Origin of the sequence: Paenibacillus sp. NAIST15-1, from assembly GCF_001894745.1 — a bacterium.
GTDB classification, from domain to species: domain Bacteria; phylum Bacillota; class Bacilli; order Paenibacillales; family Paenibacillaceae; genus Paenibacillus_B; species Paenibacillus_B suaedae.
On the sequence record NZ_BBYF01000001.1, the window covers coordinates 230,687 to 346,029 of the forward strand.

Here is a 115,343-nt window from a genome sequence, read left to right on the forward strand (position 1 = left end):
GTTGTTATCTAAATCCATTGCTATTCCAACTCTTCGAACACCATATACTGAGTTAGGTGCAATCATAGTTTTCTCACCAATTCTCTCTGCTCCGTAAACGTATAGATCCTTGCCATAAAAATTAAATAGTATATTATTTATTCCCGTTGCAACATAATTTTCAGCATGTTTAGCAACTAATCCAACATTGAAATCATAATCTCCATCTTTGATGAACTCCATGTATAACTTTCCACCATAATAATCATCACCAAATAAGATAGCCCCTCCATTTCGTAAATAAAGATGGAAGATCCCATATATAGATAACGAACCACGACTACTAGGTACAAGCTTGAATCGATTTCGTTTCTCATTAATATCGTCGAAACTGAAACCCACGAATGGAGTTTTAATTCGTTTTGTAATACCTACATGCTTACCATCGACTTTCCGCTTAATTAGACTCCGTTCATTTTCTATGTATTCATAGCACTGAAATTCTGCAATTGAATATTCTGATTTGCCATTCCAGTCGCCCTGCTTTTCATACATATAAAAGATGAGAGCTTTAAACTTTTTGTCATTTTTAAAAGTCCACTCTTTTCTTTCTTGTTCTCTCCATGTTTCATTTTTTACATCTAGCAATAAAGTACAACCAATCCACGATGGCTCTTCATCCACTTGTTTCAAGCCAAACGTATTCATGAGATTCAGTGTATCGTCAGGAACCCCATAGAGCCTAAAGCTCTTGGGAGACTTTGACGCATCAGAAGAGGAGGTCATTGATATCTTTCGGGGGATATATTCTTCTGGAAATTGGAATTTAGCATGTACTTTTTTAAAAGTGCTATTTGCCCATGCGGTATGCATGTCTCCATCACACATGTTATATTCGCTGTATTCATATTTTGGAGTATAAAAATAGTCACTAGTAGCAATTTGAAAACCTAATTTAGAATAATATTTTTCATTAAATAACGGCAGTATTGGTACAAACATATTCACACCTCATCAAAAAGAGCATCACAATCAAATTGTGATGCTCTTTATTTCTTTATTTTTATTGTCAAACAAGTTGGAAAATATATTTCCACTACCATATCTCGTTTTATCTTTTTGAACAACCTTCTTAAGCACATTACTTGTGCAATAGTATTCAGCACTTTTCATTCCGTATCTTTTATAATCTTCTGGCGCAGAAATAGATACCTCCTTAAGAAACGACTGATATTCAATCAGTTTAATATCGTTTATCAGTACATATTCGCTATATAGATCTACAAATGTGATCCTATATGAGAAATAAAATTCGGAATTATCAAATTCCAATCGAATTTTGCTGAAATTACATAAAAGTTCTGCTTTGTATTCAGCTAGTTGGTTCCATTCTTTATAAATCTCGTCATATCCTTCAATTCTGATATGTGCATTTTTCTTTACCCCTGATGACTGTATTTCAACAGCGTTAATTAATCTAGGTTCTTTAAAGTCAACCTTAATGCTTGGGTGTGCAAACAGCGTATGGCTCCTATCAGCTGATTGATAAGCACAGGCAAAGTCGTCTATTTTATTGTTTTTAAAAACATGTTCTATTGGGTATTCTGCTGAATACTCTTTATATGCATCAATACTGTTAATTTCTTCATCAAATTCTTTATCAAAGAATAATGGAATTGCACTAATTTCCTTCTTTTCTATAGTAAAACTTTTTGCCACTCCATTCGCTTTTTTTTCGCTTAAAATGAAATACCTTTGTTCGACCGCCAATTCTGGTGTTGGAATGGTAGTCAATCGAAGAGACCCTTTGTTGCTAAATTCATAGTCACTCAGATTTATAATGTAAGTTTTCACCAGTTCATTCTTTATATTGTAAAATTCAGCTTTAATATTGGTATGAATAAGCCATAACGAGGCTGTATCCAATTCAAATTTACTTATAGCTTGAGGTTCTTTAAACAGGATTTGAAAGTTGCTTCTAGTGTCATGTTTCGCTACATCCATTCGAAAATACCCATCATGTAATGCGTCATAAATTGACCCATCATAGCGTCCCATTGAATCTAAATATGCAAATTCAGTCTCAAACCTTGTATGACTACTATTTGTAATGACTTTTCCAAAATTAATTTTTACTCCTTCTTTATTGTAGAACTTTATTCTTTGCAAGCTTACTACACTTGAACTTTTAGTTGATAAATTACTGAACTTAACTCTTTTTATAAGCACTATCAGACACCTACCTTATTGCAAATTCAATTTATACATTCTCTGTAATCTAGAGAAGTCTAATTCCAACTTATATATACTTCCAGAACCAAGATTATTGCTGAACGTTGCGTCCATTTTATTAATCTTGTTTTTTCTATCTAATATCGACATATCAGATATGCCCTCACTTTTAATAATCTTTTGTGAAGGCATTGTTGTAGATAACGATTTCCAAAATGGGTTTACTTTTTTATATTTTGTCGGATGAAGATTGAGGTATTGTATAGCAATATTTTTAATATCACTATTATTTGAGATGAATACAAATTTGAACAATCTGTACTTAACATCTTTCCCTAACGTAAATGTCTTTTCTTCGTTTTGTTTCCAATAAACTCCGCGCCGCTTTTCGATTAAAGTCCAATCATCACCTTTCAAAGAACCGTAAACATCCCAATCTCTTGGAGACGAATATATGTCTTGTTTAACAGTTGCATTGGCTGCTGGAAGTGTGTTTTCACCAAAATTGTATTTCATCACATATCCACCAATAGACTTTTCAGTCCCTTCTCCAAAATCAATTGTAATTTCTACTCCTGTCTCACCATCAGATGACACCCAAGAATCAGAAGTGCTATTAAATAGTTTCCAGACATTTGTTCCATTGCTGGCAGTGACCTTTATTTGGTGCTGTGTACTTGCCATCGTAGAACCATCATCTATGAATTCATCAATTAGTCCCGTAGGCTCAAGAACTTGTTCACTTCCTAAATCGTATGTTTTATATTGCCCATTCACATTGAAGAAATAACGTTTTTCGCCTCTTTTACTCTTTGCCTTAAGAATTAGCTTAGGTCTAAATCCTGCACCAGTTGCTACATCATTCTCATATCTTTTTTTAGCGTCAACCACTCCGAATACGCTTGCATCTCCGTTACCTCCACCTCTTATAACCACACCTACTGATGCTCCATGTGCAGGTGTGTTAGTGAAGGATGGGTACTTCAAATTCCAAACTGAATTGTCTCCTATCTTGTCCATTACGCCATTCAAATCTGAATTGATATACTTATCCCACTCATTGTATTCTATAAATCCCTCATCTTTTTTGGCATTAGAAGTAATTGACGTTATTATCGGATTAAAGTCTTTGAGCTTGTCATTGGTTTTACGTGTTGCGATTTCGCACATTTCCAAGTAATTTAATTTAAGTGGATCTTTGGTCAGATTAGTATTAGCGAGTCCAAATCGCATTCTCCAAAATTGATGCTTATATGGGTGTTCATGATTGAAGTTCAATACATGCCAAATGTTGGCGGCATTAGTCCCGATTTTTATATCTAGCTCCTTAGCTAATCCCCAGTCGTTCCCATCATCCGAGTATTCTAAATATAACTTTTTTAAATTATATACTTCTGTCCAGTATCTATTTTCGAATACTATATTTACTCTTTGAATTGACACTGGATCTTTAAATTGATACCCTATCCATTCTTTATCAAAGTTTGCATCTCCAAAGCATAGTCCTGTAGCCCAATATGTACCTTTTACGGCTGTTTCACCAAAAGCCTTTTGGCCTCCGTACTGATCAATATTACCATTCAGACAAGACGACCAGATGGGTGTTCCGCCAACACACATATTTTCGTATAAAATAGTCTCATGCTCATAATAGGATGTGCCGACTTGCATTAACCCTCCTTTATCCCCCCTTGCGTCATAATTTATCCAAGGTGTTCGATAAGAAATGTTTCTATCAGCTATACAGATAATATCTCCATTATTCTTTATATCAACAACAATAAATCTAAAATATCCGTTAGCCGCAGCAGTCCAATCCTTGTTAATCTGCTTAGTTTCTACTTCGTAATCTGTTTTTACAGCTAAATTACTTAACACCCATCTATACTTTATCTCGTTTTTATAATGGTTGTTTCCGTCTGGAACCGTAATCTCGTCAGCAATACTATCGAATCTAACATCTGTAGTATAAGAATTACACCAAAAATAATCCCCCACTTTAAGCGTCTGTAAATTATTATTCAAAGATAAAGACATATTAATTCACCTCGTAAAGATGTCTAAAATCAAAAACTGGTCTGAATCCATTTCTATTGTTCCCAGTTGATGCTCTTCTACTTACATCTTGAAGCTCAAACCCTGCCCCATTGTTATTCCCACCTCTTGCAACACATTGTGCAGGATCTAAATAATGTGTACTCTGCGTAATTGTTTTATATTTAAAATGATGCCATACATCATCATCACACGCCTCAATTTTTCCATTTAAATTGGAAGTAACAATATACTTGTCATACTCATTATCATGCGGGTAAGCGCCTAATATTGCCTTATTCGTATCATTCTCTAACATCCCTTTGTCATTTATTTGACTAACTCCTCCTGTTAGGCATCTCATATATCCGTATACTCCATTTATAGTCATGGCTTTGCCTTGGATGTAATTGTTATCTTTTTTTTCCTTTAATTCATTGTAGGAAATGATTGTTTTAATCACTCTATCCGCAATAAGAAGACCTTCATCTGCCTTAATAAAATAAAAAATCCCTCGTGCGTTATTTATTTCTGCACCGCTATAATCAATCTCTGGAAGCGTCAAGTAGTCACTTCCAGCACCTCCCCATGGACTTACCCCGCCAGTGAACTCGAATGGATTGTTTGAATACTCATAAATTCTCATGGGAATGTAATCCCCTACCTCCATTTCTAGAATGAAGTCTCGCTCTACACCGGACGTTTTAGGCTTGGCCATCCACCTTCACCTCTCAATTGAATTGTAATTTTATTTATCTTGGATACACTCTTATTCGATCTAACCTCTTTATATTTTTCGCATATATCTTTGTTGACACTATATATCCCTTGTCCTTATAGCTATCATCTAAAGTCAAATCGTGCTGTTCCGTATAATCTACCGTTAGAAGCCCCTTGTTTATTTTTACGTATTCCGTATTGTCGTAATCTATCATACCGTTAAATCCTTCAACCTCCGTAACCTTTCGGCTGCTGTTATCTGCTTGAATGATGACTTTAACTCTGACATATCTTGCTTTTGGACTAGCAATCGTACTGTTTCCACTAAGCTTTACATATGGACTCCACATTCGATTGTCATTTGAAGTCTTTGTGAGAATAGTAACCTTAGCTCCATCTACAATTTCTTGTATACTTACTAGCTTTTTAAATGCAGTATAGTTATCGACCAAATCAATCACTTCTGACTCCCATTCGCCATTTTTGGCTAATGCATGAGTAAGTTTTTCAAAGCCATTAAGCTTTGGAATCATACCGTTTGTAATAGACCAAACGCTTTCATCCCAATCTTTGAATACAGTTACATCTTTCAATTCTTTTTCGGTTTTTGCAGTGCCAGCGAAAGACGATCCATTGATTATTGGGTGATTGTATATATTGTAATCCGTGTTGTAATAAACACTTGTTTTACCGCCATAACTGTATCCGGCGACCGCTGCTATTGTGTCACTTTTTCTATTTCCTACTAAAGTCCCTTCGATGATTATGTTATTTAATGAACCCTCTCGAAACAATCCTGTAAGGATACCTATACATCTCCCACTCTGGTTTTCAGTTATATCAACATTTACATTGATATACATATTTGTCGCTGTTCCCCCTGCAATATTTCCAAATACCCCACAAAAGATATTTTCATTGCTTGTTTGCTTTGATTTTAAATTCCCTGTTACTACTACTCGATCTACAATACCTTTATTAAATATAGGAGTAATTATTCCTTGTCCAACAATATAGGCATCAATATCTACATTTTCAATGTATAAATTCTTCACAACACATTTATCGTTAAGGGAGGTAAATAATCCTGTAGAAACCCTATCTATCTTTTGTGTAAAGTTAAGTAATTTATATCCATTTCCGTCCAGAACACCATAAAAATCAAAGCCGTAATATCTCCCTTCCTTGAAGGGACCTATGTTAAAGTCAATATTTTTTGTTAACTTGTAACAAGCAAACGGATTCTTCCGCATATAAAAAAAATCAAACGCATCTCGAATCAAATAAGGATCTGCTTCTGTTCCTTGTCCTTTATAATCGGCAGCATCTGACTCTTTAATTTCATAAAGCCTTTTCAACTGTAATTTACCCTCATCAGCAAAAGTGTTTTTAAACACACCTTTTTCGAGGTTGATAGGCATGCCGATCTCTTCGACCTTCTGCCCTGACTGTAAAGCAATCTCACCATCAACAAATCGAACATTGCCAACTGACTTCCCATTGTTTTTAGACTTTGAGTAGTCCTTTACTTCGTCATTTTGAATGCTGCTCTTTTCAAATCTCCAGTAACCGACTAACCCTGTTTCAGAACCTGTCAACACTTGAAAACGATCTGCACGAATTTGGGCCTCTAATCTCGCGAAGTTCCACAGTCTTACTTCGTCCAACTTCCCTTTGTAGTCAACTCCAAATCTAAACTGAGTAGATGTTGTTTCAAGGGGAGTCGTATTTCCATAGCCAACGACTGGTTCAAGCTCTTGTTTCATGCCGTTTACATAAAGCGTAATTCCCTTTGTCAAACCACCGCCAGTATAAGTAAGAGCAATATGATACCAATCGTTCCAGGTTTGAATGACTTCATTTTTGGTTGCAATCATCTCACCGCCAACACCAACTGCCATCTTACCTCTCGTAGTCGGATCGTTATTAAGCGGATTGATAATGATCTCTACCTTCTTCCTGTTCGGGCTGTCATCACCATATCGAACAGGAACCATCAATTTAGAACCGTTATCTTCTGGTTTCATCCAAAAATCAATCGATCTTGGCTTATCGCCTGTTGGAAGTCCAGCAGCGCCCATCTCTACATACTCGCCAGACATTCCGCTAAAATGGATTGCGCCATCATTTTGAGTAGCCATGTATATTCACCTCAATTAATTAAAAATCAAGTTCCTCATTGTCCCTCCAAAGTTGTCAATTACTCCACCGCTCTTATGTTCAAAGACCACATAATTTACTTTCCCATCGTCATTTAACGCTCCACCTAGCATCACTTCGATAGGAATAGTTTGTTGCACAACTTTTTCCTTCAAAGCTTCAACAAGCGCCGAGGAATGTTTTTCGCGAAGGGTATGATATACGCCCTCGTCCAAAGTAACAGAATAAGAGTTGCCGTCTACATCAAAGGTTAATGTATCGTTTGCGCCTTTCGTGATTTTTACATCGCCTCTAATGTCTTTTGTCCCCCACACTAGTTCTGCCATATCTCTCATCTCCCTATTTCAATGTCCAAGTAATATTCGTGCTATGTCCCTTTTGCAAAGGTGATTCAATCTCGTCCACAACTATGCCTCTGCGTTGAATTACAATCTTGCCGTCAAGTTCCTGATCAGAAGCAATTTTAAGAGACATATACGCTTTATCCTGATAAGGAATGGATACAATCGCTTGAAAGTTGAATGTAATCCCATCCAAATCCAACTTCTTCTTATATCCGAAGTTATATTGCGTAATCCGGTTCGTAAACATTCCACAATCCGTTTGTTTTTGAAATGGATTCGCCTCACTAACCGCATCCTTATAAGAAATAATGTCATTATAGAACAGTGATCTTCCATTCAAGAGAAACTCTTTGTCATTCTCCACATAGGAAATTCTAAATTCTTCGCCGTTAATATTAAAAACTCCGTTTGCCGCTTCGAAGAATAATTTGGAGCTATGGCCAATCAAGCCGAAACGAAGAAGTTTCATTCTATCAATTCTATAGAAGCGATACGGATCCGATTCTTTGGTTTCTAGATCGTATTCACATAAATGTGTCCCATCATAGTAGTCCGCCACCCAGATAAAATCCTGACTTAAAATCGGATGCGTACCATTACTAGTTGTAAAAATCATTACATATACCTCCACAATAATTTGCCTGCCAGATAAAGAAAAAAGGACAGGCTCTTACGAGCCCGTCCTAAATAATCTTTATACAAATCGATAGGAAACGCGGATTTTAAAGTTCTGTTTGCCTGCACTTGCAGCCAGCGGAACCTGTGCCCTCAAAGTTACAGTTACAAAGTTACCGCCTGAATCAACTTGATTGCCGTTATTATTTATTCCGAGAATCTCTTTGGCACTAGGTATTACTGGTGTAATTGTCGCACCTGCGTTATTCTTAACGGTAGGCTCCGTAGTACCGATCGGCTTGTTTCCTGAGCGGCCAATTTTGGATGTGTCTGCTTGGAGATCCGACTCTGCCAATGTATCAACTTGTGCATGGAACCAATCATCTCTTACAACCTCTACTATTTTCCCTTGTTTGTCACCTGTACCGCCATCCATATCCCGTGTCGTGATATGGCAGTCTTCCATCTTGGATACATCTGTAGCCCCGCCTCGGTTATTCCAAATATTGAACGTAAATGCTGGACCCCAATCCCCTGCATCAACCACTCCAAAGTCGAAGGGTGCCACAATTTCACTTGCATGATTAACATCATACCATTTAATAATCGGTGCTGTTGCCATTTGAATCAAACTCCCTTATTGTGTAATTTTTACAATAACCTCAATTGTAATGTCTTGGACATCTCCGCCTAGCTGGAGAATTTCCAAGCGAAAAATATCGTCTTTCGCCACGTTTGCGACGTCAACTTTCCTCAATCCATCGTCGAAGTGTTCTCCCTTGCGAAATACAATATTTCTGGAGAGTACATCCGACCAATTGAGCATATCTCTGCTCTTCTGTAGCGTGATCTCGGTGCTCACCTTCGAATCTACACTGCCAATCATTCCTCGAACATTGACAATCTCCCCTTTAAAGGGAAATCTAGCATGAATATGCTGGACGCCGATATCCGGGAACTGAGGAATCACGAAAGTAATGACTCTCTCTTTAAGTCGATCGTCATAGGAATGTAGCTTCGCCCAATCCTCCTTGGACATGAGACCATTAACCCCTTTATTGGCTAACGGAATATTGCCCCCTAGCAAATCGATTGGAACCCAAGACTTTCCGTCCCAGCGGTAGCGAATCCCGGAGTCGTATACTTGAACCGTCCAACCAATTTTCGGATGCGGATAATTGCTAAAAATTTGTTGATACGTTTTTACATATGGCAAAAAGACGAGTCGTGTTGTCTCGTATGCGTCATTTGCCATGTCTGTTGCCGATTTTGATTCTTCAGTACTTTTTTTAGCGTTTGTAGTGGCCACTTCAGATTTAATGATCGTCTGCAGCAATTCATCTCTGAGCTCTTCATAATCCTCTGTTTTGGCACTGACATCCTTAATTTTCACATTAGCGCGATCGATGATCGTTGCAAGGGACTCGACAACATCATTCATCTCGTCTTGGTGATAAACCCGGCTAGACGGATATTGGATGAATCCTCTTCCCTTGTAGGATACATTGACGGCATTCGATTCTTGGGATGGATGAAATTCGATAACGCCCGTTGAATAATTGACACTGAATTCATTCGGCTTAATCGCCTTTTTCGGTGTTCCTTCATAGTTGATCTCCATCAATCCAGCTATTTTCACCCGCGTAAAACGATCCGGAATTTCAGAAAGTATGACCTTGTGATTCAGCACTTTCAAATATTCGGCCCTATCGATATAAGGATCTTCATTCGTCCCCTTTCTCCATACGATATGTATCGGATCCAGGTACCCATAATGACTGTACGGCATATTTTTTCACCTCCTTCAATTGATATGAACATTGCTGCTGCCTTCTGCGATGGACGTCGTTGTCCCCGCATGAGTGTCCACAGACGAACCGGCCGAAGCTGCTTGTCTTCCATTGACGAAGACGTTGCTTGAGCCGCTTGTTACATAGCCCGTTCCTCCGCCATCAGAGGACTTCCAATACCAACCGCTTGGAATTGAGTATGATTCCGTCTCCGTAACAGGATCCCCATTACATGCAGCTTGTCGTCCATTTACATATACATTCGAGGAACCGCCATTTAGAGTACCCTCGATCGTAGCGCTTGTTGTGCCATCATGATAATGATCGTCATGCCGTTCTTCGATTTCGACGTGATCACTTGCAACTGATGAATTCGTCCTTGACCCTTTATAAGCCATGCCAGCCATCTTATCACCCCACACAAAAAAACCACTAGGCAAGTCTAGTGGTTTTTCACGCATTTTTGAAGATTGTAAATACAATCATCATTTACTTTACAAGGAAAGAACCACCGAAAAAATCCAGTGGCTCCTAATATCCTATGTATATTGACAATTTTGAGTCAGAAAATTATTTGTCGTAATCTCTCGTATAGAGAAGTGTTCCATCCTTCGCATAGAAGTAACCCGTTCCTACATTTCTGCTATTTTGCAGTTTTACGATCATGTAATCTGCTTTGGATATATGTCCTTCTTCAATATAATAGATGAACCATCCTTCCTTTTCTCCATCTTTATATCGTCCTGTTTCTCCATCCTTCGTATAAGGCTCCGCCGTCACGACACCATTCTTGTATTCTTTTCCTTTTCCGTCTTGGACGAAAACAGAAAATTTATCCGTGTATCCTTCACCTAAGTAGTATTCTGTTGAATTATGCATTTTTTTCCTTATCATTCTTCCGTCGATTTGAATAATGTTTGCATGGGTAAATCTTTTATTTGCTTTTAACTGCGTTCCTTTTTTATTTAAGTAATTGATCGGTACATAGGCAACGCCATTTTCCACAATGGACGCATCTGCTTTTTGCGTAACTCCATTAATGGTAACCGATGGTTTTCCTATAATGAATTTCATGTTCAACAGTTCGTTCTCGCCGGATACTTCTTTCGTATTCTGATCGTAGGTTACTTTCATATTTAATTCATCAAATAGATCCTTGAATGGTACATAGGTTACTCCACCTTCAATGAACGCCTTATTTGACAGTTTCAAGTCTATTCCGTCGATAGTAATTTCGGCGGACTCTCGGCTTGAAGATTGCGCAAATAATTGATTTGGTATTATACATGCTGATAATAATGCCACAAACAACAGTTTTGATAGTCTCTTCTTCATGTCTCATCACCTGTGTTCAAATAAATGTATTTATGTTCATAGTATCATTATGGTGCTATCTCGGTTATTTACCTATGCGCATTTTACTTTACAAAAGTAAGAACCACTAGACGATTTCCAGTGGATCTTACTGTTAATATGAAAATATCACGTTTATTCCTTTGTATACAACAAATCTCCATTTTCATTATAGTAGTAGGCTATCTTAATATTACCGTCAATAAATTCTCCTAATCTATAATCAGCGCCTGATATATGCCCTTTTGGAATATATTCAATGAACCATCCCTGATATTTTCCATCTTTGTAATATCCTGTTTTTCCATCTTTATTGTATGGCTCTTTTCTTACATTTCCATTTTTATATTCTTTCCCCTGTCCGTCTGGGACAAATCTTCCATACTTCTTGATGAAACCTTCTCCATAATAGTACTCAGTAGAATTTCTGATGAACTTTCTAATCATTCGCCCTTCTACTGTTATTTCGTTAACAGCAGAATGCTTCCACGCGGAAAGTTTAGTCCCTTCTTTGTTGAGATAACTAATTGGTATATATGCTACACCGTTTTCAACTATTAAAGGATCCGCCTTTTGCGTAACTCCATTAATCGTTACAGATGGTTTTCCTATGGTAAATTTCATAATAAGCAATTCATTCTCAGCAGAAACTTCCTTTGTTGTAGGTTCGTAGACTACTTTCATATTCAATTCATTGAATAGGTCTTTAAACGGCATATATGTCCTACCATTTTTTATAAAAGCCTCACTTGATAGTTTAAGTTCTCTCCCATCCAAATACACCTCTGCACGCTCTCGTTCGGCTTGTGCAGGGTATATCTTTCCAGACATGACTGAGGCAGATAATATTGCCGCTAACAACAATGAAACGAATACTTTTTTCATGTTATCACCTGTTTTCTAGTTGTATTTATGTTCATACTATCATTATAGTGCACTCTCGATTATTTTTTCTGTATGCCTTTTACTTTACAAAAGTAAGAACCACTAGACGATTCCAGTGGTTCTTACTGTTAATATGCATAGATTTTGTTATTAATATCACACTTAGTCCTTAGTAAATAACAAATCTCCATTATCATTATAGTAGTAGCCTATCTTAATATTACCGTCGATATATTCTCCTATTCTATAATCTGCACCTGATATATGCCCCTTCGGGATATAATCAATGAACCATCCTACATATTTTCCATCTTTGTAAGAGCCAGTTTTCCCGTCTTTATTGTACGGCTCTTTGCTTACATTTCCATTTTTATATTCTTTCCCTTGTCCATCTGGGACGAATTCGGAAAAGTTATCCGTGTATCCTTCACCTAAGTAATATTCTGTTGAATTATGGATTTTTTTTCTTATCATTCTTCCTTCGATCTTCATAATATTGGAGTGTGCATACTTTTGACCTACTTTTAACTGTGTTCCTTTTTTATTTAAGTAATTAATAGGTACATAGGCAACGCCATTTTCTACAATGGATGCATCTGCTTTTTGCATTACTCCGTTAATGGTGACCGATGGTTTCCCTATAGTAAATTTCATGCTAAACAATTTGTTCTCGCCAGCTACTTCTTTCGAATTCTGATCGTAGGTTACTTTCATATTTAATTCATCAAATAGATCTTTGAATGGCACATAGGTTACTCCGTCTTCAATGAACGCCTTATTTGATAGTTTTAAGTTTATTCCATCTACATTTATTTCGGCATACTCTCGGCTTGAGGATTGCGCAAATAATTGATTTGGTATTATACATGCTGATAGTATTGCCACAAGCAACAGTTTTGATAGTCTCTTCTTCATGTCTCATCACCTGTGTTTAATTTATATTTATTTATGTTCATTTTATTATTATAGTGCACTCTCGATTATCTTTTCTGTGTGCCTTTTACTTTACAAAAGTAAGAACCACTAGACGATTCCAGTGGTTCTTGCTGTTAATATGCAACAGTTATTAATCATGATTATCCTTAGTATACAACAAATCTCCATTTTCATTATAGTAGTAGGCTATCTTAATATTACCGTCAATAAATTCGCCTAATCTATAATCAGCGCCTGATGTATGCCCTTTTGGAATATATTCAATGAACCATCCTTCATATTTTCCATCTTTGTAGTATCCTGTTTTTCCATCTTTGTTGTATGGCTCTTTTCTTACATTTCCATTTTTATATTCTTTCCCTTGTCCATCTGGAACAAATTCGGAAAATTTATCTGTGTATCCTTCACCGAAGTAATATTCTGTAAAATTACGGATTTTTTTTCTAATCATTCTTCCTTCAATTGTGATGATATTTACCGTGGGATGCTTTTCACTAGACAATTTTGTTCCCTTTTTATTCAAGTAATTGATCGGTACATAAACAACCCCATTTTCCACAATTGAAGCATCCGCTTGTTGCGTTACTCCGTTAATGGATACCGATGGTTTCCCTATCGTAAATTTCATGCTCAATAATTCGTTCTTACCGGCTACTTCCTTCGTGCTCGGATCGTAGGTTACTTTCATATTTAACTCATTAAATAAATCTTTAAAAGGAATATATGTTATTCCTTTCTCTATGAACGCTTTATTGGTCAAATTTATCTCTTTTTTATCTATTTCTATTACTGCGTACTCTCGACTTGATGACTGAGCAAATAAATGATTTGGTATTATACATGCTGATAATATTGCCACAAACAACAGTTTTGATAGTCTCTTCTTCATGTCTCATCACCTGTGTTTAAATTATATTTATTTATGTTCATACTATCATATAGTTTGTATTGAGACAATATTAGGTCTCATTAGTTTAAATCTATTCTACCAGCGCTTAATTGAATTTTATCTGGTTTTATAGATATGAAACTCTTTCCACATATTAACTTAATCTCCATATCTGATTCAATTCTTATTTGCCCTTTCTCCGCTTGAACGACAATGGCATCAAGTTGTTGATTCAATAGCTGGATCATGCGTTTATCACCAATATCTGTCGAACCCTCAAAAAAGAATCCGTCTGCCGTTTTCTTTATGATCCCTTGATTTCCTTTTCCGCTTCCCTGCCCCCAGATCATTTCAGGATAACTGTCATTTTCATCTGTATTCAAGTGCAATTTGAATTTTTGAACATCTTTATTTGAGGTGTCGCCCGTAAGGAGCTTAATGAACTTATCTTTAATAAACACATAGTCCTGATCTCCCTCCGGTTTCTCGGCCGTCTTCAAGCTATTGACCATGAGATTCGAAATGTATCCGGAGGTTTCCTTGTCCAGTACCAGCTCTTTCCCTTCATCCGATTCAATAATCAGCTTTCTGGCGCGCAACGTACCGTCCTTATGAATCCAGAACCGCTTCTTATCTTTTACATCGATTGCAATGCCTTCGTTAGCATTTAAGCGGATCACTTCCCCGTTGGCGCCATTGATCGTAATGCCCTTCTCCGCATCCAGAATGATTTTCTCGCCAAGCTCGCCGTCCAGGATTTTTAAAGCTTTTGTCTTTAATTCGACAGCCAATAGCTTGCCGTCTGTGTCCACATAGAATCGCTTATCCCAATTCGGACTCGATCCCGTGCCGATATTTTTCTCAATCTTGATGCCATCCGTGGCGTTCAAGATGGTTCGATACATATTATCGCCACGAGTTACAACAATACCGTTTTCCGCATCAATAAGCGTATTATTGTAGTCTCTCCCTAGCTGCAAGGAGCTCTTCTCTAGGAAGTCTGCCAGCACGACTCTGCCGTATTCATATTCTTGATAGAAGTTTTCCCACTTCTCATGAAACTCCGTGCGCGTTGAACCGAGATCATGGATGAGATGCGTCGTCGTGTTCATGTTTGCAAAAATCGGCTGCATATAACTTTTTAATCGATTATAGCTATCCTCCAGCTCGTTGCCGGCTGCTACGAGCTTACTTTGCGCCTCATCCAGTTCCGCATAGGAAGATTCCCTGTCATTATATATAGTCATTGCATACCGATTAATTTGCGATTTTAGTTCATTATATTGCTTCGTCACGATTTTGAACTGGTTGGCGAGCGTAATTTTCTCGGTCGATACAATCACATCATCCAATATGATGGAATCCAGTACGGTAAAATCAAGATTCAAGGCATCCGCATCCAGCAGCACATTGCCGACCTTCGTCTCGATCCGCAGCCGCTTCGCCACTAAATCCTCCGCAATCAAAGTACCATCCGTATACTCCGAGCTCCCTACCGCCGCGTATACTTTATTGATCCATTTGTTCTTCTCCCATTTTTGCAGGGCCAATCCATTGGTCGCATTCAGGACGGCCCGGTACTTGCCGTCATTCCGGAGCGCAATGAATCCATATTCTCCAATCACAACATTGTTGTAGAATTTACCCATATTCAATCCGGAGTAGAACTGCGCATCTTCAATTTTATTTCTCAGATTTTTTTCCTCGTCATAATACGTCTTGAAAGCAAGAATAAATTCCGAACGATCTGCGATTTCGCTCGTTTTTTCGGTCAATGGATCGTGAATAGCGATGTTCAGCGGCTCTATGGAAGTAATTTTAATATATTGAGACATATATGCGATAAGCTTCCGGTAAGCTTGCGTCAGCGGCTCCGTTGAGTACAGATCCGTAGTGCTTGGCACCTTCGTGAAAAATTGGGCATCCATATCAAAATCGTCATCGCGCTGGGAACGCTTATACTTCTCTGCTTGCTCCAGCATGCGATGATATCCCGCTTCCAGCTTGTACAATTCCGTAATGATCTGCATCTTTTCAAGAGAAGTCAGCTTATTATCCATAACGATCGTCTTAAAATCGCCGATATCGAAATAGTTCGATTCCGCATCCATGATCGTCTTCCCGATGTCATTGACCACTTTGATGTTCTCGGCAACCAGGCCATGGGTGTATAGCGTGCCGTCGCGTTGATCGGCCCACATCACCTTCTCCCATCCATCAGGCCGCTTGCTGTTCGCTTTGTCGATGACGAAGCCTTCCTTGTCCGTTACCTTGACGCGCGTAATATCGTTGAAAGACATAAGACCGAAAGCATCCGGATTCTCTTCGACGAGCCCCAGCTTCATGACCAGCTTGCCGTTCCGATCGAATATTTCTCCCTTGGAGCCCTGGAACTTCAGAACCCCGCTCTCATCCTCAATGGCCAAGTTAACGCCCATGATGACTTTCCCGTATATCCGCTCGCCAACGATACCATCAGCCGTCAGAGCATGCTTCCACGTGTTGCCGCCATCATTCGTAATAGCGATCATCGAATTCAATCCAACCAAATAATGAAGCGGGTTCTTCGGATCCCGAATAATCAAGCCCCTGTCCGACAGCTCTACCACCTGGTCTTTGGCCCCGATAATCGCGTTTTTGTTCGCATCCCAACTGTTGTTAATAATCTCGTTGATTGCGCCGTTATTTTGCATGGACAAATCCCATTTCCACGAGTCGATCGATACTTGGGTAGACGTATTATAGGACTTGTACAGCATTTCAATAAATTTATCTTTGTTGGCATACATGTCCTTCATGTTGCTGATCGTAAGATTGATGCCTTTATCTTCGAAATTGTATTCAATCTCGGTAATCTTCGCTTTGTAGCGAAGGCTGATCCGCTCATGCTCGATACCGATCGTATCTCCGAGCCCTAATTTGTCCCAATTCCGTTGCTCCGTCACCATCGACAGGAAATTGACCAGATCAACCTTTAGCGTAATCTTTTGCTGCTTCAGCTCGTCAAAAGCCTTCATTCCTTCTTTTAATAAATCGTTCGGATCCTCGATATTGGAATTTTGCCACTCTTTTTCAATGACATACTGATTTCGTTCGTTCAGTAGCTCTTTCGTAAAGTTGTTGCGAATATCGAGCCGCAGCTTCAAAGCATTAATATGGTTCATGATTTCTTGATGCTGTTGTTCGATTTGGATTACTTCCGCTTCTTTGCGGCTGATTTCGGATTCCTTGGCCTTGATTTCAATAAGCTTCGCATCCAATTCATTTTGGAGAGAATCCAGATCGCTCAGCAGCAAGGTGTAATCTTGGAACGTATTATCCGCATGATCGATCTCATCACTCAGTTTCGCGATCCGCGTGTTCAATGTATCCCGCTCGTCTAACAGCATTTTCAATTGCGTGTTCAGTTGGTGCAATTCCTCATTTTTAATGTGTAGAATGGAATTGTTCGCTTCGCGCTTGGCGACCAACTCGGCAAAAGCATCCCGGTTCCCCTGCAGCAAATCCTCATATTCCAACAGGCCATGACAAAGCGCGTCCGTCATATAATCACTATGGGACAACACCGTATGCTCTTTGGACTTGAACTCTACGTACTCTACTTCGAAGGGCTGATTCATGCTGATCAAGCCATAGGCGCCTTGCGAATATGCCGAATCATGGCCTGATAAGACAAGTCTGTCATCGATCCAAACTTTAATCGCTTCGTTATAGACCTCTACTGCCATATGATAGTGAACATCCGTGCTCCAGCCATCAATCGCATCCGTTAAGGCAAGCAGAATATCGTTCCCGTTCTCCCGTTTATAGAGCCGCAGCTTTTCCTTGCCCCATCCAACACCGCCTTGAATTTTGCCGGACTCCCAACCGATCCAGTAATAATTGCGATCATCCTGGTATCTGACAACGAAGCCCATGACATTGTCACCGCCGGTCGCTTTCAATGTGGCAGATAGTTTGTAATTTTGGCTTCCGAATGCACTGGAATTCACGATCATAGAAAGCTGCTGGAGATTAGAGGTGGAAATAAGCTTACCATTAAGGACGCTCCATTCCGCATCATGATGATTCCAGTTCGCTTTCATGTCAGGGCCGTAATAAAATTGTTGGCTATAGTTTCGGTCTTCCTTATACGGATAAATGAAATAATGAAAGTCTTCTACAAAAGACGTGCCTGTTGGATTGATTTCGCGAATCGTTATGTCTTCTTTGCCGTACATCTTCAACCGCGTTACAATCTCTTCGGCATTATCCTCCTGGTTGATGGACTCTAAGTATTTGCCGTATTTAATCGAGAATCCTTTATCAAGCCCAATAAGATCCGGCTTTTTCAAGCTTACGGTTCTATGCAGCGTATCCCATACGACTACAGCGTTAAAGGTCTTGGCAATATCAAATATGACCTCCAGCACGGTATTGGACGATACTTCAAGCCCTCTTCGCTTCAGCTCGAATTCGGAATCGACGTAACCAACTTGCCATATGGATTCGATCAGCACATCCTTCATCAGCTCCGTGGCGGTCTTCGACACGGCCTTATAATCCCGAATGATTTTATCGTTCAACTCATATCCCAATGATAAGGTCGATACCGACACGCTCTCTCCGTCGTCGCCGGCCCGCTTCCCGATCTGGTTCACAATAAAATATTCTTCGTAGGAGCCCAGAACGAGCTTTATCAGATATCTTCCTTTAATCAGCTCAAAGTTCTTGTTGCGCGCCACGATATGGTGCTTGTCCAAATAAGCAGGGAAATCGAATGTAAGCTCATTAAGCGCGCCGAGCTTCAAATTAAACACGATATTATGCGCTTCCGCCAATTTGGATATGGCCTCTTTATTCGGCTTGCACAGAAACAGTTGGGGCGCAACAGGCTTTTTGGCAAAATCGATATCTCCTAAACGTAACATCCGTCGTTCACCTCCCGAATTATCCTTGCAAGGTTTTATATTCATGTCTGATCGTCAGTTCAAATCCGCCTTCGCCAGTCAGCAGATTTTCCCCGACTTCCAGCTCGAGAAATACGTTATTATGCTTATCATAGCGGTATACGAGCGGCAAGTCGGACACAATATCTTCATTCTCGCAATCGATATATACCTGCTCATTTTCGTTCAAATCCGCCAATAGTAATGTCTGGCCGTTCGTTTCGTTCGTAAGCTTAATCGTGCCGGCTCCATTGCGCTTCGTAATCCACAGTTCCGGTTTGCAGGAGACGTCTCCCGTATTATTTAACAAGTATGAGCCGAGCAGGGAGAACGAGATACCGCGAAATTCGGGGCTCTTCGTACCTTCTTTTCGCAGCACGACTTTGTATTGTAGGGAACATTGTTCCATATCATAGTAACTGTCTCTGAACAAATCCCGCTCATTGAAAGCAGCCTCGTTCAGTTTGATCCACTCCGTCCAGTTTGTAGAATCATAGGACAGTCTTATAAATACATCGACCGTCCCGTCATGACGTTCATATTGAACCTTCAAATCTTGAATATACGTTTCGTAATGAGAACCGACATCGAACACTCGCGAAACATAAACCCCCTTCGGTATATATAAATCAAGCCAGCTTGGCATACCCTAACCTCCTTAGATAGTAAAAATAAGCTGCCCGAAGGCAGCTTATGCTTATTTAACCAATGACGGTAACTCGGTATTGGTTGACGGCAGGTACGGATGGAAATGTTAAAATAACACTATTCTCATCTATCATATTCATTTGGGCCTCTATCGCCGCAAACGGAGATTCCGCCTCCCGTACCATGACAACTACATCCCGAGTATTTAATGAATGCTTGATCGTGTAGGTCGTAGAAAGACCGTCCCCGATCGTTTTCGAATATTTCCCGGTTGCGCCCAAGCTTCGTCTTGCTCCGTCTGCATCTGTAGCTCCGGTACCTCCATAAGCCAGCTCAATGGTATCCGCTTTCCATTTTCCCATTTGAATGGTGCCTACTGTCTCAATCGTTGCTTCACCCTTGTAATTGCCGATTGTGCCGAACGGCACGAATTCGCAGCTAGACCCCATCTCTTTCCATTGAACGGTCTTATACACATACCAGTGTACGCTGCCGTCGACAATCGTGGAGCCGCTAATATTGGTCCAGGCAGGTTCGACGGAGTCCGAAGCCCCTTCAATGATGCATTTATAGTAATAGCTCATATCGCCATTCGTAGCGACGACGATTTCATCTAGCTTATAATGGTAAGATGGCTTCCATGCCGTATGTCCGTACAGATCATATACCAGACTTCCTGATGTAGTCGGGAATGTTGGCTGCTTCATTCCGCTTGTACCGCCAATGATGCATTCATAATAATGACCATTATCCGGAGAGGCTTTCACCTTGTTGCCTGCCGCATAGGAATACTGCTTCTGCCATGAGGGCGCAAATACGCCTTCCCGCACATTTACCCAACCTGCGAAATCGCCGCGCGATGCATTCTTATTCCAAAACTTCTTCCCTGCATGAAAAAACTCACCCATCTCGGGGTGAGTTGCTGCGTCGGATATTAGCTCTTCAAAATGATTATCGATCACTTGGAAATTATCGGCCAACCATGCGATAGTTTGATCGACCTGATCCGATACTTGCGGCTTTTTTAACCCCATCTTCTTTGTCTGTATCATCATAGATCACTCCATTTCATTCCTGTATATTGTAGCCATGTCGTGCTTCCGCTCTTTACCTGCAAAGCTCCGTTGACGATTTCGATATTTTGCTGTGTACCCATCCCATTAGTAAAAGTGTTTTCCTGAATCGTTTTTGTCAGTTTTGTGCCGTCGAACATCATCTTTTCCTTCAAAGTCTTGGGCGTATAGGAGTATGGACCATCGCATCTCATCTTCAAGTTAATGTAGCCTTGCTTCAATCCATTATGAATGAGATTCACGTCTCCATCCGGCATGCAATAAAATACCCGGTTTGGATTATCGACGGTATAGAAAGGTTTATAGTAAGGCTGTGACAGCCAACGGGCAACTTCTCGGATACGCCGTTCGTCATAATGAAATTCAAAGGCAAATGTGAGATTAAATTCGAGCGGGCTTAATTCGATTGCCTGAAAATACGGTTTATGTCTGCCGCTTACTTTTTTCTCGATAATGCTTCTTGACGGCAGCAAGCTCTCCTCGAACATACCTCCGTCTAGTTTGCAATTCAATAACCCCATATCGACGGAATAGATGCCGTCATAATAAAAATGAACGCCTTCCAGCATTAAAATCTCCCCCCTCTAGTACGCTTGAGTTTGTTCACAATCTCCGTAGCCACGATATCGGCCGTATTCCGGTCTGCATTTCCATTCACATTCACTTCAATGTGGTATTCATGCTGCTCATTGGCTGGAACTGGCACGACAGTCGGAATGGATGCCGGCATGAAATTAGCAATAGGGAAGCTAGGCACAGCCGATCGAATTTGTTCCACGATACGAGCCGTGTCCAAAATGTGCTTTGTCTGCTCGGCGTTTAATACGAGTTCTTTTTTATCCAACAGCGCTAATTTACCTGAATTCCCGTTCCAATCCCCCGTATAGCCGCCTGTATCGAATTGGTGCAGAGGCTTTCCGTCCTTATACCATGTCCCATACTTGTATACTGCACCTATTTCTTTTCCTAGCTTTCTGTTCTCTTCCTCTAATCTTTTTCTTTCCTTTTCATCAGTGGTCAGTTTCCACTTCTTACTGTTGGATATCATTTCAGTGATTTTGTCTTTCGTGGATAGTAAGCTGTTGTCTGGGAGGCCTGCGGTAGGTTTATTACTTCCGTCGAGGTTATGGGGATTCGCATCGTTGACGATTGAACCCATGGAACCAAGCTTTGAGTCATTTAATTTGTTGAGTTCACGAATTGCTTCCTTTACTTTATCGGTGAAATTCTCCGTAACCGTTTGTCCAAGTTCATTGAATTTGGAATCGACTTCTCCAGACCAAGTGTTGACGGTTTCAAGCATTTCATTGAAGTTGCCTTCATATACTTGCTTGCGCATATCGGCAAATTTTTGTTCGTTGTTCAGTTCATTTTCCCAGAACTTTTGCCGTTCCTCCGCCTTCTGTTCCAACAATTTGACCGTGTTGTTGTATTCCTCTTCCATCTTTTCTTTTTTGCTGTCCAGCTTTTCTTGCTCCGAGTTCAGTTCGTCCTCCAGGTTATTCTTGCGGAGCTCGATTTCCCGATTATGCTGATATTCGGACAACTCCTGTTCTTTCTCGGTCAATTGCTTGATTAAGTCGGCTTTTTGACTTTTCGCTTCATAGGAATCATCCATGGATAACAAGTCGATTTGTTTTTTGAGATCCGTTATTTCGTCTTGTTTTTTGGACAAATCATTTTCATAGGTCCGCGTGGATTCCGTGCGATCAAGCATCTTCATTTGTTGATCGTAGGCATCCTGCAAAGCCTTGAGCTCTTTATCGATTTGCTTCATCCGATTCTCATGAGCCTGTTTTTCTTGTTCAAGCTTTATTCGATAATGTTCCTCGTCCGCTTTTTTCAAGAGTTCGAGTTTTTCTTTGTACAGCTCTACATATTGATCAGCTGCTTTTTCGTAAATGTCTTTTACGCTGCCATTCAGATCCTTAACCGACCGTTCTGTATCCTGCAGCTTATCCTCTTGTTTCTCGATTTCATCGGTCAAACGCTCCACGATATCTTTGTTGTTTTTATTTAACTCCAACTGCGACTTGAGGAATTTAATATTGTTTTTAATATCATTGGCCTCACCCTTGCGCAAGCCAGCGATTTGTTGTAAATATCCGATATGCTTCGCATAATCCCCATCTTCTTTATCCACGTCATAGCGAATATTATCCTCTAGTTGCTGAATGCTTTTGGCATATTTTTTGCTCTCGTCGTTCATGCGGTACAGATGCTTGTCGATGACGGAGTTGGCAATATCAGTATTGATTTGGTTTATTTCCGCATCTTTTTGCAAAATATCATTTTTGCTCTTTCGGATGTTTTCCTCTATATCTTTCTTGTCTATCGGGTTTAAATCTTTGTTTTGCAGTTGTTTTTGATAGTATGCCAATTCTTCCTCATGAAGCTTTTTCTGAACTCCCAATAGTCTGGCTTTTTCAGCGGCATGATCCCGGTATCCTTGCGTGGTTCGATCGTAGAGATTCATTGCATAGTCTTGATATGCAATGTCATCGGTCAATTCTTCTCTTTTGATGTTATATAGGGAAGCCGTTGCGTCGACTAACTTGCGACTTAAATTGTTGATATTTGATTCCATTTCCGACGATTGAGATTTCAAATCATTGAGCCTATCTTTCGCTTGGGCCACCTCTTGCTCAATTTCCGCTGCAATCGCTTGTTTCGTTTTATTTGCATTTTTATCTTTATCGACGGTCATATAGCCGGTTTTCTTAATTTGTTTTTGCTTGATTTGTTCGTTTAAAGAGCTAATTTCATCATCAATCGTTTTTTTCTTTTCTCCAGACAATCTAATTTCATCGCTAAGCGCCTTTCGGTGCTCGTAAGACCACGTACTATACTTTTCCTGAATTCTTTGTTGTTCTTCAATAGAACGGTTGAGTTTATCAATGCTTTCCTTATATTTATCTACCACATAGATGGCATCTTGAAGTTCGGGTTTCGGGTCAGCAGTTCCAGTTCCTTTGCCTCCCCCCCCTACACCAGAAGACCGTGTTTTATTGATTTCGGCATCTAAACGATCAAGATTATTAAGGCTCTGTGCAAAGCCTGCTTCGGCTGCTTTTATTGCTTCTTCCTTGTCTTTAATCCCCAAATCCTTTTCATCATCTATGGCTTTTACAGCTTTGGCGTAATTAATATTAATTCTAGTTTCTTCTTCTACGGATACCTTTTCCCTGTTCTTTTTCCTATTTTTCAGGTTATCAAAATCGCGTTTTGCATCATCGTAGTTTTTTTTATTTAAGTTCGAGAAAATTTTCAATGCATTAATTTCCTCTTGCATAGTTTTAATAGCTACCCGTGCCCTATTAATAGATGCAATTTCTTGTTTCTTTTTGTTTTCCAGATCACTTTTAAATTCTTTCTCTCGCTCTTTAGAAAGCTGTTTAATATTTTCTTTTGTTAAATCTATCTGGCCATTTTCAGTTTTCATTTTTTCAATAAAGTCAGGATATTTTAGAGTTAATGCTTCTATAGTATCTGACGACAATTTTTGGCCGTCTGCTAACTGTCGATAGGCAGCGTCCAATTCTTGCATATCATTGGTGTATTGGGTAATAGCTGAATCAATAACTTCTTTGCTTATTGGTTCAATTTTCTTACTGTTAATTGTCTCTACAGCTTCCGCATGCTTTATTTTTAACTGATCAAGTACTCCAAGAAGAGGACTTTCATTATCCGCAGAGAAGATTTGTTTTTTTATTTCATCAATAATCCCCAACATTGACTCTGATTGTTGTCCATCAAAGTTCATTAACTTATCGACGGTAATTTTCTTAGCTTTGACTTTATCTAGCGCACTATTAAAATACTCAGGCAGTTTTTGTACTGCCTCTTCAGTTGAACTCCCAAAATACGAAATGTCATTTAAAAAACTTTCTTTCAGTTGATCAAGAAATAAAAATTTATTAGAATCAACCGGGATCTGATTGGATTGTATATAATTGGTAAAAGCTAGACCGACAGCTTCATTTAAATCAGCAGATCCATTTTTGATGCTTTCCTTTAAGACATTTTTTTCTTTTTCATAGTTTTCTTTGGCATCTTTTAATCGCTCTATTATTTGGATATCAATATATCCAAGGGCAGATTCTTTTGTCCAAGAATTAGCCAAAGTATCATTTAATTCACGATAAGTTTCATCAGTCTGTGGAACTTCCCATCCATACGTATCTTTTAATTTTTTGTCAAATGCTTTTTTAAGTTCTTCCTTATTATTAAAATCTGAGTCCTTGACATCGTTCTGTACGAAGTCACGTGTTACTTTCGCATAGTCCAACCCCAATGATTTCCTGAAAATCTGGTCTTTCTTAGCTTTGATTTGTGTTAACTGTTTATCTAGCTCTCCAAAATCCCCATCTTTTAACTTCAAGTCGAGTTTCTCTTTGTTATCTTTTAATTCTCTACTCTCTTCTTCCTGACGCAATCTCTTTATTGCATCCGCACTTTTTATCACGGCATTTCCGTATTGGTCATAATGGGAAATAAGTTGAGGCATCTTTGTTTTGATTTGATCAATGGTTTTTAGATATAGCGCTTCTTCGTCTCCGGTTCTGTATTTCCCCTTCCCTTGCAGGGATTCCAGAGTGTCTACATCCATATTTTCGCCGTCAAAAATACTGTCATAATTCTCTTTAAACTTTTTAATTCTTTCGATATCCTCATCGAGGAATTTTAATCTTTCTTTTCGATCTTTCTCTGGTTTGTTGATAATGTTAAACAGACCTTGTACTGCTCCCCCAATCGTTAGAAGGACAGCCGCATAAGGGACAAATCTCGCTATACCTTTTCCTACTTTGAGGAATAAAGCCAATAGCCCTCCCCCGTCTGCCAAGAGCCCTTTTAAGGGACCAGCAAACCCAGCAAAAACGGTTGCAATAGGAAGAGAGCCCAATGTTTCTGTTACTTTTGTAAGAAATTCTACTACTGTTGTTAACCCAGAAACAATGCCTTTAATGGCTTCTGAATTGCTGAACGTATTCCAAAATTCAGAAAGAGAGGTCTGCAACTTCCCGATACGCGCCTCGAAGCTATCCGAATGTTTATTGAATGCTTGAGCCGCCGATCCGGCTGAGCTCATAGCTGTTTCGGTTGCTCCCTTGGCCTTGCTCCAATTCTCCATGATGGAGGATACGACCTCGTTCTGATCCCCGCCAATTTTGCTGGAAACGTCCACTTTCTCTTCCTTCGACAATTTGTCCCAGACCTGAGAGAGACTTTGGAAGATCTCATAGGTAGACTTAAAGGTCGTTTGATCCTCTTTCATTAGATTCAGAGCGCCGCTGCCCATCAACTTGTATTTCTCATTGAGGGACGCAAATGATTTTTCGATTTGCGGAACGACACCCCTTACTTTTTCGCCGCTCTCAGAGAGCCCCTGCAATCTTGATGCAATGGTTTTTAGTCCCTCTCCGGCTTTTTCCGGATCTTTTAGATCAATATTCGCCGCCGTAATCATTCCAATGGATTGCTGAACCGTATTGCCGGCCTTTTTCAGATCAGAAGACGAATCTTTCAACGCGCTGCCCAAGCCTTCTGACGTGATGGAGTAATTATTCTTAACCGCCGTAAACATATCAACGACGCTGCGAACATTGTTTCCGTATTTATCGACTTCAATGTCGAAGCCGCGCAATACGGCTATGATGCTCGCGCTCGCGTCTCCAATGCCCATGCCGCCTACCTTGGACAGCAGCATACTATCTTCACTTAACGCCGTTGACTGTTCCAAACTGTAGCCTAGCTTTTGGAACTCTGCCGTTGCTCTTACTACGGAAGCTGAAGCAACACCCATTTCTTTGCTGATTCCAAAGGCACGGTCTTTAAACGCATCCAGTTCTTGCGAGCTTGCCCCGGACGTGCTCTTCAGGTCGATCATGGCCCTATCAAGTTCAACGACTTGCTCAAGTCCCTTCTTCATCTGATCGCCGAACTTGAACGAAAATTCAAATGACTCGGACGCGCGTTGCCATGACGGAATGCCATTCATTGCAGCAGCTAGCTTATCTGGAATTGATTCTTCCTTTTTTGCTTTACTATCCTTCGAAGAAGATGCCTTTGTCCCCGTACCTTGCACACTAGCTTCATTTTTCTCGTTAACCACCATAGCGGGTTGGTTTTGAGCAGCTATTGATTGCATTTTCAGCAATTGAGCATATGCCCCCACTAACTCATCCGTTTGGCGCTTGGCTTCTTTTTGCTGTCTTACAAATTCCTTTCCTACTTTCGCAACATCGATTTTCGACAGTTCCTTGATCGATCTTTTTAACTTATTGATTTCTTCACCGGCCTTGCCAAGCCCGTAGTCGATATCGATCTTGCCAATCGAGGCGATTAATTTTTGTATGCTATTTACTTCGCGAATAACACTATCTTTGTTCTGGATAATAAGCTCCAGCTTAAATTTATACTTTTTGCTTATGTTCGCGATCAGTTTTTTTATATCTTTTTCAGCATTTTTCATATCTACGCCTAATAAAATTGTCTGATCATTCGTCATCATCTAACACCCCTTTTCAGTACATAAAAGAAAAAGGAGTGCTCTTCGCACCCCTCACCCATATCACTCATACGTAATCATCTCCGCAATATCGCACCATCTGTCATATTCCAAGGCCTCGCTACCTTTAAAAGTCTTATCGCACTCTAAAATTAATTCTTTTATAAAGAGCAGCATTTCTTTACGCTCTGTATTTTGCTCAATAACAAAATTTTCATTTAACAATAGAAAATACTCATCCTGGAAGCCTTCGCGATCAGGCACATCATACATTTGCTGACCGTTCGATTCGATGATGACTGGTTCCCCGTTGCTGTCCAGCTTAGCGAACTCGCGAATCAATTCCGCATGCTCTTCTTGAATTAGCTTATGGCGCTCCATTAATACTTTCACGAATCTAGTTCGCATTCGCGATTTCTGTCCTGTTAATTCGAAGCCCATCAAAAAGGTAATTAGGGGCTCAATCTCGGCATTCTTTAGTTTCATTTGGATCTACTCCTTTTATTTAGTTTGACGTTCAATATAATCAAGCGGATTAGAACGAATTTTTCGCTCCTTCAACAAATACAAGAAGAAGGACGACATCGAACTTAATCTTCGTTGAATTCTTCGCTCATTATTTCCTAGCTCCATAATGCAAAACGAAATAAAATCCTCAATTAGTGATATCATTCTGTCGATCCCATTCTCGGCATTCAAACATTTCAATATATCCTCTTCCGACATTATTCCTTTTTCAACTCTGTCATGTAAAAAAACCAACCATTGATTAAAATCAGATAAGTAACTTAATTGGGAGGATTCACTAAGACTTTTATATGTAAAATAACAACTCACATAATGTTTATTTTCGTTCGCTACCTTTTCTAACTTCTCTTTTGTTACGTACCGTATATATTTTCTGCTAGACAACTGACTATCCCCTGTTCTTTATTCCATTAGGCTTTTATCCACTAACTGTGTTTTCATTTTCTCTTTCAGTTCTTCAAATTCTTTAGCATTTGCATGGAAATTATCGATTGCACTTCGTAGGGTACCAGACAATCTTTCGAGTTCTTTCTCCTCAAAATTCATATAAATCTGAAAAAGAGTCCCTGTATTAATCATGGTTTCAATGGCTTGAAGCTGCTCGCTAAATGTAGAAGGAAGCTCTAATGTCGTAAAATGCTTCACCGTTAAAAACATCAAATACGGAACGATAATTTGTTCATACTTCTCCTTATCTTGCAATTTAGCTTGGTCAAGCTTATCGATCAGTTCTGTAATGCAGGAATCCATTTTGGCGGGACTAAAATATTTACAAATTTCTAAGCCAAACTGCTGAGCCTTTTCCCCAATGTCAATCGTAACGACAACCTTTTTCGTTTCGTTGAACTTCTCATTCATTTGTGTAATCAGCTCATAATTTAAGTTTTTTACTCGCTTTGCCATTTGTGCTCACTCCTGAATCATCAATTTATAAATAAAATGTTCATTTTATTAAAATTCGAAAAAAAAGGCGAGAAGGAGAACCCTTCTCGCCTTCGATTGATACTTTATTTAGTTTTTGTTATAACGAACAATCTTAACCATGTCTGTGCTTGCTGGATCTTTAAATACATCCAATTTCATATCGAATACGGATGGATCTCCATCAGGCTGCATAGTCAATGTAAACTCGGAACCGATTTTCGCTTTCGGAATGACGATTTGAACTTTCTCATCCTTACCTGTCGTTTCAGAACGCCATACCGTTTTACCAACGATACGATAGTAGCCGCTGAACTTATCGGACTTAATCGTAAGAACTTCTGCGTCACTCGTTGTTTGGTAAGTAAAGTATACAATAACCTTTTGACCAACTGGCAGGTCACTGGATGGAACCGTAATTTCCTTGTCCGTTACTGTGATTGATGCCGTTGGCACTTCTTTTCCTTGGCTATAGCCATCTTCAGAGAAGCAGATTTGAACAGAATCTTTATCTGCCTTTTCTTCAAGAACAATTTTCGAAATATTCGAACCGCCGTCAGTTGCCACTGCTACCACACGCTCATAAATCATCTCCGTGCGTTTCTCCAGCTCAGTGCCTGTTTGCATCGCAATGGATTTTGGATTCAACAGTGCGTCCTGGATATTAAATGTAGCTGTACGACCGAAATCCCAACCTACAAGACGGCTTCCGCCTTTACCGCCAGTGGCAAAGCTGCTTTCTGCCGTATTTTCCAGATTAGATAGCTTCAATGTATCCAAGTACAATTCTGCCTTATTCGTCAACAAATTGTAGAACATTACATCTGCTACCTCTTTAACTCCAAATCGTGCCATAATAAATCCTCTCCTTAATAAGTTATGTTTGAGTTGCTTACATTCTTAATAGTCACATTTGCTAAGTGATTTATTGTTTTTTGGTTATTCTATTCTCCAATCCTATTTTCCCCTTAATTATCTCTACTTGACCAATGACGAAGCTGAACATTCTGGGCCCCTGCCAGCATCGATTGAATACTAATATCATACTGATCGATAATCTCAAGCCGCTTGAACTTCCTATACACTTGGAACACCGTTAAGTCCAGCATGTTAATTTCATTGATACTATATGATTTAGAGGTAATGGCTGCGAGGATATCAAAGAAATCTAAATCGGCGTTATCTTCATCATCTAGTCTATTTTTCCGCCGCTTTAGTTCATCTCGTTGTTTTGCCAGCTTATCCATTTGTTCTTTTAAATTTTTAGTTTCTTCATCTGCCGGATCGAACTCTTTTCCCTTTTTGTCATCAAAATGATTGATGTAATTTTGCCATTTAATTATTTCCTGAATCTCTTTATAATTCATTTTATTAATTTGACGTGTCTCTCCATCAGTCATTGTAACGATTAAGCCTACGTTTTCCTTATCCGGGTACACTTCAGCTCTGAGAAAGAAGGAAACTGACTGCAAGAGAAGATCAACAATCTCATCCCCACCTCCCAATAACAATAGCTCAAGCGTATCCATATGTTCCGGTGCCTCCTTCAGGAGATTGCTATTATCTAACGCAATCATGTTTAAATATTTCATGTATTCTGAATATCCTACATCAATAATGTCTCTTATTTTCAACGGATAGATGTCACCAAAATTCTTTGCATAAATCGGCCTTCCTCCTAATAATTTCAGTTTTAAATCAAGACTCTCCATTGTTCTTCATCTCGCTCCTATTCATATACGCAGACAATAAAATAATTAATAAGAAATAATTCTTCACAGAAATCACCATACTCCTCATATAATATAGTACTTTATTTTGCTTTTGTAGTATGACATGACTCTCTATATTTGGATTTACGACATTGTTTACAAATCGAACGAAGTCCTGATTTCGAGTTTTTCATAGGACTGAAGTATTTTGTACTCGCAATATAGCTCTGCCTGCAACAGTTGCATGTCTTATATTTTCCACGCAATATATATGTATATAGCCAATCTTCTTTACTTTGTTTATATGTTTCTACGAGCATAGATGGAATCGTATCCCTTGTCATTTTACTAAGTGCAGGTTTGGTCATTTTTAATTGATATTTTTGATTTAACCGCTCAATCATGATGTCATGTGTGCAACCTTCGATTTTCCACATGAATACATCCTTCATGTAGTTCTTCATTACGGTATGATCCATTAATTCTTCAAAATTAAGCATCACTAGCTTTAAATATCCGTGAGTATCTTCGTATGACTTCTCTTTCAACTCCGTATAGCATTCAAACAGTGTTCGAACAATCTCAATATCGTCAAATCGAATATAGGAAAGTTGGTTGTTATCTTTTTCTATTTTGCTGATTTTATTGAATCTAATGTATTGCTTAAGTTCATTTTTTACTGCAATTTCGTCCTTTTGAATGTCTGTCCGAATCCATTTTAGTTTTTTGATCTCTGTTGCTGGCATTTGCAGCCCCTTCGAATCTGTTCTCGTTTTTATGAGCTTATCAATCTGCTCAATGGTTTTACCCGTTTCTTTTAGCTCTGCATATACTAATCGATCCTCCTTAAGAACCTTTAGTTTTGAAATTTTGATAATGGAACGACTCGATTCTTTTTTTGACTCCTCGACCACAATTATTTTTTCGATGGCAGACTCACGAATTTGGTTTCGCTTTTTTCGATATGCCGTAATTGTATCGGAGGCAGCATCACTATCTTGAGTATAAAGCAAATAATTTGCTAACGATTCTAAGTCCTTCGCTACCCTGCTGCTGTCACTTAACATCCCATGTTGACCGATATGCGGGTTATATACTTCGTCAAAATAACGCACGATATCTTCATCATAATTTGAAATGATTTCTTGTACCGATTTTAAGCGAGATTTACTATCTGTTATTTCATAATCCAAATGCTCCGACATTTTCCCCATCGTCATCCACCCCTTTTTATATCATCATAATAATACTTTCTTTAGCTTTAGTAAACTATCATTTCGTACTTCTTTATAAAAAAGCAGAGCCTACTCATTTCAGTTGGCTCTGCTATCATTCTATTATTCAATTATTATGATAGATTTTAGTTTCCCTCAAAAACTGGTTTTTCCGGAGCAACTTTCCCCTGCGTCTTCCCAAGCCAATAGACGAATGGCAAGCCGATCAAGGTCATGACCATGCTGATCATGTTCACCTCATTGATACTCATCGTGAATGCTGTATTTTTCAGCAATGTCGCGTCGGCGATCACGCCATGCAGATCCCCTGCATGATGAAGCGCGCGTACAGCCAGCAAGGACGTAAACAGGCCGATAGACAAACTTGCCATCCCTTGACGCAGCCAGCTGTTGATCGAAGATCCGTACCCAGACAGCTCCCGCGGAATTGCAGACATGCCTGCATTCAAAATCGGAGTATTGGCAAGAGCAATCCCTACGTTGCGAACTGCCATCCACAGCGTAATGTAGCTGTGAGGCGTATCTACCTGCAATCGTCCCAGCTCGTACGTACCAATCACCATCAGCAGCAGACCGGTAGTGATCAGTTTCACTGGACCGAACCGTTCATACCAGCGTCCTGTGAACGGCATCACGAAAGCCATAAGCGCTGATGCAGGAAGGAGAACTAAACCTGATACAAGCGTCGAGGAACCCTGTACCCGCTGCAGAAATAACGGCGTTAATAACGCGCCCGCATACAAGCTAATGGTAATGATCGTAACGAGGATCATGCTGAAGGCAAATCGTTTATACCGGAACACTCGGAAATTCAGCAACGGATGCTCAATGCGAAGTGAGCGGCGAACGAATGCAATTAAGATAACTGTGCCGACAATGATGCAGCCAATTGTCTTCCAGGAGCCCCATCCCCAATTGGACAAATTGCCGAAGGCAAGCAGCAGTAACAGACTGCCCATTGCGACGGAGAAGAAACCAAGTTTATCGAACGTTTCTCCACTCGAAATACGATACATCGGAATGTAGCGCAGCACTGACACAATCGCAATCAATCCAATCGGCACATTCATCCAGAACAGCCAATGCCAATCCCCAACATGGACAATCAATCCGGCGAGTGTCGGCCCTACTGCGGGTGCGAGCATAGCAGACAAGCCCCACAGGCTTATCGCCATCGCTTGCCGTTCACGGGGAATCACTTGATAGACGACCGACATCGTCGTTGGCATAATAATGCCGCTGAACATCCCTTGCAGGACTCGGAAGACGATTAGGCTCCATTCGCTCCAAGAGATTGCACACAATATCGAGCAAATCACAAACCCACTAAGGGCAAATACATACAACCGCTTCGTACTGAATCGGTTGCCCAAATATCCAACAGCAGGAGCAATAATCCCTGTTGCCAGCATAAATCCCGTCAATACCCATTGGATAGTCGTCAGATCGGTATTGAAATGATTCATCATGACAGGCAGCGCAATATTGACAGTATTCGTACTTAATACAGCCAAGAAGTTGCCGAAAAATATAGCGAAAATAATACTCCAAAACATACGGTTGGTCATCATAGGTTGACCTTGTTCTTCCATAGACATACATCACAGCTTTCTATAATCAATTTCTAATACGCCCGTTCATCCATGTCAAAGCTTTTAGACGACATGGCTCTCTTTCTAGTGTAATCCTCAACTCTACATTGTGTCAACATTGACATATGAAATTGAAAAAAATGTGTTATTATTTCGGCATATATAAAAAAAGAGCCGCAGCTTATATTCCCCTAAAAGCGCGACTCTGCGTCAATAATTCAATTTTTCGATGCCACCGTATGTCCAATTATATGTGCAAAATAGGCGTTATTCCGATCCATTGTTTCACGATCGATTCTCGGCAATTGCTGCAGCATTTGATGAATATCCTTACTAAATGTTCGCATATCCATCAGGTTCGCTTTATCAAATCGGCTATCTAGTTTTATAGGCAAGGCCTCTTTCTTAGCAGCATCCATTTCCTCTCGATACTTCTTCATCCATTCCTTATTTTGCGGGATTTGCTGTGCAAACTTCATCAGAACACCAAACCAGTCACCACCATTGATGATAGCTTCCTCCATCTGTTGGTGGCTTTCAGGCGCAAAACGTTTCATCAAATCCGTAATATTGACATAGTCGTCAGGGGCTCCAACTGGTTTTGGCGTGGGTTCCCTGTATGGATTTGCCCCAACTGCCGTTCCATCTGACGAATTTCGGGACAGCACAGCTATGTTATTGAGCGTGCTCAGCAATTCGGAACCCTCTTCATCGCCAAAATAATGCCGTGCAACATACTTGGCTTGGGTCAGCCCAAGTTCCTGCAAGGCGGAACGATCAACTTCATCAGGCACAGATCCGCCAGGAGCAAGATTGGATTCTATAATCGTATAGACGGCTTTCCTAACTTCGGGGGATTTCCCTTCCAATATGCGCTGCAAGGATTCATGGATATCCGCATTGCCATAGTAAGAACCAACGTGATGTTCAATAGCTCCGACAGCTAGCTGCCGTCCGGTCGGGCTGATTTCAACGGAGTCGTGCTTGACGTCATTCATTATGCCGGTAACTGTTCTCGTCTGCTTGCTCATTTGTCCGTTGCTGTCATACAGCTTCGGCGAAATTTGTACACTGTTTATTTTCATGACCTGCCTCCTGCATGATGGAATCATCGTATAACATATCGTGAATCAGAGATGGATATTTCAGGATTCTACACCCTATATCGACCTATGTCAGGCAACAATTTACACCTACTTCCAAAGTCAGTAAGAAACCATAAGCCCAAACGATACAGCAAAGCCCCCAATACGCTTGCAGGCGAGATTGGAGGCTTTGTGCTGCTTACTTATATTAAAGATTAAGACAAACCGGTAATCATTGCGCTTACCCTCGTCGTAAAGAACTAACTTCTTCCTCCGTATAAGCTATATGCGAAGTGATAGATGATGTCAGTTGCATTTACGTTCGGACGTTCGGAGACTTGGACGTTCACACCACTTAAATCATAGTAATGCGTAAAATTAATCGGCCCTGATAAGAATTCAGCAATACTTCCTGTTGAAGCCGGTAGTCCGAGTGTAGCCGTAAAGTTCCCATTCACATCTGTATAGACGGAAGCAGTACGAGTACGATTGCCGCTTCCCTCTGTCCAATTCTCATTCAACCACAGAACATCCACCTTCGCATTAGCTACCGCATAATTATCAGAGGTGCTCACCCTGCCGTATACTGTGAGCGTATCTTTGGCACGGAAATGCTTGCCGTAGCGGTAAGTAGGATAATCATTCGGGCCTTCCTTCGAATTAAATCCGGTAATGACAATTTTATCTGCACGCAGCACCGGTCTCACCGTCAACGTATAATTGCTATTGTCGTATTGGCCAGTCGTGTAGACGCGAACATAGAACGATCCGGTTCCGATTCGTACATTTTGATCTGCCGGAGACGACAATAGCTTCATCTGATTGCCTTCATAAGCACCATACACCTCAACCTTATATCCTTTGCTTGTTGAGGCGGCATCCAGCGTGAGATTCAAAGCGTCATAATTGCGATTTTCCGGTACAGTGATAGCGAACCAATCATTATCAATAGGTGAGCTGATAGAGCGTGTGTTCAATGATGACCCAGATGTGTTTACCGTAAATCCGTAGGCGTGAAATGCATTTTCATCCGTCTCATAGGCGTCGTATTCTGAGCTGATGGCAAGTGTGACGTTAAACGGATCATTAATGCTTCCGCCCTGCTTGGCATGAACCTCGATGAGATACGCTTTATCTCCAGACGTCGTGTTTTTGGTGCCGACGTTTTCTGATAACGTGCGTGTTCCGTTGGCGTAATTATTCATATATGTTCCGTAAATCGAGTAATCGATTGGTGTCGTATTGAGATTGCCTGTCGTCATATCGAATTCATATAAATACAAATCGTAGTTCAACTGAGGAGACAATGGTGGATCCAGCTGTACCTGAAGTACGTCGCCAGGCTTCACATATATCGGATATAAATGAACCGCTTCTCCTTCCTTCGGGATAACCCCGCTATATGTGGCGGTCGTCACCGTGTTGGATGGCTCTGCCAATGTGCGCAAGGCGCTTGATTGAGGCAATATTGCCTCGGCATCATTCAAATTTATGGGAGTTATAATCGTATGTTCCAAAGTGCCGTCTAAGCCTTCCGCAGGAGCGGCTTTCATGAGTTGTGTAACAGGCTCCGCATGATCCATTGTGGCTTGCAGAGATAATTCATTCTCTTGCATGGTTGCCGGCAGCGTCTCTGAGAGTTTGTCTTCGGCTGCAGACACTACACTCATTTGAAAGACAAGCAGCAGGACGAGGCTTAGCACCGTTACGATTGAAAACTTTTTCTTCATCGTGGACTTACCCCTTTCTCGTCATTGTATGAGACCTTGTAATTGGGAGGAACGGAAGGTCTTATTACTAAAGACGCATCCACGATGATTTTTCTAACGAAAAATATCATGACATCCCGAATGCAACCTTACGACCATTTCTTTGAAAATTGCTGTCGCAGCTTATTCCGCGCTCTGGCCAGACGTTGGCTGATCACTTGCTCGGATAAGTGCAACTCCTTGGACATCTCCTTATACGATTTATTTTCAAAATAGTGCATATGAAGCAGGCCTCGGTAGTGAGACTTCAATTCCCATATCGCCTGATGCAGCAAGGAATCTCGCATTTTATTCTCTACTTCAATCGATATATCTGGTTCCGTAGAAAGTGAGGTTGGGTTCGCCATGTGAATCATGGACTCAGTTGGTTGGATATAGTGGCTTTTATTTTTGCGAAGAACATCTAACGCAGCATGGCGCGCGACTTGTTTGACCCATGATCGTATAGCGGCAGGATGCTGCACACGATGGACATTAGCCAGCACCTTCATCGAGGCTTCTTGAATGACATCCTCCGTTAAAGAGTGATCTTGAACGATGGCATAAATGTCTGCATATACAAGCTTGCGAAATTGATAATAAACATCTTCCTGCATCTCTAAATTCGCATTCTGTACATTGGAGTACAATTGAAGCAATGCTTGTCCCATTTTTGCTTTCCCCCGATCAAGTCATTGATATGGGGCGTTCTTGCTTCCGGTTGATCTGACTCGCTGCTGCTTACAAGCTCGCCCGTAAAAGCAACCCTGTTCATTTTGAGTATAACGCAAATATTCCAAAATGTAACAATAATACAAAGATATTCATGTTTTGTTCACATCCTAACTCTTCGTGCCACATCGTCCTGTCAGTTGGATCAGTCCATAAAAAGAAGCACCGATTCCCGGTGCTTCCTTCTCGATTATGCCTCGCAGCATGTAGCGTATAAATTTACTTTTCGTGCGTGTGCCTTACTTCGAAGACGCGGCACCTTGCTTGGATCCTGAATTCGAAGTCCGATGAGCGAAATTAAGCTTGCGCTGCAGCACACCGAATATGATATCAGCAACAATAGCGAGCAACGCCGCAGGGATCGCACCTGCGTACAGTCGGAGCGGGTTCTGTCCGTTCAAGCCGGAATAGATCTCTCTTCCTAGTCCGTCGCCACCAACAAGTGGAGCAATGGTGGCAACCCCGATTGCAATGACAGCCGCGATGCGAAGCCCAGAAATAACATAGGGCAGCGCAAGTGGAAATCTTACCTTGAACAGCAACTGCAAAGAGCTCATCCCGAGCCCTCGTCCGGCTTCCACGTAGCTGCCGTTCACCTGCTTCAAGCCGACATACGTATTGCGTACGATCGGGTTCAAGGAATACAATAACAAGCCAACGACCACGGTCGTCGTTCCAAGTCCAAATACGAGCATTAACAGCACAAGCAGCGCCAGACTCGGTACGACCTGCAGCATGCTTGTCACGGCCAGAATGAACTTGGCCAGCTTCTCATTCTTGGAGCAGAGCACACCGAGAGGGATACCAATCGCGAGCGCCAGAACAATGCCGCCTATCACCATCATCACGTGCGTCACAAAATACTCCCACAGCATGCCGCTGTTCCTTCCCATGTAAGACAGTAAATCTGCAATTGACCATTCGTAGTTACTCATCCATATCCCCCTTTCATTCGCCCTGCAATAGGCCGACTTGTTTCAAATAATCAACCGCAACTTCCCGTTCGCTCTTCTTCTCAATATCCACCTGATAATTGAGGTCAATCATCGTCTTCTCATCGAGCGTTCCCAGAAGCAGTCCGATCACGTCATTCAGCTCCGGATGCTTCTCCAGCACATCCTTGCGAATCACTGGCGATGCATCATAAGGCGGGAAGAACTGTTTGTCATCCTGAATTGTTGTCAGGTTGTATGCTTTCAACCGCGAATCCGTCGAATACGCAAGCACGATATCTACCTGATTGTTCGCCACCGCCTCATACACAAGGCTCATTTCCATCGGGAACTCCTTGCCGAAGGCGAAGCCGTAGGTTCGTTGAAATCCCTTGTATCCATCCGCATCGCGTTCCAGCCATGTCGTATCGACACCAAGCCGCAGCTTGTCAGCATCCTTCGCTACATCCGAAATCGCCTTATACCCCTTCTCATCCGCGAGCTTCTTCTGGATCGTGAATGCATACGTATTTTCAAAGCCAAGCGGTTCATACCATTTGAAATCAAAATATTTATCAAAGCCCTCTTGGGCCTGCTTCAACACTTCCCCGCGATCTTTCGTTTCCTTCACAGGGAAGTGGTTGTTGAAAATCTCACCCGAATACAAGGTCGCCATCTGCACCTCGTTCTTCTTCATCGCATTAATGACAACGGGACTTGCCGCCAGATCCGGCAGCACTTTAACTTTAATATTTGTACGATCCTCAATAAGCGCCTTATACATTTCTGCAATAATCTTTGTTTCTGAAAATGTCTGGGTGCCGATGACTATCCGGTTATCGGCTCCGCACGCGGACAACAATAATGTCATCACCAGCATAAGTGCACTACCGCCAGCAGCCCATTTGTATCGCATTTTCATATGCGTGTCCTCCCTTATTCAGACGTTAGCACAGCTGTACATGAAAATTTGACAACCATCTCCCGGAAGGTCGTCAGTCTACCATTTACAGCTAACTCCAAACTATCGGTAACTCTCATCTGTCTGACCGCGATTAGCAGCAGACAAACAATTAAACCAATTTCCCTAGTACATTTATCCGACTGTCCACCCCGTTCACGTACGGCAATTTATGCGGCCATGCTGCTCGTCCGTCCGAAACGGCGTGTCAGTGCTCGTTCAAGCCAGCCCAGCAATGCGTCAATGACGAATGCAAGTACGATGGCTCCAACAGCTCCCGCAACGATCAATTCCGGCTTATTCACGCCAAGACCGGATACGATAAGCTGTCCAAGACCACCTGCACCGATCAGTGCTGCAAGCGTGGCCCAACTGATAATATATACCGTCGTAATTCGTATCCCCGACATGATATAAGGAAGTGCCAAAGGGAGCTGTATGCGAAGAATGCGCTGCATCGTGTCGTACCCCATACCTCGAGCAGATTCCAGCACACCGCGGTCAACCGACTCGAAGCCATCGTACGTATTGCGCAGAATCGGCATAATGGAGTACAAGAACAAAGCAATAATCGCAGGCTTCATCCCGATCCCCATCAGCGGGATCAGAATAGCAAGCAATGCCAAGCTCGGAATCGTCTGCAACAAGTTCGCGCCGAAGAACACGATGCTGTTCACCCATTTCACGCGATTGTAGACGAGCAGGATTCCTAATGGAATTGCAACCAAGCAGCCAAGCAGCACGGAAGCTGCTGTAATCGTCAAATGTTCACGGAGTGCCGTAACGATGTCGGCACCGCGCTCCTGAAAGAATGCCCACCATTCATTCATCATCCGTTACGCCTCCTCCGCATATGCTTTGGCCAGCTTATCGACGACAGCTGGATATACCTCGGACAAGTGCTTGACGACGCTCCCCCGCGTAATGAGTCCTACAAGGGTTCCCGCATTGTCGATCACCGCTAAATTCGTCAAGCGATGATCATTCATGATGTTCAAGGCATCTGGCAGCGGCGTTCCCGCTGGTACCGAATAGCCAATTGGTTTCATGACATCCTTGACCGTCTTGCCTTCCTCGCCGTATTGATCGAGTACGTTGTAGATCGACACGATGCCTTGAAGCTTTTTGGCACGATCTACGATGAACAAGGAGTCTACCTTGCGATGCTCCATCATTTTAATCGCTTCAGCAAGACCGCGGTTCGGGAATGCCGTCGCTGGTGTTGTCACCATTACCTCATCTACAGTAGGAATCTCAATTGGTGACTCGCTCTCGAGACGCTTCTGTCCAATGAAGGTACGAACGAAATCATTCGCCGGATGCCGGAGAATCGCTTCCGGAGAGCCTGTTTGCACGACCACTCCATCTTTCATGAGTACGATGGTATCCGCGATTTTGATCGCTTCATCCATATCATGTGTAACGAAAATAATGGTCTTGTTGAAATCCTGCTGCAACCGAATCAATTCATCCTGCAATTGCTCACGACTGATCGGGTCAAGCGCACTGAACGGTTCATCCATCAGGATAACATCTGGATCTGCTGCAAAAGCGCGCGCCACACCTATACGCTGCTGCTGGCCGCCGCTCAACTCAGAAGGATACCGGTTGCGGTAAATTTCCGGATCTAGATTAACAAGACGCATCAGTTCGTCGACTCTAGGGTCGATCTTCTCTTTCTCCCACTTATTCAACCGTGGGACAACTGCAATGTTGTTCCCAATCGTCATATGGGGAAATAAACCGATATTTTGAATAACATAGCCAATGTTGCGGCGGAGTTCTACGGGGTTCTGCGACGACACGTCTTTGCCGTCAATGAGAATGGTGCCGCTGGAAGGAGTCATGAGACGATTAATCATCTTCATTGTGGTCGACTTCCCGCAGCCACTCGGTCCAATAAGAACGGTTAGCTCTCCCTTCTTGAACTCAAGATTGATGTCCTTCAACGCCTGAAAGCCATCCTCATACACCTTATTCACATGCTGGAATTGAATCATGCATCGCTCACCTCTTTTATAAGATTAGATAATATATTTCATGGTTATGAAAACGATGAAAACAACTATGTTTATTATTACATATATATTTTTTCATGTAAACTTTCATGCATTTTCCTGTTATGTAGACCTATGAAAAATCTATATATAAGTTAGACTTATAAGTATACATTAACCACTGCCACATAAGTAAAAACAACAAAAAAACCGCCCTCGCAAAAAGGACGGTTTTATTATCTTCATTAGTGTTAAGCGATATACCCAATATAGCCAATAAACAGCACTGTTAATACGTACCCAAGAAAAAAAGACAAAGGCACACTGCGACTTAACGCCGGGTCACCTTTGTCCAGAAGCCGCCATGCAGCTGTGATGGTTCAGATGTAATAATAAAAGCCTTCGGCTCCATATCGAGGATTGAAGCCTGGAGCTTATTCCGATTTTTGCGCCGTGACAGCACTTCGAGCATTAAGCGTTCGCCGTCTCGGCCGCTGCCGATCCATGTCGTTACTCCATAGCCGTGATCGCGCAAATGATTCGGAAGCTCACTGTGCGGGTTGTTGACAATTACCTTCAGTACGACATACCCAAGCGCAATTTTATCCTCGATCCATGACCCAACGAGGACACCAATTCCGTAACCAGCGGCATACACAATCAGACTAATTGGCTCGTTCAAGTACTTCAGCACCATATTCAAGCCGAGCACGTAAATAATAATTTCTACCGTACTGATCGTTGCAGCCAAGTAGCGCTGCCCCTTCAACGTCAGAATCATCCGCAGCGTAAAAAAGGAGACATATACGATTTGGATCGTGAAAATGGCAATCAGTATCGTAAGCATACACGCAAATCCTCTCTCGCCTGCTAAGCAGTTGTACAGCAGCAATGGATCATGCTTCCGATGTCCATCAGCAGTGCATCAAGCAATGCAGCACCTGTACAGTACTTATAAAGCGCATCGTAATAAATTCAGTACCCTATCAAGGAAGCTTCGAAACGCCCTTCCCATGAATTGCTCCGTACAATGTCTCGAATCATTGTATGAACAAATCAACAGCCATCGTAGCCTTATGCAAAAAAAGAAGGACCTCGTAACCATGTCCCGAACTCCCTTGATTGTAATGTCTTTAGTACGTCGAGGCAAGAGCAGAAGGCGATAGGGAAATCATTTCAAATTCGTGCTTTCCCATCCTTCTCCTGCTGCTGTGTCCGATTGCTCCTTCGAATCCCTCAGCTATACACTATCCTCTGGTTTATCTACTTGAAGAATACGATACAGCACATCCATCTGCAAGTTGCTCCGCACCAAGTCAGCCAGCCGATCAAATGCATCCTCACGCTTCGCATTATAATTCAGTATCGTCGGGATAGGGTTGAGCCCTTGCTTGAGACGCAGCCCGTTCAACCAGCCCCTGCGAAAGGCATCATTATGAAAAACACCGTGCATATACGTTCCAAATAGACGTCCTGATTCCGTTACACAGCCATCTGTTCCCCCATCGCCATCAAGCCTGAATAGGGGCTCAGCTTCAATGCCGGTGCATGTATGTGTCGTGATCGTAGAACGCCCCATATGAATCTCATATCCTTCAACGGGAACTTGGTGCATGGGTGTTCCAACGAGCTGCGATGCGCTCACGACACCTGATACCCGCTCAGTTCGCTTCTCGGCGGCAAATTCCGTAGCCAGTGGGAGTAAGCCTAATCCCTCCATGGTCGCTCCTGCCTCCGCCTCAGCTCCTGCTGGATCAGATAAATGCTGGCCAAGCATCTGATAACCGCCGCAGATACCTGCGACTGCCCCTAGATGTTGTGCTGCGTAGTGCTGAACAGCTTCCGCCAATCCCGTGCTGCGCAGCCACTCTAGATCAGCCATTGTACTTTTGGTCCCCGGAATGACGATTGCATCGGGATTGCCCAGCTCCTCCGGCTTTCTCACATATCGAACGCGAACATCAGGCTCAGCCATTAATGGATCAATATCGGTAAAGTTTGAGATATGGGGCAACGCCATTATGGCAATATCCAGATCATTTTCCGGTTCTGCCTTGCCTTTCCACTGTTCGAGAGCAACAGAGTCCTCTGCCTCAATATCGAGATCATTGGCGTAAGGAAGCACACCAAGTACCGGGATGCCTGTCCGTTCCTCCAGCCATTCGATTCCCGGCTGCAGAAGCGACACATCACCACGGAATTTATTAATGATGATGCCGTGTACCCTTTCTCGTTCATGCGGCTCCAGCAGCTCCAATGTCCCGACGATGAACGCGAATACGCCGCCGCGGTCAATATCCGCGACGAGGATAACTGGAGCATCTGCCCAGGCAGCCATGTTCATGTTCACAATATCATTATGCTTGAGATTAATTTCCGCTGGGCTTCCTGCCCCCTCCATGACAACAATATCATACTCATCGCGAAGCCTATTGACCGCGTCAACGACGATGCGCTTCGCCTCGGGTAGGAAGCTAGAACGATAATCGCGAGCGCTCAAATTTTGATAAGGCTTGCCGTGAACGACGACTTGGGAGCTCATCTCCTGCATGGGCTTCAGCAGCACTGGATTCATATCCGTCGTTGCCATTACCCCGCATGCTTCGGCTTGCACACCTTGTGCGCGCCCGATCTCCTTGCCATCAGGCGTAACGTAAGAATTCAACGCCATATTTTGCGACTTGAACGGCGCCACCTTATATCCGTCCTGCTTCAAGATACGGCACAGCGCCGTGGTCACAACACTTTTGCCCACATCAGAAGCCGTGCCCTGCAGCATAATTGTCCGTCCGCGTCTGGGCTTGCTTCGTTCATGCTCTACCTTCCCGACTTCCCTCTGTCCGGCTTCTTCTTGAGCCGAAACAGAGGCCAGCGCTGTCAAGGACATCTTATCTCCTTGAGCAGGAACGTTGTTATTTAACTGTTCATCCATATCACGTTCACCCTTTCATTCCACACAAGAGCACCAGCAGCAGCATGAACACTATTTCTGTACACTCATTCAACGCGCCATAGGTATCACCTGTCAGGCCACCGAGTTTCTTCGACAGGTATCGAGATACTCCCCATGCCGCTGCAACTCCTAACAGCAGCGAAGCAATGAGCAGCCACCAAGGCCAACCCGAGATGATCCCCGCTGGCATCGTCATCAGATAGCTGATTCTAATCGGAAGCGCCATAGCTCCAACAGCCACTGCGGTCAGCAGCCAAGCACAGCCATATGCTGCAGCCACATGATTCCGGTTGAGCCCTTGAAAATAACTGCCCAACCCAGACTCAGCCCGTGCATACGGTTCATTGGTCATCGCCCATACCATAGCGGCACGCGACCAGATGAACGGAATGACGATCCAGACATTCCAGGCATTCGCGTCAAATAATGCGGTTAGCAACGACCATTTCAGAAGCAGCATCAGGACGCATGCAATAACCCCCATCGCCCCAACACGGCTGTCCTTCATAATCTCCAGCATACGCTCACGGGATCGGCTGCTGAATATGCCGTCCGCTGTATCCATCAGTCCGTCCATATGCAGTCCACCTGTAAGCAGAAGCATAAGCGCCAACGTTACTGCCGCTGCTGGCCCTGTCGGAAGCAGCAATGTCAACCCAGCTCCTGCTCCCCACACAATCAATCCAATTATTCCGCCCGCGACGGGAAAGAACAAGGTGCTGCGCTTCAGCACCTCATTCGTGAACGGTACTTCCTTCGGGATTGGAATGCGGGTCAGGAACTGCATGGCAGCAATACACGCATGTACATATTGCTTCATAGCTCAACCATCCTGCTCTTGAGCTCTATCGGAATCCCAACCGTAACCAAATACACTTCGTCTGCAAGTGCAGCTATTCGCTGATTTAGCCGGCCCGCTGCATCACGGAATACTCGTCCAAGCTTGTAGGCTGGTACAACGCCGCTGCCAACCTCATTCGTAACCATGACGACGACACCATCGCGCTGCTGAATACCTTGAAGCGCATGCAGAATGTCGCGAATACGGCACTCCAACTGTGCCTCCATCCGTTCCTCATCCTCCTGCTCTGCACGCAGAAGCTCATTGGACAGCCAGATCGTTAAGCAATCAACGAGCACTGTCGGCTGTTCCTCTCCACTCAGCCAACCCGGGAGATCCAGCGACTGGTTCACTGTGCTCCACGCGTATCCAGATGCCTCACGACTCGCCTGATGCAGCCGGATGCGCTCCTTCATCTCCTCGTCATGAGCTTCAGCGGTCGCAACATAGGTACCGCCCTGCGGGGACAACTTCATAAATAGTCGCTCAGCGAACGTACTCTTCCCGCTGCGTGCTCCGCCTGTTACGAGTACAATTTTCCCCATGCTCACTCATCCTTGCTTCAAGATACTTGCATTGATTATCCTTGTGTTAACATCATACCTAAGCTGATCACACTCGTGTGACACCATACATACATGCAATCGTCATGCTTGTTTACGTTTCTTATTCTTTTGGAACCATAATCTTGGCATTCCAATCTGCGATTACTCCTTATTGGTTACACCTGCCTCTGCGAATGTTGCCATCTCTCGCATAATTCGCACTGCAGCATCAATAAGCTGGAACATCAGCACACCGCCAGTCCCTTCGCCAAGACGCATCTGCACATGCAAGCAAGGATTCAGCTTGAGCTCAGACAACAGCGCTGTATGCCCCCGCTCCTCTGACAAGTGCGAGCCAATAAGATAAGGCTGTACCGCCGGAGCTAATCGTACAGCAGCCAGAGCAGCCGCACTGGAGATAAACCCGTCTATCACAACCGGAACCTGATTCGCCGCCGCTGCTAGAATAACACCCGTAAGACCGGCAATTTCCAGCCCTCCTACCTTCGCCAATACATCCAATGCATCCTCACGATTCGGTGCATTGATTTCAAGCGCTTGCCGTACCACATTGCATTTATGCTTCCACTGCGCGTCGCCAATGCCTGTCCCATGGCCTACTGCCTCTTCAGGCTCCATTCCAGTAAATGCACACAGCATCGCAGCGCTCGCCGTTGTATTTCCAATGCCCATCTCCCCTGTCGAGAACAGGCGATATCCTTCGCGAACGTACTGCTCCACAATATCAACACCTACTAGAATCGCAGAGATTGCTTCCTCTCGCGACATAGCAGGCCCCTTCGCCATATTCGCCGTTCCTTTGCGCACCTTGCGCGATACAAGCTTCGGATCGTCCAAGTCCGCATTGACACCGATGTCGACACATACCACGTCTGCACCTGCTTCGCGCGACAGAACATTGACCGCAGCTCCGCCACGGAGGAAGTTATACACCATCTGCGGCGTCACTTCGGATGGGAATGCGCTAACACCTTCCTCACATACCCCATGATCGCCAGCCATGACAATAACGGCCTTCTTCTCGAATTGCGGTTTAACTTCTCCTGTAATACCTGCAACTTGAATCGCAACCTGCTCGAGTACTCCCAAGCTTCCCGGCGGCTTCGTCAATTGATTTTGATGTTCGATAGCAGATTGGATTGCCTGCTCATCCAAGGGCTTAATTTGTGCGATCAGTTGATTCAATCGTTCATTCATGCTGCTCATCTCCGTTGTCAAATTGATTTACATGTGTACAAGCTGTGTTCATAGATGTGCACAAAGTTGTATTCAGTTCGTAGTTCTGTTCTTAAATGTGCAAATGATTGTTTTCAGTTCTTAGTTGTAATCTTAGATCCGTGCACAGATTGTGGTTCTTTCTGACTATGACTCATATCTACTCTTGTTCCATGCAGCATTCACTATATTCATCGTTATCGATTTTCAAGCGGAATGCTATAAATTGCGTTATTGCAAAATGACAGCAATTTATGCTGTCCAGGGCCGTCTATAACCCTAGCTTCGGTCGAATAAGAATCTGAGGGCGGCCCGTATCGGGATGCGGAACAACCGTCGTCTCTGTGGCAAAAATACGTGACAGCAGCTCCGTAGTCATGATCTGCTCAGGTGTGCCTTGAGCAGCAATGCCGCCGCCATGAATGACAACAAGCCTATCGCAATATAAAGAAGCCAAATTCAAATCATGGAGCACGGATACGACCGTCAACCCGCAATCCTGCTGCCACTCCCGAACAATATCCATAAATTGCACCTGATAATGAATGTCCAAATACGTCGTCGGCTCATCCAGCAGTACAACAGAGGGGGATTGCACCATTAGCTTGGCCAATGCCGTCCGTTGGCGCTGCCCGCCGCTAATCCGATCAAGTGGATGGTCAGCCAGCTCCGTCAGTTGCAGCTTCTCCATAATCCGGTCTACAATCTCTCCACTATCCTCAGATTCTGATCCAAGCCAGGATTGAAATGGAAAACGTCCCATCTCAACCACTTCGCGCACCGTAAATCCAAGTGGTGGAAGCGCTTCCTGCTGCAGCACTGCCATCATCTGAGACAGTGCTCTGCGCTTATAGGTACCCAGCATTTGACCAGCAAGCTGTATAGAACCAGAAGTAGGTCGATCCACTCCTGACAACAAAGACAGAAGCGTGGACTTGCCACTGCCGTTCGGACCAATGATGCCAACCCACTCTCCAGACTTCACAGCGAAATCCACATCTTGCAATACATGCTTCTCCCCATAATGCTTGCTCAGTCCTTGAACCTCAATGATGTTGCCCTTCTCGATATGAATGGCAAGCTTGCTGCTCTCTGCATGATCCAGATATGCTTCCGGAAAATGTTCTCTTCGCTGTGTCATGACCATTTCCCCCGTTTCGCTCGCTTATTGCGCATAAGCAAGTAGGCGAAGAATGGCGCACCTAGAAACGCGGTTACAACCCCGAGCGGGATTTCCGTCGGTGCGAATGCCGTACGGGCAATCGTATCTGCCCACATCACATATATCGCCCCACCAATTGCTGAGAGCGGTATCAAATATCGATAATCAGGGCCCACAATTAAGCGCAGCAGATGCGGAACGACTAATCCGACAAAGCCGATGACGCCGGATACAGATACGGCAGCTGCAGTAATCATCGTTGCCGTCAGCAGCACTACCCATTTCGTCCGCTCTACATGAAGTCCGAGATGCGAGGCCTGTCGCTCACCTAATGCAAGCAAATTAAGCGGTCTTGCATATGCAATAAGAATAACAATGCCAATTGCCAAATAAGGAGCGAGCACCACTGTATAAGACCAGCCTCGCATCGCCAAACTGCCCATCACCCAAAACAAAATCTCATTGATCGTCTGATTTGTCATGGCTACAAGAAAGGAGACGATGGAGCCGAGAAAAGCTTGCATCACGACTCCAGATAAGATCAGTGTCTCGATTGGAATCTTCCCCTGCTCACTGGCCAGCTTAATGACGAACATTAGGGTCGCTACCCCTGTAGCGAATGCAACGACAGGAATCGTCCATTCGCCGAACAGCGAATACTGCAAACCGAAGTAAATAAGGAATGCGGCTCCAACAGAAGCCCCTGAAGATACCCCTAATGTATACGGATCTGCCAACGGGTTGCGCAGCACTCCTTGAAATGCAGTACCTGCGACCCCAAGCGCCGCCCCTACGAGCATTGCCAATAGAACTCGTGGGAAGCGTACCTTCATCATAATTTGCGCGGAAGCGTCATCCCATGTCACCGGTATGAACTGATCCAGCCCTGGAATATGATGAAGCAGAATTTGAGCAATTTCCCCCATTGGCATTTGTACAGAGCCTACAGCGAGGCATCCTACAACGGACAAAAGGAGAAGCGCAATACCCGCTCCTCCATACCAACCCATTTTATTCATCGATTTCTCCACGACGATTATTTTACCAAGTCCGGATGAATCGCCTTCGCAACTGCCTTCAATCCTTCAGCTACACGAGGTCCCGGACGGCTGATCAGGTTCTGATCCACACCGATTACTTGATTGTTCTTAATTGCATTAATGTTGTTCCAACCGCTGCGTCCACGAATAATTTCTTCCAAGGATTTGTTCGTCTCTTTGTCCACTACACCTTGCGTGAACATGATTACATCCGGATTGGATTTAATAATATTCTCTTCGTTAATTTGAATCCAGCCAGCTGAATCAGCCGCAACGTTCGTGCCGCCTGCCACTTCAATCAGTTCGTTCATGAACTCGCCGCTGCCTACTGTCCAGCCTGGGGAGAATTCAATATACACCTTTTTCTTCTCCGCACTTTGAACGGCCGACTTCACATCTTCACGCACTTGTTTCATGTTGTCAACAATCGTCTTCGCCTTAGCTTGCTGATCCGTAATTTGACCATACAATTCAATGTTCTTAATCACATCATCGTACGTTTTTGGCTCAACCTTGAATATTTTAATGCCCAGTTCACGGAACTTCTTCACGACGGGCTCCTTCATGGAGATACCTGTGAATACGATGTCCGGCTTAGCTTTAATGATTGCCTCTTCATTCGGCTTCGTAATGCCGCCCATTTTCTCTTTGGACTTCGCTGCCTCTGGATAGTCGTCAAAATCAGACACCCCAACGATTTGTGCATCCAATCCAAGCGCGAACAAGGACTCTGTCTCAGCTGGGGACACGGATATAATACGTTCTGGCGCTTTGTCGAATGTGAACTCCTCACCCGTCGCATCCTTAACAGTCAGTGGATACGTCGTTTTTAGATCATCCTGCTTCGGTTGTTCTGTAGCCCCATTGCCATTGGACTCTTGCTGTGCAGTATTATTCTCAGCAGGCTTAGCCGCATCTTTATTGCCGCAAGCCGCCAGTCCTACTGTAAGCATAAGCGCCAATAGCGCCGCTACCGATTTGTTCAGCCATTTGTTCATGTCAGAATCTCTCCCTCGCGTCATTCTTCCTAGTCTCTAACCATGTACTACCCGTGCAGGTGTAAAGCGGTTCCATCCTTCGCCATGCGAACGATAATGCACTGCAAGCTGTACTTGCCGTAAGAATGTATGTACATCCCCATTCGGTATCAGTTGTCAATGAGCACTTGCATATACCTGAGCTGTAAATCCTACTGTGACTGAATTTGTGATATACATTCGTGCTGTGCAATTGCATTGAACTGCAGTTTACCTTGTACAAACGAAGTGCTTGATGGGATGTGAAATCATTTCCAAATACAGCAAAAACCCCCGATCCTTCGATCCGGGGGAACACAAAGTCATCTATCGCAATATTCAACAGACACCTAGAAGCAGGAAGCAAGCAGCTGCGCTGCCATGTTGCCTGATGCATTACGCCAATGACGTGATCCTCTCCGCGAAGGATACAGCTCGTCCATCTTCAGGCAGGTTTCCTGACTTAGGAGAATACGTTGCAGCTCGCCTTCCCATCCATAGCGGTACATACAGCACACACTAATGAATCCGACAGTGGCATCATGAGCGCAACACTCCATTCACAGTGGCGGGACCGCGCCGGGTTCACACCGGCTTCCCTATTAACCTCGAATATGCATCGGCCATACAATACAACGGTGTCTCTTACCGAACAACGCGTATGGATCCGTACCGCATACATATCCAAGGACCTGAAGTATCACGATTATTCAATATGGAATACATTTCGTCATCCAAGTGCTAAACTCGATAATTGATTATAGGGGAAAAGCCCCTGCGTTGCAATAGATTACATCATTGCGTGCATCCAATGAACCTGCTTTGACACACAAACGTCATCATCTGCTGGGAAGCCGTTCTGCTCGCAAGAACTTCCATTTGCGGGCACATCGCTTCGCCGTAATCATAACACCGCCACCAATTGGCGCAGCGGCTTCCCAGAATGACTTCCTTGGGAAAGCCAGCGTGTATAAGCGACGAACGACACCACCGTGTGTAACGATGACAACATCTGGCCGCGGACTAAGCCCGCTTCCATATGACTGTCTCTGCATCCGGCTTGTCTTGCTCCGCAGCACACGTCCACGTGGCAGCGGCGAAGAATGGTACGGCCGACGACGGATAGCGCTCTCTTGCCGTTCCATGTGATTTCCACTGCTGATGAAGGAATCACGCGCATTGCGCAGCACTTCCCACCATACATGCGCCGTTCGCGTACAGAAGGTCTGCCACGGTTCCCCGCGCGGCGGCTGGATGGCTGATGAATCGTCAAGCCATCTTCGATACTGTGGATCTTCCTTCAAGTCATTGTAGGTTAACCCTTCCCACATACCGAAGTCATATTCTCGCAGCCTTGTGTCCTCCACAGCTTGGATGCTGTCACGCGGACGCAAATAAGCGAGCGTGTCGCGACAGCGGCGCATATCGCTCGTGTATAGCAGCGGTGATGGATGCGCCAATGTTCGGCGAAGAGCTCGGAGCTCTTCTGTTGAATCCGGCAATAGCGGTACATCCGAATAGCTAATATATCGCCGCTCCGTATTCTCTTGCGTCAAGCCATGACGAACAAGTGCGAAGCGCACAATTTTGCCGCTTGCTTGACTCTTTTTTCGTAACATATGTCTTGTCATTAATAATCGTTTCCTGTTGTTTTTCGATGCTCCTGAACGACGCCGGTTCCGATGAATAACGGGAGCATTCCATTTAGTTGTCCGTGTCATCCCATTTGTACTCCTTCATCCGCCATTCGTCTACAGAAGCCATCCTCCGCGCACATATAGGAGCAGGCCTGCCAGAATAACAAAGACTGTCGAGCTGCTTACGAGCAGCCTGCATACCGCAGGCACATGCTCTGCTTGCAGAGGCTGCTTCATATCCCCCATATAAGCGCGGAACGAACGTATTCCTTTATACACATTATAACCACCAAGCCTGATGCCAAGCGCACCTGCTGCTGCTGCCTCAGCCCACCCGCTATTCGGGCTTGGATGCTTGCTTGCATCTCGAAGCGCCATTGACCAAGCCCTGCGTGCATCATACCGATGAATCCAAGCGCTCAGCGTGATGAGCACAGCAGTGATCCGTGCTGGTATCCAGTTGGCGATATCATCGAGGCGGGCAGATGCCCAGCCCAAATTCTGATATTTCTCATTTTTATAGCCGACCATAGAATCGAGCGTATTCACCGCACGATATGCCATAGCCAGCGGAGCGCCTCCGATAAGTGCGAAGAATAGCGGCGAAATGACCGCATCAACAATGTTCTCCGCTACCGTCTCGACGGTAGCTCGCACGACTTCCGGTTCATCCAATTGCTCTGTATCGCGGCCGACAATCATGCCGACTTCTCGCCTTGCACCCTCTAAGTCCTGCTCCTTCAGCCTCCGATACACAGCCATCCCTGCATCCTTCAGTCCTTTTGCCGCAATTGTCGTTCCAATGAGCAATGCCTCGGCAATCCATCCTACATATTCATGAACATGATATAGTCCTGTTAATATAAGCCAAGTCGACGCATACGCTCCTCCTACCATGATCATCGGCAGCAGGATGCCTAGCGGCTTGAGTGCCTGCTCGGAAGGACTTATCCTGCGTATAACACGTTCTACTCTGCTTATTCCTTTGCCAATCCCAACGACTGGATGCGGGATAGCCCGAGGATCGCCTACAATCCGATCCCATATGTATGCTGCTATTATGATGAGCGCTGCTGTCATATGTCTACCACCCTAGTAGATTGTTCTTCTCTGTTAGCGGTCATGCTTCATGCTGAGTCTTGACGGACTCATATACGGTAGTATACACGAGTTGTCCGACCGCATGACCCAATGTGGTCGCTGTCCCTGCATAGCAATGCACAGGTTCATATCGACCAGTATCTATCACGGCAAATGCAATTGCATCTGTCGTCGTCCCCGTGGCAATGCGCCCCGTCTCTGAATCCAAGATGCCCAGATCAGACAGAGCCGCACATTTGGCCTCCGTTGCCGTCATGAACACATTCCATACCGCGGCATCAGACAATTTGCCATCCATAATAAGAATGGAATTAATCGTCCCTGGCTTCAATGGTTCATAAGCTGAGAATACGCGCCGCGGCATCCCTGCGCGAGCCGCATTAGACGTTCCGGCAGTCGTCACGCACAGAAGCGAGCATTCATCCGCATCCTGCTCAGCAACAGATGCATGGCTCACCTTAGCAGCGGTCATAAGCCCAACTGTCTGCTCCGGAGCGTACCCCTTCTCTACACATGTCAAACGAAGGTACTCTATCGGATCTGCACAATTGAACTGATAATGAACCATCTGATTCAAGATGCGATTGCCCGTCCATTGCCCTCCATGATATACAGCACTGCTCCATATCGGCGCTGCCTGTGGCAGCTCAACAGCGATGAGAGCATCCTCCCAGCGAATATCTACTCCTGCAATATGTCCAGATGTAAAGGTACAGTTGCCCTCTCGATATGGCTGCATCCCACTTCTCCTTCATTCTGTGTTTGTCTACTGTAACACAGCTGCAAGGGCTGACGCTACAATTGCATTCGCAGCGCGATCCTTGACTGCCAATCGGAAGTCTCTCTCCGTCAGTCCAACATACATATCGCAATTGCGAATGAGAATGCCAGATCGGCATAATTCGGCCTGAAGCGACTTCGCCGTCCACCCTTCTGGAGCTCTGCATAATAGGAAATTCGCTACGCTTGGCCATGTTCGAATGCCTAACCTATGCAGCTGCTGACGTAGAGCAGCCCGTTCTTCAACGATGAGAGCTCGTGTTGAAGCCGCGTATTGATCCGCTTGCTCGTCCGTCAGGAGGGCCTCCCCTGCCGCTAGTGCCAAGCCATTGACACTCCATGCCACCTGCATAGCCGACATCGCCGCAATATGCTGCGGCTGGGCGATTGCGTACCCGAGACGTAATCCAGGAATCGCATAGAACTTCGTAAGTGAACGAAGTACAATAAGATTCGGACATCGATGAACGAATGGAATCAAGGAATGCTCCTCTTCATTCGCAAAGTCAATAAAAGCTTCATCGATTACGAGAATCGTAGAAGCAGCTTCTGCTGTGGCTGCAAGTCTTCCCAGCAGCATACGATCATATAATGCACCATTCGGGTTGTTCGGGTGGCCGATAAATACGACATCCGCCTGCTCAATAAGCTCTGTCAGCTGAGACTCGGTAGCACGGAAGTCGTTATCCTCACCGCCAACCCTATGCATCACTTCTGCTCCGAACTTGCGCGACAGCGTCTCATATTCAGAGAAACAAGGGGCAATAACGCCAACCCGTTTAGGCCGAATCGCCAGCAACAGCAGCGCCATGCATTCTGCAGCCCCGTTGCCAATGCTAATCAGTGCCTCGTCGACCCCTAACCTCGCAGCTAAGAGCTTCTTCATCTGCCGATGTCCAGGATCCGGATAATGAACGATTGACGGCATCATCTCGCTCCTCAGACGATCTATAACAGCCGAAGGCGGACCAAGCGGATTAATATTCGCACTGAAGTCCAGCAGTGCCTTACGATCGACGCCGAACGCGTCCGCAGCCGTCCACACATCCCCACCATGCCCGAATCGTTCAATTGTGCCCATTGCTGTCTGCCTCCCAATGATGTCAATTGGATTTGTCCAAAGGTTGAAAATATCTATGTACTGCTAGCTCCACGAACCGGAGCTTTCCAATATGGAATCGTTTCTACTCGTCCATTATGCGTAACAGAGCAATGTTCGTCAAACGAATTTTCCTGTAAATATGTGCAGTTCTTCCGTTCACTACGGGCGTTGCGGTGCGATTCGCAAGCAATTATAGTGGAATTGCAAAGGTTTTATTACGAAATGCCAAAAAACATTGGTCAATCGCACACTGTAACACTTCTGTTAATTGCTGTATAATCTTGTTGCACCACACATCTTAACAGGTGTGATATGTCATGGATGAGGAGGGATGATTATGTCGGTGCATCACAAGACATCATGGGCTACTCTCAGCGCCGCCATCATTGTCACCATCTATTACGCTGCAATTCTATTTCGACTCAAGGGAGACATTGGATTATACAGCACGGAAATGATGGCCCTTGCCCGGAACGTGTTCGGAATTGCCGTCGTCGTTCAAGTCGTTATGCACTTTATCAATTTTATGTCCAAGGATGAGGCCGAGGACAAGGAGCTTGCTCGTTCGGTATCCATGCAGGCCAATCAGTTCAGCCTACTCTTTCTCGTCCTTGCTGTAGCTTGCTGTGCGGCCTATTTAATATATGTATCGGATACACGCACCCTATTGCTGTCTCCGCTCGTATGCGCTCATTTGCTTGTCTGTGTGCTGCTGGCTGCGTGGGTGATCAAGCACTCCTTGGAATTAATGCTGTACCATCGTTTTATCAAGGCGGATCCATTAGATCATCCTTGATCATGTAACCGTTTACTTCGTGAATATTACTATCCGTGATACAAAAGATAAGGAGTGCCCGATCAGCATACGCTGCGAGGCACTCCTTATTGTTAGGACAGAGCCAGTTGCACTGGCCATCCTCCTTTATTGATCGATTACAGTGAAGAGTTGCTCCGCACTCTTACGCGGGCGAGCCTTCGGCGCATCGTCAAAGTAGCCGATGCGGATTACCCCGACAAGCTTCTCGCCTGGTTGTACGCCAACCATCTCACGATATTGCTTGTTGTAGATATAGTCGCCTGTATGCCACAGCATGCCAAGACCCTGTTCCCATCCAAGCAGCTGGAAGTTCTGAATCAGAGCGCTCACCGCTTCCAAATCCTCTTGCCAAATATTCGGACGAGGGTCTTCAGGCATAACCACATGCAAATAAGCAGGGACATGCATCAAATGCTCCTCGAACTTCTGGCGTTGCTCTGGCGTTGCATCTCTTAGCTTAGTCTTATCTAGAATGGTAAGAAGTCCGTTCATAATACGCGCCTTTCCTTCTCCTTCCGCATATATGAAGCGCCAAGGCTCACGCAGTCCGTGGTTCGGTGCCCATACTGCGTCATTCAACAGCTGCAGCACTAGGCTGCGATCAACAGGCTTGTCGTTGAATTCATGTATACTTCTACGTTCTCGAATAATTGAAGCAATTGACATTCTAAAGTCCCCCTCAATAGGTTGCATTGTAACCGTCTTTGTTACTTCACATCATATCACCTGTGATAACGATTATCAATATCAAATCTATTTTGTATTCTCTTGCAAATCGTATACAATAGAACTATATGCACCAACAGCTTCTACATGAAGGAGACGGACAAGCTATGAAGTTTATTGATAATCAAGGCATAACAGACCCGCGGATCAATCTTGCAATCGAGGAATTCGTATTGAAGCATTTGCCGCTTGAGGAAGACAGCTATCTTCTATTCTATATCAATGAGCCATCGATCATTATAGGTAGAAACCAAAATACAATCGAAGAAATCAATGCCGAGTACGTGAAAGATAACAACATTCATGTTGTGCGTCGCCTTTCTGGCGGTGGAGCTGTATATCATGATACAGGCAACCTGAACTTCAGCTTCATTACTAAGGATGACGGTGAGTCCTTCCATAACTTCCGCAAATTCACCCAGCCTGTTATCGACACCTTGCACGCTCTCGGCGTGAATGCCGAGCTAACTGGACGCAATGATATCCAAGTTGGGGAACGCAAAATTTCAGGAAATGCCCAGTTCGCTACCCGTGGCCGCATGTTCAGCCATGGAACGCTGCTGTTCAATTCGGAAATGGAACATGTCGCATCTGCACTTAAAGTGCGCCAAATCAAAATCGAATCCAAGGGCACGAAATCTGTGCGCTCCCGTGTTGCCAATATAGCGGAGTACTTGAAGGAGCCAATGACCATTGAAGAATTCAAGGCTTCGATTCTGCACCACATCTTCGGTATCGAAGCGAATCAAGTTCCGCAGTATGTGTTGACTGAGCAGGATTGGGAGATTATTCATCGAATCTCCGAGGAACGCTACCAGAACTGGGATTGGAACTATGGCCACTCTCCGAAGTTCAATGTGGAGCATACGAAGAAATTCCCTGCCGGAATCGTCGATGTACGATTGGATGTAGCGGATGGTGTGATTCAATCAATGAAGATATACGGGGACTTCTTCGGAATCGGCGAGGTAAGTGATATTGAGGAACGGCTCCAAGGTGTTCGCTATGAGGAACAAGCCGTCTCCGAGGCAATTGGAGATATGGACATTAATCATTACCTCGGCAACATTAGCAAGGATGACTTTGTCGGGCTGCTTATGCTGCAGGAATAGTCCGTGAAGCAGATAGAGGCGTCCTCTCTTGATGAGAACGCCTCTTCGTTATGTAACGCGAAATATACCGGGCGTCGCCCGATCCAATTCAGACTACTTGTATGTCTTATCATAGTCATAAAGCACTGAAGCTCATAAGCTTAGTATAGCTTGTCCAATACGGACTTGGCCGTTTGTTGAATTGCCTTGTATGCCTTCTCCTTATCTTGTAAGGCAACAGCCGTCGACAGAATATCGAGGACATGGATTTGTGCAATTTTCGATGAAAAGGCCCCACCCTCAAGAGGTGTCTCCTTGGATTTGATCAGCAGAATGGAGTCTGCATATTTCGTAATAGGGGACTTTGCATGACTCGTCAAGCAAATGAAAAATACGCCATTCTCCTTCGCCAATCGAATCGTGTCCACCAAATCCTTCGTACTGCCTGATGTTGATATGCCGAATACGACATCTTGTTCAGTCATAAGTACCGCATTCATCGCCATCACGTGTGGATCTGTTATCGCTTCCCCAGTGTAGCCAAGCCGCATAAAGCGATACTGTGCATCCATCGCTGTCATAGCAGACGAGCCTACCCCCATGAAGAATAGGCGCTTCGCATTCACGATGGCTTCGACAGCCTTATTCAGTTCCTCCATATTCAGCAAGGACAGCGTATGCTCAAGCGACGCGACATTCTCCATTGTCATTTTCTTCGCTACAACAGCCAGGTCATCACTCTCATCAATCTCACTATCTTCATGTTTCAGTGGTGATACCAGATCTTTAGCCAAGGATAGCTTGAAATCTTGGTAGCTTTTAAAGCCCAGATTACGACAAAAACGCAGAACAGAAGTCTCGCCCGCACTTGCTCGCTCCGCTAAATCCGTAACTGTCGCATATAGCACCGATTCGGCATTTTTCAATACATAGTCTGCTATTTTCTTCTCCGTCTTCGTCAGTGACGGATAGAGACTTCTAATCAGCAGCAGTGTATTGGTATGTTCACCTGCGACCATCTCATGATTCCCCCTAACTTCTTTATGTATTTCAATCCGTATGATGCGGCACTCTATAGCGTATCTTGTGCCGGATTTGTTTATTTCCATGCCAGCTCACAACTACTGACACAATCCTAGTGTTCGGACTTCCCTCACTCATAGTTCATCGGTTCAATCGATGTATTGATCGTACTAGGCAAGATTCCACATGCCTCATTCACCATCCGATTAACAGCCATCCACGACGTCAGTGGTCGGTGCTTACACCAAAGTCATCATGCACAACCCATTCACAGGGAAATTCGAACTAACCTTATCATCTAATGGAACGATTAAAAAATCAACATGTTGATAACAAAATAATGAAAGCGCTCTTACTTAGTGATAGCTCAAGCAGGGTCACTATACCATACAGTCCCCGACGTGAACTGCTTCGATTCATTGGTAAGAACACGATAAAAAAGCGGCAAACAGACAGTTCACGTCCTGCTATTGCCGCTTATTACGATCGATTTATTATGCAAGTTATAAGTAGACTAGATTACAGAAAAATGGTCGGAAGGTTGGGTCGAATGAAGCTCCGTCCAAATACAGTTGGCAGCTCCGACTACCCCAGCATGCTCACCCATTTCAGCAGCATGGAGTTCCACACCATCTCCCCAATATGCAGGCATGCACATCTTGCGCATCTCTTCCTTAATTGCTTCAAGCAGCCATGCCCCTTGTCCGATAACAGCTCCACCTAATACAAATCGACGACTATTGAGCACATGCTGCAGCGTCACAAGCCCAACCGCGATGTTTCGAATATATTGGGTAATGACCTCATTTGCTGCCAGATTGCCACTACGTGCCGCTGCGAACCAAGCCTCTGGCTTCTCCTCACATTGAGGCAATATTGATGCCGCAGAAGAGCTGCCTTCAAGAGAAGTAATCTTCTCTCTCATCATCCGCTTCAAGGCATTTACAGAAGCATACTGCTCCCAACAACCGATCAAGCCACAAGTACAAGGCTCGCCATCCATCTGCACGATGAAGTGCCCGAATCCACCCGCATGGCCATCAGCCCCGCCATAGAGTGCACCCTCTTCAATAATCGCACCTCCAATTCCTGTACCGAGCGCGACGCAGACGAATTGATCCATGCCTCTGCCTGCGCCCTTCCAGCTCTCCCCGAGGGCGATTGCATGCACATCGTTAATGACGCGAACCGGCACCCCCGTCGCTTCATGAAGCAATTCTTGAACAGGAGTCCCGCTCCAACCCGGCAAATTATCCGTCGCATAAGCCACATGCCCATCGCGATGAATATAGCCTGCGGAACCTATACCAATGCCTTCTACTGCCCACTGGTTCTGTGCCGCCTCACTCCGATAATAATGAATAAGCTGCTTCAGCTTGTTCAGCAGTTCGTCTCGTCCAAGCATAGCCTCTGTAGGAATGGTACGGGAATGAAGTACATTTCCCTGTTTATCTACAATGCCGCTCTTTATATTCGTTCCACCAATATCAATAGCGATGACGACAGATTCATGACTGTTCACTGCGTCTGTCATGATAACGCCTCTCCTTTGCTGGCAGGTTCATTCCCATCCTGGTTCTGAGCAATCACAGGAATGACCGAGCCCGACATCGCCGCTTGGACGGGGACTTGCCCCCCTTTTATCTTGGAAACAAATGAACTGGTAAGCGTATGCGGACGTGTAATGGCCGTGCCCACTACAACGGAGAATGCGCCATTTCTCAAGGCTTCCTCCGCCTGCTCCGGTGTATGGATGCGTCCTTCCGCGATGATCGGCGTTGACACTGCTGCGGCCAGCCGCTTGATCAGCTCCATATCCGGCTCCTTCTGCTGCACGCTATAGGGCGTATAACCTGATAATGTCGTAGAAATAAAATCAAAACCCAACTCCGCCGCTCGAATCCCTTCCTCATAAGTTGAAATATCCGCCATCAAGGGGATGTCATATTTTGTTTTGATAACGTTTACAATGTATTCAAGCGTTTCACCCGATGGACGCGGCTGCATCGTGGCATCAAGCGCGACCATGTCAGCGCCGGCAGCAATCATCACTTCAACATCCGCAAGAGTCGGAGTTATATATACGTTAGAACCCGGATATTCCTTCTTCCATATTCCGATAACCGGAATGCGAATCGCTTCCTTAATCGCTGCAACATCTTGCGGCGAATTACTGCGAATTCCGGAAGCACCGCCATTCACGGCTGCTAAAGCCATGCGCACCATCATATCGCTTCCATACAACGCTTCCCCTGGATACGCCTGACACGATACAATCAAATTTCCTTGTAGTTGTTCAGCAAGCTTCTCTACTCTTTTGTTCGTTTCCTCTACCTTCATCGTTTCCAACTCCCATAGGTTAGAAATAATCATCCAATATTTCGACCACATTTCGGATTCTTACTCCAATTTAGCATGGAAAATGAAGGATGTAAAGGATAGATCATCGAAAACTGTGCTTTACAGCATGCACTCTTTCTTACATGATAAGAGTAAAATATTTGAAAGTGGGAAGGGAGTCTAGTTTACTCATCATGAAACGCACATGGTTGGCCGATGTATGTCTCTTGCTCGTTGCATTGATTTGGGGCAGTACGTTTCTTGTTGTTCAGCATGCTGTCCATACTTTGCCCCCTCTTGCCTTTAATGCAATTCGCTTTGCATGCGCTGGACTGCTGTTTACAGTCGTTCTACTTCTTACAAGACGAACCTTGACTATCTTCCTGAACAAGCGACTGCTTCTTCACGGCGGGATACTTGGCTTATGGTTATTTTCCGCATATGCGTTTCAGACCATTGGACTGTTATACACAACGACAACCAACACCGGATTTCTAACGGGTCTATCGGTTGTGCTGGTTCCTTTCATTACCTTATGGCTGTCGAAGCAGCGGCTGACGCTCCCAACTTGGATCTCCGCACTGCTTGCTCTTTGCGGGCTGTATTTGCTCGCCTTCAACGGTGGAGCGGCTGAGTGGAATAAGGGAGACGGACTCGTGCTGCTCTGCGCTGTCGGCTTCGCCATGCATATCGCCCTGACAGGCCGTTTCGCATCGCAGCACGATACACTGCCGCTTGTTACCGTACAGCTTATGACTGTCGGCATTCTATCTGGTATTAGTTCGGCCATCTTCGAACCGCAGCTAACAATGAGATTGCTCGGGCAAGCCTTATCGGAACCGAAGGTGCTGTTCGCACTTGCTATATCCATTGGGCTTTCGACCGCGTTTGCCTTCTGGGCGCAGACTTGGTGTCAGAAATATACCTCCGCGACACGCGTTGCGATTTTATTTGCGATGGAACCGGTATTTGCCGCCATTACGGGCGTAACCTTTGCCGGAGAAGCGCTGGGAGGATGGTCGCTTGCGGGATGTGGGCTTATTTTTATTGGAATGATCGTTGCCGAATTGAAATGGAGCGGACATGCTGTACAATAGAAGTAGAGAGAAATACGGGTGTTCGTGGATAAAAATGTGACGAGCCCCTATTACCAGTACATGAATATGTGCTGCATAGATAGGAGAGAAACTCATAACCCATGTATAAACTTATCGCAATTGATGTAGACGACACGTTGATTAATGATGACAAGCAGGTAACTCCCGGCACGAAGCGTGCATTGGAGCTCGCCGTTCAACAAGGCGTTACCGTTACACTTGCAACAGGACGCATGTATGCTTCTGCTCATAACATTGCCTTGCAGACAGGTCTAAATGTGCCTCTCATTACGTATCAAGGCTCTCTGGTGAAGAACGTAATGGACGGTGAAGTACTCTACGAGCGTGCAGTGCCGCACAATGCTGCGCTTAAGCTGCTTCGCTACTGTGACGAGCACAATATCCATCTGCAGTTGTACATTGATGACAAGCTGTACGCTCGCGAAGAAAATCAAAAGCTGATTGACTACGCGAACTTGAGCCGCATTCCTTATTTCATAGAACCTGACTTTGATCGTCTGCTCGCTTCCCCTTCCACGAAGATGCTCATGATCGACGAACCGGATCGACTGGATCGTGTTGCGGAAGAACTGAAGGAACTGCTTGGATCAGAGGTTCATATTACGAAGTCAAAGCCTCATTTCTTAGAGGTTACCCATTATGAGGGCACGAAGGGAAGCGCATTGCGCCATTTGGCGGAACACTTCGGCTGCAGCTTGGAAGAGACGATCGGTATCGGAGATTCATGGAATGACCATGATCTGATCGAGACGGCTGGACTCGGTGTTGCGATGGGCAATGCCGTTGATTCACTTAAGACGATTGCAGATTATGTAACAGAGAGCAACAATGATGAAGGAGTACGTCATGTCATAGAGAAGTTCATCCTGAATCGTGACAGCGCGAACTAATCACACCTAAACGAAGCACCGCTTTCGACCAGACAAAACCGTCTGGGAAAGCGGTTCTTTTTTAATCAACCGCACAGGTATTACTCCACTGGGTTCTCCTCTAGTCGTTTATAGTGCTCAATTTTGGATTCAATCTTCAGTAGATGCTCATGCAACTCCTTAACTTGTGCCATAACCTGCTCTTGATGTTCCTCCAATAACGCACGTCGTGCACGTATCGTGGAATCCCCTCTGCTTCGCAAATGAGAAAACTGCTGCATCTCCCTGATTGGCATGCCTGTCGCACGCAATCGGAGCAGGAAATGAATCCACGCTATGTCCGATTCCGTATATTGCCGGTAGCCATTTGCATCACGCTGCACTTCTGTCAGCAACTCAATCTTTTCGTAGTAGCGCAACGTATGTACGGACAGTCCTGTCTTATCTGCAATTTGTTGGATCGTAAAATAGGTTTTCATAATGGAACATTATATCACGCCACCCAACACCGAAAAAAAGGCTTGCTATAGAGCGCACTCTAATGTGTAGCATGTCATTCATGCAGTGCATTCCAATACGATTGGATTATCTATCTTAAAGGAGGACTTCCCGATGATGAATGTGGATAATGAAGAAAAAGTGGCAACTGAGCGTTATCAACGAGGCTGGGACAGGTTGAAGGAAGTAGATGGCGAGGCAGGCGAGCATGTGATTGAATCCTTGAGCGGGATTGCCCCTGAGCTTGGTCAATATATTATTGAATTTGCTTTTGGAGACATTTATTCTCGTGAAGGACTGGATTTGAAGCAGCGTCAGCTCGTCACACTTGCGTCTCTCACTACTCAAGGCGGATGCGAACCGCAGTTACATGTCCATATTCGAGCAGCACTACATGTCGGTCTAGCTCCTAACGAAATTATTGAAGCGATGATTCATTGTGTTCCATACACCGGATTCCCCCGCGTCCTCAATGCCATATTTACAGCTAAGCGAATATTTGAAGAACAGCAGATAAGCGTCGTACCTCTCTAGCAAAAAAAGGGTAACCTCGGTTACCCTTCCACTCGCATCCCTGTCCGCGCAAGTGCCACATTTGATGGCAGCTCATAGCTTGTACGAAAATCAATGTCATGGGACATATGCGTAAATATGGCCCGCTTCGGACAGATATCCTGAAGCAATTCCACAGCCTCGACCATGTCGTATACGGAACGGGTCTCATAGGCTGCCTGTTCATGATAAAAATTCGTTCCCAATATAAGAAGATCAAGATCGTGGAAAAATTGGCGTTCCTCAGCGCCCAGTCCAATTGCATCCGATGCATACAACCAGCTATTCAACGCAGTGGATTCCGCATTCGCGGAGTCTTCATTCCCTTCTAATTCCTGCCTCCTCGCTTCCGAATACGGTTCCTCCGTTCCCGAGACGGCTTGAAGCCGATCAAAGCGATACGCGTAGGAATAGCCATTCTTGCCATGATTGACCCGGATCGGTTGAATGGACCAGTCCCGCCACTGCCATGTCTGCTCGATATCTTCGAATTGGATGAACCGCTCAAGCCATGGATACATCGTTCGAATCAATTGATTCACCTCTGCGGGAGCAATAACATGCCCTTGTCGATCCACCCAGCGGCATGCATCCGCATATGCGGGGAGCCCTGCGATATGATCCTGATGCGCATGGGTGATGAGGATATCATCTATCCAGAACAAGCCTGCACGTTCCATCTGGCCTGTCCAATCCGGCCCGCAGTCGATGAGAAGCCGTTCGTCAGCTCGTTCAATCACAACAGAGGAACGATAACGGCGGTTCTGTCCTTCCTCACGCGCCTCTCTGCACACCTCACAGTCGCAATATACTCGTGGAACCCCCATGGAGTCTCCTGTCCCCCAAAAAGAAATTGACCAACTCTTTTCCTCATAATTCATGTCCATTTTTCTCCTTCAGCTGCGTATATATTTACAAGAACAACACGTAACCGTTATAAAATCTCCATTGTTCTTCCATCATGTATCAAGTATAATCGGAGTCAATTCCGCATGCACACATACTTACATACGGATCCTATGATACATGATAACGCAGTTATCATCACATTCGCTATCATGTTCGTTATAATGAGGAGGATTATCATGAGTTCCAACGCACTGTTCAATGATGTTGAAATTGTCGCTCACCGTGGCTATGCAGCGGTGCATCCCGAGAATACGATGGCGGCATTCCGCCGTTCCATCCAAATGGGCGCCGATACGTTAGAAATCGACGTACATCATTCGAAAGACGGCATTCCCGTCGTCATCCACGACGATACACTGGATCGAACAACAACGGGCACAGGACGAATCCGAGAGAAGACGGTTGCTGAGCTTCAGCAGGTAGATGCCGGCAAGAAGTTCAGCCCAGAGTTCGCTGGATGCGGTGTTCCACTGCTGGAAGAAGTGCTTGAATTATGCGGGGGAAAAGTTGGCCTTCAGCTGGAATTGAAAGAACATAATACAGAAGAGGAACTTCGCGCCATCCTTCATCTGTTGAATCAATATGATATGACAGAACGCACGATGTTTATCTCTTTTTACCCAGACAATCTGCATATATTACGCAGCCTAAACAACGAGATTGAGCTTGCGCTCCTGTCAAGCGAGCTTGTCGATTTGAAGGCAGTAGCCGAGCTTGGCAACGCCACACTTCTAATTCAGTTGTCGACAGTTTTGGAGTATCCGCAGCTCGTCGCTGAGACGCAAGCAGCCGGTGTAGGACTTGGCGTCTGGACCGTTCGCAGTCTAGAAGATGCGTATAAGCTCGTTGAGATTGGTGTTCGCAGACTGACAACGGACATTCCATTGTATCGCGAAGCTTAGTTACACTTGCTCTGCAAGAAACCATATGACTCTTACTTACTACGAAACCATACATAAGCGCAGACCTCTCGAATAATCGGGCAGTCTGCGCTTCATTTATTATTTCATTCTATTCCTGCTAACACCTGATACCAAACTCCCCGATTGCTGTACAATTTCTCCCTAACCTCATCCCATCCGCCCATATCATCAATATGAAACAAGCCATCTGGAACGGGATAGGCCTTGATGGTCTCTTTAGCAACCTGCTCATTCACAGGACGGAAGCCTGCTTCCGCGAACATTCGCTGCGCCTTCGGCTCACGCAAATAATCGACGAGCGCTTCCGCAGCTTCCTCAACTTGGTGCTTCCTCGCATATTTCCTCACAACAACAACTGGATTCTCGATTAGAATCGTATGCTTAGGAAGAACCATCTCATAAGCTACGCCTTCACGTTTGCGGGACAGGATCTCATTTTCATAGGTCACAATTGCATCCCCAACACCATACTCAAATGCCGCCATCGATGCTCGGCCACTCTTATCCATGGACAGTACGTTATGATGGATGCGCATCAGCAGCTGCTTGGCGAAAGGCGGCCCATCATTCCCTTGCTCAGCTGCCATCTTCAACCCTGCTCCGTATATGGCATTAATATCCCACTGTGCACCACCTGATGTCTTCGGGTTCGGGTATAAGACATTTACCCCTTCGCGAGTCAAATCCGTCCAATCCCGAATGCCGAGAGGATTGCCTTTCCGTGTACCTATGACAGCAACAGAACGAGTAACCATGCCCTGATAAGCATCCTGCTGCTTCCAATCTGAGTTAATCAGCTTCGCACGTTCGAGCTTATCTATATCTCCTTCCATGGCGAGAAGGGCTACATCCGCTTCCATACCGCCAGCTATCGCTCTAGCCTGAGTACCAGAGGCTTCATAAGACTCCTGAAAGACAACCTTCTTCCCCGTCTTCGCCTCCCAGTCGGCAGCGAATTGTGGGAGTATGCGCCCTAGCGCGTCCTTCACAACTGAGTAGGCACCGATTACGATGGTCACCGTATCCTTGTCAGAAGCAGAGATCTGCTTCATGGCTAAGGCTCTCTCCGTCCCATTTCCGTCTTGACCGCCTGACTCACTGCTGCAGCCCGGCAGTACCACAAGGAGTGAGAGTATGAACACTGCCATCATTGCCGTAAGCCTATCTCTGGTCTTAATCCGACTCATGGACGTCCTCACCCCTCGACCACGATCCGTGTTCAAATATGAACCGGCATTGGGTCTTCTTTTAACGCATTTTCCACTACCCAACTCCGACCCCCCTCAAACACATAGACGCGATGGACGAGCACCTGCACCCAATCCCCCGTCTGCAGCATTGGCTTCTCCAATGAACGATATGTTTTCAATATCATGTCGCCAACTTCAATGACCACCATCCATTCACTCCCACGGAATTGAAGTGACTTCACGGTACCGTGTATGCAGGCAGATGCCATTTTCAATTCACCAGGCAAACCTACCTCAATATATTCAGGGCGAATCAATGCCTTGAATTCGGCTCCTTCCTGAAGCGCCTCCCGAACATACGGAGTCTCAAGTACAGCTTCTATAGGATTAGTTGAGGAAGGAATAGCCGTCTGAAGTGACGACGAGAGAGTCTCGAATCCCCGAAGGGAGTCCAGATCCGAAATAATCGTCGATTCTCCAATAAATTCAGCTACGAATGGAGTGTTCGGAGACTGATAAATATCCCACGGTGTCCCTTTTTGCTCCACACTTCCCTGATTAATAATCATGATCTCATCAGCAACTTCAATCGCTTCATCCTGATCATGGGTAACGAAGATGGAGGTAATGCCAACCCGTTCAATCAGTTCCCTCAGCCAGCTGCGCAGCTCCTTCCGAATCTTGGCATCGATAGCAGCGAATGGCTCATCCAACAGCAGCAGCTGGGGCTCAGGAGCCAATGCACGTGCAAACGCAACACGCTGACGCTGGCCTCCTGACAGCTGGTGCGGATATCTGCGCTCTATCCCAGACAACCCGGTTAGCTCGAGCAGCTCTGTAACCCGCTCACGGATGCGATCCTTGGGCCATTTCTGAATCGTCAGCCCAAAGGCAATGTTGTCATAGACAGTCATATGCTTGAACAACGCATATTGCTGGAATACGAAGCCGATGCCGCGCTGCTGGGGCGGGATTTCATTGACCCGATTCCCTTGGAATCGAATTTCACCGCTGTCTGGCTGCTCTAGGCCAGCTAGCATGCGCAGTACAGAAGTCTTCCCGCCACCGCTCGGTCCGAGCAAGCCGATAAGCTGACCCGCTTCAATGGAGAAGCTGACGTCACGCACTGCATGATAGGAACCGAACCATTTGTTGAGCTGATTTACCTCAATATGCATCGTCAATGCACTCCTTTGCGTCCTGCGTGACGCTTCGCCCATTCCATGAAGAGCAGCAGGATGATCGAACTGAATACAAGTACTAGGGCCAAGCTGCTGGCCGCCGTAATGTTGAAGTTCTCCACGTCTTGGTATACAAGTGTCGTTGCGGTCTGCGTCTTGTTCATAATATTGCCGGATACGACAAGAATGGCGCCAAATTCACCAAGGGAACGAGCTATGGTTAGAACGACTCCATAGAGCACCCCCCATCGTATAGATGGCCATGTTACCTTCCAGAAGGTAGTCCAATCATAAGCGCCAAGCATCGACGCAGCTTCTTCCTGCTGTGTCCCAATTTCCTGCAGGACAGGCACAACTTCTCGGATAAGCAGCGGGAATGTCACAAATAAGGTGGCAAGCACCATACCCGGGAACGCATATACGATTTGAACGCCCATGTTCGCAAATAACGTCCCCATAATCGTCTGCGGGCCTAACAAGAGTACAATCATAAATCCGCCTATAATCGGGGATACCGCAAAAGGGAGATCGATAATCGCATTGAGTAATCGTCGAACAAAACCATTTAACCAGCCCCCTCTTACGAGGACGATCGATAACCATACACCAAACACAACATTAAGCAGCGTCACAACGCCTACGACTGCTGCTGTAACTCCAAGTGCATGAAGCGACTCAGGCCGAAGCAGGGAGGCGAGGGCTGAACCCCAACCACCTTGGAAAGCTCCCAGCAGCATTTGCAATAATGGGGCAATAAGTAATGTAATAAATACAGCGTAAGTCAGAATGATAAGCAGCAACTGCAGCTTAGAGCGTGAGTGTGAATGTGGATCATGTAAAGCTGCTGAGGATTGCGAGGCAGCTAACACTTGATGCGGTTCTTCTGAAGAATTGGGACGTTGATCAGGAGTATGCTTCATAACGATTTCCTCCGGTTCTGTATCCAATGAATCGCCCACAAGACCATGAATGATAAGGTCAACAATAAGACCGAAACGACTGCTGCCGATTGAGGGTGGTCACTTTCAATTTCACCGAAAATGTATACAGATGCAACGAGCGTCTTCCCCGGTATGTTCCCAGCGACGAGCACTACTGCTCCGAATTCAGCCATTGCCCGGGAGAAGGCAAGCATTGCACCACTCACAATGCCTGGCCTCATACGCGGCAGCGTAACACGAGTGAACGTGTACATACGGGACGCGCCAAGCGTATAAGAGGCTTCTTCTTCAGACAAGTCGGCCTCTTCCAAGAGCGGCTGAACTGCCCGAATGACGAAGGGAAAAGTGACGAAGACCATGGCAGCTACAATAGCGGGCTCTGCGAAAACGATTCTCCACCCCATAGATTCTGCCAATCTCCCAACGAAGCTTCCTGGCCCGAGCAGAAGCAGGATCATCAACCCGCCTACCGCGGTGGGCAGAGCGAATGGCAAGTCTACCAAGCTATTCAGCCAAGTTCGCCCGACGAAACGATAGCGGTGGAGCACCCAAGCCGACAATGTTCCGATGACAACGTTGATCGCCGTTGCAATGATCGCCAGACGGAACGTCAGCGCCACTGATTGCCATGCAAGAGGTTCCATGAGACTGTCTACAAATGTGCTCCAACCGCCATAGAACGATTGAGCATATATGCCGCCAAGTGGTACCACAACCAGCAAAAATACGTATAGAAGCAGCGTGGTTCGAAACCCCCACAACGCTCCACGATAGCGCAGTACTGCGTTCACCTTCGTCCCTCCATCTACGTAAACTCAACTCTTTATGTCCATTATTCCAACTTCTTTACTTGGTAATGGTTTTCACCACTTTACCAAAAAATAGATGACACCGTCAATACAAAGATTGATTTATAACGCCCAATCTGTAAGTGAACCTTATGCAACTTATTCGAAACCCTTATGATAGGTGATAACCCAATTTCATGTGATATGGACGATGGAGCCGCCGTTTCGATTCGCCAGATGGAAGCACAAAAAAATCCGCCGATTGCATTTCCTGCATCAGACGGACTTTGCTTACATGTATTTCCACTTTTTGAATAAGGTTACTTTCTGTTGTTCGACATGCATCTGAATCCAATACCGCATCCCGCTATCTGAATCTTGAAATAGAAAGACTCCACGATCCTGGCCCTTCTCCGAAAGGATTCGAAGTGTTCGTTCATTCGCTTGCAATCGGTCTACAATAAAAGCTCGCGCCTTCACCTGAAGCTCCCCTGTATCGTCACCCCGTACATTCCCTTCTGCAGACGGCCTCAGAATGCCGAGCTTGTATAGCTCTCCCGTCTTCAGGTTCACTTCCCCATAGAAACCGCTTATGCCGCCCCGCCGCTGCTCCATTCCATTGATCGTGCCAATAAAGGCAACATGTCCTTCATCCGACTTGGTATCCTCTTGGTTCGGAAAATATTTTGAAAACCCACATATCAGGTTCCATTCCTGATCATTGATCTGAACATCATACAGCTTGTACAGTTCTTCTTTCACAATAAGAAGGACCTTCTCTTTATTAATCGATTTCTCTTTGCCATAATCGGTTACGACTTGATTCACCTTGTCGTATGTATGCTGAACGGCTTGTCCGCATCCTGCCAACAGCCAGCTGATCGCCACGACCGCCAGCAGCAGTGCTGCCTTCTTCATCCTTCATCTACCCCGCTTCATCCCATCGGTATGGTTGGATTCTACCTCTCTATTCCCCATACCTACTACTTTACATGAAGTTTGTAGAATGAGCATCTGAATCTGGTCACAATTCAGCTTACAATATTGTCATCTTCACCGTCTATTGGCAAGAGGAAGGGCGCCCAACACATTGGACACCCTGTCATCGAGCAGGCCATTCAACTGCTCGTCACTTCTCTGCCTTGCAATTGCGCGACTTCCCGCTGAAGGCGGCGAACTTGTTGTTCAAGAATCGTAACACGCTGTTCCAAATTGATCCCTCCTGGAAAAGGAGGAAATGGTTGCGGTGGCGGGAGAGGCGGTGGCGGCGGAAATGGAAATGTCCCCCCTCCACCCACAGGGAATCGAAGCACTTGCCCCACATATACAACATCCGTATTCGTTAATTGATTCGCTTGAATGAGGGAAGACACCGGAACCCCATACCGATTTGCAATCGTGAACAAGGAATCTCCAGGCTGTACTATATACTCAATCATGAAGACACACTCCTATCGAAGTATTGGCATGAGTGTACACCATAAGATGGAGATGTTTTATCCTGATGACCTGTGCATGTAAGTACAAGTCACTGTATTGCTTTAACATAAAAAAGCCCCCTTACGTCTAATTGCCTTTCACACACATGCCGATAACCCGAAGCTGGGCTATCGTCACTATATGTGCAGGAGAACAGAAACGTGAGAAGAGCTTTTTTATATCGATTTATCATTGAAATAAGAATGCAAGTGACTATGCCGTCTGTGCTGACTCCAGCGTTCTGCGGCATAAGAAGCGAACGTGAGCTAGCGCCGCCGGCTTCACCTCATCAAAGGTGACTTGATCTTGAATGTAAAAGGAGATGAATCCATGCATGGCAAGAAAAATGCTTCGTGGGATATTATGTCGTTCCTGCTCGGTATGAATGCTGCTCACGAGCGTCTGTCTCACAATCGTCGAGAACAATTCCAAGCAACGACCTTGTTCTGAGCGGGCATACGCGAGCAATTCTTCATCCCGCGTCATAAACATAATTTCATAGTGGTGCGGCTGCTCGAGACCGAAGCGGATGAATTCTAGCATCACCTGCTCCATCTTGGACAACCCATCGGAAGGAGCCTGAACCATAACACGTTCGAACAGCCGTCCCAAACGCTTGAAATCTTCCTGTACGAGCGCGTAGAACAGTTCCGCTTTGTCTTTGAAATGATAATAAAGCGATCCGTGGCTATACCCTAATTGTTGGCCGATACTTCGCATGGAGATAGCGCGGTATCCTTTCGTGACAAACAAGTGGCGCGCCACTTCCAAGATTCGCTCTCGCGATAGCTCTTGATCCACTGCTTTTCTTGGCATAGAGGTTGTTCTCCTTATTCCCCTTCGATATAGTAAATAGAATCTCCCTTCCGAATAACGGCTTGACCTTGCGTCAAATCCGTAATCCACGCCATAAACCGCTCTGTTTCCGACACAACGGGCAAACACGTCAATGTCACTCTGTCGGTAAATTGCGTTTCTCCCATCCTCGTCTCTCTATTTCGCAATTCATTCTCAAGCTTGCCAAGCCAAGTATAATCGATTTCTACAAAAACCTCTTGATGCAGCACCTTCACAATCGCATCTGCCGCTTCAATCGCTGCAACAGCTCCATCTGTATAGGCCCGAATCAAGCCGCCTGCCCCAAGCAGAATACCCCCGAAATAGCGTGTAACGACAATGGCGGTATTTTTCAGACCTTGATTCTTCATCACTTCCAGAATGGGTTTGCCTGCCGTGCCGCTTGGCTCTCCGTCGTCGGATGCCTTCTGAATCTCATCCCGCTCGCCAATGACGTAGGCGGAACAATTGTGTGTGGCGTTCCAGTGCTGTTTCTTGATTTCTTCTATAAAAGCAATCGCTTCTTCCTCGTTGGCAACTGGCTTGCCATAACCGATAAAGCGCGACTTCTTGATGACGATCTCCTTGCTGCCAAATTGGCGCAACGTCTTATATTGTTCTAGCATGAAGATTCACCTTCCGAGATTGCCAAGAAAGCAGCCCCCCATGTTGGAGAACTGCTTTCACGGCTTGTTGCCTATCTAAGCTGTTAACTCTTGCCGCCCGCTTATTCGGACAATCTTGCTTCCAATTCCGCTTTTTGGACTTCGAATCCTGGTTTGCCGAGCAAGGCGAACATATTTTTCTTGTATGCTTCCACACCAGGCTGATCGAACGGATTCACTCCGAGCAGATAGCCGCTGATGCCGCATGCTTTTTCAAAGAAGTATACCAAATATCCGAACGAATATGGCGTCATGTCTGGAATCGTCACTACCAAGTTCGGTACATTACCGTCTGTATGTGCCAGCAAAGTGCCTTGGAATGCCTTCTTATTCACGAAGTCGACTGTCTTGCCTGCGAGGAAATTCAAGCCGTCCAAATCATCAGCATCTTCTTCAATCGTGATGTGATGCTTCACTTCTTCTACTTGAATAACCGTCTCGAACAGGTTGCGAGTTCCTTCTTGAATGAACTGCCCCATCGAGTGAAGGTCAGTCGAGAAGTCAACGGAGGATGGATAGATCCCTTTGTTGTCTTTCCCTTCGCTCTCGCCGAACAACTGCTTCCACCATTCCGACACATAGTGAAGGGATGGCTCGTAGTTCACGAGAATTTCTGTTGTCTTGCCCTTGCGATACAGCGCATTGCGTGCTGCTGCGTATTGATAGCTGAGGTTCTCTTCGACGTTCGGATTGCTGAACTCTTCCGAAGCATCACGAGCACCCTGCATCATCTCGTCAATATCAATGCCAGCGACTGCGATTGGCAATAGACCAACCGGCGTCAATACGGAGTAGCGGCCGCCTACATCATCTGGAATGATGAATGTCTCGTAGCCTTCTGCCGTTGCCAGCGTCTTCAGTGCGCCCTTCTCACGATCCGTAGTAGCGAAGATACGATTCTTCGCTTCTTCCTTGCCGTACTTCTTCTCGAGCAGGTCTTTGAAGATACGGAATGCGATTGCTGGCTCCGTTGTTGTACCCGACTTGGAGATAACATTGATTGAGAAGTCCTTGCCTTCAATCAATTGCATTAGATGCGTCATATAAGTCGAGCTGATGTTGTTGCCTGCGAAGTAAATCTCGGGCGTGTTGCGCTTGTCCTTCGGAAGCATGTTGTAGAAGGAATGGCTCAACATTTCAATCGCTGCACGAGCGCCCAAATAGGAGCCGCCAATCCCGATAACAATAAGCACTTCAGAATTCGATTGAATGCGCTTAGCTGCTGCTTGAATGCGCGCAAATTCTTCTTTATCGTAAGCGGAAGGTAGATCAATCCAGCCTAGGTAATCGGAACCTGCTCCTGACTTATTATGTAATTGCTCATGCGCTAAGCGAATGGGCTCTTTAAAATAATCAATTTCATGCTGACTTACGAACGTCAACGCCTTGCTGTAATCAAAGTGCACTTTTTTTGCCATCGTACACCCTCCTCGAGTATTGGTTGACTTTGCCACTTTAACCCACGAAAATCAATATAGTCATAGGATACTGGATTTTGGACGGAAACACAAGGGAACGCGTTTCATTGAACCGGATTCCACGATAAAATAAATTTATAACATTGCATAAATTTGCATATGAATACGCTCTCACCATCTTTCTCTGCTGCTTTGTTTGCTTGATTCCTTGTCTCCGCCACTGACAAATATGGTACACTAACATCATCGAAATCATGCGAATCATTCACAGTGCGAGAGGATGAGAGACAATGAAGGCAGCAGTACTTGGATTAGGCACGATGGGCGCGCCAATGGCAGCCAATCTGCTTAGCAAAGGATTCGAAGTAGCCGTATACAATCGTTCCACAGATAAAACCGTTCCATTAGTTGAGCAAGGTGCGACTGCCGTACATCTACCGCGTGAGGCCGCAGCACAATCCGATGTCGTAATTACCATGGTTAGTGATGATTCCTCCATAGAAGCGATCTATTACGGAGAAGACGGGGTGCTCGCAGGCGTTCGCTCTGGTCATATCGTAATTGACTGCAGCACCATATCTCCTTCTCTGGTTCAACAGCTCGCAGCAGCTTGCGCCGAGCGGGGAGCCCAGTTCCTTGATGCTCCTGTAACGGGCAGCAAGCCTGCAGCCGTCGATGGAACACTTGTCTTTATGGTCGGCGGTGAAGAAACCGCCCTGCAACAAGCTATGCCCGTGTTGGAAGCAATGGGACGAATGATCGTTCATATGGGTCCTAATGGCAGCGGCTCCATCACGAAGCTGGCCCACAACACAATTGTCGGCATTAACAATGCCGCTCTGGCAGAAGGGTTTGCAATGGTATCCAAGGCAGGCGTAAATCCCGAGGCATTCCTTCAGGTTGTGCGCAACGGCAGTGCAGGCAGTAAGGCAGCTGAACTGAAAGGTGAGAAGATTATTGCAGGCAACTTCGACAATCAATTCTCCCTGCAGTTAATGTTGAAGGACTTGAAGCTCGCTTCCGTGCTGACTGACACGATGCAGTCTCCGACACCTATGCTGGAGGTTGCCAAGAGTTTGTTCCAAATGGGCCAAACGGCAGGCTTTGGGGAAGAGGATTTATGTTCACTTGTGAAAATCTACGAGCAATGGATTGGTCACCCGATCGGACAAAGCAAGAACAACGAGTAGGATAAGCCTAATTCTAAGATGATTTATATACCAAGGGAGTGCACGGAATACACCGGCACTCCCTATTCAACATAAATGATGCAGCCCCATAAAATAATCATCAGAAATGAACTCTCATCTTCACTTCTGCATTTTCATACTTGAGACGTGTCTCTGCTCTGCGAAACCCAACAGTCACTCTTATGACAAGTCTCTTCTCTACAAACCTACACCTTTCTTCCCTCTACGAAGCTGTATATGAGCTGTCCGAAGGATTCTGAGCTTGGGAAGCTTGCTTGGACACTTTGGTATTCCTTACGATTCGAGAGAGCGAAAATACAGCTAATGCAATCCATATCAGGGCGAATGCAAGAAACTGTGGAGTCGTAAATTCTTCCCCGAACACAAACAAGCCAAGCAGCAACATGATCGTAGGTGCAATATATTGCAGGAAGCCTACAAGGGTAAATGATATTCGCTTCGCACCTGTAGCGAATAATAGCAGTGGAATTGCCGTTACAATTCCCGCTCCCATTAGCAGCATGATAATAGACGCTTCTTTATCCCACAGCGGGATCCCATTAGGATTGAAGAAGAAAAGAAATACAAGCGCAAACGGCGTCATGATCAAAGTTTCCACCGTTAACCCTGTCCATGGGCCTACAGATACCTTCTTCTTAATGAGTCCATAACAACTGAATGTTGTCGCGAGCGTCAACGCTGCCCAAGGAAAGCTGCCGTAATATACGGTCAGGCATATAACCCCTGCTGCTGCGATGCCAACTGCTGACCACTCCGTCTTCGTCAACCGCTCCTTCAGGAAAAATGTCGCGAGAAAGACATTAAGCAAAGGGTTGATATAATATCCAAGGCTTGCTTCCACTACATGCGCACTTTCCACAGCAAAAATATAAACGAGCCAGTTGATGCTAATTACAACGGAAGCCACAATGATACTTATAGCTTGTTTCTTATGGGTGAGCAGCTGCTTGATTTCTGCCATAGTGGACTTCCACTTCCCCAGCAATGCCAACAGGACAATCATGAATACTAATGACCAAATAATCCGATGAGCCAATACCTCTGCTGCTGGCACAGAGCCGAGCAGCTTCCAATAGATCGGAAGGAAGCCCCAAATAATATAGGACAACCCGGCGGCTGCGATACCGGTCGCATAATGATTTTGCTTCTGTTTCACTCGTTTACTCCTCGCCCTATCCTTAATGATTTAATATATAAATTTTATTATATCAGGTCAGACCCAATATTAGGATGATATTTACAGATAAAATAGACCACAACGCGAACAAGGCCGCTACAACAGGGGACTTCCATCTCTGGTACCCGTTAAGCGGCCTTGTTCATTGCCGAGCCCCCTCGCCTAAATCGGCTAGAGAACGCACTTATTCTTATTTGCACCTAAATAGGAGTGAATCGAATCTTCCCCTATCCAGTGATTTGCTTCATTCGTTTCGTGTATTACAGCAATGCCTTTACACGACTCACTACGTTTTCAACAGTGAAGCCGTACTCGCTGATAACGCGGTCTCCAGGAGCGGAAGCGCCAAATGTGGAGATACCAATGATGTCGCCTTGGTCTCCTACATAACGTTCCCAACCAAATGGTGAAGCCATTTCGATTGCAAGACGAGCCTTCACATCTGGAAGCAATACGGAGTCTTTATACTCCTTCGATTGCTTCTCGAACAGATCCCAGCTTGGCATGCTGACAACACGTACTTGAATGCCCTCTTCAGCCAATGCTTCTTGAGCGCGAATCGCCAATTGAACTTCAGAGCCTGTCGCAATGATTTGCGCTTGAGGCTTGCCGTCTTTCGCATCGGACACAACATAAGCTCCGCGTGCAACACCTTCGCGGGAAGCAGCTACGCCGCCTTCCAAGATAGGTAGGTTCTGACGAGTAAGCACAAGCACGACTGGGTTAGATTGGTTCTGTAATGTGTATGCCCATGCAGCGGATGTCTCATTCGCATCTGCTGGACGGATTACTGTTACGTTCGGGATGATTCGTACAGACGCAAGCTGTTCGATAGGCTCATGAGTAGGGCCGTCTTCCCCAACTGCAATACTGTCATGCGTCAATACATATGTGACTGGCAATCCCATCAATGCAGACAAACGAACAGCAGGACGCAGGTAATCCGTAAATACGAAGAACGTACCACCGAACACCTTCACACCACTATGCAATGCCATACCGTTCATTGCCGCCGCCATTGCAAATTCACGCACACCGAAGTAAATGTTGCGGCCGTCGTATTGACCCGGACGGAACGCAGTCAGATCATTCAGGTGTGTCATTGTGGAGCTTTCCAAGTCAGCAGAACCGCCTGTCAAGTTCGGAACGTTCTTCGCAAGACCGTTCAAGGCATTTCCAGATGCGACGCGGGTGGACAATGCTTTGTCTCCTGCCGCATATGCCGGAAGATCCTTATCCCATCCCTCAGGAAGCTGTCCGCTAATTGCAGTTTCGAATTGCTTCGCAAGCTCAGGGTAAGCAGCTTGATAAGCTTGGAACATCTTATTCCACTCTTCGTTCGCCTGAATGCCCTTCTGCTTCACATTTGTATCGAAGTGGTTGTATACCTCTTCAGGCACGAAGAAGTCCTCGTGTCCCCATTGATAGAATTCCTTCGTCAGCTTCGCTTCATCAGCGCCGAGTGGAGAACCGTGTGTACCTCCATGTCCGCCCTTGCCTTGCTTGTTCGGGCTTCCGTATCCGATTACGGTCTTCACTTCGATCAATGTTGGCTTGCTGGAATCCTGCTTCGACTTCTCAACCGCTTGCGCAATTGCAGCAAGATCGTTGCCGTCTTCAACAAGCAGCGTGTTCCAGCCATAAGCCTCGTAGCGCTGACGCACGTTCTCGCTGAAGGACAGACCGGATTCGCCATCCAACGTAATATCGTTCGAATCGTATAATACGACTAATTTACCTAATTTCAAGTGACCTGCAAGCGATGCTGCTTCACTAGCAACACCTTCCATCATATCTCCATCACCACAAATAACAAACGTATGATGATCGACAACGGAATAGCCGTCACGATTATATGTTGCACCCAGTTGTGCTTCTGCCATAGCCATACCTACAGCCATTGCAATCCCTTGTCCGAGTGGACCTGTCGTTGCATCTACACCAGCCGTATGTCCGAACTCCGGATGACCTGGAGTTTTGCTTCCCCATTGGCGGAAATTCTTGATTTCTTCCATAGGAAGGTCATATCCGCTGAGGTGAAGAAGGCTGTACAGCAGCATGGAACCATGTCCAGCGGAAAGAACGAAACGGTCGCGGTTAATCCATGTTGGATTGGTCGGATTGTGCGTCATCGCCTTCGCAAACAGATGGTATCCCATTGGAGCAGCACCCATTGGCATGCCCGGGTGACCGGATTTCGCTTTTTCAATCGCATCAATGGCAAGTGTTCGAATCGCTGCCACCGATAGCGCGTCAATATTCATTTGGTTTGCAGTCATTGCTGATTTCCTCCTTGTCCCTACTCATCACAAGCTGAAAGCTATACAGAACAAATGAAATTGCGTAACTACCAAGCTTGTACGCTGTGCTCTATTTTGCATTCATTGTACCATTACTAGCCCATTCGATGCTACTTTAACGTGTGAAAAGCTATGGATATCAAGATCTAGTATAACCGAACTTCATGCTCAACTTAACAGTGGGATTATATAGTGGTGTTCAATCCCTAACCAGAGCAATTAAATAAAGCTGTTCCAGCCGCAGATTCAACTGCAAGCCGGAGACAGCCAGTATACCATCATTTTAATTAAACACAACCGTTTTGTTCTGATAAACGAGGATTCGATCCTCAATATGCCAATGCACAGCACGAGCAAGGACGACACGCTCAATCGTTCTGCCGATACGCTTCAGTTCATCCACATCCGCACGATGCGTTACGCGCTGAACGTCTTGTTCGATGATCGGCCCGCCATCAAGCTCCTCCGTTACATAATGGCCTGTTGCTCCAATCAGCTTCACGCCGCGGGTGTAAGCCTGTTGATACGGCTTGCCGCCAACAAATGCCGGTAGGAACGAATGATGAATATTAATAATTCGATTCGGATATTTCTCAATAAACTTCGGCGAAATAATTTGCATATAGCGCGCTAATACGATCAGGTCAGCCTTGCCTTCAACTGCTTCAAGCTGTTGGCGTTCAGCCTCTGGCTTGTTGCCTGATGTTACTGGAATATGAACATACGGAATTCCGAAGGACTCTACATATTCACGCATATCCGGGTGATTGCTCACCACCATCGCGATTTCAGCATCGAGATCGCCTGCTTGCCATTGCCACAGCAACTCTACTAGACAATGATCCTCTTTCGAGACAAAGATTGCAATTCGCTTTTTCTTGCTCACGCAAGCAATTCTCCACTGCATCTTGAATTCCGAGCCAATAGACTCGAATTCAGCCTGCAATTGAGGCAGCTTATCATCAAGCTGCTCCATATCGAATTCAATGCGCATGAAGAACATGCCGCCCTCTGGATCCATTGTATATTGATCGGACTGGACAATATTCGCTCCATGTTCATATAGAAATTTAGATACAGCAGAGACGATACCAGCTCGGTCCGGGCAAGAAATTAACATCCGTGCGCGATTGCGGGCTTGTTCCCCAGCCTGCTGAAGGGCATGAACCATCGTGTGTTGGTGCGTCATCTTTGTTTCTCCTCCATGAATTAGCGTTGCTTTCTGCAAATCTTACATAGATTCCCCATCATGATTTTTCTACTGCATCCCATGCTATCTTCATGCTTCACTCGTTCCTAAATTCCCCGTACAACCTACTTGTATCCTTCGGGATGCTCTGCTTCTGCTGCGACTTAATCACACACACAAGCTATAGCAGCTTATTTCCAGGCAGCTTGTCCAGCCAAGCAAACAGTCAGACGCTGATTAATTTCTTCCTCATTCAATTCAGGGAACAGGTTGGCTTCAGCAACCATATCATAGAGACGTTCCATCGGCTCGCGCGGATCTGCCTTTCTTGCTTTTGCATCCTTCTTGATAACATCCCATGTCGTCAATACGTAATCACGAGGGGATACATCCTGCTCTTTGAAGAAATGCTCAAGGCGCTCCACATCAGGGATAAAGCTTGCACCGAAACGCTTGTCTACATCACCGCGTAGAAGGGCGATTTCCGCTTCATACATCGGACGCTGCTTCTTCGCGTCCTTCCCGATCCACGGTGTCTCCAGAATAAATGGACGGCCAGCAAGCCCTTCATGATGCACGAGGCGTTGAATCGCTTCAAAGCCAAGCATTCCTGCACCGATTGGTGCGTGGCGGTCTTTACCGGCTCCAAGTGGATTTTTGCTATCATTAATATGAACAACGGCGATTCGATTCAGTCCCACAGTACGATCGAATTGCTCCAATACGCCATCAAGATCATTGACGATATCATAACCAGCATCATGAATATGGCATGTGTCCATACATACTGTTAGGCGATGGTTGTCCTCAACCTTCTCAATAATCGAGGCAATTTCCTCGAAGCTCCGGCCAACCTCTGTTCCTTTGCCAGCCATCGTTTCCAGTGCGATATTGACGTCCGTATCTTTCGTATTGCTCAGTACCTCATTCAAGCCCTCAGCGATCCGGTTGACCCCGAACTCAGCATCTTTGTCGGTATAAGCACCTGGATGAAGAACGATATTTTTCACACCGATGCAGTCTGTGCGGCGAATTTCTTCTTGGAGGAAATTAACGGCCAGCTCAAACGTATCCGGCTTGTACGATCCAAGGTTAATAATGTACGGCGCATGCACCACAATTTCACCGATGCCGTGCTTCTCCATCAATTCCTTGCCCTCTTCAATATATAGCGATTCAATCGGCTTACGACGCGTATTCTGCGGCGCCCCAGTATATATCATGAATGAGCTTGACCCGTAAGACAAAGCTTCCTTTGTAGCAGTCAACAGCCCTTTATCGGAAAACGAAACGTGTGATCCAATTTTCAACATGTAATTGCTCCTTTCAAAATCATTTCCCCTTATTCTACAAGGATTATCGAAATAATGCTAGGAATGGGGTATAATTCGATGTAAGCATCTTAGTAAAAAGTACCAAAACACATGAGGTGAGAAATTATGCTTAGCTCGTCCACCCTGTTTCCAATGGCTGTCGATGGCCCAGGCCGTTGGTTTATGAATTCCATCGCATTTTGGACATTCGTCCTCTTAGGCTTCATGGCGATTGGCGGCTACTTCATGTTCCGCAAGTTTATGAAAGTGCTTCCGATGAATGACGGGAAATCGAAGCTCGATTGGCAAAATTACTGGGTAGAGCAGAGCCGAAACCTATGGACTGACGACTCCAAAGCATTTCTGGAGAAGCTTGTTGAGCCAGTTCCATCCGCCTTCCGTGATATTGCACGTCATTCGATCGCAGCCAAGATCGGGCAGGTAGCCTGTGAGAGCGGTGCGACGGAAGTAACGCAGGATCATTGCATTCAAGGCTACATCATGGCCACACCCAAGCGAGACTATCGAAGCCTCGTTAAATTTCTCGACAATAATGGAATCGATTATACGCCATATAAGCATTTGCTTAACAAATGATCCAAGCCCTTCCCATGCAGTAGAAATGAATGCGCCTACACAAAAAACATAATCGAGTACAATCACATCTTAGTTCTATCCATTCCATTATCGTGTTAGGAGGGATAAGACGTGAAAGTGATGATTTGCGGCGGGACAGGATTAATCGGCAGAGCTCTGGTTGACTTCTGGCTTCAAGAAGGACACGAGCTCATCGTCGTTACCCGCTCCCCAGCGAAGTTACATGCCTATAAGGGACGAAGTTCCATTCACGCTATTAGCTGGTCGGAGCTTGCCCATTGCCCTGAGCATTGCCATAGCGTGGACGCCGTTGTCAATCTGGCGGGCGAGACGATTAATCAGCGATGGACAAATATCGCAAGGAATCGTATTCTCTCGTCACGGATCGTTCCTGCAAGAAGAATTGCGGGATGGGCAGGCAAGCTGTCCCGCAAGCTGCCCCTCTATATTAGCGCTTCAGGCATATCCATTTATGGGCCTTCCGAGACAGGGACATTCGATGAGATGAGCAATGCGGGTGGAGATGACTTCTTGACCGATGTCATCTACCAATGGGAAGATGCAGCAGATCGCGTTCCGGCAGCGCGCTGCGTCAAGTTGCGGATTGCGCCAGTGCTCGCCAATGAAGGTGGGGCATATCCAATGATGAAGCTGCCGTATTTACTGGGCGTTGGAGGACGAATAGGCTCTGGGAAGCAGCCTTTATCTTGGATACATATTGCGGACATGGTTCGACTGATTGATTTTGTCCTGCAAGACTCGATTGAGGGAGTTGTCAACGCCTCTTCCCCCGAATCCGTAACGAACGACGACTTCGGCAGAACGCTTGCGCGAGTATACCATCGCCGCCATTGGATGCCCGTTCCTGCTATAGCCTTCAAATTTCTATTCGGGGAAATGTCCTCACTATTGCTGGAAGGGCAGCGTGTCTATCCCGCTAAAGCTCTGGAGCATGGCTTCACCTTCCATTATGGAACGCTGGAGAAGGCGCTAACCGAGCTGCGTAATTCGGGGAGAAATCGCACTACATCCCGATGATCAGAAAGCATCTGATTATCATTTCGAATGGGAGTGCGACTGTACTTACATGAAACGCAATGTTGTAGATGTAAATCTTAGATTTAACTGATGTATATATTAGAATCCTTCACTTGATTGACCTTAGTTACTCAGTAAGAACGGCATGACATAACAAAGAGGGTCAGACACACTATCTGACCCTTCTAACCAGCTCGGAAGATATACTGCGAACGAGCAACTGCGAGCTTATCCCCATCCTTCAACGGGTACAGCTTGTAGGGAATCAACAGTTCACCCTGCAGCTCCGTTCCATTTCTCGATCCCAAATCCCGAAGCTCTAAGTTGCCCTCTGACGTGCGAATCAATTCACAATGGTGCTTGGATACCCCCATGCTGTCATTTCGATGACTCACCCCTTGCTCAGCACGCCCTATTATGAATGGAAATCCACGGAGTGGATGAGTTCCCACCACAGTTATTCCCGCTTCATCGAGCTGCTGCAGATATGGTTCCTGCTGCGAACCTTCCCCTTGCTCTTCCGTTTCTCCAAGCATTACCGTTGCATCAATGCTCGAAGGGTTTAGCATTACCGTATGTTCGGTTAAAGCAGCATAATAGCGATCAGCCGTTGACATAATCGGTGCTTGATTCGTCCCATCTACCGACTGTGATCGCAGCTTATTGTCGAAGGATTGTGGCCCCAATTGAGAAGCACTAGCCGGCATGCCAATTCTCTGTTGCTGCCCTATTCCTGCGATATCGGAACTTGAGACTGTTGCTTGAGGGGCTATTTGCCCATTCATATAACCTCCTGATGACTCCCTAGTCCATGTAGGGGAAGAGGGAACGAATTCCTTATGCTGCTGGTCCCCTTTTGCATGACTGCTGTGTGCATCCCTCGCATCTGCAGGATGAGGGAGATGTGACAACTCCATAGACAAAAAGTCGGGAAGCCTATTCGGATTATTCCACCCATGGCTGGAGCTTGGTTGGAAATCCTGTTCATCAGCACTAACTCGGCTGTCCTTCTTCCGAGAGAATCGTTTGCTCCACCACATGCTGGGAATCCCCGTTAAATACATCGCTCCCAGTGCTATGACAGCAATGTTCCAAATGACAGTGTAAGTGAATACCTCCGATGTAGGTTGAGACATATATCCGAACTTCCAACCTATTCCGGCTGCTGCAATTACGACAACCGAGGTTACCAAGGTATACTTCTTGGGTATCGGTGTTATTGCTTCGTTAGCCGTATCTGTTTCCGAATGGATGCTATGCTCTCGATCATATCTCTCCATGGCAGGATTCGAAATTGATGCAGCAGATGTAACAGGTATTTGCTCTTGCCCATCTGCAAAAGGCTTCGCCGTCGAATTCCAACTGTTCTTCCCCTGCTCATTGTGCAAGCCAGCTTGTCCATAAGCAACCTGCTGCTTAGGTTCACGCTCATCCCTTTCACCGCTCCCCGGGAAAAACTGCCCTCGTCCAGATTGATTGGGGTTCGTAGAAGTGCCGCTTGCTGTGCCCACAATTAAGGATTGCAGCAAGCCTCGTACATCTGCAAGAGTCGTCCCCTCCTGTGACAACAACTGGACAAGACGCTGAAAGCCGTCACCATCCCAATGGCTCACATGGGAAGAGAGCAAAATGCCTAATCTCTTCAATCCCTCTAGCCCCGCTTGGGGGTGCAAAGGTTCTTCTGTTGGGATGTACGCTGTATAAAGACTGCTATTCCAGGAGTGCCCATCTACATAAATAAAACGCTCATGAAGCAGAATCTGATTCGGATGCAGCATATATGCACGGCATCCTTCCAACACGTTGACCAGTTGGATCATCCATTCAAAATATTGAATTGCAGTAATCTGTAATGAACGCAGAACCTGCTCCAGCATTTTTTTACCACTAATATCGTACAAAAACGTGACCTCAAAATCGATTTCCCTAATTTCTATTGGAAGCAACTGAGGAACTTCGTTAAACCGCAGCATATTCACTTGATAGGTATCCAAGTCATTGGAATGAACCGCTGGTTCTCTCGTAAGGAGCATCCTCATTTTACCCTCGTGGATGAAATCCGACCGGTAACCATACATCGCCATCACCCCCTATATCCATAATTGAGTCCAATAAACGGTTGCCGCTGCAGGCAGTACCGCCCACATAAATGGAAAGGTCGCTTGGTTCAAGGTTAGCTGTTTCAAGGGTGTTACGGAGCGAAGCCAAAAAAATTGAATGATTGCGATCCCGATGCGCCTCCACCTTCTCCCATGCCCGAACAGCATAATCCCTGATGCAATCAGTCCCCCATAGATAATGGCATAGATAAACGTCTCCCATGCAAAATTAGCTCCCATGCTGGCGCCAATCGCTGCAAACAACTTCACATCCCCTGCCCCGACCGCACGCAGCAAGAATAGAACAAGCATGATCCCAAACCCACAGCCCGCTCCGAATAGACTGAACAGCAAACCGTCCCATCCACTTACAGCGCAATATCCAGTTAGAGCAGCAAGTACTATTGAGACCGTTAAATAATTTGGTATTTTACGAGTACGCAAATCCGTGGTGAACGCAGCCACTAGCAATATCCCACATAGCCAACTCGACCACATCATTTGGCAGCCCCCTTCTCCCATGCGGTATGACTCCAGATCACTTTACGATAAATTGCCTTTCCGCACTTCTTCCGTCTCCCGTATTCATAACTAATCTCCACGTACCTGAGGTTGTATTGCCTGAGACATGCCATAGCCAGCTTATATTCCCATCGGCATCCGCTTCTGCCCAACCGATGTGCCTCGCTTGGCTCTTGCCGCTCTTATAGAAGATTACGAGTTCGACTTTTTCATGCGGCTTAGCCTTCGCTGTTAACTTGGCCTTGCGGCCTGGCAATAGCGGTTCCGGTTCCAAACTAACAAAAGCGGGTGGCGCACCTTTCTCTTCCGTGCCTGACTCTTTATTGGCTGAACCGGGCTGCGGACCATCCCCAATCCAAACTCTCTCAGATGCTCTTGCAGCGATCGTGATCGTCTTATATAAGAACGGCACACGCATCGGCAGATCATATTCCACTTCAATTGCGATATATGGGTCTTCCTTCTCTACAATATCCGGCAGCTTCACATGTGTGATCCGGATCCGATCTTCTCTAAGTGTCCCTCGAATCCCGTAACGGACGAACAAAGGCTTTATCAAGGCTTCTCCGACTCGCGCTTGGCCCCATTCCCCCGCCGCTTCCGCTCGCTTCTCCGCCCAGTCCACCACATGTTCGGATGCCCATTGATTCAATGGAGGTGGCAAAGCATTGCTGAAGCGCTCGGCGAAATGACGTGCCGTCATTTTCAGAGCGATTGCCGGCGGCTTGCGGAGCCAAGGACTGTTGTTGTCCCCTGCTTCCGCTCCAACCTTCTTCGTCATCAGTTCGATGGGATACATATGAGCGGCAATCTGCTTCACCGTATTCGTCGCAGCAGATTGCAAGGATGTCGTAATGACAGAAGCGTAAATCATATATACAAAAAACAAAAACAAAAGCAGCACCATAGGCAGCATTAGCGCAGCTTCGACTGTGATGCTGGCTCTACCGTCCCCCATATAGCGACGGAGCCAATTGCCGCATCGTATGAACCAGCCCCTTGCCCGAGCTAGTAACTTGCCACTAGTAGGAGAACACGGATGTCTTTGTTGCATAGTATCTTCCATTCTCGACTTCACCGCCCAATATGCCGGTTTGTCCAATCCACTTCATAACCCCGGGTAGAAACCACAACGGTGTGCTTATTCGCAGCTCCGTCTCGCCATAGGTACCTCTTGTCGTGGGGTCGACACCTGTATTTTGATGAATGAGTGCGAGCATTCGCTTCAACATTCCTTCCCGACTGCCATGGACGAGCATAAATAATCGCAAGTGATCCGAGTAGGACAAAGTGACGGAAGGCAAGTATTTCGAAATTGTCACTTTGTCTTGCGTAGCAAGAAGGATCATATCTTGAACTGCCTGTTCAATCCCATAAATAATAGCTGCAACTAATATAAGTAGCGGATGTCTCAAGTTCGCACATTCGATAAAGCCCTCCATTGTACGAATGGCAAGCCGCATAGCAAAGATCTCCCCCAACGCTGCAGCCACATTGCCTGCTGGATTATGAAGACCATACAATAGGTACTCCACTTCTTGATTATGTATGGATAAGGACTTTATCAATTCTTCAGCAGGCTGCTCTGAAGTAAGTATCGATTTCAATTTCGTAGGGTCATAGGTGTTGAAGTAGAGAAACGCATACTCATCACGGTATAAACGATCTCTTAACATGCTAAATCCGTTAGCAATGCTATCATAGATAGAGGTAACAGCGTCCATAGACTCCTTCCCCTCTTCTACCGCATCGTCACGTTCTTGGTCAACTGCCGACTCCTCACTGGATTCATGTTCATTAAATGCAGCGATTGCATTAGCCTTCTCTTTCACTTCTTGAAACAGCTGTTCATGCTCCTTCAATTGATCATTCAGCTTCTTCAATGAGGACAATAAGTCTGCCGCTTTCCCGAGCTTTCTATTCGCTTCCTTCTCTTTCTGCTTGCGTTCCTTCTCTGTAGATCGGCCCTGTTCAAATCGCTGTTCTCTAGCATCTATCACATTCGAGCTGCCAATATAATCTTTAGCATATTGCTCCAACTGCCTCCACAGACTGAGGATCGAAGTTTTCAAGTTATAAGCGGAAATGCTTCTCCCGACGATTTGACTGACCATCGATTGAACACGGTTTGCTGCATCATTTACTTGTTCCATACTCCGATGCTGTTCTTCCATTTCCTGCTTCCATTCGGTAAGGAAGTCATCTGGCAGCACTAGGTCATCAGCAGCTTCATTAATACGCTTAATCGAATCTGACATCTGGTCCGATTCATCCATTGTCCCTTCACTCTGCTCGCTAGATTGTCCAACTCGGTCATAACCGTTATAGTTCGAGCTTGCGCGTACCTCTTGAATGACACGCTTCATGTCCTCATTATATTGACGGGCTTTCTCTATATGCGACAGAGCTGTGTTCAATCCGATGCGATGTTGATCCAGCAAACTAGATGTTGTAGATGTCAGCCTACGCGATATATCCCATGAATCGGATTCATAGTCATCCGTTTCATTCTCATACTGCTTGTCCTCATCCTTACCGCGATTCGAATCCAGACGAATCTTATGTACATAGTCTGCATATTGAGCTCCCACATCCGCTGCACTTCCAATTGAACCAAGCGAGCTGTCGCGCATAATATCACTTTCTCCCGTTGCAATCCGACTAGAAAGATCAGAACGCGCCGCATAATTGCGAAGCGACTTCTGGAGCTTGAAGGCAGAGGCTATTTCCTTATCGCGCTTATCAACTAGCTTCTGCAGCTTGGATAACAGTTCTGTCGTCTGCGCTGCCTCCTTCATCACTTTGGACATCGGCTTCAACTTGCTGGACAAATCGAAGGCAAATTGAACAGGAGCTTTATACTTCATCTCCTCTAAGATTTGCCGCTCGAGTTCGTCATATCGACCAATTTCCCTAGTGATCGAGGTAGTATGACTATCAAGCAGCACAGGCACCCAGGGAAAGACCCCCGTCGCCTTAAGCTCAGCCTGATCCCGCATCACTTCATCCATTATGAAAGCAGGATCGCTCTTCCCATAAGCAAACAATTGATACCGCTGCTGCAGTGCCGGTTCATAGGCGGACATGACGGAGCGAACTCCAGTCTGAGCGAGTACCTCTGCCCTCCATTCAGCAGCAGCAATTCGTGCGTAGTCAATCAGTACACTTGTAAATAAAAAGATTGCAGCTACTATGAAAATGAGCAGGACGGACACGGAACCTCGAATTTCTTTCCACAAATTCCGCCGTATTCGGGCATTACTCTCGTCCCCCATCATTTCCAGCACCTCCGCATGTATGAGACATCGCTACATCATTGGCTTTGCTATTTCGCCGCACGCTTGATTGTATCTGCAGCTTGTTCATTCGATATCCCCTTCTTATTCCATTGAGCCAGCTTCGTTGACATGTACCTCGCAAATTCTACGGAACGAATAAATTCTACAGGCTCTACGACTGCAGCAGATGCTCCTCCTTCTCCAGATACACGTCGTCTAGTTAAACGTTCGAATGCCGTTTGATACAATGGCCGTTCGAGAGAGACGGTCACCTTCCGCTCAATTGCAATATTGTCGAATTTCATCTCTCCATGGAATACCGGAGGCAGCAGTCTTCCTGCACGTATCAGCTTCTTCTCCGGCAGAGACTCAGAGTCACTACTGACCGGCAGTGATACTTCGTTGGTCACACTGCCGGTAACAACACCAAGCAAACGATCCAGCATATAATCATCCAGCATCCGCCAATACAGACCATCATGTTTTCCTACAGGGTAAGATCCCCTGGTTGCATCTTTATAGCTGTTGTCCCAGAACGCCGCCCCCCGTTCCGCCGCTAACGTAGCAGCATGTGATGACATAACATGCTGGAACATTAACATGGCGAAGAAGAGCATTGCTAAGCAGCAATAGAAAACAACCGGAAAGATTATACTCGCTTCAACGGTGTAGGCCCCATCTTCGGAGGCAAGCCGTTTCCACCATTTACGTAGCTTTTTATGCAGCTTGTACCCCTCCTCTATTACCTCCAATTATTACTTACAATTACTAAATTACTATTTAAAAATTTCATCCGTCTGTTTATCTACTTTCGTGAACAGCCTTGTCAGAAATCCTTTGATTTGCTCCCTAAAAGCAATCGCTAAAACTACAATAACTGCAATGATAATGACCAGTTCCACCATGCCAAGCCCATCTTCTTCCGTCCATAACCGTTTCCAAAGTGAATTCATATCTTGATCCTCCTTCAATTGAATTACATCATAAGTGAAATTGCTTATTCCTCACCCTTGCATCATTAACAATGCAGGAGCTCCTACGACAACTAGTACAACGAGGAACATGAGCATCATCGGAAACACCAGCTTGGTAGATACCTCTTCGCCTCGCTTGCGAGCCACCGCCTTGCGCTTATCCCACAGCTGTCGGCTCAAATCCGCCATCGCAAGCACAAATGTCTCACCTCCACGCCGCTGATTAATCAGCACCGTCGTGACGAACATCGAAACTTCCTGCATCGTGCAGCGCTTCGCCAGCAGCTCCATGGCCTGAGCAAAAGAATAACCATTCTGTACATCTGACATCATTCGGAATAGCTCGATGTATAATGGGTGCTCGTTCTCCGACTTCTTCCGCTCAATGCAAGTTGCAAGAGCCTTGGGAACTGTCTCTCCCGCTTGTACGAGCAGATTCAGCTTATTAATCAATTCGGGGAGTTCCAGCTGAATATCCTGACGTCTGCGTTCCACCTTACCGACAACCTCCTTCCCGCGTACTAGCGGCAGAACGATACCGAGCATCATCCCTCCAGCCATGTTGGCGAAACTTCCGTCCGTCACAGCAGGGAGAATACATCCAGCTACGACGCCCGCAAATACATACAATCCCATCTCCGCCAGAAGTGCGCGATACATCGTATGGGACAGGGCTGGACCGTGCATTTGCATAAGCGACTGCCTCAACTGAACCAGTGCAGGATGTGTATCAAGCGTTGGTTGTAATCGTTCCAGCCACATCATAGGTGCTGGAAGCCATTTCGCTGTCTTTACTTCCGACTGGATCGAGGCAAGTAATTCCGTATAGCGGGCCTTTCCTACATGATTCATCACAGCATAAATCCCTATTACAAGCAGGCATGCCAATCCCCACATCCATGAGGGCAGCATCTACCAACCTCCTCCCTGCTATATGGCATAAACGATATTACTACACTCTAATATCCATTAATTTGCGAATTAGCAAGATCCCAATGGACAACACAATCAATGCAGCTGTTGCAATCACTCTGCCGACTCCTTCATATAACGGCGTCATAAAATCAGGCGAGGTCATATTGAGAAAAGCTAGAAACAAAAATGGAGCAGCCATCATCGCTTTCATCTCCAGCTTCTTCTGTGCGACTAATACTTCTATCTCCTGCATAATATCCATCTTCTCTCCAATAACGGAGGAAGTTCTGCGCACCACTTCAATGAAATCCCCGCCTGTCCGCTTGCAAGTAACAAATACATCTGCAAAATTCGCGATATCGTCCTGCTGGGCCCGCTCACTGAAGTCCATCATGGCTCGTTCCACTGGCTCGCCATTCTCCATTCGCAACGACAAAATACGAAGCTCCCGAATCATATCCACATCAGTTCCGGGATAGAGCAGCCTCAAATCCTGTGCAGCCTCACGGAAAGCATTCTCCATTGATCGCCCTGCACCTAGTGCAGAAGACAAAGAATACAAGGTCTGCTTGAACTGCTGGGTCAATTGTGACCGCTTTCGTTCCAGCAATGTCCGCTGCCGAATCTGGGTAAATCGAACCCCAATGACTGAAAGCAGGATCATCCCGATCCAATGCTGGTAGAACAGATATCCGATTCCAGCCATTACAGAACATCCAACAAAGATCGCCAGTAGCTGCTCCTTGCGGTTCAAATGATATACATCGTAGCGAGGCAGTCCAGCTTCAGTCTTGATCTTCGATCCCTTCATCGTCCGCGCCCCCTTCTGCTTGAGGCAGAGTCAGCCCCGCCATTCGCAGTTTGTCCACATGCTGCAGCGTATCGCGCTTAACAAGGCCTCCTAGAATTTTTCCGCCTTCCTGCCCGTGTTCCACGAATTGATACAGGCTCGACAGCTTCACTTCACCTTCTGCAAATCCAATTACTTCTGCAATCTCCTGCACTTTGCGGGATCCATCTCGCATCCTTGCCAAATGAACAATGACATCAATTGCGGAGGCAATCTGCTGTCTAACGACGACAACCGGCAGCGAAGCCCCACTCAATACCATCGTTTCCAAGCGACTCACCATATCTTTGGGCCCATTGGAATGACCCGTAGATAAAGAACCATCATGGCCCGTATTCATTGCCTGAAGCATATCCAAAGCCTCAGCACCGCGCACCTCTCCCACTATAATGCGGTTTGGCCGCATCCGAAGCGAAGCTCGAATAAGGTCACGCATGGCTATGGCTCCCTTTCCTTCCGAATTCGCATTGCGCGTTTCCAATGACACCAGATTCGGCACTGAATGAATTTGCAGCTCTGCTGCATCCTCAATTGTAATCACCCGTTCATCAGATGGAATGAACTGAGACAAAGCGTTCAAGAACGTCGTCTTGCCCGATCCAGTTCCACCACTGATGAATAAATTGTACTTCGCCCTTACCAGCGTCTGCAGAATTTGTGCCGCCTCTTCACTCATCGCGCCGTATCGTATGAGATCCTCCATATGAAGCGGCTTAGAAGGAAACTTCCGAATCGTTACCGTGGGTCCCTTAAGCGCAATTGGGGGCAGAACAACATGAACCCTTGATCCATCTCGCAATCTCGCATCGACGATTGGTGAAGACTCATTCACCGTGCGATTTACTTGAGAGACAATCGCCTGAATAATGTCCTCCAGCTTCTCCTCGCTTTCGAAGGTATGATTTAATTTCTCCATATGTCCTTGACGTTCAACGAACAATTCCCGATGACTGTTCACCATAATCTCCGTAATTTCCGGATCATCAACAAGCGGCTGAAGCGCATCAAGACCACGGAAAGAATAAAAGACTCTGCGTACTACCATTCGAAGATCTGCCGAGGTCAAATTCATCGCCTTCGAAAACGCAAACAACGCTTGTTCGATCCTCTCTGTTAATGCTTCATCAGATAACGGTTCCCCCCATTCCATACTCTCGCGCACCTGCTGCCGAATTGTAAGATACAATTCATCAAGCGACACCAGATTAGACTCTGTCCCAGAAGGCTTCAGCTGAAACTGGTACCCCTCGTCCCCATGTACCATCGACTCACCCCTTACCGCGCTCCGCTGAATAATCTCAACTCTGAACCTGCCCATTCCTCCAAGGTTGAGCGGAATACACTCGATTGAAGCCATTGATCAAATCGATAAATTTGCTTCCAAGCCGGTATGTAAGGCAGATATCCTGAGATCGGAGCATCACGCTGCTGCCATGAATTGAGCATCGTCCCCATATAACGATTCACACCCATCCGAATGAGCTTGCTTCGATGACGCACAACAGACTCTTCCGCAAGCGCCCACTGCTGCAGTAACAGCTTCGTCTTCTGTATATAGGCCATATCATCTAGGAGAAGCCACATTACCTGATCTGCCACATCCCATACCGCTTCGAATGGAGAGTGGAAATGCGCGCCCTCCACAATAATCAAGTCGTACTGCCCGCTGCTCCGAAGCGTATTCAACAATAATCGCAGCATACTGGCATCCATCCACTTCCATTCCTCTGCTAACTGCTTCGGATGGAGCATTCGCGCTCCTATTGCAGGAACACTCAGCATATATGGCTCTAAGGACAGCAGCTCACTCCCCGGCCCTCCCTGAGCCTTCTTCAAGTAGTAAAATAATTGTGCTAAGTTGCTCTGATTTTCGTTCTGTTCGATCGCTTCTTGTAGCAGCAAACTGTATTCTTGGATCGGATCTACATTCAGAAGGAAGGGTCGAAGACCTGATTGAGCAGCCACAGCTGATAAATGAAATGCCGTTGTTGACTTCCCTGCTCCGCCTGAGGTTGAAGTAATGCCAACGATACGGCACGCTGTGTTGCTCCGCTTGTCCCCTTCAGAGGCATTGTCCGATTCACAATATTCAATGATGGATTGGAACAGTTGCGGAATGGGCTGATATGGATTCTCTATCCTACAAGGGAAGTCGGCCCCTGTCAGTTGTTCAGACTTCTCTGCGGATAATGCGATCACGATTATTCCTCTCACATCGGATGAAGAGAGTGTCCCAAGCAGCTCAGGTGCCGCGACTAGAACATGTATGCCTGGCTTCAAGCGCAAATAGTGACCAAGCGTATCCGCCTGAGTAAATACACGAAGGTGAAGCTTCTCAGCATAGGTCGATTGCTTCCAATAATCTGTGTATCCGTCTAAAATGCGCTTCTGCGGATGTGCCACTACAATATCCCATCTGTTAATACCACTCCCCCCCTTTCTACTTCACGGATTAGAACGCCCCGCAATTCAATATGGACATAAAAAAACACCGCCATTAAACGGGCATCAATATTGATGCTTCGTTTCATGACGGTGCTTCCGTACATTATTGTGTGAAGTTATTTCAACAGTATCATAATGCCATCCAATTTTCAACATATTTTTCCTAAATCAATCGTTACACCCAATCTCCGGATCAATGTCAAATATGTCGATCCAAGTCCTCTCCATCCTAGACATAAGTCTAGGACGTGAACAGACCGAAGTACGTTACCAAATGTTCCTTAATCAGGTAACATGAAGCATGTCTTGTTTGCATAGTTCCCACTTGTAATTACACTACTATTTGAAAGGAAGACGAACAATGAGATACACCAAATTTGCATGTATTCTCTTATCCACAGCAAGTATAAGTTTGGCAGGGTGTGCTTCGGATCATGCAACCACAGCAGCATCGAATACAAGCGTCACAGAAGTATCTTCTTCAGCTATATCTGAAAAAGGTTCAACTGCATTGAGCAAAATATCAACTAGCAATCCAAAGAAAAAACAATTTGATGTTAACCAAATACATACGATCCGTATTCTAAGTACAGCTGCCCACATTACCGTTATCGGAGATCATCAATTAAGTCAAGCACAATATGAGCTTATAGATGGAACATCCAGTTCAATGGAGACAGATGTGAGCGGCACAATAAACGATAATACGCTGACGATTAAATTGCATTCTAAACAAAAAAGTTTCATAAATACAGATTCTCCGCCATCACTAATTGTCCGAGTTCCAGTCAAGGATTACGACACTTTAGAGATTAACAATGATTTTGGAAAACTCTCACTTGAATCCGAGTCTGGGCTGTATCCTAGCCATCTAGTTGTCAACGGCAGTGCGAGCGATATTTCATCCTCCAATGTAATGGGAATGGAGAGCACTAAGCTTCATACTGAGTTTGGCAAGATAACATTTGATTTGCCGGAGAAGCTGGAATCACTGGCTGTAGAGCTATCCACTAATATGGGAAGTATCACTAATAATGTCGAGTTGGACGGGGCAAGTACATCCAATATGATCGTATCGAAGAAAGTTAAAGGCCATATTGGGGCAGCCAATACGAAGAGCCCATCTTTATTGATTTCTACTCAGGTAGGCGAGATCAAATTAAATCATTAAATCAGAAAATCAAGAAAAATAGCTGCTGCCATTCTACTATATAGATGCTTTAAAGTCGCCGATCATACAGGAGCCCGTATCTCTCGTTGGAGATACGGGCTTTCTCTATCGGTACTAATATTTGAATTGAGATAAGGTTTCCTTCAGATTCGAGGATACATCTTCAAGCTGCTGAGACAGCTCGACTAAGCGGTTCGATACATTCAACTGTTCCGTGCTTAACGATGCAACCTCTTCGGAAGTAGCAGATGCCTCTTCCGCAACCGCACTTACATTGCTCATCGCTTCTACCAGAATGGACTGTGCCTCATTTAGACGCCCAATGGAGCCTGTCACATTTCCAAGCTGCTGAATCATGCCATCCATTTGCTGCTGTACCGTTGAGAAGATGACATCTGTCTCCTGTACAGCTTCCGCTTGTTTCTGGAAGAGTGGGAAAGCTTCTGACAACGCTGTTACGGTCTCCGTAATCTCTAGCTGAATCTTCTCCGTAATTTGCCCAACGATATCGATGGACTGCCTTGATTGATCAGCAAGGTTCCGAATTTCATCAGCAACGACCATGAACCCCTTGCCTGCTGTTCCTGCACGCGCAGCCTCAATGGTTGCATTCAGGGACAGAATGTTCGTTTGCTTCGTCATGTTATGGAGGACATCCAAAATTTTGCGAATCGATTGTGTACTGTCACTCAGTGTATTGACCTTCGTCGCAAGCGAGCGCATCATATCCCCGGTGGAAGTCGTACGGCTCATTAAGGAAGTCATATTCGATGCACCAAGCGTGCTCGATTCGGCAACCGCCTGAACCGAATGATCCATTTGCCCGTTGGCATCAATAACATTCGACATTTGCGAAGCAATACTATGCGTGAGATCATGGCCTCGCTCAGCCTCTACCGCCAGTGAAGTAGCTCCCTTCGCAATTTCCTCTGTGGCAATCGCAATTTCCTTCGCGGAGATCGCGGTGCTGCGTGATGCTTCAGACAAGTAAGAAGCTGTATCTAAGACGGCACGAGCGCTTGCATCTGTGCTCTTCACGAGATTCGTAATCTGCTCCATCATCGTATTAAACCCATTCGCAAGCTGGCCAATCTCATCCTTAGACTTAGGAACTGCGCGTACTGCCAGATTGCCCTGTGCACCCTCATTCATGAGATTCCGCAGCTTCACGAGTGGTGTCGCTACCCATTGAATTACCAACCAGCCGATTACGACTGCGATGACAGCGGCAGCCAGCATAGAGATGAATGTAAGTGTCAAGATGGACTTGGCTTCCTTCACCAGCTCAGCTACAGGGACCGCTCCAACTAGCAGCCAGCGACTCGACGGCATCTGATCATAGACCAGGAGCATCTCGCCATCGGAATCAGAGCTTATCTTCCTGCTTCCGCTAATCGCACTAGTATTGCCCTCCTCAACCTCCGGCAGAAGCCACTTCGGAGCTTCCTTGGTCAACTTCCCATCTTCCTCGGTATAAATAAAATGACCCGCACGATTCACCACTTGAACGGTAGATCCCTCGCCTAGATTAATCCCATCGAGCGACTTCTGGAAAGTAGCCAGTCTAATTTCCATTAGAACGATGTATTCAGCCATCCCGGAATTCAAATCACGCATTGGTCTTGCAATTCCGAATGTAGGCTCCGGCGCCTTATCAACACCTTTCGGCATTGTATCTACCCAAATGGATTGTCCATTGCTCTTCGTTGCTTCTTCAAACCATGGTTGCTTGCGCAAATCGTCCAGCTTACTCCGAATGCCAAGTGCAGCCATCGTATTGCGCTTTGGATCAATTGGGATCAAATAAATGTTCTCGATTAATGGATTGCCAACACTGTAGGTTTGAAGCGTTTTCGTAATCGCTTCCGTAGATTGAATCTTTTCATAAGCGCTAAGCTGATTGTCCTTCAAGGTTTTGAGCGAAGCAGTCAGGTTTGGATCGAACATAATCTGCATCGTCATATTGTTGAACTGGGTCAGCTGAAGATCAATTTTTTGCGCTGCTTGGATCATAGTCTGATAATTGGACTTGGATGCTTGATCTTCAATTGCATTCTTGGAGAATAGATACGAAATCATGCCAACACTAAAAACGAACACAATAATGCTGATTACAAATACAAGAAATAACTTCGTTCCCACGGAACGGGATGGATTCTGAAATACGGATGAAACGAGTGATTTCCAATCCACTTTCCGTGATGTCGTCCCCTGTACTCTCTTAAGCCCCTTGAACAACCGATTCATCTCCTTATCGCTATAGGTACCTGTGCTGCTATTTAGAAAGCTCGTCCCCTTACGTGCGGCATCGTACCCGTTGCATAAAAACACACCTAAGGGGAGAACTTAGCATCCAAATTCACAAACGCTGCTTCCTTCTCGTTTCTACTACAGTTCTAGATCAAAGCACTTCACTACATCCAATTTCGCCACCTGTACCTCACGGAAAAACTGGAAATCTGGATGCTCTTCCATCAACTTCGCGCGTGCCTCTTCCTTCAACTGTTCTTCAGTCATTGGTTCTTCTGACCCAATTACTAATTGATCGAGACGTTCTTTCTCACGGTGATCAAAATCAACTGCTTCTGTCGTTACATCCACAATATGAACATAACGGTACGGACTGTAGCCAACATGCTTAAACTCTTCATTCAATTTCTCATACTTCATCTATTTGCCTTCACCTTTCTTCTCTTAACCTCGCTGTACTTTTACGCACTACTACTAATATCGGTTAATTAGTCCTATTTCACAATAGTATTATGAAACATTTTCCTCATTTTTTTATTATTCAAACTGTATGCTCTGCAGCAAAGCCTCTAGAAAGAACAAAACGCACCCGCTCGCAAGCAGATGCGTAAATGGCGCAAAGTGTCCCGCCCTACCTGGAGTTGGGGGGCAGATGGACGGGCACATTGCATGACGTATACGCCAATGCATAGACGCCATACCTGAATCTATTGTGCAGCATTGCTCATACCAATAAAAGGAGATAAATCACATCAGTCACTTCTTTTTTCGTCTCCTACGACATCACTTTTTGCTACTTATCTGCTACGAATTTCACAACCGCCTCACAGACTTGCTTCGAATGCTCAGACAACGAAAATACATGATCAGAACCATCTATCCACGTAATGTTAGCACGCCCATCCATCGCAGCTGCCAATCGATAAGAAATATAAGGAGGAACAGCGCCGTCAGCCGTCCCATGAACGAACAACGTTGGACAGTGGATACGAGATGCAGCAGCATACATATCATGCTGTGCCGTATCATCCAGCAATCCTTGGCCTACGATGAAGCCATTCATGTCCATACGCCCTTCTTCCAACAGCTGCTTGAATCGTGAACCGGCCGCCTCTCTAGCTACAATATCAAAGATATTGGCAGCAGGGCAAAGCCCCACTAAGCGATGCACCTCTTCTCCCAGCTGTGAAGCTGCCAGAAGCGATACCGCTCCACCCATACTGAAGCCCAGTAAGCTGACACGGTTCGAATCAATGCCTTCCATACAACGCACGGCTTGAAATACAGTTAATGCATCCGCCAGCTCAGTTGACAGCGTCATTTCTTCAAACGTTCCATCACTCTCACCGCTGCCTGCGAAGTCAAAGCGAATCGCGGCGACACCAGCCTGTGCCAACTGTTCACTAAGCCGTCGAAAGAAGCCTCTGCCCTCCAGCATATGCCCTGTAAATCCATGACTCATTACAACTGCTGCTACTGGTTGTTCCGTAACAGGCAGAGTAATCAAGCCACGCAACGTCTTATCATCCCGCTTCCATTCCGTCGCAATTTTGCGAATTCGGTATGTGTGCTTCTCCAATCCTAGCATACGATTCCACTTCCCCCTTGAAAGTCATTGTATCGTACTAACTCATCATGGTGTGTTCATCATGGTGCCTTCCCCTGCATGAATACATTAGTCTTTTCCTTGCCACTTATTCTCCACAACCGTATGTTCTGTCGAGCTCACTATCGGTTGATTCTCTGTGTCTGATTGGGTGTCTACAGTTGTCTGGTCTCGATCCGCGGCACTGCCACTTGTCACCGTACATTGACTATCTTGGATCTGCTCGGTAAACAATCTTCTTATTTCATCCCTTTGATTTTTGGCAACGAGTACATAAGCCACATCTCCTGCCAATAACTGCGTGGTTCCTTTGGGCGCAATCATCTCTTCCCCACGAATTATAGCTGTAATCAAGGTGTCATCCGGCAACCTTAATTGATGCAAGTAGCTGTTCTCTATACAAGCACCAGGCTCAATCGTTTTCTTCACCAAGTCCATGTTCGTCTTCCCGACCGACACCAGCTCAAGCGCATGTACCTGCTGCCCGCCTGGTTCGCCAGCCAATCCAAGCCGCTTCGCAAGCGGAGAAATGGTAGCCCCTTGAATAAGGGCAGACGTCAGAACAATAAAGAATACAATATTGAAGAACAATTGTCCATGTTCTAAGCCTGCAATCATAGGATATGTCGCCATAACAATAGGCACCGCACCTTTTAACCCTGCCCAAGCAATAAGCGTCTTCTCCTTGCCTGTAAACTTACTATACATCAAGCTAATGAATACACCGAGCGGTCTTGCGACGAACATGAGAAGAATTGACAGCACCAGACCTTGCCATGTAATCTCCAGCAGTTGAAGCGGGAACACGAGAAGTCCAAGAAGGATGAACATCATGATCTGCATCAGCCAGGCGAAGCCCTCATTGAATCTTACAATTGTAAAACGATACTGCAAATCGGAATTGCCGATGACAAGTGCCATCACGTATACAGCTAAGAAGCCGCTGCCCTTCAGCAGACCAACACCGCTATAAGTAAGAATCGCGAATCCGATTGCAAGTATAGGGTACATACCAGATGTATCAAGGGCAATTCGATTCAATACTTGAACGATGAACCAGCCTGCGAGCAGTCCTAAGCCAAGTCCAAGTCCCATTTGCCATACAAATGAGAACAGCATTTCCCATACGGAAAGATCCGGAATCTGAATCCATTCAATGAATGATATCGTCAAGAAGACGGCCATCGGGTCATTCGTTCCTGATTCCGCCTCCAAGGTGGAGGTCAACCGCTTCTTCACATTCTGGCTTCCGAGAACTGCGAACACGGCTGCGGCATCCGTAGAGCCGACAATCGCACCGATCAGCATGCCCTCTTTCCAATCAATTCCTAAGATAAATACCGAACACACACCAAAAACCGTAGCAGTAATCAATACACCGATGGTTGCAAGCGATACAGATCCGCCAATGACAGGCCGAATGTCACGCCAGCTTGTCTGCATTCCTCCATCGAACAATATAATGATCAGAGCCAAAATCCCGAATAGTTGCGTTAACTTCGCATTATCGTAATAAATGAGGGGATTCAATGCCATCCCTACAATAATAAACAATACAAGTGAAGGCACATTGAATCGATTCGAGAATTTGGCACTAATCACTCCCGCTAGAAGTAAAGAACCAAATAAGAAAATAATCATATCCGTCGTCCACAAATTCGCATCATCCCTTTTCATCACTATATCGCATACAGTATCGTCCAGCACAATCAAGATGGAATATGGAGGATTGCGTTTACATACTGTACCTCCATTATACTGTATACCTACCGAATAAATAAGAATAACTTATGAACAGGCTGCGAAATATACAACCGGCAACAAGAACGTGTCGCCGGTTCCTGTATATGAATCATAAGTATTCGTTATATTTAGCGGCTCTTCTTGCGATAATGAGAAGGAGGGATTCCCGTCCACCGTTTGAACATCCTTGAAAAATGCGTTAAATCGCGAAATCCGACTGCCCGACATACCTCTGCTACTGTAGTATCTCTTGTCAGCAGCATCTCGCTTGCCTGACGCATGCGGAAATCATTCAAATATTCGTTAAATGACTTGCCTGTGTAGGATTTAAATACATCACAGAAATAGGTCTTGGATAGTGATGCAAGCCGGCAAATCTGCTCCAGACGAATATCCTCATGAAAATGCTTATGCACATAATCAAGAGAGACTTGAACAGCCTCTCGGTGCTTATTTATACGATCTTCCTCCTTCTTTACCTGCACGACTGTTCTCGTGTCATTGTCTTCACTTCCCCGGCTCAACAGAACGAGAAGCTTCAGCAAATTCGCCTTTAAAACAAGCCCGTAATGAGCTGTCTTCATCCGGAACTCCCTCTGCATCTCCTCCAGAATCGTCCTCACATGTCGTTCTTCTTGACCGGAGAGGGACATTAAAGTTGGCTTCCTTCCCCCTTCACTTAGCACAGGATGCAAATACTGATAGTCCATGAAATTACTCTGGAGCTCAGGCTGGGTAAAGCGCTCATTGATATAATAAGGTAAGAACTCGCAGCCAATGACTTCCGTCTGTCGTCCCGGAATCCATTCCACACCGTGTACCGCGAACGGAGGCACGATGCATACACTTCCCGCGAGCATTTTGTGACGTCTCCCGAGATAAGAATGCATGATCCCTCCCTTCACGACATACCAAATTTGAAAGTAATCATGGGTATGTTCATGCAAATTGCCGTGAGTATGGTCGATCCGATACAATTTGCAAGGGAGAGCCTCTGGAAATTCAAACTTTGAGTGAAAAAATACGACACCCTTTGATGAGAACTCCTCAATGCTTCTGCCAATCCACATGTTTTTCATTGCGGGCTGACTACCTATTACAGACATCAATTCCCCTCCTATTCGCTAGAAATATCGAATTTGGAAAGCTCTCAATGTAAGCGTTTGCACGAACAGCGGTTTATCCCTCTTCTCAACAAGCATGTTTAACAATGTGGAAGTTTAAAGACTGTCTATGAGGGAAAATGCGACAGGAAGGCCCAGTGATCTTACCTGAAGAATCATGTAGGCTTCCTGTTCCCATGAGGATTACTCCGCAAAACATGCCTGATACAGAGCTTTGGCTAGAGCCATATGTCCAACCGCGCTCGGATGAACGCGATCCCATGCCAGTGTAGCCGGATAGAAATGCTCCAGCAGCTTATCCATGACCTGCTGTGTATCTACAAATAATGTACCATGCTCATTCGCGATCTCCTTAACAATTCGACCGTATTCATTCATCGTTCGGCGCATCGCATCTTCTTGGTTCGGTTCAATATAATAGGGTGTCATTAACGCAATCCAGCGTACATTCGGCTTGGATCGTTCAACGAGACGATTCAAGGTGTCATAATATTGATCCGAACCTACATGCTGCTCCGACACGAAGGGCATATCGTATTGACGCCAGACATCATTAATTCCAATACAAATAACAAGTCCGTCCGGCTCCAATTGTTCGACATCTGTCTCCCATCTACGCTCTAAATCAACCACTGTATTCCCACTAATGCCCATATTCACAATGCGAATTCCCATCTCAGGATGCTCCGTCTGAACTAGTGCATCGAACATGGATACGTATCCTTTGCCATTGGCTCCGAATAATCCTTCCCCATACGGTCTAGCCCGCTCACAATCCGTTATGGAATCTCCAATGATAACGATCTTATCCCCATGCTGCAGCATAATACAATGACCTCCCTACACATTATGGAAACAACATCCAAAACATAACCTCGCTTAGGAGTTTTTTTCCACATACCTAATTCAATAGGGAGATCATCAATTCCTGCCCACTTGGGCAACCATTCAAATTTTTATGTTAGGATCGCAGTAGCCGAAGCCCATTCAGGATGACAAGAATCGTACTCCCCTCGTGTCCGACGACTCCAAGCGGGAGAGGAATCCCGAGTATGAAGTTAGTTGCAATTAACCCCGTAATGACCGCTACAGCGAATATGATGTTCTGCTTTACAATCGACTGTGTTCTTCTCCCCAGCACGATCGCATGCGCGATGTTGGCCAGATCATCGTTCATCAAGACAACATCGGCGGTCTCCAAAGCTGCGTCACTGCCTGCCGCCCCCATAGCAATCCCGACAGTTGCACTGGCCAGTGCAGGCGCATCATTGACGCCATCGCCTACCATCGCCACCTGACCATATTGCTCCTTAAGCTTCTTAATAATGTTGAGCTTATCTTCCGGCAGCAGTTCGGAGAACACCAAGTCAATTCCTGCTTGAGAAGCAATAGAACTTGCCGTCTGCTTCTGATCGCCTGTCAACATCGCTACCTCTATGCCCTGCCGCTTCAGTTGCTTCACCATTTCAATCGCCTCTGGGCGAATGCGATCCTGGAGCGCGATCACACCGACAACACGCTCGGATCTCTCCACCACAATCACCGTCTTGCCTTTGCATTGCAAAGATTCGATCTGAGTGCGAATCATCTCATCCATCCCTTGCTCAGAGCAAATATATGACGGCTTGCCGATTCTCCATTGCTTCCCTTCCCATTCAGCTTCAATGCCCTGCCCGGCATGTGCTTGGAATTGAGTAGGGCGCAGCAAACGCTCAGTGGCTTCTGTATGCTCTTGGTTACGCTCTGCTTCAGCAACAATTGCCTTAGCGATCGGATGTGTGGACAGCTTCTCCAACGCTCCGGCAGCAGATAGAAGCTCCCGTTTATCCATTGATTCATACGGAATGACATCCGTAACCTCCAGCTTGCCGGAGGTGAGCGTTCCAGTCTTGTCAAAGGCAATTGCCTTTACGTGCGAGATAAGATCCAAATATGCGCCTCCCTTGAACAATACGCCTTTTCGTGCGCTGTTCGAGATAGCAGACAGTGTTGCTGGCATGATAGAGGCAACCAATGCGCATGGTGAGGCAACAACGAGAAATACCATTGCCCGATAAAAGGCATCCGACCATGCTTCTTGCAGCAGCAGTGGGGGAAGAACTGCAAGCGCCAAGGTTGCAGCAATAATCACTCTTGCGTATATATGTTCAAATTTCTCAATCATCCGCTGCGACTTGGGCATCTCACTCTGAGCTTCTTGAACGAGGCGAATGATCTTCGCGAAGAGAGACGAGTCACTTGATCTCGATACAGTAACATACAAAGCCCCTTGCCCATTCACCGTTCCTGCGTATACGTCATCCCCCTTGGCCTTATCTACAGGAATGCTCTCTCCTGTAATCGAGGATTGGTTGACAGAGGATTGGCCATCCTGAACCATTCCATCTGCTGGTATACGCTCACCTGGCTTTACAAGCACAAGATCCCCTATTATCAACTGCTCTACAGGCAGTAACAATTCAATCCCATTTCGAATGACGAGCGCTTGCTCCGGCTTCAAATCCATCAGCGCAGAGATATCCCGCGAGCTGCGGTTCATCGTAAAGGTTTCAAGTGCGCCACTCAATGCAAAAATGAAAATAAGCACTGCGCCTTCTGACCAGTATCCAATCGAAGCAGCGCCAAGTGCGGCAGCAATCATGAGTAGATTAACATCCAAATCCCTGTCGCGAAGCAGCGTAACAAGGCCTTCCTTCAACTTAAGCCATCCTCCACACACGTAAGACAGTACATAGCACGCTACCGCCCATTGTTCAGCAAGCTGATTGCTGAACATGGCTAGCAGCAGAAACAGCAGGCTTCCAGCTGCTGCGCAGGATTCTTTATGTTCGCCAAGCCATTGCTTCCATGATGTTGTCATCGAAATTGTATTGTTCATTTCATTTCATCCTCTCTTCAAATGAAAATGACTATCGTTGTTAATCCCCTAAAAATGCATCATGCTGCTTCCGTGTTGGAAGCAGCATGTGTATTGAGAATGAGATTAATTTTCACTATGGTCATTTTTTTTGAATTGAGGCAACATTACTGTATTTATTATAATCAACAGTTCAAGAAATGTGAATAGAAATGTGAATATCTGCAAGCAGAAAAATAAACATTGAAATGAGGCGCACCTATATCTGTCAGGCTCTTGTCTCCCGAAGCTCGATATCGCCACTTACTGATGCAATCCGAACTACAGGTCCATCCACTCCAATACTTCCGCGGTAGTAATCCCTACGTTCCGTCTCTGTCCGTACTTGCGGAAGCTTCACGGACAAGTCTCCGTGATCTGCCATCGCCTCAAGCTGAACATTCGCCGCCCACGATGAAATTCGAACGTCGATATCCCCGGATTTACTTTCAATCACCGAAGGGCCAATATCACGACCAAATGTGCACTCTACGTCCCCGCTACTCGACTTCAACAAGAGTGCTCCGTTCAATTCGTCGATTTCAACTTCTCCAGAGTGGCTAACGATATCCATATTAGCTCGAATTCGCTCTGCTTCAATATCTCCTGAAGAAGAGGACAAGTACCAATTAAGTCCGACACCGTCGCTGAGACTAAGATCACCTGACGTGACTTCTGCACGCAGCTCTTCAGCATGAAGCTGCTCAATATCTACATCTCCGGATGATGTCCTAACTGCCATTGTATGCGTGTTAATGCGGCTGACGTCCACGTCACCTGAAGATGCCTCCATACTTATCCGTTCGGCCGAGCTATATTCCATACGGATATCTCCGGATTTGCTTGTTATTCGTACATCCTGAAATGCCCCTTGCCGAATCACTCCATCTCCTGATGACAATTCCATTTGTAATTGGTCTGCACGAACATGCTGCATGTCAATATCTCCTGATTCAGACACCACTTGAATGTCTCCTTGGTAGCTGCTAGGCACACGGATATATAACTTCTGGTCGCCATACCGTAAATTGATAAAGGAGAAAAAGCGCTTCGCATTGTATCTCATTCGAGCCGATATTGTATACGTATCTCCGTCTATATAATCACGAATATCGAACTTCTCTGGCTCATCCGATTCGATGCGATAGCCGATCCGGTCTCCTTCATATGATTCAATGGCGACATCCACCTCACTAGTATGTATGCGGAGTGTGTGAATACACAAATTCGATTGACTGCGATCTTCTTGACTAAAGGAAGAAGCAGAGAATGTGCGAGACGATTCCTCAGCATGCGTTTCTTCACTTACTGAATATCCATCACTGCGTTCTCCTTCACCATTAGAGCGTGTATCCCCCTCAGTCTGTCCCTCTAGTGAAGCCTGCTGACGATGCTGTTCAAGAATTTCGCTTGCAATGGTCTGTACACTGCCCAGTGCATTTAGAATATCCTCTTCGGTCTTGCCAGTCTGCATCGCATCTTGGAAGTGAGCCTCAAAGTCCGTCATGATCTCCGCACGCTCCGCCGAAGGAATCTCCCCCAGCTCCCGTTCCAATCTTACGAGAAATTCTAACTTCTGCATGCTCATTTTGACATTACCTCCTCAATCATCTCATCTACACCTTTGGAGAATAGACTCCATTCCTTCAGCATTTCATGCATGTAGGTCTTGCCTGTATCCGTCAGCTTGTAATACTTGCGCGGAGGCCCCTCCGGAGACTCCTTCAGATAAGTTGAAAAATACCCTTCCTGTGTCAATCTGCGAAGCAGTGGATACATCGTTCCCTCTGCGACCTGGAACTTCTCTGAGATGCGATGAACAAGCTCATACCCGTATCGATCTTGTTCATAGGTAAGTACAAGTACACACAGCTCCAGAACTCCCTTTTTAAATTGAACATTCACGACATCTCCACCACCTTCCCTTGTCATTGGTAATTTTCTACATTGTATCACTCACTACTGTGTATTGCAAGATACCTTTCCATACACAATCTATTAATAATTAAAGCGATTTAGCTTTAATAGAAATTTACGAAATCATGAGTTTCTATAGTAATGATTGAAAACGCATTCACATAAGATGAGATAAGCTTTTTCCACAAGGTTCCCATAAACAAGCAATGAAATTATTTACAATTCCTTATCTTCTGCTTAACGCTATGTTTAATATTGGCATTTACAATGAGGCATGTGCACAGATTCGACGAATTTCGCTAAAGATTTGGATTGGTTAGCTAACAAGATGTATCACTATGGGAACCTGTTATTTTAATTCTACTAAGGAGTGTAATTATGAAAGCAAAACGCTGGTTTACCCTGCTCACTGTCATCTCTCTACTATTTATATCCGTTATTGGTTGTTCGAGCGGTTCATCTTCTGGAGAAGGCCAAAGCAGTGAATCAGGTGCAAGCGCGCCTGCTGTGAAGGAGGAAGATAAGACACCTGTTAAAATTCAATATTGGCACTCCCATGCAGAAGCTCAGACTGAGGGCTTGAACTATATGATCGGGGAGTTCCAGAAGAAATATCCTTACATTACTGTTGAGCCTGTATACCAGGGCGGATATGAAGACCTACATAAGAAGCTGCTTGCGGCTGTAGCTGCCGGCGATGTTCCAGCGGTAACGAACGTTGAAGTATCTTCCTTGCCTATCTTCTCTCGTGATGGTATTTTCGAAGATTTGACACCTTATGTAGAGCGCGACAAGGTTGATACTTCCGACTTCTCAGAAGGCATGCTTAAGGCATATGCGTATGAAGGCCGTCAATTTGGATTCCCGCTAATCGTAAGTACGAGTGTTATGGTCTACAACAAAACATTGCTTGATAAGCTCGGCGTTCAGCCTCCGCAAACTTGGGCAGAAATCGAAGACTACAATAAGAAAGTTACAGAGAAGAAAGACGGAAAAACAGTTCGCTATGCATTTTCCGTTCCAGGCTGGGATAACTGGTACTACGATCCTTGGATGATTAACGGCGGCGGTTCTGTTCTGAACGAAGACATGACAAAAGCAGCAATCGATACACCTGAAAGCCTGCGCTACATCGAGAACTTCAAGCGTTGGGTTGATGAAGGCAACATGCACATCGGTTACGGCAAAGGCGCTTCTGGCACAATGCGTCAAATGTTCCTGGAAGGCAAAATTGGTATGGTTGAGCACACTTCCGCAATGATCAAAACATACGTGGAAAATGCGAAATTCGAAGTTGGCGTTTCCTTCTTGCCGGGTGACAAAACACGCATCTCCAACATCGGCGGCGCTGGCATCGTCATGATGAAAGGTGCTAAGGACAATCAAAAAGAAGCAGCTTGGAAGTTCATTCAATTCATGACAGGCAAAGAGAACAACTTGAAGTGGGCGGAAAAAGTAGGCTACCTCCCTACACACAAGTCGGCCATCGATACAGAAGAAGGCAAAGCGTACATGCAGCGTTGGCCACAATACAAAGCCGTACTTGACAACTTCGACCAAGTGCAAGCGCGCATGCAGCATCCATTGTACCCTGAGTTCAGCAACCTCTACATCGAAGCAATGGGCAAGATGGTTCTTGAAAAAGGCGACCCAGTGAAATTGATGAAGGAAGCAGCTGTGGAAATTAACAAAGTACTCGAAGATAGCAACTAGATAGCAACTAACAATTGCGTGTGTACATCTGTGGTCAAGCAAGGTCGTCTCCCCTATATACCACACGGGAACAGGGCATGCGGCTTTGGCTTGACCTTTCTTTATCATTGTTCTAAAGGAGAGGGCGATTAAACAGATGAATGGTAATTCCGGAATTTCGAATGATACGCCGGCAGAAGCTGTGAAGTACAAGCGGCCTTGGTCATGGTACCGCTTCTCCGAGAAGTTGAAGGATTTCAGCTTCGCGCTGCCGGCACTGTTGTTCCTGCTTATTTTTACGTATGTTCCACTGGTATTCTCGATCTTCATTAGTACAACGAACTGGAATATGTCGCGGCCAGTGATGAAATTTATCGGGGCGGATAACTATACGAAGCTGTTATCCAGTGAAGACTTCTGGAAGGTACTTACGATTACGTTCAAATACACGATTTTCGACGTGTTCTTTACGATTGTTATTGGGCTTCTACTCGCACTTTTGTTCAACTCTAAATCCAAGTTTTATAATTTCTTGCGTTCGATCATCTTCATGCCATACTACATCTCTATGGTCGTCGCAGCCATGATCTTCTTGTGGATATTTAACGGTGAATACGGCCTTGCCAACTACCTATTGGACTTGGCAGGATTCGATAAGATCAACTGGATGACGAATCCGAACACGGCGCTCGGCGCTCTTATTACAGTATCCCTATGGAAAGGCGTCGGCTTCGCAATGCTGCTGTTCATTGCCGGCTTGCGCAGCATCCCAGTTGAATACTATGAGGCTTCTAGCATCGATGGCGCTTCTCGCTGGAACCAATTCTGCAATATTACGATCCCATTGCTGTCTCCAATGACGTTGTTCCTTGTTATTACAAACTTCATCGGATCGATGCAAGTATTCCAGTCGATCAATATTATGACGAACGGCGGACCGCTGAATGCAACGAAGGCGATGGTGTTCTGGATCTATCAGATGGCCTTCTCCGAGTTCCGGACAGGCCGCGCATCTGCACTGGTCGTTATTTTCTTCATCATTATTATCGCCTTAACCGTAATCCAGCTGTGGATATCGAAAAAAAGAGTTCATTACGAAGGGTAGGCTTAGCGGATGTCAAAATCCTTATTTTCATCCATCCGGTTGGCAGCAGCCATCCTCATTACATTAGTGATGTTCTTTCCAACCTATTGGCTCGTTGTCACTTCTTTAAAAACACCGTTCGAGCTGCGGCTCGCGATTCCATCCTTCTGGCCAGAATCGTTCCGCTTCCAGAACTATATTGATGCATTCCAGGCTTCACCGTTCGGCCGTTATTTCTTCAATACTGCCGTGCAAACGCTTGGGATTATGATTCTGCAGATTAATGTTGCCATCTGGGCTGCCTTCGCCTTCGCGAAGGGAAATTTCTGGGGACGCGATAAATGGTTCGTTCTCGTGCTTGCTGCGTTGATCGTTCCAGAACAAGTAACCTTCGTTCCTGTATATGTGATGATGTCCAAGATTGGCTGGCTCAACACTTTCTTGGCATTGATCGTTCCGCATGGTGCGTCTGCTTACGGCATCTTCCTGCTTCGTCAAGCTTTCAAGTCGCTTAACAATGATGTGCTGGAGGCTGCTCGAGTCGACGGTGCTGGCCGGTTCCATCAGCTGTATCGCATTCTCGTTCCGATGGCGATGCCGACGATTGCGACACTGATCGTGCTCACCTTTATCGGCAGCTGGAACTCGTACTTCTGGCCGCTTATTATGACGAATTCGGACAGCATGCGTGTGCTGACAGTTGCGGTTGCGATGATGCGAGATGCAGTAGCAGGCGACGAAGCACTTACCTTCCATTTGCTTAGCGCTGCAAGTGTGATGGTTATTCTGCCGATTGTCATTGTGTTTGCTTTTGCACAAAAGCATATCGTCTCAGCACTCGCGAATTCAACATTTAAATAATAAGACAACTGCATGCAGCTTCTCTTATAATGCACCATCTCATCTATCTTAAGGAGGCTATGTAATGAATTCTCAGTCTACTTCTTCACGTTGCCGAAAAAGTGTTCAAGCAGTGCTGCTCTCCTCTATTCTCTTGTCATCTGCCGTTGCCTGTGCCAATGGTGAGGAAGAGCCGGCAGGCTTGAGTCAGGCTGCTGCACCAGTCACACAAGTATCCAACACAACTCCAAGTGCGGCTGCGGCAGTGGCTGCTGGCAAACTGACGCAACAAGAGGTGAATCCGAAGCTTCGCATTGACAAGAACGAGTTCAAGCCGCTGCTCAACATTGCACAGGATGGACCTATTATTCCTGGTCTGCACGAGCTTGTTATCCCGCAGGGTCTTGCCTACTCCGCAGAACAGGGATGGCTTGTTATGTCAGGCTACCGTGACGTCGGCGTCAGCGTCATCGCGATTATGGATGCCAAAACTGGTCAGCTGCTGAAGTCCTTCGAGCTGTATGATGCTGTAGGAGATCCATATACGGGTCACGCCGGCGGCGTTGCCATCACAAATGGTTATGTGTTCGTTGCTTCCGGCAGCAAGGCCAGATATGTATCCATCGATAAGATGAAGCAGACGGAAGATGGCGGACAGCTTATTTTCGACGGACAATTCAAGGTCAATACGAACGCATCCTTCATTGCCTTCGAGAACGGAAAACTATGGGTTGGCGAATTTGCGCACGGCACAAGCTATCCAACAGATACCTCCCATCATAAGACCAACCGTGATGGCGACCAATATCGTGCTTGGATTGAGGGATTCTCGGTAAATCCGAATACAGGATTGCCTATGCAACTGAAAAATTCCGGCGACAAGCTGGTACCTGAGCAGCTCCTCTCGATTCCGAATCGAATTCAAGGCGTATCGTTCTGGAATGGCCACTGGGTATTGAGCGATTCCTATGGTCGTAACAGCAATAGCACGATGCTGTTCTTCACCGATCCTCGTGGGCAAGCGCCTCACCAGAAGGTAACGATTAGCAACAAGGAAGTTCCGCTATGGTTCTTGGATAACGCTGAGCTTAAGCTGAAGCTTGACGGACCTCCAATGGCTGAAGAAATAACTGTTGCTGATGATTCCTTATATATCAATTATGAGTCTGCCTCTGAAGGGATTGCGATGACAGGAAGTTATGCAATGGATCGCATGCACATCCTGGATATGAAGCAAGTCGAGCAAATGTGGAAAAACAAATAAGCGCCATCCCGCAGAGCCGTCATGTGACGGCTCTTTCTTTTTGCCTTATAATGAGTAGATAGGAAATGTACGCTATGGAATAGGAGTCATATGATGATGAATGAACAGCAATGGCAGGATTTGCAGCATAGAGCTGCAGCACTTATTGAAGCCCATAACAAGGACTGCTCACCTTTAATCAAAGAGATGGTTGAAAAAATTAAGGAACTTCAAGCAGAGAATGAGCGCCTGCGCAAAGCACTGAGTTCCGCAAGAAAACAAAATGGTGGTCACAGCCAGATGTCTACCAAATTAAGGGATGCGCTATACGAATAAAATCCGTGTCGGATGGATAATTTACGGCCTTCCTTCGAACCCTATGTACAATACTTAATTTGATGAGCATCGGTTCAGGAGGTTCCGCCAATGATTACACGACCAATTCTGCTCGGATTATGTACCATGCTAAGCATATATGCATCGGGTTGCAGCACGACAAACACGTCCCCTCAGTCCCCTTCCGCCCAAAAATCGCATGAAGGATATTCGATTCAACAACGGCAAGCACGTGTCGCAACGAAGGAAGCTCCTTCCTTCGTCGGCGGCAATGAGAGCGATGTCCGGAGCCCTAAGCCGCTCACCTTATCCGAACTGCGCAGGAAGTACCGCTCCCACTTCATTATGCAGGGCCCGTCTGACCAACGGAGGGTTGCCCTGACATTCGATGATGGTCCCGACAACCACTTTACCCCTCAAGTTCTTGATGTGTTGCGTAACTATGGGGTTAAGGCAACATTCTTCGTTGTCGGCAATCGGGCGGAGAAATATCCAGAGATCATGATGCGCATCCTAGAAGAAGGCCATATCGTCGGCAATCATTCCTATGATCATGCGAATCTGCCGAAGCTCACTAATGAGGCCTTCCATAATGAGATTCTTCGCACACAGAATATTCTGCGAGCTGCTACGGGACGTACGATCAACTTCATTCGACCGCCATACGGCAATATAAGTGAAGAGCAAATTAAATGGCTTGCCTCACAACACATGCTGATCGTGAACTGGAATGTTGATTCCCTAGATTGGAAAGGGCTCACCGCAGAGCAAATTGAAGCCAACATTATGTCTCACCTGACCCCTGGTGCTATCGTGCTCCAGCATGCTGCCGGCGGTAAAGATCATGACTTAAACGGTACCGTCAAGGCGCTCCCTCACATCATTGAGGAGCTAAATCGACAAGGCATTGAGATGGTAACGTTAGATAAGCTGCTAGGCAAGCCGGCATATCGGGAATAGCCCGTAAAGACGTCTAGCGGGCCGATATAGAAATCCCTGGTTGCGTAATTCGTCGTATTACGGATAAGGACAAGAATAGATTTCAGTGGTGCGAAGACTCATCACAGGAATAACGCAAAAAGAGCCGTGAGATCCCGTCCTCAACAGCTCTTTTTGTAGTCAGATTGCATACCGATTACCGCTCCATTTCTAGTTTCATTTCTAGCCTAAGTGAATGATGGTTAGAGCCGCACCAGCAGCATTGTTAATAAGCGTAGCTGTTCCTAGAAGTCCGAACAATTGAAGCGATATTGTCGTGTTCGCAGCCAATGTTAGAATGACGTCATTGTTAAAGGTAGATAACGTGAGAACAGGTGTTATCGTAGAGGCTATGTTCGCAGCACCGTTGATAAGCAGTCTTGAGCCCAGCAACAAACCCGCGGTTAAGTTGAGCTGATACGAGATGTAATATCTTCCCGCCGTAGATACGGTAAAAGTATCGTTCGAGCCATTCACGCTTATTCCAGATCCAATGTTCTGGGCGCTTGGGAGTGGAACGAGTGTACCTAGCAAGACGACCGCGATCGATGCGCCGGTAGTATTGGCAGCATACGAGGATGTCGCGGTAGTACTCGTCCCCGTTGCTCCAGTTGCCCCGGTGGCTCCGGTAGAGCCAGTAATCCCCGTAGAACCCGTTACACCTGTCGATCCCGTTACGCCAGTTACACCTGTCGATCCGATTATACCTGTCGTTCCTGTAGCTCCCATCACACCCGTTGCACCCGTAGCACCTGTTAAACCAGTAGTTCCCGTTAGCCCTGTGACTCCGGTAGAGCCTATGCTCCCTGTGGCGCCGTTCTGACCTTTTGATCCAGTCGCTCCAGTCGCTCCTGTAGCACCTGTTTCTCCTTTAGGGAACAAAGGCACAATGATCCCAGATGCCTTTGCAAGCCATGATGAAAATGGATGACCGTTTAGAAAACGATAATGATTATCCATAAACAAACTCCTTTTTCGAACCGCCATCAGCTTATCATTTTTCAAGAGAGTTACTCTATTTATTCGTATCATATTCCATAGTATTTAAGTTTCTCTCAATATGACTTGGCTTATATCCAAAACAAATAGATTTACACTCTCATTACTAATAGTACGTCCATCCTTCCTCGTCACAACCAGTTAGCTTACTATTCTATCAACCTTGGCATTTTCAATGATCAGATCGTCTATCGTTGCCCCAACATAAATAAGAGCCGTGAGATTCTAGATTCTCAACGACTCTTATGGTAAACAGATTTATTTGCTTATATACACATCTAGTAGTTTTGAGCATTTATCACGGCTCTCGTCCCTAAACCAAAAAAATAATCGTATGTAATGAAACGTCAGCCGAACATGATTGAAAGCACTAAAAAACTCCTTGCTGCGCAAGGAGTTGTCATTAGTTAATTTGGTGCGGTAGAGAGGACTCGAACCTCCACGGGCGTACGCCCACTACCCCCTCAAGATAGCGTGTCTGCCATTCCACCACTACCGCACGTATTTTGGGAAGGATGTCTATTGACATCTCAACCGAGGAATAAAACTGGTGAGCCATGAAGGACTCGAACCTTCGACACCCTGATTAAAAGTCAGGTGCTCTACCAACTGAGCTAATGGCTCATGGTGCAAGAACATTGCTGTTCGCCATGTCACTCCAACAAGGATTGAAGTGGTGACCCGTAGGGGATTCGAACCCCTGTTACCTCCGTGAAAGGGAGGTGTCTTAACCCCTTGACCAACGGGCCATATCGTTGTCGTTTCTTACTTTTTTCTCATCACCTCTCGGCGACAATTAAGAGTATATCAAACGATACGACCGTTGACAAGCCTTTTTTTAAAAAAACTTTTTTACCATATTTATGAACCGTTTTTACCTTGTCCGACGGCTATTCTCTGCACCAATTTTGGCATGGTTAATTGCTCTTATAATATGCCCGCAGCCTCAAATTAAATACGACAGGAACAAGGTGGCTGTACCGAAGTAAACCGTCAGCGAGAAGATATCATTCAATGTTGTAATAAGTGGCCCTGATGCTACAGCTGGGTCGGCGTTAAGCTTATACAGCAAGATAGGAATTGCTGTACCCGCCATTGTACCGATGATAACCGTCAGGAATAGAGAGCAGCCCACTACGAGCCCCAGCGCTAAGCTTCCCTGCCATATCCCCGCTACAAAGGCAACCGCGGTGCCGCACACCGTACCGATGATCAGACCTACGAACAATTCTCGCCACAGGAGCCTCGTAACTGTTCCCTTGTCTAAATGCTCTGACGCAAGTCCTCGTATTACTACAGCAAGTGACTGCGTGCCTGTGTTTCCTGTCATCCCTGCAATCATGGGCATGAAGAAGGTCAGCGCAACAACCTGCTGCAGCGTCCCCTCAAACCTACTAATAATGCTTCCCGACACAAGCCCAAGGAACAGAAGCATAATCAACCATGGCAAACGTCTGCGGGCGGCTGTGAAAGGGTTCGTTCGAAAGTCAATCGTCTTGTCCGTTGCCGACAACTTATTAATGTCCTCATGCGCTTCTTCCCGCAAGACGTCAATGACATCATCAACGGTTACGATCCCTAGAAGCTTGTCATCTGGATCAACAACAGGCATGGACAAGAAATCGTATTGTTCAAATAGGCGTGCCACTTCCTCCTGATCCGTATCGACGGTGACGGAAATGACCTTCTCATTCATAAGCGATTGGATGGTATCCGTCTCCGGAGCCAGCACCAATTCACGGTAAGTCAACGTACCGACCAGCCGCTTCTGTTCATTGACTACATACAGATAGTGGACGTTCTTCGTCATCTCAGCGAACGCCTTCACCTTCTCAACTGCTTCCCGCACGGTGTAACGCTCATAGAACCAGACATAGCGGTTTGTCATCAATCCGCCCGCGGTCTCCGGTTCATAAGTCATTAGGCGGCGTACTGTGTCGCTCTCCTCCCGCTCCATGAGCGAAAGCAAGAACTCCTTCTCTTCCACACTAACCGCTGCCATCATATCAGCCAAGTCGTCATTGTCCATCCGGTTCAATACTTCTGCCGCACGATTGCGGCCAAGCATCTGGAACGATTCCAATTGAAGATCCGGATTCAACTCACGGATCATCTCCGTTAGCTGACCTACTTCCAGCACCTCAAGCAGCCGAGAGCGCTGCGACAAATTCACATGCCGATATACGACCGCTAAATCATAAGGATGCCAATAGCGGAGCGCATACTTCACTTCATCAACAG

General features: G+C 45.5%; 101 protein-coding genes, 3 tRNA genes and 1 riboswitch (2 of these 105 running past the window's edge). Of the genes, 16 read left to right on the forward strand and 88 right to left on the reverse strand.

Translation table 11 applies throughout. The annotated features are described in order from the left end of the window. The 44 genes from PBN151_RS01060 to cobD form a co-directional block, all read right to left on the reverse strand. Positions 1–981, reverse strand: the 5' portion of a protein-coding gene (locus PBN151_RS01060) for a hypothetical protein (protein ID WP_072727309.1). The gene continues 384 nt to the left of window position 1, outside the view; 981 of the gene's 1,365 nt are visible here — the first part of the coding sequence; it begins with the start codon at positions 979–981; its stop codon lies beyond the left edge, outside the window. 30 nt (positions 982–1,011) lie between these two features. Continuing rightward, positions 1,012–2,208, reverse strand: a complete 1,197-nt coding sequence (locus PBN151_RS01065) for a hypothetical protein (RefSeq protein ID WP_072727310.1) — start codon at positions 2,206–2,208, stop codon at positions 1,012–1,014. Positions 2,209–2,223: 15 nt separating this feature from the next. Then, positions 2,224–4,248: a discoidin domain-containing protein gene (locus PBN151_RS01070; RefSeq protein WP_072727311.1), complete on the reverse strand. Its 2,025-nt coding sequence runs from the start codon at positions 4,246–4,248 to the stop codon at positions 2,224–2,226. Between the two features lies 1 nt (position 4,249). Then, positions 4,250–4,963 (reverse strand): hypothetical protein, encoded by a 714-nt coding sequence (locus PBN151_RS01075; protein WP_072727312.1) that lies wholly within the window; start codon positions 4,961–4,963, stop codon positions 4,250–4,252. A gap of 34 nt (positions 4,964–4,997) precedes the next feature. Further along, positions 4,998–7,106: a LamG domain-containing protein gene (locus PBN151_RS01080; RefSeq protein ID WP_072727313.1), complete on the reverse strand. Its 2,109-nt coding sequence runs from the start codon at positions 7,104–7,106 to the stop codon at positions 4,998–5,000. Between the two features lie 15 nt (positions 7,107–7,121). Continuing rightward, entirely contained in the window at positions 7,122–7,451 is a 330-nt protein-coding gene (locus PBN151_RS01085; protein WP_072727314.1) for a hypothetical protein, read from the reverse strand. Between the two features lie 13 nt (positions 7,452–7,464). After that, complete coding sequence (locus PBN151_RS01090; RefSeq protein WP_072727315.1) at positions 7,465–8,085, reverse strand: hypothetical protein; 621 nt, start codon at positions 8,083–8,085, stop codon at positions 7,465–7,467. A 78-nt stretch (positions 8,086–8,163) separates the two neighbouring features. Further along, positions 8,164–8,706 (reverse strand): hypothetical protein, encoded by a 543-nt coding sequence (locus tag PBN151_RS01095; protein ID WP_072727316.1) that lies wholly within the window; start codon positions 8,704–8,706, stop codon positions 8,164–8,166. 15 nt (positions 8,707–8,721) lie between these two features. Continuing rightward, entirely contained in the window at positions 8,722–9,873 is a 1,152-nt protein-coding gene (locus PBN151_RS01100; RefSeq protein ID WP_072727317.1) for a hypothetical protein, read from the reverse strand. Between the two features lie 15 nt (positions 9,874–9,888). After that, positions 9,889–10,335, reverse strand: coding sequence for a PAAR domain-containing protein (locus PBN151_RS30190; protein ID WP_083544764.1), 447 nt, complete (start codon positions 10,333–10,335; stop codon positions 9,889–9,891). Positions 10,336–10,444: 109 nt separating this feature from the next. Continuing rightward, positions 10,445–11,179, reverse strand: a complete 735-nt coding sequence (locus tag PBN151_RS01110) for a copper amine oxidase N-terminal domain-containing protein (RefSeq protein ID WP_227774265.1) — start codon at positions 11,177–11,179, stop codon at positions 10,445–10,447. Between the two features lie 183 nt (positions 11,180–11,362). Next, complete coding sequence (locus tag PBN151_RS01115; protein ID WP_072727319.1) at positions 11,363–12,112, reverse strand: copper amine oxidase N-terminal domain-containing protein; 750 nt, start codon at positions 12,110–12,112, stop codon at positions 11,363–11,365. A 162-nt stretch (positions 12,113–12,274) separates the two neighbouring features. Next, the gene (locus PBN151_RS01120; protein WP_072727320.1) at positions 12,275–13,027 is read right to left on the reverse strand and encodes a stalk domain-containing protein; all 753 of its coding nucleotides are present in this window, start codon (positions 13,025–13,027) and stop codon (positions 12,275–12,277) included. A 151-nt stretch (positions 13,028–13,178) separates the two neighbouring features. Next, positions 13,179–13,937 carry a stalk domain-containing protein gene (locus tag PBN151_RS01125; protein ID WP_072727321.1) on the reverse strand — a complete coding sequence of 253 codons (759 nt, stop codon included), beginning with the start codon at positions 13,935–13,937 and terminating at the stop codon, positions 13,179–13,181. 80 nt (positions 13,938–14,017) lie between these two features. Continuing rightward, on the reverse strand, positions 14,018–18,847 hold the full coding sequence (locus PBN151_RS01130) for a phage tail spike protein (protein WP_072727322.1): 4,830 nt from the start codon (positions 18,845–18,847) through the stop codon (positions 14,018–14,020). Positions 18,848–18,866: 19 nt separating this feature from the next. Further along, complete coding sequence (locus tag PBN151_RS31685) at positions 18,867–19,511, reverse strand: phage tail family protein (protein ID WP_227774267.1); 645 nt, start codon at positions 19,509–19,511, stop codon at positions 18,867–18,869. A gap of 55 nt (positions 19,512–19,566) precedes the next feature. Continuing rightward, on the reverse strand, positions 19,567–20,568 hold the full coding sequence (locus PBN151_RS01140; protein WP_139295250.1) for a hypothetical protein: 1,002 nt from the start codon (positions 20,566–20,568) through the stop codon (positions 19,567–19,569). Beyond that, complete coding sequence (locus PBN151_RS01145; protein WP_072727324.1) at positions 20,565–21,155, reverse strand: phage tail domain-containing protein; 591 nt, start codon at positions 21,153–21,155, stop codon at positions 20,565–20,567. Before PBN151_RS01145 ends, PBN151_RS01140 begins: the two co-directional genes overlap by 4 nt. Next, entirely contained in the window at positions 21,155–27,097 is a 5,943-nt protein-coding gene (locus tag PBN151_RS30195) for a phage tail tape measure protein (protein WP_083544765.1), read from the reverse strand. Before PBN151_RS30195 ends, PBN151_RS01145 begins: the two co-directional genes overlap by 1 nt. A 60-nt stretch (positions 27,098–27,157) precedes the next feature. Further along, the gene (locus PBN151_RS01160; protein WP_072727325.1) at positions 27,158–27,580 is read right to left on the reverse strand and encodes a hypothetical protein; all 423 of its coding nucleotides are present in this window, start codon (positions 27,578–27,580) and stop codon (positions 27,158–27,160) included. A 444-nt stretch (positions 27,581–28,024) separates the two neighbouring features. Next, on the reverse strand, positions 28,025–28,525 hold the full coding sequence (locus PBN151_RS01170; protein WP_072727327.1) for a hypothetical protein: 501 nt from the start codon (positions 28,523–28,525) through the stop codon (positions 28,025–28,027). Positions 28,526–28,633: 108 nt separating this feature from the next. Then, positions 28,634–29,398: a hypothetical protein gene (locus PBN151_RS01175; protein ID WP_072727328.1), complete on the reverse strand. Its 765-nt coding sequence runs from the start codon at positions 29,396–29,398 to the stop codon at positions 28,634–28,636. Positions 29,399–29,511: 113 nt separating this feature from the next. After that, a complete protein-coding gene (locus PBN151_RS01180) occupies positions 29,512–30,255 on the reverse strand; it encodes a hypothetical protein (RefSeq protein WP_072727329.1) in 744 nt (247 codons plus the stop codon). 101 nt (positions 30,256–30,356) lie between these two features. Next, a complete protein-coding gene (locus PBN151_RS01185) occupies positions 30,357–31,469 on the reverse strand; it encodes a hypothetical protein (protein ID WP_072727330.1) in 1,113 nt (370 codons plus the stop codon). Positions 31,470–31,615: 146 nt separating this feature from the next. Continuing rightward, positions 31,616–33,046, reverse strand: coding sequence for an MDR family MFS transporter (locus PBN151_RS01190; RefSeq protein ID WP_227774269.1), 1,431 nt, complete (start codon positions 33,044–33,046; stop codon positions 31,616–31,618). Positions 33,047–33,300: 254 nt separating this feature from the next. Beyond that, positions 33,301–34,167 (reverse strand): hypothetical protein, encoded by an 867-nt coding sequence (locus PBN151_RS01195; RefSeq protein WP_072727332.1) that lies wholly within the window; start codon positions 34,165–34,167, stop codon positions 33,301–33,303. Positions 34,168–34,427: 260 nt separating this feature from the next. Next, positions 34,428–35,897, reverse strand: coding sequence for a hypothetical protein (locus tag PBN151_RS01200; RefSeq protein WP_072727333.1), 1,470 nt, complete (start codon positions 35,895–35,897; stop codon positions 34,428–34,430). A gap of 128 nt (positions 35,898–36,025) precedes the next feature. Further along, on the reverse strand, positions 36,026–36,586 hold the full coding sequence (locus PBN151_RS01205) for an RNA polymerase sigma factor (protein ID WP_072727334.1): 561 nt from the start codon (positions 36,584–36,586) through the stop codon (positions 36,026–36,028). Positions 36,587–36,886: 300 nt separating this feature from the next. Then, positions 36,887–37,582, reverse strand: coding sequence for an ABC transporter permease (locus PBN151_RS01210; RefSeq protein ID WP_072727335.1), 696 nt, complete (start codon positions 37,580–37,582; stop codon positions 36,887–36,889). Positions 37,583–37,595: 13 nt separating this feature from the next. Next, positions 37,596–38,501: a glycine betaine ABC transporter substrate-binding protein gene (locus PBN151_RS01215; protein WP_072727336.1), complete on the reverse strand. Its 906-nt coding sequence runs from the start codon at positions 38,499–38,501 to the stop codon at positions 37,596–37,598. Between the two features lie 209 nt (positions 38,502–38,710). Then, positions 38,711–39,370 (reverse strand): ABC transporter permease, encoded by a 660-nt coding sequence (locus tag PBN151_RS01220; RefSeq protein WP_028531715.1) that lies wholly within the window; start codon positions 39,368–39,370, stop codon positions 38,711–38,713. A gap of 6 nt (positions 39,371–39,376) precedes the next feature. Then, a complete protein-coding gene (locus PBN151_RS01225) occupies positions 39,377–40,540 on the reverse strand; it encodes an ABC transporter ATP-binding protein (protein ID WP_021256340.1) in 1,164 nt (387 codons plus the stop codon). 328 nt (positions 40,541–40,868) lie between these two features. Further along, entirely contained in the window at positions 40,869–41,384 is a 516-nt protein-coding gene (locus tag PBN151_RS01230; RefSeq protein ID WP_021256341.1) for a DUF2179 domain-containing protein, read from the reverse strand. A 393-nt stretch (positions 41,385–41,777) separates the two neighbouring features. Further along, positions 41,778–43,469, reverse strand: a complete 1,692-nt coding sequence (locus tag PBN151_RS01235; protein WP_370510390.1) for a cobyric acid synthase — start codon at positions 43,467–43,469, stop codon at positions 41,778–41,780. Between the two features lie 7 nt (positions 43,470–43,476). Beyond that, positions 43,477–44,310, reverse strand: coding sequence for an adenosylcobinamide-GDP ribazoletransferase (gene cobS / locus PBN151_RS01240; protein ID WP_072727337.1), 834 nt, complete (start codon positions 44,308–44,310; stop codon positions 43,477–43,479). After that, positions 44,307–44,876, reverse strand: a complete 570-nt coding sequence (gene cobU / locus PBN151_RS01245; protein WP_072727338.1) for a bifunctional adenosylcobinamide kinase/adenosylcobinamide-phosphate guanylyltransferase — start codon at positions 44,874–44,876, stop codon at positions 44,307–44,309. Before cobU ends, cobS begins: the two co-directional genes overlap by 4 nt. A gap of 162 nt (positions 44,877–45,038) precedes the next feature. Then, positions 45,039–46,094 (reverse strand): nicotinate-nucleotide--dimethylbenzimidazole phosphoribosyltransferase, encoded by a 1,056-nt coding sequence (gene cobT, locus PBN151_RS01250; protein ID WP_072727339.1) that lies wholly within the window; start codon positions 46,092–46,094, stop codon positions 45,039–45,041. Between the two features lie 289 nt (positions 46,095–46,383). Then, entirely contained in the window at positions 46,384–47,253 is an 870-nt protein-coding gene (locus PBN151_RS01255) for an ABC transporter ATP-binding protein (protein WP_083544768.1), read from the reverse strand. After that, positions 47,250–48,293, reverse strand: a complete 1,044-nt coding sequence (locus tag PBN151_RS01260) for a FecCD family ABC transporter permease (RefSeq protein WP_028531710.1) — start codon at positions 48,291–48,293, stop codon at positions 47,250–47,252. Before PBN151_RS01260 ends, PBN151_RS01255 begins: the two co-directional genes overlap by 4 nt. Positions 48,294–48,310: 17 nt before the next feature. Next, a complete protein-coding gene (locus PBN151_RS01265) occupies positions 48,311–49,312 on the reverse strand; it encodes an ABC transporter substrate-binding protein (RefSeq protein WP_021256348.1) in 1,002 nt (333 codons plus the stop codon). A 449-nt stretch (positions 49,313–49,761) separates the two neighbouring features. Further along, positions 49,762–49,973, reverse strand: a riboswitch (cobalamin riboswitch). A gap of 196 nt (positions 49,974–50,169) precedes the next feature. Then, entirely contained in the window at positions 50,170–51,051 is an 882-nt protein-coding gene (locus PBN151_RS01270; protein ID WP_072727340.1) for a histidine phosphatase family protein, read from the reverse strand. Positions 51,052–51,081: 30 nt separating this feature from the next. After that, entirely contained in the window at positions 51,082–52,047 is a 966-nt protein-coding gene (gene cbiB, locus PBN151_RS01275) for an adenosylcobinamide-phosphate synthase CbiB (protein WP_072727341.1), read from the reverse strand. A gap of 40 nt (positions 52,048–52,087) precedes the next feature. Continuing rightward, positions 52,088–52,807 (reverse strand): adenosylcobinamide amidohydrolase, encoded by a 720-nt coding sequence (locus tag PBN151_RS01280; RefSeq protein ID WP_072727342.1) that lies wholly within the window; start codon positions 52,805–52,807, stop codon positions 52,088–52,090. A gap of 27 nt (positions 52,808–52,834) precedes the next feature. Beyond that, the gene (cobD, locus tag PBN151_RS01285; RefSeq protein ID WP_072727343.1) at positions 52,835–53,929 is read right to left on the reverse strand and encodes a threonine-phosphate decarboxylase CobD; all 1,095 of its coding nucleotides are present in this window, start codon (positions 53,927–53,929) and stop codon (positions 52,835–52,837) included. A gap of 358 nt (positions 53,930–54,287) precedes the next feature. Between cobD and PBN151_RS01290 the strand changes: the two genes are divergently transcribed. Then, a complete protein-coding gene (locus tag PBN151_RS01290; RefSeq protein WP_072727344.1) occupies positions 54,288–54,746 on the forward strand; it encodes a phosphatase in 459 nt (152 codons plus the stop codon). Positions 54,747–54,872: 126 nt separating this feature from the next. Here PBN151_RS01290 and PBN151_RS01295 read toward each other — a convergent pair whose 3' ends face one another. Next, positions 54,873–55,433, reverse strand: a complete 561-nt coding sequence (locus PBN151_RS01295) for a nitroreductase family protein (RefSeq protein WP_072727345.1) — start codon at positions 55,431–55,433, stop codon at positions 54,873–54,875. A gap of 167 nt (positions 55,434–55,600) precedes the next feature. Here PBN151_RS01295 and lplA point away from each other — a divergent pair, with 167 nt between their 5' ends. Then, positions 55,601–56,605, forward strand: coding sequence for a lipoate--protein ligase (gene lplA / locus PBN151_RS01300; RefSeq protein WP_072727346.1), 1,005 nt, complete (start codon positions 55,601–55,603; stop codon positions 56,603–56,605). Between the two features lie 140 nt (positions 56,606–56,745). On the opposite strand, the gene PBN151_RS01305 is transcribed toward lplA, so the two are convergent. The 3 genes from PBN151_RS01305 to PBN151_RS01315 form a co-directional block, all read right to left on the reverse strand. Next, positions 56,746–57,603 carry a MurR/RpiR family transcriptional regulator gene (locus tag PBN151_RS01305; protein ID WP_021256356.1) on the reverse strand — a complete coding sequence of 286 codons (858 nt, stop codon included), beginning with the start codon at positions 57,601–57,603 and terminating at the stop codon, positions 56,746–56,748. A gap of 518 nt (positions 57,604–58,121) precedes the next feature. Further along, positions 58,122–59,141 carry an ROK family protein gene (locus PBN151_RS01310; protein WP_072727347.1) on the reverse strand — a complete coding sequence of 340 codons (1,020 nt, stop codon included), beginning with the start codon at positions 59,139–59,141 and terminating at the stop codon, positions 58,122–58,124. After that, a complete protein-coding gene (locus PBN151_RS01315) occupies positions 59,138–59,947 on the reverse strand; it encodes an N-acetylmannosamine-6-phosphate 2-epimerase (protein ID WP_072727726.1) in 810 nt (269 codons plus the stop codon). The genes PBN151_RS01310 and PBN151_RS01315 overlap by 4 nt, the downstream gene beginning before the upstream one ends. Before the next feature lie 194 nt (positions 59,948–60,141). On the opposite strand from PBN151_RS01315, the gene PBN151_RS01320 reads away from it, so the two are divergent. Further along, on the forward strand, positions 60,142–61,044 hold the full coding sequence (locus PBN151_RS01320) for a DMT family transporter (RefSeq protein ID WP_072727348.1): 903 nt from the start codon (positions 60,142–60,144) through the stop codon (positions 61,042–61,044). Between the two features lie 101 nt (positions 61,045–61,145). Then, the gene (locus tag PBN151_RS01325; protein ID WP_072727349.1) at positions 61,146–61,955 is read left to right on the forward strand and encodes a Cof-type HAD-IIB family hydrolase; all 810 of its coding nucleotides are present in this window, start codon (positions 61,146–61,148) and stop codon (positions 61,953–61,955) included. 80 nt (positions 61,956–62,035) lie between these two features. Here the strand turns inward: PBN151_RS01325 and PBN151_RS01330 are convergent, their stop codons facing one another. Continuing rightward, positions 62,036–62,413, reverse strand: coding sequence for a MerR family transcriptional regulator (locus tag PBN151_RS01330; protein ID WP_072727350.1), 378 nt, complete (start codon positions 62,411–62,413; stop codon positions 62,036–62,038). Positions 62,414–62,546: 133 nt separating this feature from the next. On the opposite strand from PBN151_RS01330, the gene PBN151_RS01335 reads away from it, so the two are divergent. Then, positions 62,547–62,966: a carboxymuconolactone decarboxylase family protein gene (locus PBN151_RS01335; protein ID WP_227774273.1), complete on the forward strand. Its 420-nt coding sequence runs from the start codon at positions 62,547–62,549 to the stop codon at positions 62,964–62,966. A gap of 20 nt (positions 62,967–62,986) precedes the next feature. Here PBN151_RS01335 and PBN151_RS01340 read toward each other — a convergent pair whose 3' ends face one another. Next, positions 62,987–63,865 (reverse strand): MBL fold metallo-hydrolase, encoded by an 879-nt coding sequence (locus tag PBN151_RS01340; RefSeq protein WP_072727351.1) that lies wholly within the window; start codon positions 63,863–63,865, stop codon positions 62,987–62,989. Between the two features lie 204 nt (positions 63,866–64,069). On the opposite strand from PBN151_RS01340, the gene PBN151_RS01345 reads away from it, so the two are divergent. Next, on the forward strand, positions 64,070–64,795 hold the full coding sequence (locus PBN151_RS01345) for a glycerophosphodiester phosphodiesterase (RefSeq protein WP_072727352.1): 726 nt from the start codon (positions 64,070–64,072) through the stop codon (positions 64,793–64,795). 104 nt (positions 64,796–64,899) lie between these two features. Here PBN151_RS01345 and PBN151_RS01350 read toward each other — a convergent pair whose 3' ends face one another. From PBN151_RS01350 to PBN151_RS01390, 9 genes are all read right to left on the reverse strand, one after another. Continuing rightward, positions 64,900–66,003 (reverse strand): sulfate ABC transporter substrate-binding protein, encoded by a 1,104-nt coding sequence (locus tag PBN151_RS01350; RefSeq protein WP_072727353.1) that lies wholly within the window; start codon positions 66,001–66,003, stop codon positions 64,900–64,902. Positions 66,004–66,035: 32 nt separating this feature from the next. Beyond that, positions 66,036–67,184, reverse strand: a complete 1,149-nt coding sequence (locus PBN151_RS01355) for a sulfate/molybdate ABC transporter ATP-binding protein (protein ID WP_072727354.1) — start codon at positions 67,182–67,184, stop codon at positions 66,036–66,038. A 2-nt stretch (positions 67,185–67,186) separates the two neighbouring features. After that, entirely contained in the window at positions 67,187–67,993 is an 807-nt protein-coding gene (locus PBN151_RS01360) for a sulfate ABC transporter permease subunit (protein WP_072727728.1), read from the reverse strand. A 110-nt stretch (positions 67,994–68,103) separates the two neighbouring features. Next, a complete protein-coding gene (cysT, locus tag PBN151_RS01365) occupies positions 68,104–68,919 on the reverse strand; it encodes a sulfate ABC transporter permease subunit CysT (RefSeq protein ID WP_072727355.1) in 816 nt (271 codons plus the stop codon). A 288-nt stretch (positions 68,920–69,207) separates the two neighbouring features. Then, entirely contained in the window at positions 69,208–69,834 is a 627-nt protein-coding gene (locus PBN151_RS01370) for a hypothetical protein (RefSeq protein ID WP_072727356.1), read from the reverse strand. Between the two features lie 200 nt (positions 69,835–70,034). Further along, complete coding sequence (locus PBN151_RS01375; RefSeq protein WP_083544774.1) at positions 70,035–70,355, reverse strand: LysM peptidoglycan-binding domain-containing protein; 321 nt, start codon at positions 70,353–70,355, stop codon at positions 70,035–70,037. A 253-nt stretch (positions 70,356–70,608) separates the two neighbouring features. Beyond that, positions 70,609–71,211 carry a TetR/AcrR family transcriptional regulator gene (locus PBN151_RS01380; protein ID WP_021256370.1) on the reverse strand — a complete coding sequence of 201 codons (603 nt, stop codon included), beginning with the start codon at positions 71,209–71,211 and terminating at the stop codon, positions 70,609–70,611. A 14-nt stretch (positions 71,212–71,225) separates the two neighbouring features. Further along, positions 71,226–71,858 (reverse strand): YigZ family protein, encoded by a 633-nt coding sequence (locus PBN151_RS01385; protein ID WP_072727357.1) that lies wholly within the window; start codon positions 71,856–71,858, stop codon positions 71,226–71,228. A gap of 101 nt (positions 71,859–71,959) precedes the next feature. Continuing rightward, positions 71,960–73,315: a glucose-6-phosphate isomerase gene (locus PBN151_RS01390; RefSeq protein WP_021256372.1), complete on the reverse strand. Its 1,356-nt coding sequence runs from the start codon at positions 73,313–73,315 to the stop codon at positions 71,960–71,962. 290 nt (positions 73,316–73,605) lie between these two features. Here PBN151_RS01390 and PBN151_RS01395 point away from each other — a divergent pair, with 290 nt between their 5' ends. Beyond that, a complete protein-coding gene (locus PBN151_RS01395; protein WP_072727358.1) occupies positions 73,606–74,505 on the forward strand; it encodes an NAD(P)-dependent oxidoreductase in 900 nt (299 codons plus the stop codon). A 223-nt stretch (positions 74,506–74,728) separates the two neighbouring features. On the opposite strand, the gene rarD is transcribed toward PBN151_RS01395, so the two are convergent. The 4 genes from rarD to PBN151_RS01415 form a co-directional block, all read right to left on the reverse strand. Further along, positions 74,729–75,682 carry an EamA family transporter RarD gene (rarD, locus tag PBN151_RS01400; protein WP_072727359.1) on the reverse strand — a complete coding sequence of 318 codons (954 nt, stop codon included), beginning with the start codon at positions 75,680–75,682 and terminating at the stop codon, positions 74,729–74,731. 281 nt (positions 75,683–75,963) lie between these two features. Beyond that, a complete protein-coding gene (gene tkt / locus PBN151_RS01405; RefSeq protein WP_072727360.1) occupies positions 75,964–77,982 on the reverse strand; it encodes a transketolase in 2,019 nt (672 codons plus the stop codon). Between the two features lie 304 nt (positions 77,983–78,286). Continuing rightward, on the reverse strand, positions 78,287–79,192 hold the full coding sequence (gene purU, locus PBN151_RS01410) for a formyltetrahydrofolate deformylase (RefSeq protein ID WP_072727361.1): 906 nt from the start codon (positions 79,190–79,192) through the stop codon (positions 78,287–78,289). Between the two features lie 191 nt (positions 79,193–79,383). Beyond that, positions 79,384–80,505 (reverse strand): deoxyribonuclease IV, encoded by a 1,122-nt coding sequence (locus PBN151_RS01415; RefSeq protein ID WP_072727362.1) that lies wholly within the window; start codon positions 80,503–80,505, stop codon positions 79,384–79,386. 126 nt (positions 80,506–80,631) lie between these two features. Between PBN151_RS01415 and PBN151_RS01420 the strand changes: the two genes are divergently transcribed. Together PBN151_RS01420 and PBN151_RS01425 are read left to right on the forward strand one after the other, a co-directional pair. Next, positions 80,632–81,102: a DUF2621 domain-containing protein gene (locus PBN151_RS01420; protein ID WP_072727363.1), complete on the forward strand. Its 471-nt coding sequence runs from the start codon at positions 80,632–80,634 to the stop codon at positions 81,100–81,102. Between the two features lie 111 nt (positions 81,103–81,213). Continuing rightward, complete coding sequence (locus PBN151_RS01425) at positions 81,214–82,140, forward strand: TIGR01777 family oxidoreductase (RefSeq protein ID WP_072727364.1); 927 nt, start codon at positions 81,214–81,216, stop codon at positions 82,138–82,140. A 185-nt stretch (positions 82,141–82,325) separates the two neighbouring features. Here the strand turns inward: PBN151_RS01425 and PBN151_RS01430 are convergent, their stop codons facing one another. The 11 genes from PBN151_RS01430 to PBN151_RS32215 all read right to left on the reverse strand — a co-directional run bounded on the left by PBN151_RS01430 (position 82,326) and on the right by PBN151_RS32215 (position 93,309). Further along, positions 82,326–84,218: a DUF6382 domain-containing protein gene (locus tag PBN151_RS01430; RefSeq protein WP_072727365.1), complete on the reverse strand. Its 1,893-nt coding sequence runs from the start codon at positions 84,216–84,218 to the stop codon at positions 82,326–82,328. Between the two features lie 12 nt (positions 84,219–84,230). After that, a complete protein-coding gene (locus PBN151_RS01435) occupies positions 84,231–84,740 on the reverse strand; it encodes an A24 family peptidase (protein ID WP_072727366.1) in 510 nt (169 codons plus the stop codon). Between the two features lie 37 nt (positions 84,741–84,777). Beyond that, positions 84,778–85,719 carry an AAA family ATPase gene (locus tag PBN151_RS01440; RefSeq protein WP_227774275.1) on the reverse strand — a complete coding sequence of 314 codons (942 nt, stop codon included), beginning with the start codon at positions 85,717–85,719 and terminating at the stop codon, positions 84,778–84,780. Positions 85,720–85,783: 64 nt separating this feature from the next. Then, positions 85,784–88,039 (reverse strand): coiled-coil domain-containing protein, encoded by a 2,256-nt coding sequence (locus PBN151_RS01445; RefSeq protein ID WP_227774276.1) that lies wholly within the window; start codon positions 88,037–88,039, stop codon positions 85,784–85,786. A gap of 47 nt (positions 88,040–88,086) precedes the next feature. Further along, on the reverse strand, positions 88,087–88,791 hold the full coding sequence (locus PBN151_RS01450; RefSeq protein WP_227774279.1) for a TadE/TadG family type IV pilus assembly protein: 705 nt from the start codon (positions 88,789–88,791) through the stop codon (positions 88,087–88,089). 24 nt (positions 88,792–88,815) lie between these two features. After that, complete coding sequence (locus PBN151_RS01455) at positions 88,816–88,992, reverse strand: Flp1 family type IVb pilin (protein ID WP_021256385.1); 177 nt, start codon at positions 88,990–88,992, stop codon at positions 88,816–88,818. 51 nt (positions 88,993–89,043) lie between these two features. Then, on the reverse strand, positions 89,044–89,925 hold the full coding sequence (locus tag PBN151_RS01460; RefSeq protein WP_083544777.1) for a type II secretion system F family protein: 882 nt from the start codon (positions 89,923–89,925) through the stop codon (positions 89,044–89,046). Positions 89,926–89,965: 40 nt separating this feature from the next. After that, positions 89,966–90,739 (reverse strand): type II secretion system F family protein, encoded by a 774-nt coding sequence (locus PBN151_RS01465; protein ID WP_065292410.1) that lies wholly within the window; start codon positions 90,737–90,739, stop codon positions 89,966–89,968. After that, positions 90,714–91,928 carry a TadA family conjugal transfer-associated ATPase gene (locus tag PBN151_RS01470; protein WP_227774345.1) on the reverse strand — a complete coding sequence of 405 codons (1,215 nt, stop codon included), beginning with the start codon at positions 91,926–91,928 and terminating at the stop codon, positions 90,714–90,716. Before PBN151_RS01470 ends, PBN151_RS01465 begins: the two co-directional genes overlap by 26 nt. A gap of 125 nt (positions 91,929–92,053) precedes the next feature. After that, positions 92,054–93,181 (reverse strand): nucleotide-binding protein, encoded by a 1,128-nt coding sequence (locus tag PBN151_RS01475; protein ID WP_227774281.1) that lies wholly within the window; start codon positions 93,179–93,181, stop codon positions 92,054–92,056. Next, positions 93,181–93,309: a hypothetical protein gene (locus tag PBN151_RS32215; protein ID WP_265332065.1), complete on the reverse strand. Its 129-nt coding sequence runs from the start codon at positions 93,307–93,309 to the stop codon at positions 93,181–93,183. The genes PBN151_RS01475 and PBN151_RS32215 overlap by 1 nt, the downstream gene beginning before the upstream one ends. Positions 93,310–93,584: 275 nt before the next feature. On the opposite strand from PBN151_RS32215, the gene PBN151_RS01480 reads away from it, so the two are divergent. Beyond that, a complete protein-coding gene (locus tag PBN151_RS01480) occupies positions 93,585–94,394 on the forward strand; it encodes a hypothetical protein (RefSeq protein WP_072727369.1) in 810 nt (269 codons plus the stop codon). A 114-nt stretch (positions 94,395–94,508) separates the two neighbouring features. On the opposite strand, the gene PBN151_RS01485 is transcribed toward PBN151_RS01480, so the two are convergent. The 9 genes from PBN151_RS01485 to PBN151_RS01525 form a co-directional block, all read right to left on the reverse strand. Continuing rightward, a complete protein-coding gene (locus PBN151_RS01485) occupies positions 94,509–96,632 on the reverse strand; it encodes a methyl-accepting chemotaxis protein (protein WP_227774283.1) in 2,124 nt (707 codons plus the stop codon). 150 nt (positions 96,633–96,782) lie between these two features. Further along, positions 96,783–97,064: a hypothetical protein gene (locus tag PBN151_RS01490; RefSeq protein WP_072727370.1), complete on the reverse strand. Its 282-nt coding sequence runs from the start codon at positions 97,062–97,064 to the stop codon at positions 96,783–96,785. A gap of 373 nt (positions 97,065–97,437) precedes the next feature. After that, positions 97,438–98,232, reverse strand: a complete 795-nt coding sequence (locus tag PBN151_RS01495; protein ID WP_072727371.1) for an alpha/beta hydrolase family protein — start codon at positions 98,230–98,232, stop codon at positions 97,438–97,440. A gap of 87 nt (positions 98,233–98,319) precedes the next feature. After that, the gene (locus PBN151_RS01500) at positions 98,320–99,927 is read right to left on the reverse strand and encodes a potassium/proton antiporter (RefSeq protein ID WP_072727734.1); all 1,608 of its coding nucleotides are present in this window, start codon (positions 99,925–99,927) and stop codon (positions 98,320–98,322) included. A gap of 194 nt (positions 99,928–100,121) precedes the next feature. Next, positions 100,122–101,099: an AraC family transcriptional regulator gene (locus tag PBN151_RS01505; protein ID WP_083544778.1), complete on the reverse strand. Its 978-nt coding sequence runs from the start codon at positions 101,097–101,099 to the stop codon at positions 100,122–100,124. A gap of 201 nt (positions 101,100–101,300) precedes the next feature. Continuing rightward, positions 101,301–101,945 (reverse strand): SGNH/GDSL hydrolase family protein, encoded by a 645-nt coding sequence (locus tag PBN151_RS01510; protein WP_028531682.1) that lies wholly within the window; start codon positions 101,943–101,945, stop codon positions 101,301–101,303. Positions 101,946–102,078: 133 nt separating this feature from the next. After that, complete coding sequence (locus PBN151_RS01515; protein WP_227774285.1) at positions 102,079–103,977, reverse strand: heavy metal translocating P-type ATPase; 1,899 nt, start codon at positions 103,975–103,977, stop codon at positions 102,079–102,081. Positions 103,978–104,242: 265 nt separating this feature from the next. After that, positions 104,243–105,601, reverse strand: coding sequence for a DUF4097 family beta strand repeat-containing protein (locus tag PBN151_RS01520; RefSeq protein WP_072727373.1), 1,359 nt, complete (start codon positions 105,599–105,601; stop codon positions 104,243–104,245). Next, positions 105,598–105,918, reverse strand: a complete 321-nt coding sequence (locus PBN151_RS01525) for a PadR family transcriptional regulator (RefSeq protein ID WP_072727374.1) — start codon at positions 105,916–105,918, stop codon at positions 105,598–105,600. The genes PBN151_RS01520 and PBN151_RS01525 overlap by 4 nt, the downstream gene beginning before the upstream one ends. A gap of 390 nt (positions 105,919–106,308) precedes the next feature. Between PBN151_RS01525 and PBN151_RS01530 the strand changes: the two genes are divergently transcribed. The 6 genes from PBN151_RS01530 (at position 106,309) to PBN151_RS01555 (ending at position 112,085) form a co-directional block, all read left to right on the forward strand. Continuing rightward, complete coding sequence (locus PBN151_RS01530; protein ID WP_021256399.1) at positions 106,309–107,643, forward strand: ABC transporter substrate-binding protein; 1,335 nt, start codon at positions 106,309–106,311, stop codon at positions 107,641–107,643. Between the two features lie 136 nt (positions 107,644–107,779). Next, entirely contained in the window at positions 107,780–108,727 is a 948-nt protein-coding gene (locus tag PBN151_RS01535) for a carbohydrate ABC transporter permease (RefSeq protein ID WP_021256400.1), read from the forward strand. A 9-nt stretch (positions 108,728–108,736) separates the two neighbouring features. Continuing rightward, positions 108,737–109,567 (forward strand): carbohydrate ABC transporter permease, encoded by an 831-nt coding sequence (locus PBN151_RS01540; protein WP_028531680.1) that lies wholly within the window; start codon positions 108,737–108,739, stop codon positions 109,565–109,567. A gap of 64 nt (positions 109,568–109,631) precedes the next feature. Continuing rightward, positions 109,632–110,810, forward strand: coding sequence for a YncE family protein (locus PBN151_RS01545; protein ID WP_072727375.1), 1,179 nt, complete (start codon positions 109,632–109,634; stop codon positions 110,808–110,810). A 96-nt stretch (positions 110,811–110,906) separates the two neighbouring features. Beyond that, positions 110,907–111,125 (forward strand): hypothetical protein, encoded by a 219-nt coding sequence (locus PBN151_RS01550; protein WP_139295251.1) that lies wholly within the window; start codon positions 110,907–110,909, stop codon positions 111,123–111,125. 90 nt (positions 111,126–111,215) lie between these two features. Then, entirely contained in the window at positions 111,216–112,085 is an 870-nt protein-coding gene (locus tag PBN151_RS01555; RefSeq protein ID WP_072727377.1) for a polysaccharide deacetylase family protein, read from the forward strand. Positions 112,086–112,286: 201 nt separating this feature from the next. Here PBN151_RS01555 and PBN151_RS01560 read toward each other — a convergent pair whose 3' ends face one another. From PBN151_RS01560 to mgtE, 5 genes are all read right to left on the reverse strand, one after another. After that, entirely contained in the window at positions 112,287–113,063 is a 777-nt protein-coding gene (locus PBN151_RS01560; RefSeq protein WP_072727378.1) for a BclA C-terminal domain-containing protein, read from the reverse strand. 452 nt (positions 113,064–113,515) lie between these two features. Then, positions 113,516–113,601 (reverse strand) — tRNA-Leu (locus PBN151_RS01565). A 49-nt stretch (positions 113,602–113,650) separates the two neighbouring features. After that, positions 113,651–113,726, reverse strand: a tRNA-Lys gene (locus PBN151_RS01570). 50 nt (positions 113,727–113,776) lie between these two features. Further along, positions 113,777–113,851: transfer RNA gene (locus tag PBN151_RS01575), tRNA-Glu, on the reverse strand. Between the two features lie 197 nt (positions 113,852–114,048). Beyond that, positions 114,049–115,343, reverse strand: partial view of a magnesium transporter gene (mgtE, locus tag PBN151_RS01580; protein ID WP_227774287.1) — the 3' portion only. Its footprint extends 139 nt past the window's final position; 1,295 of the gene's 1,434 nt are visible here — the last part of the coding sequence; its start codon lies off the right edge, out of view — the gene reads right to left on this strand; the stop codon is at positions 114,049–114,051.

Coding starts and splice junctions, on each gene's coding strand:
- PBN151_RS01500 (WP_072727734.1), bottom strand. CDS start 99,927: ATGAAAAGGGATGATGCGAATTTGTGGACGACGGATATGATTATTTTC.
- PBN151_RS01345 (WP_072727352.1), top strand. CDS start 64,070: ATGAGTTCCAACGCACTGTTCAATGATGTTGAAATTGTCGCTCACCGT.
- lplA (WP_072727346.1), top strand. CDS start 55,601: ATGAAGTTTATTGATAATCAAGGCATAACAGACCCGCGGATCAATCTT.
- tkt (WP_072727360.1), bottom strand. CDS start 77,982: ATGACTGCAAACCAAATGAATATTGACGCGCTATCGGTGGCAGCGATT.
- PBN151_RS01495 (WP_072727371.1), bottom strand. CDS start 98,232: ATGCTAGGATTGGAGAAGCACACATACCGAATTCGCAAAATTGCGACG.
- PBN151_RS01415 (WP_072727362.1), bottom strand. CDS start 80,505: ATGTTGAAAATTGGATCACACGTTTCGTTTTCCGATAAAGGGCTGTTG.
- PBN151_RS01255 (WP_083544768.1), bottom strand. CDS start 47,253: ATGACACAGCGAAGAGAACATTTTCCGGAAGCATATCTGGATCATGCA.
- PBN151_RS01320 (WP_072727348.1), top strand. CDS start 60,142: ATGAAACGCACATGGTTGGCCGATGTATGTCTCTTGCTCGTTGCATTG.
- PBN151_RS01385 (WP_072727357.1), bottom strand. CDS start 71,858: ATGCTAGAACAATATAAGACGTTGCGCCAATTTGGCAGCAAGGAGATC.
- PBN151_RS01430 (WP_072727365.1), bottom strand. CDS start 84,218: ATGTATGGTTACCGGTCGGATTTCATCCACGAGGGTAAAATGAGGATG.
- PBN151_RS01460 (WP_083544777.1), bottom strand. CDS start 89,925: ATGCTGCCCTCATGGATGTGGGGATTGGCATGCCTGCTTGTAATAGGG.
- PBN151_RS01190 (WP_227774269.1), bottom strand. CDS start 33,046: ATGTTTTGGAGTATTATTTTCGCTATATTTTTCGGCAACTTCTTGGCT.
- PBN151_RS01540 (WP_028531680.1), top strand. CDS start 108,737: ATGTCAAAATCCTTATTTTCATCCATCCGGTTGGCAGCAGCCATCCTC.
- PBN151_RS01295 (WP_072727345.1), bottom strand. CDS start 55,433: ATGTCAATTGCTTCAATTATTCGAGAACGTAGAAGTATACATGAATTC.
- PBN151_RS01080 (WP_072727313.1), bottom strand. CDS start 7,106: ATGGCTACTCAAAATGATGGCGCAATCCATTTTAGCGGAATGTCTGGC.
- PBN151_RS01125 (WP_072727321.1), bottom strand. CDS start 13,937: ATGAAGAAGAGACTATCAAAACTGTTGTTTGTGGCAATATTATCAGCA.
- PBN151_RS01175 (WP_072727328.1), bottom strand. CDS start 29,398: ATGGCACGATTTGGAGTTAAAGAGGTAGCAGATGTAATGTTCTACAAT.
- PBN151_RS01230 (WP_021256341.1), bottom strand. CDS start 41,384: ATGCTTACGATACTGATTGCCATTTTCACGATCCAAATCGTATATGTC.
- PBN151_RS30195 (WP_083544765.1), bottom strand. CDS start 27,097: ATGATGACGAATGATCAGACAATTTTATTAGGCGTAGATATGAAAAAT.
- PBN151_RS31685 (WP_227774267.1), bottom strand. CDS start 19,511: ATGCCAAGCTGGCTTGATTTATATATACCGAAGGGGGTTTATGTTTCG.
- PBN151_RS01185 (WP_072727330.1), bottom strand. CDS start 31,469: ATGGGGAAAATGTCGGAGCATTTGGATTATGAAATAACAGATAGTAAA.
- PBN151_RS01390 (WP_021256372.1), bottom strand. CDS start 73,315: ATGGCAAAAAAAGTGCACTTTGATTACAGCAAGGCGTTGACGTTCGTA.
- PBN151_RS01455 (WP_021256385.1), bottom strand. CDS start 88,992: ATGAATTCACTTTGGAAACGGTTATGGACGGAAGAAGATGGGCTTGGC.
- PBN151_RS01315 (WP_072727726.1), bottom strand. CDS start 59,947: ATGAAGGTAGAGGAAACGAACAAAAGAGTAGAGAAGCTTGCTGAACAA.
- cobU (WP_072727338.1), bottom strand. CDS start 44,876: ATGGGGAAAATTGTACTCGTAACAGGCGGAGCACGCAGCGGGAAGAGT.
- PBN151_RS01350 (WP_072727353.1), bottom strand. CDS start 66,003: ATGAGTCGGATTAAGACCAGAGATAGGCTTACGGCAATGATGGCAGTG.
- PBN151_RS01380 (WP_021256370.1), bottom strand. CDS start 71,211: ATGCCAAGAAAAGCAGTGGATCAAGAGCTATCGCGAGAGCGAATCTTG.
- PBN151_RS01440 (WP_227774275.1), bottom strand. CDS start 85,719: ATGGGGGACGGTAGAGCCAGCATCACAGTCGAAGCTGCGCTAATGCTG.
- cobS (WP_072727337.1), bottom strand. CDS start 44,310: ATGAAGCAATATGTACATGCGTGTATTGCTGCCATGCAGTTCCTGACC.
- PBN151_RS01465 (WP_065292410.1), bottom strand. CDS start 90,739: ATGAAGGGATCGAAGATCAAGACTGAAGCTGGACTGCCTCGCTACGAT.
- PBN151_RS01435 (WP_072727366.1), bottom strand. CDS start 84,740: ATGATGTGGTCGAGTTGGCTATGTGGGATATTGCTAGTGGCTGCGTTC.
- PBN151_RS01130 (WP_072727322.1), bottom strand. CDS start 18,847: ATGTTACGTTTAGGAGATATCGATTTTGCCAAAAAGCCTGTTGCGCCC.
- PBN151_RS01480 (WP_072727369.1), top strand. CDS start 93,585: ATGAGATACACCAAATTTGCATGTATTCTCTTATCCACAGCAAGTATA.
- PBN151_RS01260 (WP_028531710.1), bottom strand. CDS start 48,293: ATGAATAAAATGGGTTGGTATGGAGGAGCGGGTATTGCGCTTCTCCTT.
- cobD (WP_072727343.1), bottom strand. CDS start 53,929: ATGGGCACAATTGAACGATTCGGGCATGGTGGGGATGTGTGGACGGCT.
- PBN151_RS32215 (WP_265332065.1), bottom strand. CDS start 93,309: ATGAAACGAAGCATCAATATTGATGCCCGTTTAATGGCGGTGTTTTTT.
- PBN151_RS01100 (WP_072727317.1), bottom strand. CDS start 9,873: ATGCCGTACAGTCATTATGGGTACCTGGATCCGATACATATCGTATGG.
- PBN151_RS01160 (WP_072727325.1), bottom strand. CDS start 27,580: ATGAAACTAAAGAATGCCGAGATTGAGCCCCTAATTACCTTTTTGATG.
- PBN151_RS01530 (WP_021256399.1), top strand. CDS start 106,309: ATGAAAGCAAAACGCTGGTTTACCCTGCTCACTGTCATCTCTCTACTA.
- PBN151_RS01330 (WP_072727350.1), bottom strand. CDS start 62,413: ATGAAAACCTATTTTACGATCCAACAAATTGCAGATAAGACAGGACTG.
- PBN151_RS01140 (WP_139295250.1), bottom strand. CDS start 20,568: ATGATGATACAGACAAAGAAGATGGGGTTAAAAAAGCCGCAAGTATCG.
- PBN151_RS01265 (WP_021256348.1), bottom strand. CDS start 49,312: ATGAACAAATGGCTGAACAAATCGGTAGCGGCGCTATTGGCGCTTATG.
- cbiB (WP_072727341.1), bottom strand. CDS start 52,047: ATGACAGCAGCGCTCATCATAATAGCAGCATACATATGGGATCGGATT.
- PBN151_RS01355 (WP_072727354.1), bottom strand. CDS start 67,184: ATGCATATTGAGGTAAATCAGCTCAACAAATGGTTCGGTTCCTATCAT.
- PBN151_RS01085 (WP_072727314.1), bottom strand. CDS start 7,451: ATGGCAGAACTAGTGTGGGGGACAAAAGACATTAGAGGCGATGTAAAA.
- PBN151_RS01095 (WP_072727316.1), bottom strand. CDS start 8,706: ATGGCAACAGCACCGATTATTAAATGGTATGATGTTAATCATGCAAGT.
- PBN151_RS01120 (WP_072727320.1), bottom strand. CDS start 13,027: ATGAAGAAGAGACTATCAAAACTGTTGCTTGTGGCAATACTATCAGCA.
- PBN151_RS01555 (WP_072727377.1), top strand. CDS start 111,216: ATGATTACACGACCAATTCTGCTCGGATTATGTACCATGCTAAGCATA.
- PBN151_RS01515 (WP_227774285.1), bottom strand. CDS start 103,977: ATGACAACATCATGGAAGCAATGGCTTGGCGAACATAAAGAATCCTGC.
- PBN151_RS01375 (WP_083544774.1), bottom strand. CDS start 70,355: ATGATTGAGTATATAGTACAGCCTGGAGATTCCTTGTTCACGATTGCA.
- cobT (WP_072727339.1), bottom strand. CDS start 46,094: ATGAATGAACGATTGAATCAACTGATCGCACAAATTAAGCCCTTGGAT.
- PBN151_RS01310 (WP_072727347.1), bottom strand. CDS start 59,141: ATGACAGACGCAGTGAACAGTCATGAATCTGTCGTCATCGCTATTGAT.
- PBN151_RS01550 (WP_139295251.1), top strand. CDS start 110,907: ATGAATGAACAGCAATGGCAGGATTTGCAGCATAGAGCTGCAGCACTT.
- PBN151_RS01335 (WP_227774273.1), top strand. CDS start 62,547: ATGATGAATGTGGATAATGAAGAAAAAGTGGCAACTGAGCGTTATCAA.
- PBN151_RS01070 (WP_072727311.1), bottom strand. CDS start 4,248: ATGTCTTTATCTTTGAATAATAATTTACAGACGCTTAAAGTGGGGGAT.
- PBN151_RS01090 (WP_072727315.1), bottom strand. CDS start 8,085: ATGATTTTTACAACTAGTAATGGTACGCATCCGATTTTAAGTCAGGAT.
- PBN151_RS01195 (WP_072727332.1), bottom strand. CDS start 34,167: ATGAAAATAAACAGTGTACAAATTTCGCCGAAGCTGTATGACAGCAAC.
- PBN151_RS01280 (WP_072727342.1), bottom strand. CDS start 52,807: ATGCAGCCATATCGAGAGGGCAACTGTACCTTTACATCTGGACATATT.
- PBN151_RS01270 (WP_072727340.1), bottom strand. CDS start 51,051: ATGACACGGACAACTAAATGGAATGCTCCCGTTATTCATCGGAACCGG.
- PBN151_RS01545 (WP_072727375.1), top strand. CDS start 109,632: ATGAATTCTCAGTCTACTTCTTCACGTTGCCGAAAAAGTGTTCAAGCA.
- PBN151_RS01290 (WP_072727344.1), top strand. CDS start 54,288: ATGTCGGTGCATCACAAGACATCATGGGCTACTCTCAGCGCCGCCATC.
- PBN151_RS01520 (WP_072727373.1), bottom strand. CDS start 105,601: ATGAGCATGCAGAAGTTAGAATTTCTCGTAAGATTGGAACGGGAGCTG.
- PBN151_RS01505 (WP_083544778.1), bottom strand. CDS start 101,099: ATGTCTGTAATAGGTAGTCAGCCCGCAATGAAAAACATGTGGATTGGC.
- PBN151_RS01325 (WP_072727349.1), top strand. CDS start 61,146: ATGTATAAACTTATCGCAATTGATGTAGACGACACGTTGATTAATGAT.
- PBN151_RS01490 (WP_072727370.1), bottom strand. CDS start 97,064: ATGAAGTATGAGAAATTGAATGAAGAGTTTAAGCATGTTGGCTACAGT.
- PBN151_RS01420 (WP_072727363.1), top strand. CDS start 80,632: ATGCTTAGCTCGTCCACCCTGTTTCCAATGGCTGTCGATGGCCCAGGC.
- PBN151_RS01215 (WP_072727336.1), bottom strand. CDS start 38,501: ATGAAAATGCGATACAAATGGGCTGCTGGCGGTAGTGCACTTATGCTG.
- PBN151_RS30190 (WP_083544764.1), bottom strand. CDS start 10,335: ATGCGTGAAAAACCACTAGACTTGCCTAGTGGTTTTTTTGTGTGGGGT.
- PBN151_RS01180 (WP_072727329.1), bottom strand. CDS start 30,255: ATGGAGAGTCTTGATTTAAAACTGAAATTATTAGGAGGAAGGCCGATT.
- purU (WP_072727361.1), bottom strand. CDS start 79,192: ATGACGCACCAACACACGATGGTTCATGCCCTTCAGCAGGCTGGGGAA.
- PBN151_RS01340 (WP_072727351.1), bottom strand. CDS start 63,865: ATGAATTATGAGGAAAAGAGTTGGTCAATTTCTTTTTGGGGGACAGGA.
- PBN151_RS01220 (WP_028531715.1), bottom strand. CDS start 39,370: ATGAATGAATGGTGGGCATTCTTTCAGGAGCGCGGTGCCGACATCGTT.
- PBN151_RS01075 (WP_072727312.1), bottom strand. CDS start 4,963: ATGGCCAAGCCTAAAACGTCCGGTGTAGAGCGAGACTTCATTCTAGAA.
- PBN151_RS01115 (WP_072727319.1), bottom strand. CDS start 12,112: ATGAAAAAAGTATTCGTTTCATTGTTGTTAGCGGCAATATTATCTGCC.
- PBN151_RS01205 (WP_072727334.1), bottom strand. CDS start 36,586: ATGGGACAAGCATTGCTTCAATTGTACTCCAATGTACAGAATGCGAAT.
- PBN151_RS01395 (WP_072727358.1), top strand. CDS start 73,606: ATGAAGGCAGCAGTACTTGGATTAGGCACGATGGGCGCGCCAATGGCA.
- PBN151_RS01305 (WP_021256356.1), bottom strand. CDS start 57,603: ATGGTCGCAGGTGAACATACCAATACACTGCTGCTGATTAGAAGTCTC.
- PBN151_RS01145 (WP_072727324.1), bottom strand. CDS start 21,155: ATGCTGGAAGGCGTTCATTTTTATTATGACGGCATCTATTCCGTCGAT.
- PBN151_RS01470 (WP_227774345.1), bottom strand. CDS start 91,928: ATGGAATGGGGGGAACCGTTATCTGATGAAGCATTAACAGAGAGGATC.
- PBN151_RS01170 (WP_072727327.1), bottom strand. CDS start 28,525: ATGGCAAAGCGAGTAAAAAACTTAAATTATGAGCTGATTACACAAATG.
- PBN151_RS01535 (WP_021256400.1), top strand. CDS start 107,780: ATGAATGGTAATTCCGGAATTTCGAATGATACGCCGGCAGAAGCTGTG.
- PBN151_RS01225 (WP_021256340.1), bottom strand. CDS start 40,540: ATGATTCAATTCCAGCATGTGAATAAGGTGTATGAGGATGGCTTTCAG.
- PBN151_RS01235 (WP_370510390.1), bottom strand. CDS start 43,469: ATGGATGAACAGTTAAATAACAACGTTCCTGCTCAAGGAGATAAGATG.
- PBN151_RS01370 (WP_072727356.1), bottom strand. CDS start 69,834: ATGAAGAAGGCAGCACTGCTGCTGGCGGTCGTGGCGATCAGCTGGCTG.
- PBN151_RS01200 (WP_072727333.1), bottom strand. CDS start 35,897: ATGAAGAAAAAGTTTTCAATCGTAACGGTGCTAAGCCTCGTCCTGCTG.
- PBN151_RS01210 (WP_072727335.1), bottom strand. CDS start 37,582: ATGAGTAACTACGAATGGTCAATTGCAGATTTACTGTCTTACATGGGA.
- PBN151_RS01560 (WP_072727378.1), bottom strand. CDS start 113,063: ATGGATAATCATTATCGTTTTCTAAACGGTCATCCATTTTCATCATGG.
- PBN151_RS01445 (WP_227774276.1), bottom strand. CDS start 88,039: ATGATGGGGGACGAGAGTAATGCCCGAATACGGCGGAATTTGTGGAAA.